We start from the raw sequence: 115,343 nt of genomic DNA, 5'->3' as shown, positions 1-115,343 counted from the left end.
AGAAATAAGTCATTCTGAACTCAGCCCCTATTTACCGCTTAATGAAGGTTACCAAGATAGTGCAGCTCATTTTATGACTCACAGTCAGAAGATAGACCCTATTTCTCAAACCCGTCATGAATTCATTGAGTTTCTTCATGAAATTAGAAAGTCCACCTATTTCAGTGATACTGTCATGGAAAAGTTAATCCATAAATGGGATGTTAATAATCCGATTTTTATCCCTAAGCCTGATATTGAAAGCACCTATTCATCAACCGCAGCAATGACAGATCAGCATTGGCAATCTCGTCTATCAAGACCTTATTCAGTCGACCAAGACACAATAAATACAACATCAAATAACACCAGCAGTAATAACACTAGCCACACAGCATCAACTTCACGTCCGCCCCTTTCTCAAGACTCCCTTGAGATCACTCATGATGATATAAAAATGGATACCAATACTTTATCTGATGAAGAGACTACGACGAAACCCTTATCAGAAAAACTATCGACTTGGTTTGCCTCATTCTTATTCAAGAAATAATCTTTATAGATATATTCGCTTTAACTTAAATATACTGACAATTCCTTTTAACTGATATAAAAAACTATATCATTTTATTTAATGATTCAACCAAAACTGGTTTGACCACTAGGGCGAATATATTTCTATTTTTGGAAGAGGTTCAACATATATTTAAATAATATAAGCAACAATTATTACCATTCTTTATACTGGAAAAGAAATGACTATCCCAACTGTCGCATCAGGCAATATTAATACTGTCATATCAGAAGATTTAAACCTTCAAAGTCAACATGATTCAATAATATCAAAACCCTTTACTGACAATGAAAGCATGCAAAGAGAAGTCGGTGGTTTACTGACATCTTTACGTGAAAATGCCTTCAATAGCGACACTAATAGTATAAATTTGCTAATAAAAATTGCCATTAAACCTGAAATTAATTGTGAACCCGATTTAGCCGCTAAAGCGGCCTGTGACATTTTACAAGATTTGCAAAATAAATCAGAAATAGACAGCCACCGATTTAATACCCTGCAAAATACAGCTAAAGAAGCGTACCAGCTTGCTAAACAAAATCATACCGAAGAAACACTGCCAAAACCCATTTTAGAATTAGCGTTAAATGCTGCGTTAGCCAGCGAAGATGATGAGGTCGTGATTGCTATTCTCGATCTTTTAGCACCAGTAAAACAACAAAGCATCCCCAATTCCATAAAGCCAATTGACGTACGTAACCTATCTGCAGAAGAACTTGATAGAGCCGTAGTATATGTTCCCACTGAACACGCGATTTTGACACACCAAGAAGCCAAATTATCATACCATGATCAAGTGCTAGAAAGTATCCTGACTCTAGAAGGGAAGCATAAACCTGAATCTTGGATTCAAAAAATGGTCAATAATCTAGTGAGTAAATGGGAACAACAAAATCCTGTTAAAAATTTTGAACAAACTGAACCAACAGTTAAAACCGCTCCTAAAGCCATCGAATATAGTCCATTACAAGCTCAATTGGCTAAACAAAATCCAATTCCACATCAAACTGTCCATACTGAAAGTCCTCACTCAGGGATGGAATATGACCTCATGGTGGGAGAGCCTAGTATTCCTGTTAAATCAGAATCAAGCTCAAAACCTCAAGAAAAATATTCATATAACCCAGTCAATTTAATTGCTGGCGGTGTCAGTAATGTGGCTAGCGGTATCAGCAGTGCTTGGTCATATTTGAGAGGTCAATAAACTCAGCCATAGACCAGCGTGATTAAATTCCATTAACACATACTCAAACAGGCCAACGATTTCATGATGGCCTGTTTGTCTTCCTTCAACTAACCACGTTCATCCCCTTACTCAACATTCATCTCATTTGCTCTCAAGCAAACACTATTAACTTCTTACCTCACTTCTGTTATCATCGCGCCTCAGCCACGTACGACTCTACTTTCTTCAACTTTGGGCTTTATGTTTCTCTGTGAGTGTTAAGACACGCAAACTGACAACATGACCCTATAACATTGGAAACAGGCTGATGACTCAGTTTCAAGGATCGCATATCCTCTCAGTAAACCAGCTCGACTTGCATGCCATTGATACAATTTTTGATGTTGCCACCCAAATGACTCCCTATGCCTTAAGACAAAAACGCACGCGTGTCCTTGATGGGGCAGTATTAGGCAATCTATTTTTTGAGCCTAGCACGCGTACTCGCGTCAGTTTTGGTTGTGCCTTTAATCTACTCGGCGGACATGTGCGCGAAACAACAGGCATGGCCTCATCGTCACTTTCAAAAGGGGAGTCCTTATACGATACCGCTCGCGTGTTATCCACCTACTCTGATGTGATAGCCATGCGCCACCCCGATCCTTTTTCAGTTCAAGAGTTTTCCGAGGGCAGTCGTGTCCCAGTGATCAACGGCGGCGATGGCGCCAATGAGCACCCCACTCAAGCATTACTGGATTTATTTACCATTCAAAAAGAACTGGCTGCAGGTGGCCGAAATATCAATGGGCTGCATATTGCCATGGTCGGTGATTTACGCTTTGGCCGCACTGTGCATTCTTTGTCTCGTTTATTGTGTATGTATACTAATGTCACTTTTACCCTCGTCTCTCCAAATGAGCTGTCAATGCCTGAAACGGTGTTGGCGGACATTGAGAAAGCGGGTCACCGAATACAAGTAACCGACAAACTTGAAGGCCATTTAGATCAAGCCGACATTTTATACCTGACGCGTATTCAAGAAGAACGCTTCCCTTCACAAGAAGATGCCAATCAATACCGAGGAAAGTTTCGATTAAATAAAGGCATTTACACTCAACACTGTAAATCTAATACCGTGATTATGCACCCATTACCCAGAGATTCCCGTGCAGCAGCCAATGAATTAGATAGCGACCTTAATAGTCACCCTAATTTAGCGATTTTCAGACAAGCCGATAATGGACTGCTCATTCGTATGGCACTGTTTGCATTGACATTGGGAGTCGATAAACAACTCACACAATATGAATGCCCCGTCAATTGGTATTCACGTAAAGCCGACTTTTAATCGACGGCCATGACGCGGTCGATAATAGGATTAATTTATCATTTTTAGTAAGGATGACACATGACACGTTCTGATACGCTTTTTGCTCAAGCAAAGAACAGCATTCCAGGTGGTGTAAACTCCCCTGTTCGCGCTTTTAATGGTGTGGGAGGCTCTCCCCGTTTCATTGAAAAAGCAGACGGCGCTTATATTTATGATGCTGATGGCAAAGCCTACATTGACTATGTTGGTTCTTGGGGACCCATGATTTTAGGCCATAATCATCCCGCCATTCGTCAAGCAGTACTTGATGCGGTTGACAATGGTTTATCCTTTGGTGCGCCAACAGAGCTTGAAATACAAATGGCTGAAAAAGTCATTGATATGATGCCCTCAATTGAACAAATTCGTATGGTAAGTTCGGGTACCGAAGCCACCATGAGCGCCATTCGTTTAGCCCGCGGATTTACCCATAGAGATAAAATTGTCAAATTTGAAGGTTGCTACCATGGACATGCCGACTGCTTATTAGTCAAAGCCGGCTCTGGTGCCCTCACCTTAGGCCAACCTAGCTCCCCGGGCGTTCCTGAAGACTTTGCCAAACACACCCTCACCGCAGTCTATAACGACCTCGACTCTGTTAAAGCCTTTTTTGAGCAATACCCCGAAGACATAGCCTGCATTATTTTAGAGCCCGTCGCAGGTAATATGAATTGCATTCCACCTGTTGAAGGTTTTTTACAAGGCTTAAGAGCATTATGTGATGAGTACGGTGCCTTGTTAGTAATTGATGAAGTGATGACAGGCTTTCGCGTCTCTAAAACCGGTGCTCAGGGTCATTACGGCGTGACGCCGGATTTAACCACCTTAGGTAAAGTCATTGGCGGCGGCATGCCTGTGGGGGCATTTGGCGGCCGTAAAGACGTCATGCAATATATTGCGCCAACAGGCCCGGTTTACCAAGCGGGCACTTTGTCGGGGAATCCTATTGCCATGGCGGCAGGTCTGGCTCAAATGAATGCACTATGCGAGGACGGCCTGTATGAAAAGCTCAGTGAAAAAACCAGACAAGTTGCACAAGGCTTTAAGACCTTAGCAGATAAACATGGTATTCCTATGACCATCAACTTGGTTGGCGGCATGTTTGGCTTCTTTTTCACAAAAGAGCAAAACATCACGCGTTTTGAGCAGGTCACTCAGTGTAATCTTGAGCATTTCCAGACTTTCTATCATGGCATGCTTGAGGAAGGGATTTATCTGGCACCGAGCGCTTATGAAGCCAGCTTTTTATCTATGGCTCATGATGATGAAGCCATTGCACTCACGTTGGCCGCAGCCGATCGCGTACTCGCCTCAATGGTCCAATAACACTTTCACGATAAAATAATCGCATGCTCTTAAAAGTGTGAAGAGATGCGATTATTCTATTGTGCTTATCAACCCATTTTATTAACTCTTGCCCAACAACATACCAACATACTGAAAATAAAGTTATTTTTATTATTTTCTCTTGCCAAGTGTTAACGGCTGTGGTCAGATCCTCTTCCAAATTGTGTTTATTTTATCAATGCAATTGAAATCCACTTTTCTTTACCAAAAATGCCATTTATCACTGTTGGAATGCCACCATGCTGTCTTTTTTCTTGATCTCATTAGCTGTCCTTGCACTGCTTAGTATTATTTTTGAAGAAGTCACTCATATCAATAAAGCCAAAACCACCTTATTTTTAGGCTGTATTGCTTGGGTCACCTTATTCATTTGTGCGAAAACCCCGACTCAGCAACACATAGTGTCTGAGCAACTCAATGAAAATTTATTGGAAATTGCCACGCTCTGGCTATTTTTAATGTCGACCATGACCTTTGTCGCTTACCTCAATGCCAAAGGCCTTATTCAGGGGTTAGTGCAAAAGATCTTTCCACAGCAATTATCGGTGCGATTACTGATGATTTTAGTGGCCCTATTTTCACTGGTGCTCTCCTCATTTTGTGACAATGTGACATCAACCCTCGTCTCCTTGGGCTTGTTAACCACCTTTAAGCTCGAAGCCAAAGTCCGCTTGCGTATGGCTGTACTGATTATTTTTGCGGTCAACTCTGGAGGCGTGGCATTGATCACAGGGGATGTCACCACCTTAATGATTTTCTTAGAAGGTCATGTCAACATCTCTGAATTGTTAATGCTGTCCATTCCATCCATGATAAGTGTCATGTTACTGGCGATTATTTTTTCGCTTAAATCAACAGGGCAAGTCAGCACGACACCTATTAAGCATCAATATCAGGCCGTCGATATTATTATCGCCGTTATCTTCTTTAGCACCATTTTAGCCACAATGGCCTTAAATGTGCTTTATGCAATCCCACCTGTACTGACCTTTTTAACCGGCCTGTCTGTCATGTTCTTAATTGGCCATATTTTTCGCAGTAACAAGGAAGAAAGCCGAATATTGGAATATGTCCGCCAAATCGAATATGACACCTTGCTGTTCTTTTTAGGGATCTTATTACTTGTGGGCATGCTCAAAGAAATTGGCACACTAGATTTACTGGCACAAGCGTATACAAAGTTTGATCCGAATATCTCCAACTTCATTACTGGTATCGGCTCAGCCCTGCTGGATAATGTTCCTTTAACCGCCGCGTTATTGAAAGCCGATCCGATTTTAAATACCCCCGAGTGGCTCAGTTTAACTTATGCTGTCGGTGTGGGTGGCTCGCTATTAGTCATCGGTTCAGCCGCGGGGATTATTGCCATGACCAAAGTGAAAGAGCTCACCTTTGTCAGTTACTTACGCTATGTCCCTGCCCTATTCATTTGCTACAGCCTAGGTTATAGCCTCACGCTGTACTTGGCCTATCATTTTTATTCTTAAGCTTTTCCCACTTAAACTTTAGTCATTGATGAAATACCAACAAAGGCAACTAACGTTGCCTTTGTTATATGCTCATTACTCTTCGATTAGTCCTTGCTTTTTAAGCTCCGAAGTAATAGCTCCTCTTGTACGTTCATGAAGATCAGCTAGATTATCTTGCGGCTCATCTGCTGTAAACTCAGCTGCGAGCACATTTCTTTCCTCTTCAGTCCAAGGTAGCCCCGCATTTTTAGGTAAGCCATTTTCAATATTATCTGAGCGTTTTTGCTCAATGGTTTCTTTATTTTCTGCTTCTTTTTAGGTGGGTGCTTAATATGATTAATGACAGCGAAAAGTGCCCTAATTGTATCAGGGTGATTATAAGGTGACTCATTGGGTAACACTTCGCCTGTTAAAGGATCAATTCCATTAGCTAAGGCTTCAATAATTTTTAGATGTGTATCCATACTCATTCTCAGCTCCGATATCTGATAAGTATATCACCTTTATATAGCGCATAATTTCACAATTAGCCATTATAAATCAATGTGATAAAAATAAAACAATGACAGTCTGTAATAGGCTGTAATAGATTCTTTTACTTTTTAGAATAAAATTAATACCAACACTTGCCCCGATGCGCTTTTTAAAGATTGCTAAGTCACGGATATCATTCACCCCTTTTAAAAGGAATTTCACTATGTGTACCGACTTCTCTATTAAAGCACTCACCCTAGATCCAGATAAAAGCATTCCAGTCATTGGTCGCTCGATGGAACTGGGTTCCAATTTACAGTCTCAATTATTTTTCAGAGGAAAAGCATTTCACTACACTCAGTGTGCATCGAAATCACTGGAAGAATTATTAAAGGATAAGGGCCGAACTGAGTTTATTCCTCGTCGAGATATCAAACAGATTATCCCAAACCTATTAACTTGGAATGGAAAATATAACTTTATTGCACTCAATGGATTTGCCACAAAAATAAGTCAAACTCTGGGTTTAAAAGATGACTTATATGCCAACATAGCAACCAATGGCATGAATGATAAAGGGCTCACAACTGGCACTATGGTATTGGCTCAATCTGAATATCAAAACCCATTTGATGAAGATGCAAAACCCATCGCCTCAAAAGGTATTGTTTTCTATCCAAGTATTACCACTTGGATCTTATCCAATTGTGCTACCTGCCAAGATGTCATCGACAGTTTGCAGTATGGCTCATTGACGGTAAATTCAAATGGTTCATCCCTCGTTGAAAGCCAAATTGACAACAAAGATAAAATCTTAGTCGCCAATCCATTTGAACCGGTCACCGTTCCCAGTCCGATGAATTTTCATTTTCCAGTCCATGATGCACTAGGTAATAGCATAGTGCTTGAGTATGTAAAAGGACAATTACAGATCACAGATCTAAACCCAATCGGCGCACTCACAAACGATCCCTTAATCGCTTGGCAACAAGAAAATGTTATCAATAATTATGTCAACGTGGTGCCGTTTAACTTTCAAAATGATGAAGGCGTACCTGATACACCGAGTATCATTGCATACAAGCAGGCAGCGTATAAATTCCAGAGCTTTTCTCATGCGCAAGGTACCGGTTTTTCGGGACTCCCTGGTAGCTCTACACCTGTTGACCGATTTGTTCGTGCCTCAATGATGAGTAATTTTTCCTTTCCCGTCTTCCAACTATTGAATAAAAAAGATATAGACGAAGTCAATGCTTTTAAGACAAATGCCAACTATTATGCCAAATTATACAGTGAGCAATCGCCAATCGAAGCTGATATCACAGTAGGAAAAGCGGACGCAACTACGCTGGCTTTTCATATTCTCAATACCGTCGACATTCCCCTTGGTACCAGCCGAGACTCAAAAGGAAAGAGTGTTCATGATTATGCTCAATGGGTTACGGTATCAGACTTAATCAATAAAACGTTTTCTGTGCGTATGTATCAATCACCACAGGTATTTGAGTTTGACCTGCAGAAGTTAGATTTTAAAGGTCTTGAATCTTATCTATATGAACTCGATAAAAATATTAAATCGATTAATGTCACTAACGAGGTCAACCAACACTCAAGCTTACAACAACAAACAGAAAATACATTTTAATCTGGATCAATTATAAGAAGCTGAACTAAAGGTCCTTTGTGTGATCAGTGCTATCAGACGAAGGGCCTATGGATAAGTTAGAAGAGTTATTTCTGTTATGACTATTTTACTCCTGAGTGGGAGCGACAATATCTCACCAACGGGACACATAACACTGACGCAGAATGGTAATAAGCGCTAATGATACTCCTCCCTCTGTAGACACTTTTGACATAAAAACCAAAATAAACAATTTAATATCAAACAGACTTATTCTTAGATCTAGCCTGTAATAAATAAAAAACGTCTTCGTCTACTCACCATAAAGATGAGTAATAAAGTGAAGTCGTCAACTAATTCTGACCACGGCTGTATGTTCACTCTTAGCAATTTCTCTGATTTATCAGTCGTTAATCCTCCATGATCTTGATAATGCCTGACAAGGTTCTAATACCGAGTGATATATTCACTAATCGCGATTTTAGCCTCATAAATGAGAAGTAACCTGTTATTGAATCCATTCAGTTTTAGAACTTTTAAAGAAGCGTTTTATTGGACAATTGACGCTCCCATATCAGCTTTCACCTAACCCCCTTGTCATCTGTCGCAACAGCTGAAGACACTATTGCGGCTGAGGCCTTAACAATCTTAAAATGAATGGTTTTATGCATAAGGCCGTCAATAATGAAATTAATGCCGTTACTAATACACCGATAAATGGAATGATGGCCCCAGTAAACAGTATTGACCCCAATACATAACCAAAAATACACTCCGCTCTATAAATCGGTAAGAACAACCCCACCAATAGCAAACCTAAAGATAAATATATGGCAATATTACCGTAACCAATAGTAAAGCTGACTGACTGTAAAAAGCTTAACATCAGCATTCCCAGAAAACCCATGAGTGCTCTATTTAAAACTTTTCTTGATACTGAACTATCACTAGGTTGAAAATTGACACGCTTTTTTATCCGCGCCATAGCAAGCCAAGCTAAAAATGGAAGAATAAAGAGTCCCCACCAGTTTGATATGGCGGGATAATCTGGGCTGTGCAGCAAATGATGGCTCACTATTCCACCGTTTAAATGTTCCCAGAGTAGATGCCCGGCTTCGAAAATAACGGCCATTGAAATCACGTAATATGTTAGCTTTCTAAAGTTTGCTTCAGTCATATTCATCCTTAAATGTTATTGATCCTAAATGGGTCGATTAACCTCTCTACAGAGCACTTGTTTATATACGTTAGCTGCTGATTTCCCAAACGCAACCAAAATAGCAAGTAGCCACCACTCTTCACTCTATAAAGAAAAAGTATCACCTAGCCATTATATGTGTAAACAAAATGTTTAACCATTTTGAGACTGAATGGAGAAACAAGCTGAATTAATTAATATTACTCACAAGTTTGCATTTCCCAGCGAATAAGAAAGTCCCAAATCAAGCTACAAAGTAGCCCTGCTCAAAACAACACACTGGCTTATCTTGTTGCTTTTAAAACCAGTGTGAATATAAAAATAACCATCGAAGGCAAGGATGCCTTCGTCTGAGCCTATAGGGACATATCCACGGCGAGTTATTTTTGTATTTACACAAAAGCCTGCGGCAGCAATAAGGCTACAAACTGAAAAACACTAGCCAATACCAAAGAAGCCAAACGCTAGTTTACATTTGACCCAATGTGAGTGGGCACTCACGATCGCACTATGTGGGTGGCGATGCCACCCAACTCCTTATGCTGCAGGTACTGAAAATTTATTCCCCGAAATCTCAAGCACCACATCTTGCGGCCGTATTTCAATAATTTTCAGTTTACCTTGAATTTTATCACCTTGTTGTAACTCTATGCCATCGACGTTAAGCCAACGTTTGTCCACATTACTGGAATACACATGGCCATTGATATTAAACTCAGGTACTTGTAATTGAACGGCTGTAGGTAATTGTCCATATTTAGGCACCTTAGCAGCGTCAAAGGATGCCTGAGTTGAAGCTTGAGTTGATGTATTAGCTGATGCTTGAGGATCGGGAGTTTGTGCATGCTCCCTTTCGACTTGCCTGAGTTCTTTTTGAAGCTTAGCAATCAGTAATGTGCTGTCTTCATTGTCGGCAGCAGTATTCACTGTGGTCGATGTCTGCCTTGCTTCAGTCTGTGACGCTCCTGTGGCCTGAACTGGCTTAGGCTTAGATTGGGCGTTCACCTGAGCAGGCTTTTCGTGCAGTCCCACTTCAGATGCCGCTATCGCCACTTCTTTTTTTAACGCCGCTAAGACATCTTGACCTTTTTGATTGCTGTTTGCTCCAAGGATAATAGGTGCTTGCGCTGCCATGTCACTTTTAGCCTCAATTGTAAGGGTTTTTCCTGTCACAGGCCTAGGCAAGTTCTCTGCCACCGTTGAAGAAGGCATGTCGGTTTGACGTAAAGTTGCCACTCTCGAAATCGGTTGAACTTGTGGAAGCGGCTGGGCTTGTGGCACGGGTAACATGGCTTTCCCCACAAAAGTGACGGGCGCAATTGTGGCTTTTTCATTTTGGTTCACTTCAGTAACAGGGCTCTTTTCTTCTTGTGTATTTTCAGAGCCTAATCGCATGTTTTTAGAGATGGTTTCTTCATCATTCACAGCCATTTCAAGCTTTGATGGCGCAGAGTTAACCCCAAATGGGTTCAGTGCCTGTTTCACAACCCAAGCCAGCACAATGGACAAAGCAATCATCATGACGAAAATAATGACTTTTTTAACGATAGGCGAACGGCGCGGTTTGGCATACAAATCCAATCTTGGCGTGAGTACGGGATCAATATGCGCTTCTTGCTGTTTCGAACGGGTCACAGCATCTAATAAAATTGACATTAATAATGCCCCCCTTTATGACCAACAGCTTTATCGCCTAATCTGGGACCTTGAGTACTTAAATATAAATTCAACTGCGATAACGTTTGACTACCAGCAATACCATCCGTTCTCAACCCATGTTGCTGCTGAAAAGTTTTAAGTTCTTCCTTTAACCCCTTATCAAAAGTACTCACTAAACGCGGCGGACGATCAAGGACTAAAGCTAAACTATTTTCTAGCCATTGTAATTGATTCACTGTCGCTCTCTCATCAATCACTATGGGAGCAGAAGCAGCCTCAGCAAACACTTCATATGTGCCAGAAAAATGCTGATTAAACCATTTTTTACTGACCCACAATTGCTGTTCATTCAATTGCAGCAAAACTTGTTCACTGTCAAATGCGAGCAAAGTGGCATAAAACAATTCGTCATTTTCATCCATAAGATAAACAATGGCAGGATAATTAAGCTTTAATAGTTGGGATAAATCGCCCTGTAATTGAAAGCATGCTAACCCTTGCATGCTCGCCGCTTGGCATCCCGTCAACCCGATATAAGGCGTTCTATTCCAAGCGCCTAATAAACTGGCGTAGGCAGGCGAAATGGTTCGGCTTTGCGTAATCGCTGATGTTAACATTGAGGAAGCTTTATTCACCTTGGCCTCTCTCAATGCTTTCTTTTCAACCTGCGGTTGCGCCCCGCCTCCCTCAGAAGCAGGTTTATTGACAGCTGCATTAATAGTCGTTGGCAGCTGTACTTGAGTTGTCTCAACCTGTTGCAATGATGCATCAGTACTTGCATTGATATAGAACCAATAAAACACAACAGAAAACACACTTATCGACGCCAATCCAGTAACCCAAGGAAATATGCTTCTTCTTCCCTTTTCTATTTCACCAGATACTTCAAAATAGGCCGATTTCACCATTTTGGCATCGATCACGCTGCGACTATGAGCAAACCCGGCCATTAACGCTCGCTCTGCAATCAAGTTAATTAATCTTGGAATGCCGCCACTGCATTGATGCAGTGCTTTAACCGCCCTTCGATTGAACAACAATTGTTGCCTTCCTGCGACTTGTAATCGGTGCAAGACATAAAAGCCCACTTCCTCTAACGTTAACGGCAATAAATGATAACGGGCGGTGATCCTTTGTGCCAATTGCCTCAACTCTTGCCGCCGGAGTAATTGTTGTAGCTCTGGTTGTCCAATCAAAATAACTTGCAATAACTTCTTAGTATCGGTTTCTAAATTCGTCAATAAACGCAGCTGCTCTAACACTTCAGGACGTAAATGTTGCGCCTCATCAATAATTAATACCGTGTTACGCTCGGCTTGGTGATTTTTTAATAAAAAGCGACTGATTAAATCCGTTAATTGTTTGATACTGGGATTATCCGTATACACAATACTCAACTCATCGCACAAGGTCGCTAATAATTCCTGCTCCGTTAATGACGGATTGAGGATAAATGCAGTATCTGTATTGGCAGGCAATTGATTAAGTAAACTACGGGAAACCGTCGTCTTCCCAGTCCCCACTTCCCCCGTTAACAGTACAAATCCCCCTGTTTCACCTAATCCATAGGTTAAATGTGCTAGCGCTTCTCTGTGCCTTCCACTGAGAAACAAGTAATGTGGGTTAGGCGCGATCGAAAAGGGGTTATCGCTGAGTCCATAAAAAGCCTTGTACATAACGTGCAAAAATCCTCAATAAAAAGTCCTGACCAAGGTAAAGCCAAGTGGTATTTTTGTCAAAATTAACTTATCCGTAAAATCGCCGTTATCCTCAAAAAGAGGCAAGATCAACAGCTTCACTTTTACCCCATACTGGGTCATGATAAGCTCATTATTATTTTTTGTTATTAAAATCAATTATTGTGAAAATATACCTTGTTGGCGGCGCCGTCAGAGACACATTATTACACCTTCCTGTTAAAGACAAAGATTACATGGTTGTCGGTTCCACCCCTGAAGAAATGCTGAGTTTAGGCTATAAACAAGTCGGCAAAGATTTTCCTGTTTTTTTACACCCTCAGACCCAACAAGAATATGCCTTAGCCCGCACAGAAAAAAAAGTCGCTTCCGGTTATGGCGGATTCCATTGTTATGCAGCACCTGACGTCACACTTGAACAAGATTTGTTAAGGCGCGATTTGACTATCAATGCCATCGCCCAAGACGAGTCCGGCACCTTAATTGATCCTTATGGCGGAGTCGAAGACTTAAATAAAAAGCTGCTCAAGCATGTATCGCCGGCTTTTGTGGAAGATCCTTTGCGCGTGTTACGTGTCGCTCGATTTGCCGCACGCTATCATTTACAAGGCTTTCGCATTGCCGATGAAACCTTAGCCTTAATGACAGAGCTCAGTCTCAATGGTGAATTAGCGGCATTGACTCCTGAGCGTGTTTATCAAGAATTAGAGAGTGCATTATCAACTGATTCACCTCATGTTTTTATTGCTGTTTTAAGGCAATGCCAAGCTCTCAACGTATTGTTTCCTGAAATTGATGCACTATTTGGTATTCCTCAACCCGAAAGATGGCATCCCGAAATTGATACCGGGCGTCATACATTGATGGTATTAGAGCAGGCAAGTCTTTTGAGTAGTGATAATGCGGTTCGATTTGCCGCATTGGTTCATGATCTCGGCAAAGCCTTAAGCCCAAAAGCACACTTACCTAAGCACCATGGACATGGTCAAAAAGGCTTGCCGCTCATTCGAGCACTATGCAGTAGAATGAAATTGCCCAAACGCTATTTAGATTTAGCATTATTAGCCAGCGATCAGCACCAAAACATTCACAACATCACCGAGCTTCGCGCTGAAACACTGCTTAAGATTTTCAATAAAGCTGATTTTTGGCGCAAACCGGAACGCGTCACTCAACTCGCACTCGTTTGTGAAGCAGACGCGAAAGGACGAACGGGTTTTGAGCATACCGATTACCCTCAATCTCAATACTTACAATATTGCTTCCAATCAGCAGGCTCTGTTTCAGTTCAACCCATTATTGAAGCTGGGTTTAAAGGCGCAGCAATTAAACAACAACTCGATATCGAAAGAATCAAAGCTATTAAAGAGGCAAAACATACACTGAACAAAAAAAATAATAATTAGCAGCAAACATTCATGTTTTATTAAGCCTATGTATGGCAAGGTAAAGGTGAGTTGTCATTCTTCTCACTAAGCTTGCAATTATAGTGATATTGTCTAAGGTATATGTTACCTAGCGTGAATGACATAGCAAATTCGATTTGCTATGCCATAATTAAACTTGTTGCAGCTATGTTTCATAACTGTTCAATTAAATTAACTGACTGAAGGGATTTCCCAATGAACAAAAAAATACTGATGATAGCTGGTGTTGCTATGACTGTAATGCTCGGTGGTTGCGCCTCAACTGGCGATCTTGAAAAGCTGAGCAATAAAGTCGATCAACTATCAGCGCAAGTAAATGCGATGTCATCTGATCAGGCTAAAATGGCTGCTGACATGAGAGACACTAAAGCCGCAGCTATGAATGCTGAAGCTGAAGCCAAACGTGCCAATGATCGTATCGACAACATCGCTTCATCTTACAGCAAGTAAGAAATGAGCTATCAGTATTGGCAACATCGACTATCAGTTGATGTTGCCTATTTCCCCCCTTTATCCATTTTAACCTTTATCCAATCAACATAAAAAAACGCCCATTATGGACGCTTTTATTTCCTTAACGACATACATTACTGGGATAGGGACTGAAATAACCCAACATTCACAGGCAAACCACTTTGCTGCATGATAGTCCTATCGACGGTATTGGTGTCAATATCATATTGATCCATAAACTTACGGTCTTTTTTAGATAAATTAACAACCTGAATTTGTTTTTCTTTACTCTTGGATAAAGGAGAATGCACTTCAATGAGTTTACGACCATCAGGCTCTGTGGCTGTCTTCACCGTTTGGTTAATCACTGTGACTTTTTCGCCTTGTGCTATATGGTGAAAAAGCCATTCAATATTATCAGGGCTCAAGCGTATACAACCAGCACTCACTCGCATACCTATTCCAAATTTTTGATTGGTGCCATGAATAAGATAACTGCCTCTACCATAAGCTAATTGAATAGCAAACTTTCCTAATGGGTTATCAGGGCCGGGCTTAACCACTGCAGGCAACACTTCACCACGCTCCTCTAAATGGGCTTTACGGATACTGGCTGGCGGTGTCCATGTAGGATTGGGGATCCTTGATTTCACTTTTGTCACCATAACAGGCGTTTCACTGCCTATTTTTCCAATTCCAACAGGAAATACATAGACCTTTTGTTTTCCCTTGGGGAAATAGTATAACCTTAATTCGGCCAAATTTATCACCACCCCTTCCCGAGGGACATCGGGCAGCAACATTTCTGTTGGAATAAGCAATAAGGTACCTTCTTTAGGCAAAAAAGGATCCACATCAGGATTTGCTGCCATCAACTCTAAAATACCCACATCATAATCTTTCGCTATCGTCTGAAAATACTCACCTTTTTGAACAATATGTTTTTGTACTTCTCCAATGAGTCGACTGTTTTGATCCGGAAGTGGATACACATTGGCCACACTGGTGAAAGGGAATACGACTAAGATGAACCACAACAATAAACGCATCATCTATCATTCTTTCCTATGGTTATTAAGGATCCTACATTAAGCACAGCACACAATGTCCAAAACAACAGACCATCAATATCAGACTATTTTTTTACCATTAGTGCCACAACAAAATCAATTTCAATAGCATCAAAATACGTTGAAGCGATCTGCTTACGTACTTTGTCGCTAGCTCTCCATGCGAAAGGAGTCATATCCAATAATGTTAACGCTTGCTCTCCAGAACACGATACCGTAAAAGCAACACGATGACTTTTTATCAATTCAACCTCTCTTGGTATACTTAAGTCTAGTTCTTTATTGACTAAATCAGTATAAATAAGCGATTTTATTTGCCATAAATGTCTAGATGAAGGGAGCACATGAAGAAAAACACCCTTACTTTTCAAAACCCTAAGCAATTCTTTGCCTTTTAAAGGTTTATCACTCAAAGTAACTAAGTCAAAACTACTATTGGTAAAAGGTAACGCTTTTAACTGACTCGCAATATAAGTATTCTCTGGTGCTGATTTAGCTGCTGCAAATAATGCATTCTCAGCTTCTGCAATACCCGTTTGCTCTAACTTGAAAGGAGCACCATGAGCATCTATCGATTTTGCAAGTGCACGCATATAGAAACCATCGCCACAATCAAAGTCCAATTGTGTTAACTCTGCTTGCTGTAAAATCTCCACATCCTTCTTACTCTCGACTAGCAAAGATGTCATCGCTTCAATTAAAGGTGTAAATAATCCACTCTCTAATAAATGACGCTTTGCCCGCATCACTTGCCTAGAGTCAAGCTTTGGTTTTTTCGCCTGACTCAATACCCAATAGCCTTTCTCATTCTTATCAAAATGATGTTTATTATCACAATATAACCCTTGTGAGGCCCCATGGACATGTAATGATTTTTTACATTGGGGGCATAAATAAATACTGCTTGTCGTCATCTTCTCATGCCTCTTTTATAAAAAGATAAAACCACAAAGTACCAGACCCAAGAGTAAGCGATAAATCACAAAGGGAGTCATACCCATTTTACTGATAATTTTTAGAAAATAATGAATACAGAGATATGCAGACACAAAAGAGACCACAATCCCTAAGCCCAATGCATGATAATCGATGGCTTGCTCACTTGAAATTAAATCTTTAGTCACCAATATTGCCGCTCCTAAACTCACAGGCACAGACATTAGAAATGAAAAACGCGCTGCAGCCTCTCGAGTCAAGCCTAACATTAACCCTGCTGTCATAGTGATCCCAGAGCGTGATGTACCAGGAATAAGCGCAACGGCTTGCGCTAACCCAATAAATAAGGCTTTTTTCCAGCCCACTTGAAATTCACTTAGCCCTTCTCGGCTCATTCTATCCGCCCACCACAATAGCAAGCCAAAAATAATGGTCGTCGCAGCGATCACTTCAATATTACGAAAATGCGTTGCAATAAAATCTTTCGCAGTAAACCCAACAACCACAGCAGGGATCGTGGCTAAAATAATCCACCAAGCTAAGCGACTTTCTTCATTTTGCTCTCGACTTACGATGCTCCCAGTCCAAGCGGTAAACATTGAAAAAAGCTCACGACGAAAATAAATAACCACCGCTAATAAGGAACCCGTATTAACCGCAACATCAAAAGATAAACCCTGATCTTGCCAGCCTAAAAGCTGAGCAGGCAAAATTAAATGCGCAGAACTTGAAATAGGTAAAAACTCGGTCAGCCCTTGGATAAGAGCTAAAATAATGACTTGAAAAGTATCCATAAATATCCAATACATATCAATAAAGCGATAATAAGGTAACAGCTCGCTTTAAGATAATGAAAAGTTAAAAATAAAGGTCTTACTTTACATACTACTAGACTAAACTAACGCGCCATAGTCGTTGTGAATCTTTATCAAAATTTTGCCACAGTGCTTGATAAGTTTGATTAGCAATAGGATGCAAACGCTTGGGAGCTATTTCAGCAAGTGGCCATAAGACAAACGCATTTTTCAAAATTTCTTCACGGGGAAGCACGACAGGCTGCACACAAATGCAATCATCATACAGTAATAAATCTAAATCTAATGTTCTTGCGCTGAACTTCTTCACACCTGGTAATCGCCCATGAGCCTTCTCAATTTGTTTAAAAGTACTAACAACTGACTCAATTGACTCTGCCGTGTCTGCAGCAACAACCATATTTAAAAAATTATGCCCTTGAAAGCCTACCGCTTCACTTTCAAACACTGAGGATAATGTCAAAGGACCAAACACCTTTTCTAAATCAATAAGTGCAGTCTTAACATATTTTTCTGGCTCAATATTACTGCCTATACTGATGTATATTGTTGCCATGCTCAATCATGTCCCCGTACGATTTCAACACCCACAGCCGACGCCGATGGTACCGCCCCAGGTTTCATCACTTTGACTCTCACCCGTAAAACATTAAATTCATCCATCACGCACTTTGCCACTTTCTCAGCCACTGTCTCAATAAGATCGACCGGTTTTTCGGTGATCAACTCTATCAAACGGTTTGACACCGTTTCATAGCACAACGCAAACTGATAATCATCTGTACTCGCGGCTTCACGAATATCATAATCCATATCTAAATCAATCAGTAAGTTTTGATGGATCTGCTTTTCCCATTCATATATACCAATCACAGTTTCAACTTTAAGTTCACGAATTAATACTTTATCCATCATTCATCTCCAAAATAATAAAGTGATGAGATCGCTACCTGTATACATGACAATAGTATCCAAATTATCGATAATGTCACTTGTCTTCTTTTCTCTCGTTAAAAACCCGAGTAGGATAGAGTCAGGGCCTAGGCACATGCAAATTAACATTCCATTTTAAGTTATCTTGTTAAGTGTCGACTAACATAATTACATTAAAAATGGATTTTTCGTCACTTAAATGCACTCATTTACATTCTCAGTATAATGGGTCAACACTAACCCTTTAGTGAGTGGTGTGATAATACCTTAAGACGGATAAGGAAACCAATTTGAGCATAACTGCACTGACATTATTTATGATCCTTGCCGCCTATTTAGCTGGCTCAATTTCCAGTGCTGTCTTAATTTGCCGATTACGCGGTCTACCCGATCCCAGAACTCAAGGTTCAAAAAACCCTGGAGCGACAAATGTCATGCGTTTCGGTGGCGTCAGTACCGCTATCATGGTGTTGATTTTTGATATGCTCAAAGGCGCAGCGCCGGCTTATATCGCCTTTATTTTAGGCATCGACCCCCTGTTTTTAGGCGTCATTGCCATTGCCGCTTGCTTAGGTCATATTTATCCCATTTTCTTCGATTTTAAAGGCGGTAAAGGTGTTGCCACCGCCTTTGGCGCAATGGCACCTATTGGAGGTGATTTAGCACTCTGTCTCATCGGCACTTGGCTACTGATTGCGTTGCTGACACGTTATTCATCTCTCGCCGCTATTGCTGCCGCTCTCACAGCGCCCATTTACACTTGGTGGTTAGATGATAGGTTCACTTTACCGGTAGCCATGTTATCGGCGCTAATCGTTATTCGCCACAAAGACAATATTATTCGACTATACCAAGGCAAAGAAACCAAGTTACGATTAAAAAAGAAACAGAACAAAGCACCTAAATAGGTGCTTTATTGCTTCAAAAATGTAAAGGAATGAATACAAAACGCATTACACATCAAGACACAGGAGGCAAGGTATCCAGTGGCCATCTGGGCTGACCTTTCACAGCTAAATCATCAGTTTGCCCAGCCTTTAACCGTTGTAATCCAGCATAAGCAATCATGGCGCCATTATCAGTGCAAAACTCACCTCTAGGATAATACACTTGACCCCCTTCTTTTTTCATCATATCGGCTAATGATTGTTGTAAGCGTGTATTCGCGCTCACTCCTCCAGCCACCACCAAACGTGTATAACCTGTTTGTTTCAACGCTCTGCGGCACTTTATCGCTAACGTATCCACAATTGCTTCTTCAAAAGCACAGGCAATATTCGCTCTCGTCTGCTCATCCGTAGGCTCTGAAGCAATGGTATTTGCGGTAAAGGTTTTCAACCCCGAAAAACTAAAATCAAGACCCGGTCTATCTGTCATGGGTCTGGGAAAGCGATAGCTGCCAGGCACACCTTTTGCTGCTAATTTAGACAATCTAGGCCCGCCGGGATAATCAAGTCCCATTAATTTCGCTGTTTTATCGAATGCTTCACCTGCAGCATCATCAAGGGACTCTCCTAAAACGGTATAACGCCCAATCCCTTCAACGGCCACAAGCATTGAATGACCACCGGATACCAATAACGCTAAAAACGGAAAAGCGGGCGCATCATCTTCTAACATAGGTGCTAATAAATGCCCTTCCATATGATGAACACCAATAGCAGGCTTATTCCATGAAAAAGCAAGCGAACGACCCACACAAGCCCCCACAAGCAGCGCACCAATCAGCCCTGGGCCTTTGGTATAAGCAATGCCATCGAGTTGCTCAATATCCATTGCTGCATCGCTTAATGCTTGCCTCACCAATGGTATAATCTTACGGACATGATCTCTTGACGCCAATTCGGGCACAACTCCCCCATAGTCAGCATGTAATTTTACTTGACTATATAAGGTGTGAGACAACAAACCTTGTTCATCATCATAAATCGCAATCCCGGTCTCATCACAAGATGTTTCAATACCTAAAACCCGCATTCTTTTCCGTCTTTTTGATTGATAAAATAAAGCCTAATTCTACCTGCTGAGCCATAATTACACCAGTTATGCGCGCATCAAAATCCCCCCTATGGGTAGTATGCGCATTTCTATCGAGCGAAAAGCTTTACAAACACTAGTCAATCGGTATAGAATTTCGCACCATTTTTAAATTAACTTGAGTCTGATTCGTCTTGACTCAACAACCGACACCTAAGGGGTGATGGCGTATGCCAATTATTAAAGTACGTGAAAATGAACCATTTGACGTAGCTTTACGTCGTTTCAAGCGCTCTTGTGAAAAAGCAGGTATTTTAGCTGACGTTCGTGCTCGTGAATTCTACGAGAAGCCAACGACTGCACGTAAACGTGCTAAAGCCGCTGCAATCAAGCGTCTTGCTAAAAAGCTTTCTCGTGAAAATGCGCGTCGCGTACGTTTATACTAATCTCTTATGAGCCTAGTTAATCAGCTAAAAGACCAAATGAAAGACGCCATGCGTGCCAAAGAAAAGGTACGCTTAGGCACTATTCGTATGGCATTGGCTGCTATCAAGCAGATTGAAGTGGATACCCGCGACACACTGAATGATGAGCAAGCCATAGCAGTGTTAACCAAAATGGTAAAACAACGTCGCGATTCTGTTGCACAATATACTGCTGCAGGACGTGATGAATTAGCGCAAGTCGAAGCAGAAGAAATTCAGATCCTTGAAAAGTTTTTGCCGCAGCCTCTCACAGAAGAGGAAATTTCAGCGTTAATTGATGCCAGCATTCTTGAAATGTCAGCATCTTCCATGGCGGATATGGGCAAAGTAATGGGAGCATTAAAACCTAAAGTATTGGGTAGAGCTGACATGGCATCGATTGGTGCTATGATTAAAGCAAAACTTAAATAAATACCGTTTTAATGTATGAATAAGCCGTGCTCCTGCGCGGCTTGTTTGTTTTAATTCTTGATTGTTTTGTGCAATAGTCGACGTTAAACTATACAATTATCTTCCCAATAATCTGTTTATAAAGGCGGCTTTTTTCCCAAAGATGGCGATACCTCGTGATTTCATTAATGAGTTAGTAGCTCGTATCGATATAGTCGATCTGATTGATGCTAAAGTACCTTTAAAAAAAGCAGGTAAAAATCACTCTGCCTGTTGTCCCTTTCATAGTGAAAAATCACCTTCATTTACGGTCAGTAGAGACAAGCAGTTTTATCATTGTTTTGGTTGCGGTGCTCACGGTAATGTCATTGATTTTGTTATGGAGTATGACCGGCTTGAATTCATTGATGCCATCGACGAATTAGCGGGGCAACTAGGCCTAGAAGTGCCTCAAGAGCAAGGTTCTCGTAAGCCACGCAACGACAGTTTAAGCCGTGATTTGTATCAATTGATGGAAGAAGCCAGTTTATTTTATCAACATCAGCTTAGACAAGATGATGAAAAACAAAAAGTGCTTGATTACCTTGACTATCGAGGTTTATCACAAGAAATCGTTGCACATTTTAACATTGGTTTTGCCCCCGATGGCTGGGATGGGTTATTAAGTCGTTACCGTCAAAGTCCAGATGCCCAAAGTAAATTACTGACAGCAGGCATGGTCATTGAAAATGATAACGGTAAACGTTATGACCGATTTCGAGACCGACTCATGTTCCCCATTCGGGACAGGCGCGGCAGAGTCATTGGATTTGGTGGACGTGTATTAGGTGATGGCACACCAAAATACTTGAATTCTCCAGAAACGCCCATATTTCATAAGGGCAATGAATTATATGGCCTGTATGAAGTTAAACAACGTCATAAAGATCCTAAGCAAATATTAATTGTTGAAGGCTACATGGATGTGGTGGCATTGGGCCAATTTGGTGTCGATTATGCCGTGGCTTCATTAGGAACCGCCACTACAGCAGAGCAATTCCAATTATTGCTTCGTAGCACACGAGAAGTCATTTGTTGTTATGACGGCGACAGAGCAGGACAAGAGGCCGCTTGGCGGGCATTAGAAACCGTATTGCCCTTATTAAAACCAGGCGTACACATTCGCTTCATGTTTATTCAAGAAGGGGAAGATCCTGATAGCATGATAAGGCAAATAGGTAAAGAGGCCTTTGAAGCACAATTAACTCAGGCGAAGCCCTTATCAGATTTTTTATTTGATAATCTGACCCAAAAATATGCTAAAGATGATAAGAGTTTACTGGCACAAAATGCCATCAAGCTGATAGAGAAAATACAAGACACTGTATTACAGAGCTTATTGCTAGAAGAACTGGCCCATAAGCTTAGAATGAATAATGCCGATGAGCTAAAACGTAAGTTTAATTTTGTGTCTAAAACACAAGATAAGCCCAATAAACCTCAAACCTTAGCAGGAAGAGGCACGCCTTTGCGATTGGCCATTGCCCTTTTGGTGCAACACCCTCGTTTGGGCTATGGGTTACCTAAGCAACCGGCACTGCAACACATACAAATGCCGGGCATTGATTTGCTCAGCTTAGTATTAACGTTAACCCAGCAGCAAGTCATGAGCAGCGCACAACTACTTGAACATTTCAGGGGAGACAAACAAGTCAACATCCTGAATAAATTAGCCCAATGGGATCATCAAGTGGCGGATGAAAACTTACTGCAAAAGTTAAAAGGGACCTTGGTTTGGCTTAACAATCAATATATTGAGCAGCGATATCAAGAACTCAGTCTCAAGCAACAACATACTAAAGAAGAAAGGATACAGCTTCAAAAGCTTATCTCGGTCATGAAGGCACAAGCTTAGCATAAAAAACGTGCAAAACTTGCCGCTAAGACTAGCACAAGGACGCGTACAAGGCTATAATTGACGATTTGCGTGGCATACTTGCCCCGTCGTTTTAACTGTTACCCCCAACTTGGATGATATCTATGGATCACACTCCGCAGTCGCAACTTAAATTGTTGCTTGCCAAAGGTAAAGAGCAAGGTTATTTAACCTATGCAGAAGTGAACGACCACTTACCTGCTGATATGGTCGACGCCGACCAGATTGAAGATATTGTCCAGATGATTAATGACATGGGGATCCGGGTCTACGAACAGGCGCCCGATGCCGATGACATTATGATGTCTGAAGACAGCACTGATGATGATGCAGCTGAAGAAGCCGCGGCGGCACTGGCCACCGTAGAAGCCGAACTGGGCCGCACCACTGATCCCGTCCGCATGTATATGCGTGAAATGGGTACCGTTGAACTGCTTACTCGTGAAGGCGAAATTGTTATCGCCAAACGTATCGAAGAAGGGATCAACACAGTACAAGCATCCGTTGCTGAATATCCTCAAGCGATTAGTATTATTCTTGACCAATATGATCGTTATAAAGCGGAAGAAATCCGTTTATCCGATATCATTTCAGGTTTTGTTGATCCTAATGCTGAAGATGTTGCGCCAACCGCAACCCATATTGGTTCTGAACTCTCTGATGAAGATCTTGCCGATGAAGATGTTGAAGGCGAAGAAGGTGAAGATGATGAAGAGGGACCAAAAGGACCCGATCCTGAAGAAGCTGAAGAGCGCTTCACCCAATTAAGAGAAGCTCACGAAAGTGCATTAAAAGTTATTGCATTGAAAGGCCGTGGTCATGCTGAGTCAACCTTGGCATTGTTTGAAATTGGCGAAATCTTTAAAGAATTCCGTTTAATGCCTAAGCAGTTTGATAGCTTAGTGAGAAATATGCGCGAAATGATGGACAAAGTGCGTATTCAAGAGCGTCTCATCATGAAGCTCTGCGTTGAACAAGCCAAAATGCCGAAAAAGAACTTCGTTAAAGGCTATACCAGTAATGAAAGCAGCATCGAATGGTTCAATGTAGAGCTTGCATCTGGTAAACCTTATGCTGAAGGCCTGAAAATGGTTGAGTACGATGTACAACGCAGTCGTGCAAAACTCGACGCCATTGAAAATGAAACCGGCTTAGCCATTGGCGCGATTAAAGATATTAATCGCCGCATGTCAATCGGTGAAGCAAAAGCACGCCGTGCTAAGAAAGAAATGGTTGAAGCCAACTTACGTTTGGTTATTTCTATTGCGAAAAAATACACCAACCGTGGCTTGCAATTCTTGGATCTGATCCAAGAAGGTAATATTGGTCTAATGAAAGCGGTAGATAAATTTGAATATCGCCGTGGTTATAAGTTCTCAACTTACGCCACTTGGTGGATCCGTCAAGCCATTACCCGCTCGATTGCCGATCAAGCTCGTACTATTCGTATTCCTGTGCATATGATTGAAACGATTAACAAACTTAACCGTATATCACGTCAAATGCTTCAAGAAATGGGCCGTGAGCCTTCACCGGAAGAATTGGCTGAACGCATGTTAATGCCGGAAGACAAGATCCGTAAAGTACTTAAAATTGCCAAAGAGCCTATTTCAATGGAAACGCCTATTGGTGATGATGAAGACTCACATTTAGGTGATTTTATTGAAGATACAACCCTTGAATTGCCATTAGACTCAGCCACTGGCGAGAGTTTGAAGAATGCAACTCATGAAGTATTAGCCGGTTTAACCGCCCGTGAAGCGAAAGTTTTACGTATGCGTTTTGGTATTGATATGAATACCGATCATACGCTAGAAGAAGTCGGTAAACAGTTTGATGTCACCCGTGAGCGTATTCGTCAAATTGAAGCGAAAGCCTTACGTAAACTGCGTCACCCTTCTCGTTCAGAAATATTAAAGTCGTTCCTAGACGAGTAATCGTAAAAGTACAATCATTGGAAGACTCAAAAAACCCAACGCTAATGACGTTGGGTTTTTTATACCCGTGATACCTCAAGCTGCAGGATTCAGCTGGAATTAAAAGCCTTTTAGACAAGGCATTGAACATCGAGCCTAGTCATTCTAAGCCGGTGTTTAATAACACAGTATAAAAGGCTTTTAAACCAGCCCTTTGGGAGTGTGTAAAAGCACCTACTTCTACGTTGTATCATCTTAAAAGGCAATAAGCATTTCGGCAATAATACGCCTTGAATTAGGCACTTTTACGCACTCTGAAAACAGGCATCTTGAAGTATCACGGGTACTGATGCTTTCATCTTCTTCTGCTACTCTTTCACTTTCACATTAATATAAGCAGGATCCTTATCCACCATAATCGCAATGGATTTATAAGTTGGTGTATCGCTTAAGTCTCCTACACTTTCTAGTGGTACTAGCGCATTCGCCTCAGGATAATACGCCGCCACATTGCCCCTTGGAATGTCATACTCAATCACTGTAAAACCAAAAAGTTGTCTCGTGCTATTGTCTGGCCACAATGACGTCAACATCACCTTATCTAAATGCATCAAGCCTTGCTGCTGTATATCTTTGCTATTCATCATTAAGACTTTACGATGCCCATGCACCCCTCGATACCTGTCCTCCATACCATAAATCGTAGTATTGTATTGATCGTGTGAACGCAAGGTTTGCAATATGAATGTCGCTTGCTCTGTGAGCGCATTCAGATCAAATGCTAAAATCGATTCGGGTAGTGAGTGTGAAATCAGTTGGGCTTTTTTTGACGGTGTTTGCCAATGATACTCAGCGGCATAACTGCCTAAATAAAACCCGCCGGGATGATTTATCTTTTCATTAAAGCCATGAAACCTTGGTAACACTTCGGCAATTTTATCTCGAATCGCACTATAGTCATCAACAAAACCTTGCCAACTAATCGCTTTACTTCCCAAGGTTGCATGAGCCATTCCAGCCACTATCGCCACTTCGGAGCGCATATCACCGATATCGCTTGGAACCACTCCTGCTGATGCATGCACCATACTGAAAGAATCTTCTACGGTGACTTTTTGCCGCCCTCCCGCTTGCATATCGATATCCGTTCGACCCAAGCAAGGTAAAAGTAAAGCTTTTTTACCTACGATCAAATGACTACGATTTAATTTTGTCGCCACATGAACCGTTAATTCACACTGACTCAGTGCTTGCTCCGTGACTTGAGTATCGGGGGTTGCAACAGCAAAGTTCCCTCCTAGCCCAATGAACACTTTACTTTGATTATCCAGCATGGCTCGAATGGCTTGTACAGTATTATGACCATGATGTTGAGGTGGTGAGAAGGCAAAAACTTCACCGAGTTTATTTAAAAAGGAAAGCGAAGGTTTTTCATTGATCCCCATAGTTCTATCACCCTGCACATTACTATGCCCCCTGACAGGACATAAACCCGAACCGTGCTTTCCTAGCTGTCCACGTAGCAATTGCATATTAACGATTTCATGTATCGTCGCCACAGAATGCTTATGTTGCGTGATCCCCATCGCCCAAGTACAGATCACTCGCTGACTACTTAAATGCACTTGTGCGGCTTGCTCTATTTCAGCCTGAGTCAGCCCCGACTGTGCTTCAATCTTTTCCCAGCTGGTATTTTCTACCTGCTGAATATAGGCTTCTAATCCTTCACAATGTTGTGCGAGAAATGCTTCATCGAATACGCCAGCCTCTTTTTTTGCTTTACGCTGCTTATCAATGATAAGCATCACCTTCACCATGCCTCTAATTGCAGCCATATCCCCACCCAATTTAGGTGTAAAATACAAACTGCTTATCTTCGTCGATCCATTTTTCAGCATTTCTACTGCGTTTTGAGGACTCGCAAAACGCTCTAACCCTCGCTCTTTTAATGTATTAAAACTCACGATACTCGCCCCTCGTCGAGCGGCTTTATATAAGCTATCTAACATTCTTGGATGATTGGATCCTGGATTTTGTCCAAACACAAAAATCGCATCGGCATACTCAAAGTCAATCAACTGTACTGTGCCTTCTCCCACCCCCAGCGCCTGTTTTAGTGCCACACCACTGGCTTCATGACACATATTGGAGCAATCAGCAAAATTATTGGTTCCAAATTTTCTAACAAACAACTGATATAAAAAAGCCGCTTCATTACTGGTTCTGCCCGAAGTGTAAAACTCAGCCTGATCCGGTGACGCTAATCCATTTAACTCAGAGGCAATCAATGCAAAAGCCTTATTCCAACTGATAGGAACATAATGATCCGTTTGTGCATCATAAGATAAGGGTTGATGTAATCGTCCCTGAGATTCTAAAAAATGCCCATTTTGCTGTTTAAGTTCGCTAACAGTTTGTGTGGCAAAAAAATCACGCCCTACCCTCTTACTGGTCGCCTCCCAATTCACGGCCTTAGCACCATTTTCACAAAATTTAAAATGGCCCGCTTCGTCGTCTTCTCCCCATGCGCAGCCTGGACAGTCAAAACCTTCATCTTGATTCGTATTCAATAAATTACGAATATTTTTAGCAATATTCTCACTTTTAATTAGGTGTTTAGCTGTACTTGCAAGTGCGCCCCAGCCTCCAGCTGCATTATGATACTGCGTAATTTTTTTACTCATAGCGACTCCTCACAAAACACAAAGGCTATATACTGCGATGGTAGACTCTAGCAGCCTCTTTTTTCGGAATATGGATAAGATTAACATTATATTTTTTGGCCCAAATGACGGCTAAAGAACTGGGCGATGATAAACAAGCTAAGGTACCCACGCCATGCAACACTAATTTTTGCACCAACTCATAACTGCAACGACTGGTCACCACAACAAACCCTGATGTGACATCGTATTGTGCTTTGCATATCAGACCCAATAGCTTATCCAACGCATTATGCCTACCGACATCTTCACGACAGGCTACAACCTCCCCAGAGTGAGTGACAAACAAAGCAGCATGTAACGCACCCGTCACTTTTCCATGTTCCTGCCAAGAAGGGATTTTTTGATTTAATGCTTGCAAAGATGACGCAGGCGGCAAAAGAGAACATGGCAAGGGAGAATGTTGTAGCCAAAGCGATTCTAATGCCTCACGACCACAAATGCCACAACCCGTTCGCCCTGATAACTGCCGCCGTTTATGCTTCATCGCATTAAAAGCACGTTCATTAATCGTGATGCTTGCTTCAATCCCTAAATTTGTATGCTGGTACTCAATGTCTTTGAGCTGCCACGAATGCGTAATTAAGGCTTCAGAGAGTGAAAAGCCTAAAATAAAGTCATCCAAATGGTAGGGAGAAACCATCATTACCGCGTAATTGATACCGTTGTAACTCAATGAAAGGGGATATTCAGCAACCAAAGGCACATGCTGCGCCTCTGACGAAGCATTACCACTATTGACAGCCTCATCAATGGGTTCAAATGAAAAAAAGCTATTCGATTGCAGCTCAAACTCAGTGTTTGACAAACCTGCTTTGGAAAAATCAGCCTTCATGCTCTCAACTCATATCATATCATATCATAAACTCATACTATCAATAAATTGAATCGTATATGTAAAGTGCGTTATAAACATAATAGGTTAAATATTCCGCTTAAGATACTTCCTATGCACTCCTTTTATGTTTCGCTGTAATTAAGTCAAATACTTAACATTAACCCGCAATATTGATTGCACAATACAATCCTCCTTATCAACAAAATAATCAAAAACAGCAGCATTTAAGAAAAAACCATCATGAATTGATTAACAGATAAGCACTTGAATCAAATATGGCATTTTCTATCAAAATCGAAGGTGACAAGCGCAATTAAAGTTCGTATACTCTCTCTCGCTTTCGGTAGTGACGATTACCTTAAGTCGGCCCCTTAGCTCAGTTGGTTAGAGCACACGACTCATAATCGTTAGGTCCACAGTTCGAGTCTGTGAGGGGCCACCAAATTATGATGACGCGCAGTAAGATTATACTTATTGCGCGTTTTTCGTTTTACGTTTTTATTTTTAATAAATAAACGCTTAATATATTCCATTTTCCTTCCCCCAGAGCTTCTCAAATAGCATCATAAAAATCCAGTATTCTGCCTTTAACGCCCCTCTCATCACTTCCATCACCCATGGGCTATAAATATAAACGCATTCCAATCAAGATTATCCATATGGTAAATACTTTCTCTGTCATCAACGGTGTTGTGATGGGACAACTTAAAACGGACACGAAGTCTAATGATATTACGGTTATTCCTGAGCTACTCTTAAATATTCAAGGAGCATCCATAATACCAACTCCATTATATAAGTGATCTTTCAGCGGGAGTGAAGTGCTCAGCTAATTCTGGCTCCTGCTTTAACAGATATTCCCATCATCCATGGCGGTCGTGGTTATTAGCTTTATTGGGTATTGAATGTCACTATGAATGAGGACGCCTGGTAGATATCTAGTGGTGATGGTGCTGAAAACCTTACGAGGTTATAGCAGGCTACTGTCAATATTTTAAAAAGAAAACTGAAAAAATTAAGTCTTCGCCGCAAAAGACGTGAAACATCATGAATGCTACATATTCTGATAAGCTCATAAACACTAAAACATTCACGCTCTTTCCCTAAGGGCTGTTGATCTTTCACATTGGCAGCCAAATCATCGAGCAAGCTAGCGAAAGCATACTTTCAAAGTGAATTTTTGACGTGTTACCATCACGACTAAGTCCAACTGCTTGTTCTTTTTTAGAAGCGGGATCTGCGCTTTGATATAGCTACCATCAATGAACTCCCACTCGGTATCAATATCTTGAATTAACGCTTTAAATAAGCGTTTTAATATGCCTTTTCTAGACCAAAGCAAAAACCGACGATAAACAGTATTCCATCGGCCAAAATATTCAGGTAATGGCAACCAACTCGAAGACGATATAATATTCCTTCTATGGTTCGTCTATGTTCAAGCTTGTTTTACACTCTATCTTCAAGCAATATATCTTTTAGCTTCGACCACATCTCATTTGTGAATATCAATCGGGGCATGGCAATCTCGTATTAACTTGTTTTTGGAGAAAAAAATTATACGATATTGACTTAAACGTACAAAGTTAAACAGCTCTTAGTAATGTAAAGATTTATCTTTTTTGATAATTACTAATAATTTTGATATCCCCCTATCCACACTTAAGACTAAAGTGTAAATCATGAATTTTAATTAAAAAGTTTACCCCCTAAGGTTTATTATATGATTAACTCCCTATTCAATGAACTCGGTTCACAGTATGGAATAAACATGCCAGTCAGAGATGATTCTGAGGCTTTTACTTTTAAATTTGAAAATGATATTGAAATATATGTTTATCTTTCTAAAGATAAACATACCATTCATATTTTTTCTACTGTACAGAATATTAATATGAATGAAGATAAGTTAAAGGTATTTGAGTTCCTTTTAAAATTCCAATTAATGGGTGTTAAATCTAAAAATAATTCATTTGGTTTGAATGATGATGGCGATAAAATTTATATGTATCGAAATTTCGATACAAGTACAATCACATCTGAAATATTTGTTCAAGGTATCAAATCGTTAGCCATCTCATGTGAATATGCACGTGAACAATTTCAGCAACTGCATATGAAAGCTGAAGTTACAGAAAAAAGAATACCTATGAACCACTTTTACAGTCAAGTTTAAATTAATTTTATAGGAAGTAAAAATGCCAGAGTTAGCGAATACCCAAACATCATCAACGCCACCAGTAAGTACAAGTACTATAGAAGGTAGTACTAATCAGTTATTTTCAAAAATATTTGGAAGTTCTTTTGTTTCCAGCTCCTCAATATCAAACCCAAGTACAACATCTGATATCGTTAAACTTTACTCTGGGCCAGAAGATATTGATAATTCGAAAATGGATAATCTTAAACTGAATTCAATGGCACCTTTAGATATAGAAGAATCTGATGAAACTGTACCCATTTTTCAAATCAAACCACAGCCTAAAAAAACAGAAAATTTTTCTATTTACTCCTCTTTACCGACAAGTATTAAAGTCAATACTAGTCCACAAGGGAATGAACCTATTTTCAAATCCAATGGATTAACTTCAATTATAGAAGTCCCTGTTCTATTAAGTTACTCTGGTAAAAAAGAATCAGATCTACAAACGGCGGTCAATGTTCAAAAAGCGATGAATAACTCTTTAGGAGAAGAGTTTGCAGCCTTTACAAAAAATATTTATCAGCTAAATGCTGGTAATGCAGGAGAAAAAGACTTTAAGACGACTAATGATGTGAAGGTAGATCAAAAGCTATGTAATATAATAAGTCAGCAAGCAATCGAAGCGGCTAAAGCTTTTGATCATAAAATTCAATCTAAAGGTTATAAAATCACTCAAGATGACTTAATTACTCATCATCAAATACAACAGGGATTATCTTTAGGCGATCCAAGTAGAGATCAAATATTCGTATGTGGGGGATATAGAGGAGGTGGTTCAGATCTTGGTATTGGTATTTATAATACAATGGAATCTCACTTGTTAAACAATTATAAATCTATTTTTTCAGAAGCTGCTAAGGAAAGCTTTGAACAAGGCATTAATAAAATAACAAAATCATTATCTAAAACATCTACAAGAGAACTTGAAACTGCTCAAAAAGAATTAAGAAGAGGAAGAAGTCAAGCTAAGAAGCTTATTGGACTCCCTGTGAGTACTAAAATAACGACACCAAACCTAGTGAGTAAAATCAATGAGTCTTTGATAGAGAAAAAGATGGAATTACAATTATTGTCTAATAAAAACCCATCTAAATCTAGTACAAGACAAACTACGACTCCAGAGATGAGTAAGCTTAAGATGGACATTTCAAAATTAAGAAAACTCGCTAATAATTTACCAAATTATTTGGCTGATGTTAGAGAAATAAAGTCTCAAGGGTCTATCTCTACAAAAATGACAGGTGATGAGTTCATAGCTTTAACTAAACTGAAAAATTCTGAACGTAGTTATATTGAAAATAGACTCGTTATTTTAGCGGGTCAACAATCTTTGTTAAGCAATACATTGCTTATGGGTGATAGAAATCTTGAATTATTTAATGAGGCTGTAGATACCGGAATGGGTAAAATGGTTCAATTTTCCAATTCTCAACTCAATCAAAGTAATCAGAAAGCAGTAACAGATAAAGATATTTCAAATGCGTGTTATAAGGCAATAGCTTCTGGATCGGCATTCTTAAGTGCTCACCCTTTTGATGATGGTAATGGCAGAACATCTCGTGCACTTATGAATAATGTCTTGCAATCATATGGCTTGGATAAAGTAGATAGCTCAGACTTAAAAGCAAATATTGGTTTTAAACCAGATCAAAACTCAAATGTTTTTAAGGACTATGAAACAAATGAGATGTCACTTCATGCTCTAGCTGGTAAATTATTTAATCTAGTATCAAACAGTGAAGGCTTTATACGAAATGATAACTTACATGCAGACCTTGTAAAAGGTATTCATGAAATATCTGATACATAATATGTAATCATAGACTGAAACTTTAATGCGTTACTCAGTTATTAAAACTGAAAATGTTGCTGCCATTTAGGTAAAAGGCATGTGAGCTTACGCCAGCATAACGTAACAAAGAATTGGCTTTCAGACATAACTAATCAAAACGGTGAACTCTGATTAGTTATGTCACAAACAGCCTAAGCCTTGTCGTCCTACTAATTCATTTTGCATTAGCTAATTCTGCAGTATACTCCAAGCGTAAATTCGTCATTTTATGCATAATACGCCATGTTTGAATACAGCATAAAAACAATTTAACGTCCAGTCTTCGCACAATAACTCTGTGACTCCTTAGGGATTAACGGTTTTTATCTTGCGCAAGTAACAGGTTACCATGGCGCTCACAAAACAATTCAAACTGCTCTACACCAAACTCAAGAAGAGACCTCTAAAACATCACATACGCCAATCCAAGCCCACTCGTCAAAGGCCAAATAGATCTTTACCCCTAATATCACCAAGGAAGCAAAGTTACATAACCATATAATTCAGTTGAAATATCCTATCTATAGTTGATTTAACATCGCAATAGTCAAATATCTAATTCACCGAAAGCTAACAACGAACATTCGGTAAACAATGCCATTGAGTCGTATATTGTGGAGTTAAATAGGCGCGGCGCATAGTCCAATGGGCACGAGACTCTGGGGTGCCTTGAGCGGCCACAAACACAGTACCACGACCAAAGCGTTGATTTATCTTATCGTACACAGGCATTAAATTTGGATGTTCAAGCATGGGCGAAAACATATCTAACTGCTGATGATAGCAACTCACCAACTCCATGAGGCCCACGCCCACTTTATAATAACGCACGCCTTTATGATATAAACGCGGTACCAGCTGTGTCACTGCACTGCAAAGCTCCAAACTTGAGCTGACTGGCCGCTCAAAAGTATGCAAGAGCTTAAAACTACGTGCATATACGTCATGGGGGGAGCTCATGGCAAACACCAATAACTGTAAACAACTCGATTGCTGCTGGCGCATTTTAATAGCTGCAATATCAGCATGTAAACACAAAGCCTGACAAAGCGCATTCTCATCATCCACGACTCGCTCACCTAAACTACGTGTAGAAAAAATTTGCTGTTTATCCGCATGGGCCTGTTCCCATGTGTTAACTTTGTCACTATTGAGCTCAGCAATGATACGGCTGACTTCAACATTAAAACCTGAAGCCAATAATTTCTTTCGACTGTCATAGGCTTGTTTATACGAAAGACGAGATAACTCGTAAGCACTATTCACATTAATACAGGTCAATTTTTTTGCGAGTTTTCGTCCAATTCCCCACACATCCCCCACAGACACTCGCTTTAACATAGCAAGCCGCTTCTCTGTTGAGTCTATCACACAAACCCCTTCGTACTCAGGCATTGTCTTAGCGACGTGATTCGCCAGTTTTGCTAACGTGAGTGTTTCTCCCATACCCACAGACACAGGCAAACGGGCCTCTTTCCATACCGCTCGGCGAATACGCTGACCTATGTCGACAAATACTTCACCTTCTCTTTTCGTATCAGGATCCGCAAATGATAGAAAGCTCTCATCGATAGAATAAATGTATTGCTCAGGGGCAAAACGAGCAATAATTTGCATCATTTTCATGGATAAATCACCATAAAGCGCATAATTAGACGATAGCGCAATCACTCCGTGCTTTTCGCATAAGGCTTTGACCTGAAAATAAGGGACAAATTTTTTAACCCCTAATGCCTTAGCTTGACGATTTACCGCCACAATACAGCCATCATTGTTAGACAGTACCACCAAAGGTTTCCCCCGCCAGTCAGGACGGAACACTTGCTCGGCGCTGCAATAAAAACTATTGGCATCCACTAACGCAAACATCTCTTTGTCCTTATCGCCCTGCTGAACACGCTAAAGCAGAGCTTGGGCGATGACAGCGTATTGAACGTGTTACCACGCCTTCAATACTAAATTGATCGTAGTCATTCACACTGACGGCTTGATACTCACAATGCGATGATAAAAGTAGCCTTCGGTGCATATCCAATTGTTTACACACAAACTCCCCATTTAAATTAGCCACTATTACATCATTTTGGCTGACGTTAACATGCCTATCTACAATAAGAATATCGTTATCAAATATACCTAAACCTTGCATTGAATCCCCTTTGGCAAAGCCTAAAAAAGTCGCACTAGGGTGCTCAACAAGCAGTTCATCTAAACTCAGTGATAATTGTAAATACTCCGCTGCAGGACTTTCAAAACCGTTTATTCCCGCTGCGATATAAATTGGGATCACTTTTATCATTGTCGCCTCGCCTTTATCACATATTTGCTCACGCTGTTGTTCCTCAGCCATCACCTCGTAAAATGGCCCGCCGAACGCCTAGAGTCTACCAACGACAACACAGCTAACCACAACAAAATACTGTTTATTTATACAGTATTTTTATTGTAGCGAAAAACATAGCGAACCACCAAGAAAACCCAGCGCTGGGATACAAAGTGTTTCAGGCTCACACTGTGGCATGTCGAGGTTGCATCAAAGACTAAAAATCAACAAGATACTGTAAAATAGGGGGGGGGATGTACCTTTCATTTTACCAATATTGTTATAGACAAAAAATCAATCATCAAAGTTTAAACCCAGTATCTTCACAGTCTCTCTTTAAAATTATTGCTGCTCATCATAGACACAGCGCTGCGCTATTTGATGGGCAATACGATTAATATCACTTTGTGACCATGTTTGATGATGAAGTTTGGGCAAAACAGAGGGCAACTGTTTATGATTTAAAATAGGAAAAGGAGGTTTGGCTTTAAGCTCAATAAACCAACCGGGGAAAACTAATATCGGAAAAGCCGTAACCGATAATCCCGAACTGTTCGTTAACCAATGGCTGACCCATTTAGCTTGTCTTTGTGCTTGCTCTAATAACTTGGTTTCACACCAAGAGGGAAAAACCAGTTTTGCCTTCTCTTCTAATTTAGCGTTATGACTCACTTCATATACAAGTTTATAATTTTTCTTTTTTTTATCACCAATTAGACGCTTATACCGGCCTTTCGTTTCTATCGCAAAGACACCATTGGGCCCAACAATGAGATGATCGATATTAAAATTATCTGCCTGAATATCATGGAACACTTGATAGCCTACAGCTTGTAACCTTACTAACTCACTCGCAGTTGCAAGCTCTGCTGTATAGCCCAAACGCAAATTCGTCATTTTATGCATAATCCGCCATGTTTGAACGCAGCATAAAAACAGACCCAGTAAAACAAAAATAATTAACAGCCAATTAAAACTCCCCTTCTCAATAAGATATTGAAAACCCACTAAGCTAAAAGGGAGTGACACAATCAATGTCGCTATGAAGATAGGGCCTATCAACTGAATTTGTAAGTCTCGCAGTTGCTCTGATATCCCAAAACCCGGTAAGCGCTGCAATAACGCTTTATCAATAGGCAAGACTAAGGTCTTATCCCGTTTAAGCAAAATGAGGTACATCAAGGCTGATATTAGATAAGATCCTGAGAATAATATTATGCTAGGCAATAAATTCACGGTAAAAGCGGACATAGCTAACATCCTTGTTGCTATTCATTAATGAATAGCAACAAGTATAGATGACTATCAATTACCCATTGAACATGCAAGTTACTCTTTTTATCGCTTCCTCAACACTCGGTCGATATCAGCGGCGCTGTGACGGTTATCTAAGCGCTCATCCTCTTCGCCCCAAGTGCGGTTTACAATACGGCCACGTTGCACCGCTTTTCGCTCTGATATTATTTTCGCCCAACGCTGCACATGTCGATAATTGTTCACATCTAAAAACTCTGCCGCATCATAGGTTTTGCCTAACACTAAATTACCGTACCAAGGCCATAATGCAATATCGGCAATACTGTACTCATCGCCTGCAATATAAGTATTCTTGGCTAATTGTTTATCTAATACATCCAATTGACGTTTTACTTCCATAGTGAAACGATTAATGGGGTATTCAAATTTTTCAGGGGCATAAGCATAGAAATGCCCAAAGCCGCCTCCCAGATAAGGGGCAGAGCCTTGTAGCCAAAAAAGCCAATTCATCACTTGTGTGCGCTGTTGTAAATCATTTGGTAAAAAATGACCAAACTTTTCGGCCAAATAAAGTAAAATAGCACCCGATTCAAATACATTAATGGGATCATTATGAGTGTTGTCCACCAGCGCAGGAATTTTTGAATTCGGGTTCACTTCCACAAAGCCTGATGAAAATTGCTCGCCATCACCAATATTAATTAAATGTGCGTCATATTCTGCTTCCGCTACCCCCAAAGCCAATAACTCTTCAAGCATAATAGTGATTTTCTGTCCATTAGGGGTGCCCATTGAATACAGCTGCAAAGGGTGCTCACCCACAGGCAAAGCTTGCTGGTAACGCGCACCGGAATCTGGTCTATTAATACTTGCCCACTGCCCGCCATTTTCATTATTCATTTGCCACACTTTAGGTGGTGTGTATATCGTTGCCATGATGCTTCCTCATTTAATACTTAACAGTGATACTGAACACATTCAAAATCATAGCTAGCCATTAAGCTTAGTCTTCATTGCAAATTTTATTTGAATGGAAAGTTACAATATTGTAATAATTCATTAAAAGCAAATTAAATCACAAGTTTAAAATAAAAACCCAACATTATTAAAAATAACCTTGACACTTATGTACCGATAAGTACATTATATTGTATACCAAGTGGTACAGAAAAAGCAATTTCCCGACCCTTTTTCAAGTAACGATTTAAGATGTCAGTATTCAAAACAGAATCAATACCAAGGAATAACCTATGAACGTATCCATTAAAGATAAAGTCGCCTTAGTCACTGGCGCAAACAGAGGCATAGGAAAAGCGATTGTCGAAGCTTTTATCGAACAAGGTGCAAAAAAAGTGTATTTAGCAGTACGCAATCCAGAAAGTACGACTGAGCTTGAATTTAAATTCGGTGACAAAGTCAAAACGCTGTCAGTGGATATGACGGATGCAAAAGCCATTGCCGCACTCGCAGAACAAGTGAGCGACCTAGAGATTATTGTGAACAATGCAGGCGTATTAGCATTAACCGATCTGTTAAATGACACCAGTGAAAGTGCTCTTGATGAACAGCTTACCGTTAATCTTTATGGCTTATTGCGGATCAGTAATGCATTAATTCCGATTGTTGAGAAAAATGGGGGAGGCGCATTCGTACAACTCAACTCTGTTGCCTCTATTAAGAATTTCTCAGGTGTGGACTTTTACTCCGCTTCAAAAGCCGCCGCTTACTCCATTACTCAAGGTTTAAAAGATAAACTCATGGATAAAAATATTCATGTATTAAGTGTCCATCCAGGTCCTATCGATACCGATATGGCCGCACAAGCAGGTTTCACAGAGGGCGCAACACCTGAAAGTGTCGCACAAGCCATTATTCATTCTCTCAAAGCAGGAGACTTTCATTTATTTCCCGATCCCATCGCGAAAGATTTTGAACAAGCTTATCAAAGCTATTCAGATGCTTTGATCACAGCCAGTCCCGCTTAATGTTATTTTAACATCTAAAGCCCCGTAGCCTGACATTAGGCTACTTATCCACTCAACTAGGGGCTGTTTATCTTTGGTGATGATTTCTGCAGCAGTTTGTGGGGGACTTTAGACAAGGCAGAGCTTATGCAATGTAGTTATTCTACATGAGTAAGTGATAACGCTGTAAAAAGGCACCACAAACACTGTCCGTAGGATCCGTTTAAACATGTTTTACTCTTTGTTGTAGCCCTCCTTATTAAAAAAGGGCTTAGAAGACTAGGCAGCACTCACTACGCCGTGATTAAAACACGTTTAATTCGGACATAATTTAGCCACGAAAGATAAACAGCCCCTAATATCAAAACTAAAACTTATCCAACACTTCACTATCATTGAAAAACTTAAGTCGCAAAATATCCCGCCATCAACTAGTTTTTAATCAGCGACTTTTTTTAGGTGTTGATATGGATATCCTTCACTCTCTGTTTAAGGCATCACCACTCATTGCAGTCTTTATCACACTCACCTTGGGATATTTAGTGGGTAAAATCACTATCGGTCGTTTTGTTTTAGGTGGCGTCGCTGGCACACTCATTATGGGGGTTTTGGTGGGTCAAATCGGCGTAGAGATAGACGATAGTATTCGCAATATTTTCTTTGCCCTCTTTATCTATGCCGTCGGCTTTCAAGGTGGCCCCCGTTTTTTCAGTGCACTGAATTTACGCACTCTCAATATTTTAGTCTCCGCCATCGTGATGACGGTAACAGGGCTTATTTGCGTTCTAATAGCCGCTTGGTTATTTGACTTAGATCGCGGAACAGCTGCTGGTCTCGCCGCTGGAGGACTCACACAATCCTCCATAATTGGTACCGCCGGTGATGCCATTTCACAATTAGCAGGTGTATCAGAGCACACTCAAAAAATCATGCAAACCAATGTCGCTGTCGGTTATGCCGTCACGTACATTTTTGGGTCACTGGGCCCTATTCTAATGGTGACATGGTTTTTCCCTATGGTGATGAATTGGGATCTGCGTGCTGAAGCCATAAAGCTGGCTAACCAAACCGCGCCGAACCAAGTTGAATTAGAACCGGGTCAATTTCATGCCATTGAGCGAGTCGTGACGCGAGCTTATTGTATTTCAGAGCAAAGTCTTGCGATTAATCGAAATGTATCAGAGATTAACAAAGAACTGAATGATGCTGCTATTGAAGTGATTGAACGAGAAGGTGCGGTGGTGAGCTTTAAAAAAGAAGAGACGCTGAAACAAGGCGATATTGTTATTGTGACGGGAGTACGAGCGAGAGTAACACAGCTCATGCGCTATTTTGGTGAAGAAGTGGATCCACCCAGTGAACTTGAGCTAATTGAAGAGCACCGACATTTAATTGTTAATAATGCACATTTAATCAATCATACACTGCAAACAGTCAAGCAAGAAACAGACATCCCAACACGTCGCGGGGTCTACCTCACAGAAATTAAGCGTGCAGGAGAAGTCCTCGCCATCGATCCTCAGCTTATCCTTAAAAAAGGCGATGAAATTGAAGTCACTGGCGCTCCCAAAGATTTGAACCGAGTGGAAAAAACCATTGGCCATCGACTTATTTCACCTTTTAGTACTGATTTTGTTTTTTTTGGTATTGGCATGACCTTTGGCATATTAATGGGTCAAATCCATTTTTCACTCTTTGGCATTCCAGTCACCATAGGCTCAGGTGTTGGCTGCCTCATTTCTGGCTTAATTCTAGGCTGGGCCAGAAGCCGTCATCCAAGATTTGCCTCTCTGCCAATGGGCGCTTCAAATTTTCTACGTGATTTTGGGCTAGCTGTTTTTGTTGGTCTAGTGGGCTTAACCGCAGGCCCTCAAGCCGTGATCACTATAAAAGAATATGGCATGACATTATTGTTTCTCGGCATCGGCGTCACGCTCATTCCTCAAATCATTACTTTCTATTTTTCTTACTATGTTTTACGCATTAAAAATCCCATCGAAGCCATGGGGTGTTTAGTCGGTGGACGCAGTGCCAACCCAGGTTTTGCAGCCTTACTCGATAAAGCAGGTAATGCTACACCCGTTTTTTCTTTTACTGTCACTTACGCTGTAGCCAATGTACTGCTTACTCTTTGGGGGCCGATCATTGTTGGGATCATCACGCAAAATGCCAACTAATCACAAGGACTCAACAAGGACGCTAACTATGTCAAATAAAGACTACGCACAATGGGCTAAATTAAGCCCTTTTGAATTAAAAGACAAACTCATCGATATTGCTTGTAATAATGAACATCGATTATTGCTGGATGCTGGACGGGGTAACCCTAATTTTTTAGCCACCTTACCTAGGCGTGCTTTTATTCGTTTAGGTGATTTTGCATTAGAAGAGGCTGAGCGCTCCTATACCTATATTAACAGTGGTTTTGGCGGTATTCCTGATATTAAAGGCATTGTCAGTCGTTTTGACACCTTTGCACAAAAATATAAAGACGCTGAAGGAGTGCAATTTATCCAATCAGCCATTAGCTATGTTAAAGATCAATTAGGACTCAGTCGACATGAATTCTTACATGAAATGGTCAACGCTTTTTTAGGCTGTAACTATCCTGTTCCCCCTCGCATGTTAACCCATTCAGAATCTGTGGTTAAATCTTATATCCAACAAGAAATGTATGGCGACTTACCCTCCAATAATCATTTCAATTTATTTGCAACAGAAGGCGGCACCGCCGCTATGACTTATTCCTTTCAAACTTTATTTAAAAATGGGCTGCTCAAAAAAGGCGACAAAATCGCATTAACCACCCCCATTTTTACACCTTATTTAGAAATCCCCTTATTGGCAGAATACGCACTAGAGATCGTTGAAATAAGACTCGATGAAGAAACATGGCAACTTAACGACCATGAAATAGAAAAACTCAATGATCCTGATATAAAGTTATTTTGTGTCGTCAACCCCAGTAACCCTGCATCCTACAAGTTTTCCGATGAGGTCCTAGATAAACTTGCTCTTCTCATTGAAACCAAAAGACCCGATCTATTCATTATTACAGATGATGTTTATGGCACTTTTGCCGATAACTTTGTCTCTTTATTCGCTCGATGTCCTTATAATACATTGTGCGTCTATTCATTTTCAAAATACTTTGGTGCCACTGGGTGGCGACTCGGAGTGATAGCAATACACGAGAAAAATATTTTTGATGATACGCTTCAATCACATCAAAAAAAGATGAAAATCTTATTAAACAGCCGCTATAAAACCTTATCACCTCAACCTCAAGCCATTAAATTTATTGATAGAATGGTAGCAGATAGCCGCGCAGTTGCCCTCAATCACACAGCAGGATTATCATTACCTCAACAAGTTCAAATGGTTTTCTTCTCTTTGGCTTGTTTAATGGATACCGAACATTATTATAAAAAATCAGCGAAGCGTATTATTAGAGACAGATATCATACCCTATACAAAAGTATGGGCATTAGTATAGAAAATGATGTTAACCGTGTAGATTATTATACTCTGCTAGATTTAGATGTCTTAGGTAAACATGTCTATGGCGAACAGTTTGTTCAATGGTTTAAAACATCAGGTTATGGTCCAGAATTTCTTTTCAAATTGGCCGATGAAACGGGAGTGGTACTGCTCCCCGGAAAAGGATTTGATGTCGTACACGGCTCTGTTCGCGTGTCCTTGGCCAATCTCACGCACAATGAATATAATGCCATAGGTAAATTGACCAAAACCGTTGTCGATGAATACTACGCTGAATTTATAAAAACTAAAAAACGAACGTAAGGTCTCCATATGTTAATCACTGCATTTGAATTAAACCAGCTTATTGAAAGTAACAATCCACAACTGCATATTTTTGATTGTCGCTATGCCCTGCCTCAACCACAAGGCACCTCCAAAGAAACTTATGGCCAGCAAGCTTACCTCAAAGGACACATTCCCCATGCACAATTTGTCGATATTGATGCGCAATTAACTGGAGAAATCACCACCACATCAGGTCGGCACCCATTACCCACACATGATGCTTTTAATCAACAACTGCAATTATGGGGGCTCGATAATAATAGTAAAGTCGTTATTTATGCTGATACAGGTAATTTATTTGCAGCGCGTTTATGGTGGATGCTATATCGCTGGACACATATTGCCGATGTGGCTTTGCTTGATGGTGGTTTTAGTGCATGGCAAGATGCAGGACTGCCTACCACTTCAGTCTTACCCAAAGTCAGAAGATCAACTCAATCTTTTATTTTCGATGATAGCCAATATGTTGATATGTCATATATTCAGAATAAAGTGAAACAAAAAAAACAACACTTTATAACCGATGCTAGGAGCAGCTCACGGTTTAAGGGAGAACCTAACCCTATTGATACCGTATTGGGACATATTCCTGGCGCAGTCAATTATCCATGTCAGCATAATATCGATGAAGCAGGCTATTTTCTTTCAAAAAATCAACTTAATATTCAATTCTCAAAGCTAGCACAGCATAATACACAGGAACCTGTTATACACAGCTGCGGCTCAGGATTAACCGCATGCCATAATGCCTTTGTGATGGAGTTACTTGGTTTGACCCAGTATAAGTTATACATTGGCTCTTGGAGCGAATGGAGTAAAAATAAACATAATCTTATTGAAAAATAAATTGTCATCAATCGAAAAAACGTCTTAAAAGCAGAGCCCATTTAGGCTCTGTTATTAACCTCTAGGGGCAAACATAATAATAGCCATTCCAGTGATTGCAACGAAAGCACCTAAAAAATCCCAACCACTGGGTTTTATCCCTTCCACTCCCCATAGCCAAAATATAGCGACAACAATATAAACTCCACCATAGGCGGCATACACTCTTCCTGCCGCGGCGGGATGAAGAGATAATAACCAAGCAAATAATGCTAAAGCCAGTGCTGCGGGCACCAATAGCCAAGCACTTTTACCTTCTTTTAACCACAAGTAAGGTAGATAACAACCAATAATTTCAGCAATGGCAGTCAGCACAAAAAGGATTAAAGTTTTCATTACAAACATAGATCAGAACTCATTTTTTGGAAAACATATGACTCAGTCGACTAATTAGATATCTTTAATCATTAATCGACGGACAGCGATATAGCAATTTTTATAGTTACCAGTGTACTTTTGGAACCTAAATAACTGTAAAAGCCAAAGGCAAGGAGAAAGATTATAAGCGAAAACGTTCCGCTACCGCGCTGACTATTTGCAGCTCAAAACACCACTTTTAGCCATAAGACTAAATGATTAATCCTTTAGAATATAAATATTAAACCGTGTTTTCATCGTTTTATACCGATTAGATAAAAATTTAAACCATAATAAAAAAGCTACCCTCAAATTAACACGACTATCTTTACCCAATATTACAATATGTTAACCATAAAGATGACAATAAAGAAACCCTTAACAAGCATAAAAAACCTAGCAGAAAAACATTTAAACAATAAAACAACATTGACAACGTTATATTCGAATTTTAGTCTAAGATAAGAAAACAGTTAAGCAGAACAATCGCCGCTTATTATTACAATAAATAGAAAATAAAAAGGACTTTACTCATAGTCTAAAGCGTAGGTAATCCCTATGTGAATAAGATTATATTTGAGATGGATTAAAAACATAATAATAAAAATACTTTAATCAGCACGTGTAACGAACAATGGAAAGGATGTTTCAATGAAACTATTTACATCATTTACAAAGTGGATTTTACTTGCACTTCTCACCCTCATTATTTTTTTTACCGCTTACCATTCTTATTTGAGATTAAGACCTGATGCAGTTAATTTTCCTGAGCATCACGGCAAAGTACATTCACAACTCCACTTAAGCCAAGGCAGTCAACAGCCATTACTTGTGTACTTAGGAGGCGAAGAAGATCATCATCATTGGAATAGCGATGCATCACTGAATGCAAAACAAGTACAAACCATCAATGACCGAGGTTATGCGCTCCTGAGTTTGGAGTATTTTGGTAAAGATGGTATTCCAAAACATTTAGATAGAATTGATTTAGCCGGTGTCCATAAAGCCATTTTAAACGCAGCAAGTCATCCACAAATTAACTCACAGTGTATTGCCGTAATAGGGGTATCAAAAGGCGCTGAGCTGGCATTAACCTTAGGCAGTTACTATCCAGAAATCAGAGCCGTTGCAGGTATCGTTCCCAGTAATGTCGTTTTTGCTGGTTTCACTAACACGATGGCAACGTCTTCACTATCAATCAATGGAGAGCAGCTCCCCTTTGTGCCTGTCTCCCTACATTCTGTTTTAACTTATTTCACTCAAGACTTGAAATCCAGTATTGAGATCATGTTGCAAGATGAAAAAGCAGTAGAGAATGCCGCTATTAAGGTTGAGCATATTCAAGGCCCATTACTGTTTATGTCAGCGATTAATGATAGGCATTGGCCCTCAACAGAAATGTCAGAAAAAATGATGCAAAGATTAAGAAATCATGATTTTCCTTACCACTTTGAACATATTACCTCAGCTGGTGAACATGGTGCTTGGATGAGTCAAGATGATAAAATTTATGATTTTTTTGAAGAGCATTTAATGGCTAAGAATCCGTCAGACTGCCCAAGGTATAATACGGTGTCCACGCAAGAGTATTAATCTCCCTATCATTTAAAGCGACTTTAAGGCTCAAGTCGCTTACACCTGTAATCTTTTCAAGCATGATACATTTTATCTTTTCGAATCCAATGTTAATTTGAGTAATCAAAATGTATTGTTCAAGTAATAGCCAAGAAAAATACCATTAAATATTGATAAAAGCACTGTCATAGAACACGACTCAATACTATGCTCATTATGTACACTCAACTAGAGAACTTAATGAAGCATTACCTATTAACATCGATCAGCTTAGTGCTACTGTTTAATTTTAACGCTTTTGCTTTACAAAGCGATCTCCAGCAAGAAGTGATTATATCGGCAAAAAATCAACAAGCTGATATTAAAAATAATCAAATGATCTTTAATGGTCCCGTTAAAGTGACGCAAGGCTCTATTACCATTACAGCACAAACATTGCGTGCGTACTCAAAAGCGAGTGAACATAAAATATTAATTGCTATTGGTGATCCTGCGACTTATTCGCAAAAAATGGATAATGGATTGATGGCCTCAGCAAGCGCGAATAAAATCCAATATGATCTCAGTACACGAGTTTTGCACTTAACAGGCAATGCAGTACTAGAGCAAAGTGGCAATAAAGTAAACAGCAATACAATTACTTATGACATATTACAACAAAAGCTCACCGCACAAAGTGGAGGGCAAAACAATGAAAGAGTCACAACCATTATCAAAACGGATCAAATCCAAAATAAATCATCGGTACACTCCATAAACAAAGAAACCAGTACTCCTTCTTCAGTCGATAAAACCAAAAAAACAAACGCAGAAATAGACAGCGAACAACAAACATATTCCTCCATAAAAGAATCCCCTCTTCCTGTCACTCCTTCCCCAGTAAACAAAAACACATCCGCAAACCGGATCCATAATGCATCAATGAACAAACAAAATTGGTATATTCAAGTCGGAGCTTTCTCAAAGCAATCTTCAATGAATAAACTAATTAAAAACATTCAAAACAGCGGGTTTGAGTATACAGTCCATCCTGATAATATTAACGAAAAGCCTATATCAAGACTGTTAATTGGCCCCTATCAGACACTATCTTCAGCAAAGAAAGACATCAACAGAGTTAAATTTGAAATAGAGAAAGATGCTTATTTTTATAAAATAAGATAAACGCCTTTCTCTGACAATGAAATCAACTAAGTTTTTGCCGCTTGTTTGCGTAAGAAAGGAATAAGCAATAAACCCACAATACCTGCAGAGCAAGTCAATACAGTAAAAAATCCAGTCCAACTATAAAGCTCTAACACACGTGCTAACGGATAACCCGCGAGCGCAGCCCCCATATAAGCAAACAATCCAACAAAACCTGTTGCTGCACCCGCCGCATTTTTATGTGAACACTCAGCTGCTGCCACACCAATCAGCATTTGAGGGCCAAATACGAAAAAGCCGATAGCAAAAAAACATGCGGCCTGCATAAAATAACCTTGAGAGGGGAAAAACCAAAGTGCAGCAACGGCAATTAAAATGCCCACCGAAAATAACCAGTTCATCGGCCCACGATTCCCTTTAAATAAAAGATCCGATCCCCAGCCTGCCACTAATGAGCCTATAAATCCGCCAACCTCAAACAATGACAGCGCTCCATTGGCTGTCATTAAATCGTAACCTTGCTCTTCGGTTAAATACAGATTACCCCAATCATTAATCCCTGTGCGGACGATATAAACCAACACATAACTTAACGCTAATAACCAAATGTATTTATTCGAAAGCACATACTTGAACAATATTGCTTTGGTACTCAATCCTTCATCTGAATGCTCAAAAGCCTGCTCTAACTTATCTTGTCTCCAATCACCGATACTGGGTAACCCTAAAGTTTGGGGTTTATCTCGTAAACGCCAGCATAGGAATAATCCGGCCACAATGGCACAAATACCGGGCACAATCATTCCCATACGCCAACTAAAATGCAATGTTAGAAAACCCACTAACAAGGGAATAATGGCGCCCCCCACATTATGAGATGTATTCCAAATTGACCACCAAAAGCCACGCTCAGAACGTGAATACCAAGTGGTTAATAATTTTGAACAAGGTGGCCAGCCCCAGCCTTGAAAGAATGCGTTCAGCACCCAAAGTGATGCAAAAACAATAATAGAAGAAGACAAGCCAAATAAAATATTAATCACACCCGTGGCAATAAGCCCTATTCCCATGAAATAACGGGGGTTGGCCCTATCACTCATGATGCCAGACACAAATTTCGAACAGCCATATGTCAAATAAAATAAGGTACCGATGACACCAATATCTGACTTATCAAGCCCCAAATCGGTAACCATGGCTGGCATGACAAAGTTAAAACTTTTGCGAGTAAAATAAAAAACAGCATATCCTATGTACATAGTGAACATTAGGTGTAAACGCCAAAATTTATAATCCTTGTCGACCTGTTCAGAAGACGTCATTATTGGCTTTATAGGAGCCGCTTTAAAAAAATTAAACATAGTAATCTAAACCTGTTTCTTACGATCTTTTATTATTAATGACCCAATTTAAGATCTGTGATTGTGCTTGCACAATTAAAATATTATGATCAACAAATTCAATGGATAACCCAATCCAAATTGCCATATGTGATGAACAAAATTTGTTAACGTTTTTTATGCAAACAAAACAAGCCGACATGCTATAACATGTCTGGTTTATTCTCAAAGTCCCTATTTTTTAAAATGTTATATTCATCATTTTATTAACGAAAAAAAGATGAACAATAGTAAAACCCTTCACTAACACAGACTATCAATATAAAAAATCATTAATTTATCAGCCACATATAACGTAAAAATTAATTACAGTGATTTTTCTACGACTTACCGCTAATAACAACGTATCATTAATAATTTTACTTTGTAAACATCAATAAAATTACGGTGAAGATACAAAAAAACAATATATATACAACTTAAAAACAACTGACTTCCCTATTTAATGGCAACTATACCCGTGATCATTGAAGATGCCTGTTTTCAGAGCCTGTAAAAGTGCCTAATTCCAGGCGTATTCTTTTAAAATAAAAGGGTGCAGGAATATTGATTGCCTTTTAAGGTGATCTAACTTCGATGCAGGTGATTTTACAGACTCCCAAAGGACTAACTCTTACCAATAAAAAGTGTCCACGCTTAACGGTCACTTGCTCATGAAGCAGCCCATAAAACTCAATTACATAGTGTCAGAGCAATATGAAAGGACGAGTGATTTAATCAATAATTAGAGCAGAAATAAGAAGTTATATCTTATAAATCAAATAGTAATGTGTATTTTTTTCGTAACACTATATTATCCATATTTTCTTTGTTGATTTTATTTTATGTAAGTTAGAACTAATTGTTTGAAACTTGTTTTAAATTAAGATACTTTAATCGGTTTTTGTGTATAGCAAAAAACTAATTTAGCACTTGATACAGTACCAATATTTTAAAATTAAGGTACTGATCTTCAATCTTTTTTATCTGTATTAGGCGGTTAGATGAAAGAATTTAAACAGACTCGTCGGGAATTTATAAAAACCGTCGTGATTGCTGGAGTCAGTGTTTATTTTGCACCCCTTGCAAGTGCCATGACTCGAGAACAAGAATATTTGTATAAGCCCAATAAAGGTTGGGCCAGCAATGGTGAAGCTAAATATCGTGTCGATGCGATGCAAAAAGTCACAGGCCAAAAAGTGTTTGCCCGTGATTTCAGAGCACAAGATTTTAATGAGTGGCCTAATCATCAATGGCATGGTTATATTGTTTGTGCGACAAAAGCCGATCATATTTTCGAAAATATCGATTTATCTTTTTTAGAAAAACAACCCACAAAAGTGATTCTTGCTGAAGATTTAGCTAAGCAAGATATTAAGCTACCTCAATTTCATGGTGAGGAAATGCTGCTTGAAAAAGGCAACGTCGCCCAGTTCTTAGGCCACCCAGTTGCTATTTTACTCTTTGACCGTTTTGATAATTTCAATGCCGCAAAGTCACGTCTCGATTTTAATCAAAATATTATCAAATATGGGGCAAAAGTGCCCGCTTATGAGCGCAACCCTTATGCAGCATGGCGAGTCGTACGTGTTGCAGAAAACCGGACAGAAGGTAAAGATATTTTCTCGCCTTTTCAAGATGGATTATTCTTTCCCGCTTACCAACTTAGACAGCCCAAATGGCCGTCAATAAGTAATGTTAGTGGCGATTTAGGTGAAAGAGGCATGTTTTATGCCAATCGCATCAATCAAAGCATGACTGATGATCAATTTCATGTGGTTGAAAAGCAATTTCAAACCCAAATCATTGAACCTATGATGCTAGAGCCCGAAGCGGCAAATATTTGGTTTGATGCAGAAAATGCCACTATGCATGGTACGGTGACATGTCAAGATCCGACTGATTTCACTGAAATGGCTGTCCATATGCTCAAAGCCTCCAAACCGGGAAAAACAGTAGAAAATGTTAAACTCTACTCAGGCTTTGTAGGCGGCGCCTTTGGCGCAAAAGATCACTCTATTTTCCCCTTTTACGCACTTGCTGCCAGCTTATTTACTAATGGTAAGCCCATACGCATTGCAAACGATCGTTATCAGCAATTTCAATCAGGATTAAAGCGTCATCCTTTTAAAATTGAAAATCGCTTAGCGATCAATAAAGACACATTGAAAATTGAAGCATTAACCTCTAAATCTGATGTAGACGGTGGCGGTCGTGAAAACTTCTCAGCCAGTGTCGCATCTGCCGGTATGTCAGCCATGCAAGGGGTCTTTTATATTCCACAAAGCGATCTTCAAGCCACAGCACACCACTCTCGTAATGTTACATCCGGTTCAATGCGCGGTTACGGCTCAACACAATGTATGCCGGTTATCGATTTAATGATAGGTCAAGCAGCGGCTGAGCTTAATGTCGATCCCTTTGAATTGCGCCGTAGAAACTTACTGAAAACAGCTGACTTAAATACTCAAGGCGCAGAAATTGATGGTGAAATACGTTACCAAGAAATTTTAGATAAAGCCGAACAGCATCCCATTTGGCAACAAAGAGTGGCCAATAAGAAAGCCTTTGAAGCCAAGCATCCCAACAAAGTGTTTGGTGTTGGATATTCGCTGCTGGCTAAAAACTACGGTACGGGAAATGTTGGCCCCAATGCCGCAGTCAATATTTCACCTGAAGGTGACATTTTATTAGAAATTGAATATATGGAAATGGGCTCTGGCGCGCAAACGAGCCAAGGGCTATTAACCCATGAATTTTTTGGCGCTGCTGCCGATGAAGTGCATATTGCCGTCACTGAAACTTGGAAAGCATTGCAACTGTATGAAACAGATAACCCGTATATCATCAGTCAAGAAAAACAAGACAAAATGTCTAAAGATCCCCTTTGGACACCAGTAAAATTAATGGCCAGCAGCGCTTCTGATTCAGCCACTTTCCAAACAGAAGCCACCAAAGGCGCATGTAACGTTGTTTATCGATACGGTATTTTACCTGCGGCACGTATTTTATGGTCATTGGCTAAGGACAGTGATTTATCTGCAGCAAAATGGCAAAAAGGCAAATTTATACTTGAAGAAAAACCCGCCTTAGACTTTACATTACTGGCCAAAACAGCCCACGAGCTCGGTTTTATTACCGGTTGTGTCGCCCATACGGTCAATCGTTGGTCTTGGACTGAAGCTGAGTTCACGGTTGAAGGCGATACACAAGTGCATTCTTTAGATGCCATGGCGGTTCGATATGGACAAGGTGCCAGCAACGCCAAAAAGCAAAAAATGGATAGCGCAGGTTATCACTTAATTAAACGTAATTGGGTGAATTACCCAAGCACAAAGTTTAATAATGCCATGGTGACTTACTATGCACCTTGTGATTGCCTCATTGAACTTGCCGTTGATAAACACACAGGAAAAGTCGACATTCTGCGCTCTCATAGTGTGTTAGATGCAGGACCGGTTATTTCACAACCCATTGTAGATGGCCAAATTCAAGGCGGACTCGCCATGGGCGTGGGTCATGTATTACATGAGTATTTACCCCCATTTGAAGAAGGTGCAGGAAATGGAACATGGAACCTCAACCGTTATCATGTTCCCATGGCATCAGATCTTCCCGTGTGGAATATGACATCTGAAACCTTACCTTCCACCGATCGAGCTGCAAGACCAAAAGGGATTGCGGAAGTGGTTATGCTTCCGGTGATTTCAGCCGTTCAAGACGCCCTTTTTAATGCTATAGGTCAGCGCTTTGAGCAAACACCTATTACGCAGCAGCAGATCAAAGCAAGGATCAATCCATGAGCACCATCAATGCAATAGGTGAATGCTTTGAGCACACGACTATTACTACCTCAAAGCTGATCAAAGCGAGAATTAACGCATGAACACTATCACAATAGAATTTACCCTTAACGGCAAACAAGTCGGCCCCATTGATGTGCCACAAAATACCATGATGATCCAATTTTTACATGAATATTTAAACCTGACTGGCACTAAATTTGGTTGTGGTGCAGGAGTCTGTCACGCTTGTGTGATTTTAGAACAAACTAAAACTGAACAAATCACCCATAGAACCTGTATCAATGGTGTAGGTGCATTTAATGGCATGAATTTAGTCACTGTTGAAGGCCATGCCAGTATTGATGTCAAAACAGAAGAAGTGGTATTGCACCCAGTACAACAAGCCTTTATTGAAAATTTCTCATTTCAATGTGGATGGTGTACTTCAGGTTTTGTCAATGAAGCCGTTGGCTTTTATGAATCCCTTAAACAAAAGCCCATTGAAAAAACGGCATTACGCGCATCACTTGAAAATAACTTAGGTGAGCATGTTTGTCGCTGCACGGGTTATGTCAAGTATTACGAAGCCATGGAAAATTTAATTCTGTCAACACCTGAGCTGATTCAATAGGAACACCATGAAAAATATCATCATGATTGGCTTCATCGCCGGTATTTTTGCGCTCACTTTTGTGTATTTAGGCAGTGGGAAAAACGCCGTCATTAACCCATTATCAAGTGAACTCGTCAGCAATGATGCTCTCATAGAACGTGGCCGTCAGGTTGCGATTGAAGGCGACTGTGTTGCTTGCCATACCGCCCCCAATGGCCCATCTTTTGCCGGTGGAGTGCATTTTGCGTCTCCTTTTGGCGACATTTATTCAACCAATATTACGCCCGATCCCACCTATGGTATTGGGGGGTATAGTCGTGAAGATTTTTATCGTGCCGTCAAATACGGTTACTCTAAAAATGTAGGTAATTTATACCCTGCCATGCCTTATACGTCTTATCGTAAATTAAACGATACTGATATGGATGCACTGTGGGCTTACTTTCAATCGGTTAAACCCGTTGCCACTCCCAATATCAATAACGATCTTATTTTCCCCGCCAACATTCGCTTTGGCTTAGGAGGATGGAATCAACTCTTCTTTGATGACAATGATTTTATCCCTGATCCCAATAAAAGCGAACAATGGAATCGAGGTAAATACTTTGTTGAAGCAGCGGGTCACTGTGGTGAGTGCCATACACCGAGAAACTTCGCCTTTGCCATGCAGCCTGAAAAAGCCTTAGAAGGCGCCATATTAGAGGGCTGGAATGCCATGAATATTACTCCAGGCGAGTTAAAAAGGCAGGGCTGGACGGTTGAAGAATTAAATCAATTTCTCAAGCAGGGGGAGTCTAAACTTGGGATCACCTTTGATAGCATGTTTATGGTCGTCAATCACAGTCTGAGTCACATGACACAAGATGACTTCAATGCCATATCTGCATATCTATTGGATCTTGATAAGGTCAATTCCCCCACCAGCATCAAATCAAGTTCAATTCAAGAAGCACCTCGTTATCTCACAGACAGTGAAAAAGCGCTTCCTGGATACGACACTTACGTTAATTACTGTGCGGGTTGTCACGGCATTGATGGTCTAGGCAAACCCAATGCAGTGGTTTCATTGAATAACAATAGCACCTTCAGCGCCCATTCACCTTTTAACGCGATTGCAGTCATATTAAGAGGCTTGCCAAGTAAACAACAAAGCCTAACTAAAGGCTCTGTGGCCATGTCAAACTTCAATAACCAAGTCTCAGATAAACAAGTGGCCGAGCTGGTAAACTTTGCAAGAGCGGCTTGGGGTAACCAAGCAGAGGCCGTTGTTGACACAAAAATGGTGAAAGACATTCGTCAGCAACTTGAGAAAGAAGGCTATTTATCTCCAGATAGTCAGGGACACATGCAACAAGATAAACATTAACCACCTTTAATAAAAACCTCTGAGATAAGCAAAATAATCTCAGAGGATTCAAATCGATTCAACAATCCGCCCCGACTACCATTAACGAAACACTTTTTCCCAAAATATAAATACAACTAAAAAGCTAATTAAATGAAACCACAAATCTTTTTTGGTTAACAACAATCTATAGGATCGTAGATAGATAACTCAGTCTTTAGCATTTATCTCAAGCTGTGTATTCGAGGTCACAATAAATTTTAATAATACTTTTATTGCAGTCAGTTTCTTTATTTTTCATTTCATTTTCTATCAAAAAATAAACCATGATATTTAAATTAATCCTGTCTGATTTAATGCAAGTAAGCCAATCTATTTTAAAAGTAATTATTAATTTTGTATTCTTGTTTAAAACAAGATCCCTAAATTCATCAGCGCTAAATTAGCTTAACTAGTACTAAGGTACCGCAGATCGCTCTTGCGTGTTTAAAATGTTATGGATAGGTTATGGCTGCAAGCTATCTTATATTAGCGAAAGCAATAACCAGATCCCCGTGAACCTTGCAGTCACACAGGGACAACGCAGTGAAATACAAGAAAATGGATTTTCACTGTACTTCAGAAAGCTTCTTACTTTAGCTTTCCCTAAATTACATCCCTAACATATTCAATATTAAGGATGAGCAATCATACTCACAAACTGAAAATAAAAAAGTGGCCGCTTTTTTACCCTATTCAGTGCTTGCTCACTCCTCTATATCATTGAATGTATATGTTGGCATCTAATTAATGGATCGAATACCCCATTGCAATCAAAATAACATGAGACACGCCAATGAAGATATTCAACACCTTATTACTGCTCAGTCTGATCACTATTTGTTCCACAAGTTATGCCGAAAAAGGCCTTGCTTTTGTTCATGGAACAGGTAAACAAACCAATGCCCTTGACGATTATTGGACCGCCGAATTTATTGACTCTGTTCGACAAGGACTCAATAACCCGAGTCAATACACTGTCATCAACTGTGACTTTGATCAATACATGTGGGATGACACTGCTGCTGGTTGTTTAGCTAATCAACTTAATGACTTTATCACAAATAATAATATTGATGACTTGATCATGATCACACATTCCAACGGTGGAAATATTGCCCGCTGGATTTTATCAAATCCTACTTGGGATCCCAGCTATGGCCCCATCATTGATGCAACGAGTAATGTGATTGCATTAGCCCCATCCAGTGGCGGAACTCCCCTCGCCGATGCGGCCATCGCAGGTAATGTTTTTGAACAAGCCGTAGGTTGGTTATTAGGCTATAAAAGTGATGCCGTTAAGCAGCAACAAGTCAGCTGGATGGACTTTTATAACGAAACTTGGCTCTATGGCACGCAAAATCGCCCTGCAACATTAAAGCCTTTTGAAGCCGTCATTGGCTCAGATGTCAGCTCAGCAGTATGGGATAATGACAGCTACTGTGGTGGTTATGCCAACCAAGTCGCACTGGAAACCACTCAAAATTGGCTCGATGATTGTTCCGACGGCTTTTTAGATTGCCAATCTCAAAATGCGGCTGGCACAGTGTGGTTTTTAGACATCAATAAAACCCATGATAGTGAGCCTTTAAGCCATCAACAAAGCCGTCGTACCTGCTTCAATTTAGACACTTTACTTCGTCAACACATTTAGGAAAGCGACCATGCCATCACTCATTAGATTTGCTCGGGTTTTTCTTGTACTAAGCTATCCATTGGCGATTTCACCGATCGCTTCTGCCATAGATAGCCAAAATAATAACACAGTAGACGCAGCAATCATCAGTCAAACATTGACCTTATCCACGCCAACTGCGGACGATCTTTATTCAAGTTCGCTGCAAACAAGTAGCCTTCCGCCAATCAACACACATCGACAATATGCCAGTTATGTCTCAAAGGCCTCTAATCAAAAACACTTTACCCCCGTAACAACCCAAACCAGCCAAAGCGATCAATATTGGAAAATTGTCACGGGAGAGCAGTTAAATCAAGGAATAATCTTTAGCATCAGTCAAACCAACAGCATAATTCGAATCGCACCAAGGCATGACACACTCACAAGCCTAAATCTCTCCGATACCATTTCACCTGATGACATTATTGTCACGCCACAAAACAAAAACATAATAAAAGGTTCATTAAACAAACCATTATCCCTTATTCAATCAACGGTGGATGCCGATGCATTAGCCACTGCAGGTCTTAATGATAATTCCAGCGCATTAACCTTATCCAATGATGCAAAACCGGGACAATATCGACTTCAAGTGACAAAAAATTTACCCGCTGAAGGTCGTTATTTAATGAATGTAAAAGAAAAGCACTCACCTTTTAAGCTAAGCTTAAGCGCGCCAATCGCTATCAATCAGCACTCTGATATTATTCGCTTTAATTTAGATTTAAGCCAAAGTAATGAAACACTCTCTCCGCAGGTCTTTTTACAAAATAATCAAGGTAAGCAAACCCCGCTAAAAGTCAGTTTACATCAAGAGCATTGGCAAGCACATCTACCTGATAATATTGCACTATCCACTCACAATGCAGGGTTAAGTGAAATTTTAGTCAATATTAACACGCAAGTTAATGGCATACCTGTTGAGAGAACAGTCAAAACAGCATTTAAAGCTTTTGTTAATTCAGCAAAAATTACTGAGCAAGTCCAAGTCATCTATCAAAATCAACAAGCTCAATACCTGTTACTCAATCTTGATATCGCCAATGAAGGACGTTATGAAGTCAGTGCGGTTTTCAATGGCACAAATAAATCAGGTCAACATCAACCTATTTTAACGACACAAGCTGCAAGTTGGCTCACACCAGATAACTCACAACTCAAACTCATGTTAGATCCAAAACTCATCCAAGCATCAGGACTTAATGCACCTTTCACTTTATCTGCTCTGGAGTTAAAAGATCAGAGTCAAATGGCAAGGTTAAGCTATCAAGCCCAAGCGTTAATTTTTAATTAGATTGAACACACTCAATCTAAAATCAATGGCTCTCTATCGAGAGCCATTTTTTATTCACCATCAACGAGAATTAGTCATTGCTACGAATTCTGGATATGCAGAGACACCACAATCAGACACATCTAAACCATCATATTCTTGTTCTGCACTCACTCGAATGCCCACCGTTTTCTTCAGCACCATCCAAGTCACTGAACCCGTTACAAACACCCAAGCAAAGATCACACTCGCCCCATATAACTGCCCCAAAAAACTGGCTTCATTATTCGATAAAGGCACTAAGAGTAATCCCAATAAACCACCCACGCCATGCACCGAAATCGCACCAACGGGATCATCAATTTGACAACGATCAAAGCCAATAATCGCAAAAATCACCACAAAACCCGCAAGTAGACCAATGAGTCCGGCCACTATTAATGAAGGAGAAGCGGGATCAGCGGTTATTGCCACAAGTCCAGCAAGTGCGCCATTTAGAATCATGGTTAAATCCACTTTTCGCCAAACCATTTTACACACTATCATGGCAGAAATAGCCCCAAATGCCGCTGCTGAATTGGTATTCACAAATATTTTCGCCACCACTTCTGCATTAGTATGATCTGAAATCATCAATTGCGATCCACCATTAAAGCCAAACCATCCCATCCATAAAATAAACATACCCAATGTCGCCATGGGCAAATTTGAGCCAGGAATAGGATTCACTTTCCCTTTGGCATCGTATTTTCCTTTTCTTGCTCCTAATAATAATACGCCTGAAAGTGCCGCAGCGGCGCCAGCAAGATGAACAATGCCACTTCCTGCAAAGTCAACAAATCCTGACTGGGCTAAAAAACCACCTCCCCAAGACCAATAACCTTCTACTGGGTAAATAAAGCCTGTCATCACTACAGTAAACAATAAAAATGCCCAAAGTTTCATGCGCTCTGCTACCGCCCCTGACACAATTGACATTGCCGTGGCAACAAAGACCACCTGAAAGAAGAAATCACTGCTTAAAGCATGTGTAGCCTCATCTGCTTGCTCACCGATGAACATCGCCACTGATGGTAGCCAACCACCCTCGACATTATTGACGTACATAATGTTATAGCCAACCAGTAAAAACATGATGCAAGCAAGAGAATATAAACAGACATTCTTAGTCAAAATTTCAGTGGTATTTTTTGAACGAACTAGTCCAGCTTCAAGCATCGCAAAGCCTGCAGCCATCCACATAACCAATACTCCTGACATTAAAAAGTAAAATGTGTCTAATGCAAATCTCAATTCAGATACCGTTTGGCTTATAGTTGTTATTTCTTCCATTATGGACTCCAAATTTAAAGTGCTTCACTGTCAGTTTCGCCTGTTCGTATTCGAATGACCTGTTCGAGATCAGACACGAAAATTTTGCCATCACCAATTTTTCCCGTTCTTGCTGCAGAAATAATCGCTTCGATAACGATGTCAACATTGTCTGCTCGAGTGGCAATATCGAGTCTTATTTTGGGTAAAAAATCCACTCTGTATTCTGCACCTCGATACAGTTCTGTATGACCTTTTTGACGGCCAAAACCTTTGACTTCTGTCACCGTCACCCCTTCAACGCCTAACTCCCCCACCGCCTCTCGTACATCATCTAATTTAAAAGGTTTGATAATGGCACTCACTAATTTCATCGCTAGCCTCCTGAACACACTTTATTTTTATTGATAAGAACGATACCGAACAATCCTTAAAGGGAGAGATAATCGATGATCTTGAACTGTGAGCTTTCAAACATTAGGCCAAGTATAAAAAAATATATTATTCAATTAGATAAATAGAAAAGAAAATAGAATATGAAATAAAAATGCACGCTTTTAGTGCACACAAAATATTTGTGCACAAAATTCGAGCATAATATAAAGGAGGAATTGAAAAACAAAAAAGCAGCGAAAGCTGCTCTATTTAAAGGTATATAAAAAGGCTATTTTGTTAATGCTTTTCATCAATAAAACGACGCCAGCTAAGCAAGACTTCATTAAAATCTTCTAATCCACAAAAGGCTTCTGATTCACTATCATACAAAGAAAGACCACTATCGTGCTCGATATCTTGCTCCATATCAACTTCATTGGCAAAAACACGCACCTGTTCATTATCCAGTTCAACCGATAAACCTTTTCCCACAAAAACTTTACTGCCAATTTGATTAGCTTGTAATTGAGCAATCGTTTGCCCAATTTCAACATAAAACTCTTTATTATCGGCTAACTCTTCAGAAAACCATAATCCCATAATGGCATGTTCCATACTGAAACGCGCTAAAAAAGTGCCTGTCATACTATTGCGTAAAAATTCATATTCCATAAAGCAAACTCAAATCAAAAATCAGTTTCAACTTTGATTTTAACCCATATAAGCTGATTTTGCCTTATATCCCCAAGTAAAACAAAAAAGCCACTTACAATGTAAGTGGCTTTTGACTGTCTCTATCGAGTGCTTTACTTCTTAGCAGCATCCGCTTTAGGTGCTTCTTTTGGTGCTTCTTTAGCATCAGCAGCTGGAGTATCAATTGATAATAATTCAACTTCAAAGACTAAAGTTGAATTCGCTGGGATAGTTCCCATATCACGATCGCCATAAGCTAAGTCAGCAGGGATCACAAACTTATACTTAGAACCAACAGGCATCAACTGTAAACCTTCAGTCCAACCAGGGATCACACGATTCAATGCGAAAGTCGCTGGCTTGCCACGAGCAATAGAACTGTCAAATTCAGTACCATCTGTTAACGTACCAACATAATTAACGGTAACAGTATCTTCAGCCGTCGGTTTTTTACCCGTTCCTTCTTTAAGGACTTCATATTGCAGACCAGATGCTGTTGTCACAACGCCTTTCTTAGCCTTATTTTCCGCTAAGAATGCTTCGCTCGCTTTTTCATTCTTCTCTGCGATTTCAGCCGCTTGCTCTTGACGTTTTTGATCTAACTTCTCATATAGACCTTGAAGTATTTTTTGCATATCTTCTTCTGATAATTGAAGATTGCTATTTAACCCATCTTTAAAACCTGTGATGATCAGCGCTTTATCTGCAGGAATACCAAGCTCTTCTTGCTCCTTGATATGACCAACCATGTAAGTACCGATAGATGCGCCAACGCTATAGGCTTCCTTTTGTGCTTCAGTAGTCAGTTGAACTGGCGCCGCAGTCGTTGCTGTCGACTCAGCTGCTTTTTCTTGATTACATGCACTTAAACCAACAACAGCTAACGCAACTAGCGAAAATTTGTAAATAGATTTCATTGAAAAGCTTCCTCAGCATCTATAATTGATGATAATAAACTCGATTCTTACAGTTAGGTATAACAGCTTATACTAGTTAAATACGTTATACCAATTAGATTAAATAAATGCATTGTTACGGTCAAAAAATCATCCTATTACAGTTGAAAACGATAAGGTAATTTCATTCTGTATACATTCTTTATCCAATCGCACATGCACACTATATTAACGGTATTCCATGATTATGCCATGAGATATATTAAGGTAACCTTAATCACACAGGATCTTTGCTTTGAGACATAGGGTCAGTTAAGAAGTTCAACTTATTTCCTTCCCTTTTAATTCCTGGTTCATTTTTAATCAATTACACTCAAATAATCAATATAAAACTTCAATAACATCAAAACCAGCTAACATAAAGACAAAATATCTTAAAGCTTAGTAGGTTGATAATTTACCAAACTATTTCACCTAAAAGCGGTCAAAAAGAGTATACTCTTTTCTTGATAATATTGGCTAGCTCAAAGAGCTGAATGTTTAAGCAAAACCCTTTCAAAGCATAGAGTAAGAAACAGGTTAGCTTTTAGAACCACTTGTTCAGACCTATTTGAACAACAAGTGTTAACAATCTTGATATTATCGTTAGACTCAGTATTTCCCTTTTAGAGGTCAAGTATGGAACAAATGCTACAACGCATTGAAGAACTTGAAATGAAGCAATCTTTTCAAGATATTACAATAGAAGAGTTAAACCAGCAAGTCATTAAACTCAATGAGATTATTGCTACCCAGCAAGAGCAGCTCAGACTATTGGTGACAAAAATTCAAACCATTGAACCCAGTAATATGGCCAGTCAAGCAGATGAAACGCCACCCCCCCATTATTGACTTTCCTACGTTGGTTGAATTCTGCAATACCACCGAGTTTGGGTATACTTACTGTATAAATTTGTCCATATGGACAGCAATCAGCGCTTAATATGGAGTCACATATTCTTATGTTGTCTATCGCACAAGTCGGAGAAGAAGTTCTCTCCCAAAAAGCCGCTAATGTTACCCAAATTGATGCTCATATTCATGCATTAGCTCAAACTATGCTCGACACTCTTCAAGAAGCAAAAGGCGTGGGACTGGCCGCGCCACAAGTTCATGAAAGCATCGCCATGTTTATAATGGCTTCCCACCCTAATGAACGCTATCCTGATGCACCACTTGTCCGCCCCACCGTTGTCATTAATCCATCCATATTAACCGGATCTGACGTAATGGAAACAGGGGAAGAAGGTTGTTTATCGATAAAAACTCAACGCTTTTCCATTTTAAGACACCAATGGGTTGATGTTCGATATCAATCACTTGAAGGAGAATGGATTGAAGAAAGGTTAACGGGCTTTATTGCGCGCATTTTTCAACATGAATATGATCACCTCCAAGGGATCACTATCGATAAACGAGCTGAAACGCAAAATGCTTCAGCAAAAACGTTGCATTCCTCCAAGGTGAGTCCATGAAAGCAAAGCACCTTCTCTTTCTGCTATTACTGACGTTATCAGGCTGCGCCATTAACAGTGTTTTTATTAACTACCCTTCACAACTTGCGCCAGTCAAAGCAGAACTAAATAGCAATGCGCCGCTTGAAGGTTTAAGCCTACTAACACCAAAAATATCAGGTAATGACGGATTATTATACGCACAAGAAGCCGGACGTGTTGCTCAAATAGGGGGTGATTTCGAAGCCAGTAAAGCCTTTTATCGGCAAGCCGTCAGTGATTATATTACTTTTGATAACAAGGCCATTGTCAGTGTCACGGATACAGGTGCCACTGCCAGTAGTTTATTGGTCAATGATAATGTGATCCCCTATCGCGGCCCGGGCTACGAGCGGATCATGCTACATCAATATCAAGCGTTAAATTATATTTTTAGCAATGATTTTGAAGGCGCATTGGTGGAAGTCAGACGCAGTAATGAATTACAAAGCACAGAGCAGGCCAAATACGAAGAATCAAATCAATCGGTACAAGCCATGGCAAATGGGACTGTCAATGCTGAAATGAGCAAGCTCAGCCAAGCAGCTGGCAGCACCACCAGCGCTTTTTTAAATGCTTATAGTTACTATACCACTGGCGTATTGCATGAAATACTTGGCGAGACCAATGACGCCTTTATCGATTATCGAAAAGCCGCGCAAATTTCACCGAATAACCCTTATGTGCATCAAGATCTCGTTCGACTAGCAAAACAGTTAGGGATGCCGCAATTTGATGAGTTTAAGCGTCGCTGGGGATCCGCTATTGTTCCAAAAGCGGGCCAAGGACAAGTCATTTTCCTTATTGAGCGAGGTTTTGTACCTGCTAAACAAAGTTTTACCGTCCCCTTTCCGATTAATGATAAATGGCAAAGCATTTCCTTAGCCACCTATTCCTCAAGAGAGCCTCAAGTCCGCACTGCACGTATTAACGGAATAGGCCCCACATTACAAGCTGCACCAATTGCCGATATTAGCGCTCTTGCGATTACCGCATTAAAAGAAGATTTACCCGCTGCGCTTGCTCGGCAAGTCGCAAGAGTCTATGCTAAATATTCACTGGCAAGAAACGCCAATGATTGGGGTTCTGTCGTCCTTCAAATTTTTAATCTGGTGTCAGAACAAGCAGATAGGCGAAGTTGGTTAACCTTACCTCAGCAGGCACAAATTGCACGAAAATACCTCGATGCAGGCCAATATGATATTCAATTGGATAATAGTTCAACCACGCAAATTAATATAGAATCCAATAGAACAACCTTAATTTGGGTAATAGATACAGGTAATTATACTCGTTTTTATTCAACCATTATTTAGTCACCACTTGTATGGAATTTACTATGAAAAACGTTAAGTTAATTTTTATTATTACATTTTTAATCGCCTTAGCAGGTTGTCAATCTAAAGTACAATATGGCGATGCCACTGAAGTTGAAACGGTTAATGCTAATTTTGGTTCAACGGATCTCCAAGCCATTACAACCAAAATGGTCAACAGCATGTTGACTTTCCCCCCAGTTGTTGCACTGACAGCTAATGACCGCCCCATTATTTTTGTCGATCGCATCAAGAATAAAACCTCAGAGCACATTGATACTGAATCTGTCACCGACTCTATCAGCAATCAATTATTACGCTCAGGTAAATTCCGTTTCATTGACATGACTAAAGTCGATGCGGTACGTAAACAACTCGATTACCAAAATAATTCAGGCATGGTAGATCCTTCAACCGCCATTAACTTCGGTCGTCAAATTGGTGCGCAATATATGCTTTATGGCAATCTATCCAGCATTGTTAAACAAGCTGGCAGCACAAAAGATGTCTATTACAAAATGACGATGCGTTTAATGGATTTGCAAACGGGTCTTATTGAATGGTCTGATGAAAAAGAAATTCGTAAAGTGAAATCAAGCTCTTTCTTAGGCATGTAAACCTCGCTTTCAGGTACTGGCATTAATTAATGCCAGTCACCTTTCCGCCTCTTTCAATGTAATTTTTTTGTTGCAAAATTGTCATTTATAAGCATTATGCTAACCTTCATTTCTCTTTATGGACGTTAATGACCATGATGTTTTTGACAAAAAAAATGCGACACTGTGCCTCTCTTATCGCTTGCCTGACTCTAATAACCGCTTGTAATGATGACAAAGATACCCTCCCAACCGAGCTTGTTGAAAATCCAGTACCTGAAACTCAACCAATAGAAAAAATAACGGCTCAACTTGGACCAAGGCCTTTATTTCTCGTCAGAGATATGAAAGAAAGTGAATTAAAAACAGCGCTCTCCCAATGCTCAACTCAGCCTTTTTATCGCAGTGACTTCTCAATCGGTCACCGCGGTGCCGCCATGCAATTTCCTGAGCACACTAAAGAGTCTTATCAAGCTGCCATAGATTCAGGAGCAGGCATTGTCGAATGTGACGTCACTTTTACCTCAGATAAACAACTAGTATGTCGTCATTCTCAATGCGATCTCGCCAGTACAACCAATATTTTAGCCTTTCCAGAGCTGGCCAACCAATGCAGTGAGCCTTTTACGCCTGCCGATCTCAATAACGGTATTGCCGCGAGCGCGACTTGCTGCACTAGTGATATTACGGTGGCACAATTTAAGTCTTTATGTGGAAAAATGGATGCCTTCAATCCCAATGCATTAACAGCAGAAGAGTATATGGATGGTACAGCCAACTGGCGCACCGATCTCTACTCAAGCTGCGGCACTGTCATGACCCATGCAGAAAGCATATCCTTGTTTAAAGACGCTGGCGTTAAAATGACACCAGAGTTAAAAAGCCCCAGTATCACTATGCCCTATGATGGCTATAGCCAAGCCGACTTTGCCAAGCAAATGCTTGATGAGTATATTGCAGCCGATGTTTCCCCATCGAATGTCTTTCCCCAATCCTTTAACTTAGACGATCTTCAATACTGGTTAACAAGCCATCCAGAATACGCCGAACAAGGTGTTTATCTTGATGGCCGATATGATCTTGATGATTTTGATCCTAACATCGCTGCGAGCTGGTCACCCACAATGGATGAACTAAAAAATCAAGGGATCAATATTATCGCACCTCCATTATGGGCATTAGTCACCTTAGATGAAAACAAGAATATCGTGCCTTCAAACTATGCTAAAGCCGCAACAGCAGCCAATTTAAAGATCATCACATGGACGTTAGAGCGCTCAGGATTATTAAAAGATCAAGGGGGTTGGTACTATCAAAGTATTAGCGATAGTATTGGGCAAGATGGTGATACTTATGAATTACTGCATGTACTCGCGCAAGATGTCGGTGTTATCGGTGTTTTTTCTGATTGGCCAGCAACCGTCACTTATTATGCAAACTGTAATAACTTATAAAAGCTAAAGTAAACATTAATCTCAAGAATAAAGGCGCCTAAGTGGCGCCTATTTTTTAATAGGCTCGTATTACACAAACAAATCTTTTATATTGGCTAAATCGCCTTTACCTTCTATGATTTCTTGTGGTGATAAACCTGACACTTCATGAGGAAACACCAGCCATTCATCAGAACCATGAATATAATAGTCAGGTTTTAAAGGAACAGCCGTGTTATTCGGTTTATAATAAGGGCAAGCTATTCGTACATCTTTTGGCATGTTCAAACGCATCAATTCGCCGAGTTTTTCTTTTAAGGCATGAATACTACGGCCCGAATCAAACACATCATCCACGATCAAGAGTGCATCATCGGCATTAGCATTTTCAACGATATAATGCAGTCCGTGAACTTTAATTTGTTTACTTTGCTGATTAATCCCATAATAAGAAGAAGTACGCACGGCAATGTGATCCGTTTCAACTTGCTTAAAATCAAAAAATTCTTGCACTGCAATACCAATGGGCGCACCACCACGCCAGATCCCAACAATAAACTGCGGGCGAAAACCACTCTCATAAACTTGCGCTGCCAAACGAAATGAATCTTCTAATAATTGCTGCGCCGTAATAAAGCACTTCTGTGACATTTTGCCGTCCCCATACATGATATTTTATTTGGTACGGCGGGCTAATACTGCATTTCCAAAATTCGAATGTAGTAAAACGAAGCGTAATCTTTCGCTTTTAAAGCACCACCTGATTTTGGAGGCGCATTTTATACTAAAAAACCAGCGAGTGCCTTAAAAATAAATGTGATAATCCATTAAAAAATCAACATGCAAAGTAAACCGTCAACTGTCATCTCCATGCAGTCGCAGGAGTACAACACTAAAAAGTCAACACCCTCTTGGTAAAACGCTTATCATCACTGGCGCATGATCGCTACTTTGACTGTCTTGCTCATATTGGGGGTTCACTAAATGTTCATCAAATATCTGATAATGTGTGACGACAGCCATGTTATGTTTATCGGTAGGTGTAAACTCTGAAGATAATAAAATATAATCTAAAACAGCACCTTTTGAGCCATGATAATGCGTCGCTGGACGAGGCAATTCAAACATAAGATCAAGACTCGCTTGATATAAATCAAACGCATCTTTGATAACAAAGTCACTGATTTCTCCCCTAGACTCTCGCGAGAAGCGCAATTCATTTGTCATTAAATGGGACAAAATATCTCCCGAAATAGCATCATTGAAATCCCCCATGAGAACAAAAGGCTGCTGATGACGTTGACGACTATTGATTATGTGGCTAAATAACATGGCCGCTTCTGTCCCCCTTTGAATACTTGCTGCCCATGTACCCAATGCATTTTCAGCTAAGACTTGCCCTACATTGTCAGCCTCTTCATTCGCCTTTTTGGAACTTGATCGAATCGCTCCCTGTGAAAATTCAGTGTGATAAGGTGCGCTTTGTGAAGACCCATTTTTTAAAGCAGGATCTGGTGCTCCCCTTTTTTGTGAATGCTGAGCTTCATAAGCACACTCAATAGCGTCGACCATGGGACGTTTCGATTTTAAATGCACAACATAGAAGTCACACAACCCCAAACTTGGCAATTTAATGCTCACCCAAAGCGGTGCGCGGCTATAACTGAAATCACCTAATAGGCCCATACTGCCAGGCAACAAAGGATTGGCTTTAACAATAGCAGCATTTTCAATTGGATAGCGAGAAGCAATGGCAACTACTGGCGATTCATATACATGGTCAGCTTTTTGTACGGGCTCCCCCGCAATGGCAAAATAAGGATAGCCATTGTCTTTCAATAACACTTTTAATGCATCACCACTAAACACTTCTTGAAAGGCTATAACATCCGGTTGAGCTTTTAATAAAAACCGCACTATCCATGCTTGTTTTTTACGCCATTCTTGATGAGTATAAATATTGTCAAAATCATAATAGGCATTGGGGGGCTCGATATAATTGAATAAATTTAACGTTGCTATTTTTATCTCATCGATATGACTCAATGGCACTTCCTTTATGATCTAATGACTTTTTTGAGTGTTTGAATGAGCGTCAATACACCCAACGCGACAGCACCAACCAAGACGCCAAACAGTGCATTCAATACACTAGGGAGTATTAACAATAAGACAGGTCCCACTAAAAACCAAGATTGTGTCATCGCGGCAATCGAGTTAAAAACAACTAAGATTGAATGCAACCCATGAGTCAAAATACCCCCGCCCACCATAAACATAGCAAGGGTACCAATAACAGATAAGCTCTTCATCAATAATGGCGCTGCCCTTAAAAGCATTCCTCCCAATTTTCGCTGTAAGTCTCCTCGATGGCCAAAAGCTTGTTGCTGACTCAAGTATAGTCCTGCATCATCCATTCTCACAATTAATGCCACTATGCCATAAACGCCTATTGTCATCACAATCGCAATAATCACTAAGGTAAAAAACTGCGTCATTAAGCTCATATGAGCCACAACCCCTAAGGTAATGGCGATGATCTCAGCCGATAAGACAAAATCCGTCCGTATTGCACCTTTCACTTTTTTTGCTTCATAAGCGTTAAGATCTAACCCTGCTTCAATATGCAGTGCCGCCAAATTAACATCAAGTGATGACGATTGTTTAACCTCTTTTTTATGACGATAAGCATGATACAGGCTTTCAAAACCTTCAAAACATAAATACAGCCCACCCAACATGAGTAATGGCATCACAGCCCAAGGAATAAACGCACTAATCAAAAGAGCCAAAGGCACAAGAATACATTTATTTCTAAATGATCCTTTTGCCACCGCCCATACTACAGGTAACTCTCTGTCTGCATTGACTCCAGAGACTTGCTGAGCGTTTAAAGCGAGATCGTCCCCTAAAACCCCTGCTGTTTTTCGCGCCGCCATTTTACTCATGGTGGCGACATCATCTAACACCGTCGCAATATCATCCAACAAAGTGAGTAAACTCGCTCCAGCCATGACAACTCCCCAATATCACTAATTAAAAAAGACATTACCGTCAAAAATACGTTTTCCATTCTCCCAGCACAATAGCTTTCTTATTTTCTAGACAATTTTTACAAAATCATTTTTCAGTGAAAAAACCAAAGAATGCCCTCGCGAAGCAGAGTATAATAAAGTCACTTTACTGCCTTGATGAGATAACACAATGACGCAAGATGAAATGAAAAAAGCCGCCGCATGGGCCGCACTAAAATATGTTGAACATGACAGTATTGTTGGTGTTGGTACGGGCTCAACCGTCAATCACTTTATTGATGCCCTTGCCACCATGAAAGCCGATATTGACGGCGCCGTCTCTAGTTCTGAGGCATCAACAGAAAAAATGAAAGCATTAGGGATCCCAGTTTACGATCTTAACAGTGTGAACGATCTGTCTATTTACGTTGATGGCGCTGATGAAATTAATCCCAGAATGCACATGATCAAAGGCGGCGGAGCTGCGTTGACACGAGAGAAAATTGTTGCTGCTGTGGCTGATAAGTTTATCTGTATCGCCGACAGCACTAAGCAAGTCGATATATTAGGCGAGTTTCCTCTCCCCGTAGAAGTCATTCCTATGGCCCGCTCTTATGTGGCGAGAGAACTGGTTAAATTAGGTGGCGATCCTGTCTATCGAGAAGGCGTCATCACTGACAACGGTAATATTATTTTAGATGTCTACAATATGAAAATTATGCAGCCTAAAGTATTAGAAGAGCAAATTAACGGGATTGTCGGCGTAGTAACCAACGGATTATTCGCTCATCGCAGTGCTGATGTCTTATTAGTGGGTAAAGAAGACGGTGTCGAGACCATTACAGACTAATGAAAAAAGCGATGTGAACTCACTCAGTTAGCCAAGTCAGTTCGCTTGAGCCTTCGCATCGCTTTTTATACCCGTGGGACTTCAAGACCGCTCATTGACTGTCAAACAGCTTCAATCTGTTCAATGAGTAGCTGCAGCGTTTGATTACCACGGTACTCATTCACATCCAATTTATAAACCAATCTCACCTGATCAATACTGGCATCGGGCCAAGTATTCAAGTCAACATTAAATGCAATGCCATCCACCATGACACGACTACAAGGTGTTTCCAGCACTAATTTTAAATGTTTCTCACCAACAATACGTTGTTGAATAACGCTAAAATAGCCATCAAATAAAGGCTCTGGAAAAGCTTGTCCCCAAGGTCCAGCCTGTCTGAGCTCTGTTGCAACGGCCATCGTTAATTCATCGGCAGATAATTCACCATCTGAAAGATATTCCCCCGTTAACAACTCAGGTTTTATCGTTTCTCGAATCGCTTTATCAAAAGCATCATTGAATGCAGCAAAATCCGCTGCTTTTATCGATAAACCCGCTGCCATCGCATGGCCACCAAATTTCAGGATCATTTTGGGATGTCTGCTATTAATCAGCTCCAGCAAGTCTCGCATATGCAGGCCTTTAATTGAACGTGCAGAGCCCTTTATTTCGCCGTTACCTGCATCAGCAAACGCAATAACCGGTCGATGATATTTATCTTTTATACGTGAAGCCAAAATACCAATGACCCCTTGGTGCCAGTCGGCTTGAAACAAAGCAATTCCCCAAGGCAAAGATGTCATATCAAGCGTGAGACTCTGTAGGCTCTTTAATGCTTCTTGTTGCATTTCTTGCTCTAACTCTCTCCTTTCCATATTCAAGCTATCAAGTTGCGACGCCATTCTTCGAGCAACCATGACATCTTCACAGAGCAAGGTTTCGACGCCTAAGGCCATTTCATCTAATCGACCCGCAGCGTTCAATCTTGGGCCAACAGTAAAACCAAAATCAGATGCCACCACACGAGACACATTCTTTTTCGCTACTTCTAATAACGCCGTGATCCCCACTCGACATCGGCCCGCTCGCACCCGCTTTAACCCCATTTCAACGAGAATACGGTTATTACAATCTAATGGCACCACATCAGCCACCGTACCTAATGCCACGATATCCAATAAATGCGCTAAATTAGGCTCAGCAATATGACGAGTTTGATACCAGTTTCGCGCTCTTAATTCTGCCCGTAAGGCTGACATTAAATAAAAAGCAACGCCAACCCCTGCAATAGCTTTACTGGCAAAACCACACCCGACTTGATTAGGGTTCACTATGGCATCGGCATTTGGAAGCACTTGACCGGGCAAATGATGATCGGTTATCACCACTTGCATACCTAAGGCTTTCGCTGCATCGACCCCCTCAATAGAAGAGATACCATTGTCCACAGTGATCAACAGCTCCGCCCCCTTAGTGTGTGCAACTTGCACTATTTCAGGACTCAATCCATAGCCGAAATCAAAACGATTAGGAATAAGATAATCAACATTAACAGCCCCCATCATGCGCAGTGCTAATATGCACACACTGGTTGAGGTTGCTCCATCGGCATCAAAATCGCCCATAATCAAAATAGGTTTGTTACTGGCGATGCCATCGGCAATGATTTGTGCCGCTTTATCCAGTCCCAGCATGTTATTAGGTCTAAGTAAATGACTTAGATTTAAATCACATTCGTGAGCAAGTACGCCTCGACTGGCATAAATTTGTCTTAACAATGGCGAGAAGGAATCAGGAAGGTGGCTGTCATCCACATGGGGGCGACGATTGATTTGATGGTTCACAAATGAAAGTTACCTGAAAGAAAAGAAGCACTATAGCGTAAGCGATAGTTTGAAAAAAGACACGACATAAAAAATGAGCCAAAAAAGGCTCATTTTTTAAACACCTAAATCAACACTATTTAGATGGCGTCGATTCCGCTTTTTTTTGCTCATCCACTTGCTGAAGTATTTTTAACAATTGCTTCGGCGGTTGGTAACCAGGGATCAAGCTGCCATCTTCTAAAATAATAGCAGGGGTACCATTAATACCAAATGCCACACCAAGCTCATATTGCTCTTTAATCTTCGCATCGCAGTTAGCATCTTTAACGGGCTTACCAGCCTTAGCATCATCCATCGCCTTTAATGGATCCGCTGAACACCACACCGCTTCCATCTCATCCGCCGTAGCTGATGGTACACCTGCACGTGGGAAAGCGAGATAGCGAACGGTAATGCCTAAATCATTATACTCTTTCATCTCACTATGCAATTTACGGCAATAACCACAGCTAATATCAGTAAAAACAGTTACGACATATTTTTGATTTTTTGATTTATAAACAAGCATTTGATCTTCAAGTTTCTTCAGCATTTTTAGCCTTGGTCCAGCCATTGCTGCTTCCGTTAAGTTTTTCATGCCGTTATCTAAATCATAAATCGTGCCATGCACTAACTTAGTGCCATCTTGACTAATATACAGCACACCTCGATTTGTTAACGCTTCATATAAACCGGGAATCGATGACATTTTTATTGACATGACATCAACATCAAGAGTTGAGCTCAATTTTTGCTTCAGCATTTGCGCTTCAGCCTTATTAGCATCCGTTGCTGCCATAGCTGCTGGCGATAATGCCATCACCGCCATCAAAGAAAGTACACGAGTAAACTTCATTGGATATCCTAAATAAATTAAGTGTGGATCACGATTCTTATGCTTCATAAGAATAGACCCTGCTTTAACTTCAAAACTTACAGCCTCAACTCATCGAAAGCAACTTTTTTACCATTTTTGGCTGTTTTTCATTCTCATCAATGCCTGTTTTTGACTCAGCACAACTAAAGTCTAACCAACTTATTGCATCAACCTCTTGGGTGATGCATTTTATGTAGTTCAGATAATCTTGCTTTCGCCACATGAGTATAAATTTGTGTCGTCGATAAATCACTGTGCCCTAACAATAGTTGTACCACCCGTAAATCGCCACCATGATTTAATAAATGTGTCGCAAACGCATGACGTAAAGTGTGTGGAGATAAAGGAGAGAGGATCCCCGCTCTAATGGCATAATGCTTAATACGATGCCAAAAAGTTTGTCTCGTCATTTGCTTCGCCCTTTTAGAAGGAAACAGTACATCGCTAGGCTGATTTTTTAATAAACGATGTCGCCCATGACATAAATATGACTCTATTTCAGCCATCGCATATTCCCCAATAGGGACAATACGCTCCTTGCCGCCTTTACCCACAATACGCACAAGACCTTGATTGAGGCTGATTTCTTCAAGCGTTAAACTCACCAACTCTGTGACCCGTAATCCTGTAGCATAAAGTAACTCTAGCATGGCTTTATCACGGCACTCTATTGCGTCATCCACATTGGGTTCTGCTAGCAAGGAACTGACATCATCCTCACTTAATGAATTAGGCAGTTTTCTCGTTAATTTAGGTGCTTGTAACATCTCCATGGGATCGATGTTTATACGATTATTTATCCTTAAAAAACCATAGAATCGCTTAAGGCTACTGACTAAACGAGCACTACTGCTATTAGCAAACCCTTGCTCGAAACGATGTTCAAGATAGGCACGCACATTCGCTTGCGTTACGGCAAGTAACACCAGTCCTTTTTTTTGAATATAAGTATCAAAATGCAGCAAATCACTTCGATAGGCTGATAAGGTATTATCACTTAGCCCTTCTGTTGACCATAATTCATCCAAAAAAGACTCAACAATAGGATCGGAAATAAAATTTGCTTGCATCTCTAAAGCCTCATTCTAAGTCCTATGAGCCTGTCATACCCCACGGAACATTAGCAATATACATTAAACATTTTGAATGCTATTACAATAGCGTCATTTTTAGAATAACAATCAAATTTAAAGCCACATTTTAAATCGAGTTAAACTTCTATCTAATTGGAAGTCTAGCTTTTTTGATAGCATTTGTGCATTAGATTTAAGTTCATTGACACTTTTATTTTGTGGCTGCTTACTGGCGATAATGACCCAATTACCGCCACCGGTTAAACATGCTCGAACATCCGAAAAATGGATTTGTAAATGAGATAATAAGGATAAGTTCTGACTATGCTCTTTCCAGCAATTCAGTACAAGAAAGCCATTTTCTTTCATATTCTTGCTACATAAAGCAATAAAATGCAGTGACAATTGCGCTTCATCCACACCTTCAGCACCATAGATATCGGCAAAAATAACATCCACTTTTTTATGATCATTTTCAGCTAAAAACACACTGGCATCTTGATTGATTAATGTGAGTTTCTTACTTTGAGGTAATTGAAAAAAACGCTTAGATAAGTGGATAACTTGCTCTCGTAACTCAACAGCGGTTATTTTGATACCCGCATCAAAATGCTTAAGTGCATGTATTAGCCCTCCTCCGCCTAATCCCAAAATCATGACTCGTTTAGGCTGACAAAAAAGTAATACCAATAACATCGCCTGTAAATAAGTATGTTGTGGAACATGCGGGGTTAGCTTTAATAATTTACTTTGCTCATCGTTTTCAGCGAAAGCCAATATTCTCACTTCTTTATTGTCCAACACTATTAACGGCCCATATTCATCTAGCGACTCATAAATCACATTAAATTCTGTCACACATTCTCTCTTAACCTAACCCACTTAAGCCCTGTATTCTACTGACAAACCTTTCCCTTAGATAGCTTCACTCTCCTTCTCAACTAAATGACAAAAAATAAATAATCACATTTGCTTAATGCTACCTCTTGCAAGCCTTCTCTTGTAAGAGTATCTTTGCCACGCATTTATTGACTGTATTACGATAGCAAGGGCTTTTCATGAACGATTTTGTTTACTCTCCTCCCACAACCCCTTGGTTAACAGTACTGCACCAAGACAAGGATATTATTGTCCTTGATAAACCTTCCGGGCTGCTCTCAGTGCCTGGACGCGATCCTAAACACAATGACAGTATTTTCAGCCGTGTATTGGCCGAGCATCCCAATGCACAAATCGTACACCGCCTCGATATGGCCACATCAGGTATTATCATTGTCGCCCTCAGGCGCAGCGCAGAAAAAGAACTTAAAAGGCAATTTAGAGACAGAGAAACACAAAAAACCTACTTAGCCCGTGTCGCTGGCCATGTAAAAAACCCTACAGGCAGCATCAATTTGCCCTTGATCTGCGACTGGCCAAATCGGCCAAAACAAAAAGTGTGTCATAATGTTGGTAAGGCCTCTCAAACCCATTTTGAGGTATTAACGCAGGCCAAACGATCAACCTTAGTTAAACTCACCCCAATTACAGGACGCTCTCACCAGTTAAGGGTGCACATGATGGCGCTGGGACATCCCATCTTAGGCGATAATTTTTATGCTGATCCATTAGCCAAAAGACTGGCACCTCGGTTATTATTACACGCTCAGAGCTTAACCATAACGCATCCTTATTCCGGTGAAAAAATGACTTTCACTTGTGATACCCCCTTTATTGAAGCGCAAGGAGAGCAATAAATCTGAGCCTAATAAACTCAGTTCACTGCTATAGCTTAATGACTAACAACCTATTGATACATTGAGGTAATAAATGGAAACGGCATTTAATCGCGATCCTCTCGACAATCAGATCCTTGCCGCCTTAATGCAAGAAGCCCGCACTCCTTTTGCTGAACTGGCTAAACGCTTCTCCGTCAGTGCGGGGACGATTCATGTGCGAGTAGAAAAAATGAAACAAGCGGGGATAATCACAGGTGCACAGATCACCGTCGACCCTAAAGCGCTAGGTTACGATGTCTGCTGTTTTATTGGCATTAATTTGAAAAGTGCTGGCGATTATCCTGCTGCACTGGATAAACTCAATGCCTTAGAAGAAGTCGTGGAAGCTTATTACACCACAGGAAATTTCAATGTTTTTGTCAAAGTTATGTGTCAATCCATTGATGGCCTTCAACATGTATTAATTAACCGCATTCAATCAATTGATGAAATCCAGTCCACAGAAACCTTAATTATTCTGCAAAACCCCATCACGCGTAATGTCAAACCTTAAACGCTTTACTTCTTAAACAAGAGTAGTAGATTTAACACTAATTAAAAATAAAGGCTGAACCCGTATTAACCGGCTCAGCCTTTTCTTTATCGTATTAAAATGAGTGGATAGCGCTTACATAACAACGCCTAATTCATACATTTCACTTATTATGCTGCTAGCTTACGACGCAACCAAGCTAGAGGCAATAATATCATTGCTAACCAACCTAATGAACCACCGCTAGAAGACTTACTTGCCGCTTGTTCATTATCTGCTTCTGGCTCTGGTGTTGGCTCAGGCTCAGCTTCAACTTCTTCTTTCTGAATGGTGATATTTGCTGTCGCTAGCCCCGTATTCCCTTCACTATCTGTCACTGTTAATTCAAATTCAAATAATTCTGAACTTTCAGAAATAACAGGTGCAGTGAAACTAATACTCGCTTGTGCGGCATCAAAAGTGACACTCGTACCCGCAGTTTGTGTCCATTGATAAGTTAACTCATCACCATTAGCATCAGAAGATCCTGTTCCATCAAGTAATACATTCCCTTCTTCTAATGCTGTTTCAGGGAAACTAACCATAGCCACAGGTGCTGCTTGTAAAACACCAAATCCATAGTCTCTCTCTACCGCGTTATCTGCAAAGCTATGTGACAGTGTTAAATTATAATCACTACCAGAAGTTCGAGGAATGATATCAAAACTAACCATCACCTCTTCAGAGTGCTCACTAACCTCTTGTGTGACTTCCCAAGAAATACCATTCTCACTCAATACACCATCATGAGACACATTCATAATTTCATGTTCTGATGGAATAGCTGCTGATAATTGGTAAGTAACATCCTCATTGGTGCTATTAGCTGGAATATTAAAACTCACCGTGGTGAGTTCACCTGCTATCATCTCGGATGATAATGTATGAGTCACAGCAACAGCATCTTGACGTGTCAATAAAAATGGCACTTGCTTAGACGCCGTTTTATCACCAGACTCAACAATTAAAAAGCCTTTTACACTTTGATCCGTATCCCACTTAAAGGTCAAGTCAAAGTTATTATCATTCTCAACAACACTTGCGACAACATTATCACTAAGATACTCATCACCAACAATGATGGAACTAGCCGTAATTAATACCTTGTCTGTTGCACCTGGAGCCGAAGCAGTAAAGGCATCAACCACAACATAGTAAGTCCCTGCAGGTAAGTCGATAAAAGTCACACTTTCATCAGAGGTTGCACCGGCACTACTGCCTATTTTTTCATTGTTATTATTTGCATCAAGAATTCTTAAGTCAACATCAGGTGCAGTTTCTGAAGAAGTCGTGAATGTCACATTATCAACATCATTATCAAAGGTCACGGCAATATAGCCAAACTCACCGTCCGGCACATCAATTTCTTCCGGTTCGACTAATAGAGTCGCTTTATCATAAACCCCAACAGTCATGCCAGAGAGGTTATTTGATGTTAAATCACTGTAAGTCACAACACCTTCTATGCTCGCTGCAGTAATGGATATCTCAGCAGGAATATTATCGGTGCCTTTTTTTACTGCTACAGGCAACTTCACATTCGGTAGATTATTTGCGGTTAAGCTAATATTGGCGAAATTCCAACCATCATCAATCGCTGATGCATCCGCTGTAATCGTCAGCTCTTGAACATTACCTTCAGACAACCTAAAGGTCGTAGGAATAACGGATAAACCTAATCCGTCAGTCACACCTTCAGTGCCTACTGTCCACGTTGCATCCGCTGTCGCTTTAACAAGCCTTGTCCAAGTACAAGTATCGACACATTGCGAGTTAGCCATGGTTGGCAAGTTTATTTCAAGTGGCTTACCCCCAATGCCTGGGTTAGCAGCCATATAGCCTTCATAAGTCTCATCCATGATAAGACCGGTTTGTGCTGCCGCTGAGATATTGGCGTAACCTGCACCCATATCAAAGAAATCTGATGGCGTCACACCATCTTCTTTAAAGGTATTCTGATCGGCTGTTAGCATTAGTGCCGATTGCACTTCAGCTGGCGACCAATCAGGGTGTAACTTGGCAATTAACGTCAAGGCACCCGCAATATGCGGGCTGGCCATAGACGTACCGCTTAGAAAGCTATAATCACTGGGGTTAGGGTTTTCTTTAAATTTATCTGACTGCTCATCCGCATAAGCAGCATAAATACTGACACCTGGCGCTGCAATAGAAGGCACTATGATATCTGGAACCGATTTATTAGCACCCCTTGACGTAAAAGCTGCAGCAATGCGTGCCAAGCTTTCATCTTTGACAATCGAGGTTCCTGAAATACTCGCTGTATGATCAGAGCCGGTTGCTAACCAAGTTCTTAATGCATCACCTTGAGTGGCATCGATATGAATGGCAGGAAGCGTATGTGCATCAGCAACCACACTGCTCGCGCCACCTTGAACATTAGCCAGTACAAGGCCTGCTGCACCGCCTGCAAGGACATTCTGCCCCTTAGCTGTTCGTGCAATGGCGCCGCGATCACACACCACAATAGTATTATCGGCAAAGGTCTCTTCAGGGAAAGGTTGTAAGCATTGCGCAGGGTCTCCATCAGGATCATTGGCATTAGCAAAATCCCCCGCATAAACAATAGAGCCACTAAATGCACCAGAGGCCGCTTTACCCGTTAATGTACTTGGCGCTGTTGTGTCACCACCAGTAAATTCTGATAGTGTTTTATCGCTATAATCTCTGTCATGGGTATAAGCTGCCACTGTGGTTAACCAAGGTGCATCCCCAGGCGATCCAACAGTTTGTGGATCTGGGCCATCATTACCAGCCGATGTTGCTACATGAATGCCCGCTTTACGAGCCGCTAAAAACGCCAGCGCGTCTGCATCTTGCCATGGATCGCTCGTGCCGCCACCAATAGAATAGTTAAGCGCATCCACGCCATTTTCTATGGCATGCTCAACGGCTAATACGGTTAATGATGGGTAACAACCATTAAAGCCAATGGCGTCATCATCACCAGGCTTACAGACTTGATAAGAAACAATATTGGCATGAGGTGCCACACCTGACATCGCATCAAACGAAATACCTAGTGGCTTACCGTCGACATCAGAAATGGGTAAATCATATAAGAAATTACCCGCCGTGGTGCTGGCAGTGTGAGAACCATGACCATCATGATCTTCACCATTTTGTGCCACATCAGGGTCATAATAAGGATATTGATCGGTAATAAGCGGCCAGCTATGTACGCCAATTAATTTGTCATTACACAGCGCTGGGTAATCGGCGGCACAATCCCCTGAATACACGCCTTCACCCCAAGGGTTGGTATGATCATAATTATCACCACCAACATCGGCAAATGAAGGATGGTCACTATTAATACCCGTATCGATGATCCCCACAACCATGCCTTCACCATGAGTTGCTGTGCCACTGGCACTACCATCCCAGACGGCTGGCGCTTGAATAATAGCAGGGCCTGCATCCGTTTGCGTGTGACGTAAAACTTCACGCTTAATATGGGCAACACCACTGACTAATGCCAGCTTTTTGGCTTCAGCTTGCGTCATTTCAACCACCATACCGTTGTATGATAGGTTAGTTCTTTGTTTTATTTTTAAAGTGCCTAACTTAGATTTTGCTTGATTAATCACACTGTCTTGGCGATTAGTCAAATACTGACGATACGCTTTTACATCAGAGTCATTAACATCTAATTTTCGACTCTTTCCTTCAGTTACAGCAGGACTCGTCGCTTTAAATCCTTGAATATTACCCTCATATAATGCCACAGGACTGTCATCGAAACGAACAAAGTAACGATGCACACCCGCATCTAAATCATCTTCAGGAATAAACACTTTCTGACGACTTTGACCATTAACAAAATTAAGATCTTGTTGTAATTTTAAATTTACCGACTGAATCGTGTCAGCGGGTAAATCAGGTTTCGTGATGGATACACTGTATTGCTCTGAGGCCTGCACGCTCATCGCCATGGACATTAACGCTGCTGAAACAGCAACTGCAACTGGACTTCTCATTTATTCTTCCCTTTACATCTTTGAGATGCTTTTTATTTATAATTAAGGCTTAGATTATTACCGCTGCAATGCTCAGAAAAAACGCCTCGGTTCTGAATCAATTAACAACGACCAATCCCTTCCATAAAATCGAGAATCATTTTTTTAACACAAAATTTTCATTTCATCAAACTAAATAATGATAGAAACATCAATACGATCAATTACTAGAACAAGGTTAAGAAGAGAAAAAACCTGATGGACAAGGAACGACAAAGTGATTAACACTGAAATTTGCATCACATTAAACATTAACTAACATACTGAATAAAATAGTAATAAATGACTATATAAATTGAATAACAAATGAAGAAGTGATGTTAACAAAACAATCACTCTTCACATAAAATACTTCAATCAACTGTAAATAATAAAATTTTTGACTATGTGAAAAAATTAAAATTTCGACAAAATCAGTTGAAAACGGGTTCCATGTTAAATTTTTGATACTGGTGAGATAGAGGTATCACCATAATGAGAGCCAAACTTCATGACTCTTTTATTTGTTTTTTTATCCCCGACCAACGCCACAAATAAAACACCACGGGTAATACCAGTAAGGTTAAGATCACGGCGCTGATCATGCCGCCCACCATAGGGGCCGCAATGCGGCTCATAACTTCAGAGCCTGTTCCTGTGCCGTACAAAATAGGCAGTAATCCGATAATAATCGCAGCGGCTGTCATCATCACAGGACGCACCCGTTGACCTGCGCCATGTAATACAGCATTAAAGAGATCCGCTTTAGTGATCGGCTGCTGTTTTTGACTGTGAGCCTCTTTCATCGCTTGAAATGCCTGATTTAAATACACCAACATGATGACGCCAATCTCAACAGCCACCCCCGCAAGCGCAATAAAGCCCACTCCCACAGCCACCGAAAAATTAAAACCTTCAAGGTACAGTAGCCAAACACTGCCCACCATGGCCAATGGCAAAGTCCCCATAATAATGGCCACTTCAATGAAGTTTCTAAAATTGAGAAACAACAGCACCACAATAATGGCAAGGGTGAGCGGCACCACATAGCTCAGCTTGGCTTTTGCCCGTTGCATGTATTCATACTGTCCAGCCCAAGTGATTGAATAACCTACCGGTAAATCAAGTTTCTCTTGTAAAATTTGGCGAGCATTTTCAACATACGTGCCCACATCCACGCCATCGATATCAATAAATGCCCAACCATTTAAACGGGCATTTTCAGATTTAATTCCCGGTGGGCCATCTTCAATAAACACATTCGCCACATCCCCTAATGAAATGCGTTGGCCGTTAGGTGTCACTATCGGCAATAAGGATAACTGCTCAGGAGAGTCTCGATAATCTTGAGGATAACGCAAGCTCACCGGATAGCGCTCCAAACCTTCAACGGTTTGAGTGACATTCATGCCCCCAATCGCTGTCGCCACCACTTGTTGAATATCAGCAATATTTAATCCATAACGCGCCGCCTTGCCCCGCTGAATATCCACTTTGACATAACGCCCTCCCGCCACACGCTCCGCATAAACCGATGTGGTGCCCGGCACATCTTTTAAAATCGTTTCTATTTGTTTACCAATATTCTGAATAACATCCAACTTTGGCCCCGCTATCTTAATGCCCACTGGCGTTTTAATCCCCGTGGCCAACATATCAATACGGGTCTTAATGGGCATAACCCAAGCATTGGTGACGCCAGGAAACTTCACTAAGGCATCCAGTTCCTTTTTGAGTTTCTCTGTTGTCATGCCTTTACGCCACTGATCATGAGGTTTTAGCTGAATAAAGGTTTCAATCATAGTGAGCGGCGCCGGATCAGTGGCCGTTTCTGCACGGCCCACCTTACCAAATACGGTTTTCACTTCGGGCACCGTTTTTATTAACTTATCCGTTTGCTGTAATAGTTCTCGCGCCTCCCCTATTGAAATCCCAGGATACGTCGTCGGCATATACATCAAATCCCCTTCATCCAATGGTGGAATAAATTCACTGCCAATTTTATGCAGTGGGTAAATGCCAATACCAATGAGGATTAATGCAGCAAGCAAAGTGGATTTAGGAAAACGCAATACCGTTTTCAAAGCAGGCATATACAATGAGGTGAGCAGTCGATTAACGGGGTTTTTATGCTCAGGTAGCACTTTCCCACGAATAAAATACCCCATGAGTACTGGCACTAAGGTAATCGCTAAAGCAGCAGAAGCGGCCATCACATAGGTTTTAGTGAAGGCTAATGGTGAAAACATTCGCCCTTCTTGTGCCTCTAAGGTAAACACAGGAATAAAGCTCACTGTAATAATCAGTAAACTGAAAAATAACGCCGGCCCCACTTCCGTAGCAGAATCAATGACCACTTGCCAACGATTCTCTTTAGTCAATGGCGTATGTTCCATGTGTTTATGCATGTTCTCAATCATGACAATGGCCCCATCTATCATGGCACCAATGGCAATGGCTATTCCCCCCAGCGACATAATATTGGCATTAAGTCCCTGAAAATACATGACCACAAACGCCATTAAAATGCCCACAGGCAGACTCACTATGGCCACGAGTGATGAGCGAACATGAAACAAAAATACCATGCACACTAATGCGACAACCACAAACTCTTCGAGTAGCTTATGACTTAAATTACCCACCGCGCGCTCAATCAAGGCTGAGCGGTCATAAACAGGAACAATTTCAACGCCTTCAGGCAAGCTTTTCTTAAGCTTTTTCAGTTTTGCTTTGACACCATTAATGACTTGCTGAGCATTTTCGCCAAAACGCATCACCACAATGCCGCCTACGGCTTCCCCTTCACCGTTAAATTCTGCGATGCCACGACGCATTTGCGGACCAGTACCAATATCCGCCACATCTTTTAATAGCAAAGGCGTGCCATTTTCATTGGTTCCCAGAGGAATGTTTTCTAAATCTTGAATACTTTTGATGTACCCCGTAGCCTGTACGATATATTCCGCTTCAGCCATCTCCACGACAGAGGCACCAATTTCTTGATTACCTTCTTGTATCGCGGTTTGAATGAGTGACAAAGGAATACCAAAAGCCCGCAGTTTATCGGGATCCACTTTCACTTGATATTGCTTTACCATTCCTCCCAACGCCGCCACTTCTGACACGCCCGGCACAGTCTGTAACTCAAATTTTAAAAACCAGTCTTGTAGACTGCGCAGCTGGCTTAAGTCTAATTTCCCTGATTTATCAATTAAAGCATACAAATACACCCAGCCCACTCCAGTGGCATCAGGGCCTAACTCTGACTTTGCATTAGCGGGTAAGCTGGATGTCACTTGGCTTAAATATTCAAGCACACGAGAACGAGCCCAATATAAATCGGTTTTTTCATTAAAAATGACATAAACATAGGATGCGCCAAAAAACGAATATCCCCGTACTGTTACCGCTCCAGGCACAGATAACATTGCCGTTGTCAGTGGGTAAGTCACTTGATCTTCAACAACTTGCGGCGCTTGTCCAGGGTAATCTGTTTTAATAATCACTTGCACATCAGATAAATCAGGGATCGCATCAACGGGCGTATTTTTGACCGCATATAGCCCTATTCCCACAAGAATAAAAGTCGCTAATAAGATAAAAAATCGGTTATGAACCGACCAACGAATAATAGAAGTCAGCATACTTTTCTTTCTCCTATCCTGTTACATGGGCTTGTGAATGTGCACTCATGGCACGAGTTTCATCATTTGACTCAGCCTGGTTTGACTTGACCTCACTCGATTTGGTCTCATTGTCGATATCGATTTTATTAATAATGAACTCGCCTTTTCTCACTTTAAAAGTGAACTTCACGCGCATCCCCTTTTTAAACTGATGAATGTCGATAGTTTGACTGAGGATGAAATCCAGTGTTGCGGCGGGACGTCCCCACTTTTTGATGGGCCCTCGACTGATATTGAGTTTATTGTCCGACAAGTTAACGGCATTAATGACCCCTGTGGTCGTGGCAATATTGAGCTGACTGCTGTCACTCTTGTGATGAGTCATTTGACTGGCCCTATGACTCATTCCTTTTATACTGCCCATGCCATTATCCATGCTGTCCATATCATGATCCATGCTGCCCATGTCATGATCCATACTGCCCATATCATGACCCATGCTGCCCATGTCATGTTCCTTGCTGCTCATGTCATGATCCATGCTGTCCATATCATGGCCCATACTGCCCATGTCATGATCCATACTGCCCATATCATGACCCATGCTGCCCATGTCATGATCCATACGTTTAAAATCGGATGTTTTACTGGACTCAGAATCAAGCAAAAATTGCGCTGAACTCACTACTTTCTCGCCAGCTGTTAATCCTTTTAAAATTTCAACATTGTTCTCATCAAAACGCCCCGCAGTCACTGCAACAGATTTAAAACGTCCTTCACCTAACGCAAGTACAACCCTGTCTTGGCTACCGGTTCGAATAAGGGCTTCTTTTGGGATCAGTAACGCTTTATTACCCTCACTCACATCAATTTGGATATGGGCGAACATATTAGGTTTAAACTCGCCTTTATCATTATGAAACTGCAGCCTCACCTTCATGGTGCGGCTCTTAGCATCAAGGCTGGGATACACATAATTGATCTTGCCTTTAAACGTTTTGCCAGGCAGATAATCTAAGGTCATCATCACAGGCATACCCACTCTCACCTGCGCAGCTTGGCTTTCAAACACTTCAGCTTCAACCCACACATCCGCCAAATTCCCAATCGACATGAGTGTCGATCCCGGTTTAACATAAAACCCTTCACGAATATTGAGCTTTTCAACCACACCATCTTGCGGAGAGTAAAAACTAATGGTTTGCTGCACTTTTTTGGTTTTTCTCAATGCCGTGATCACAGACTGAGGCAATTGCAATGCTAATAATCGCTCTTGCGCTGCTTTGATCAATCGTTTATTTTTCCGATCAATGGCCAACAAAAACTCTTCTTGTGCATTCACAAGTTCAGGAGAGTAGATATCATAAAGTGCTTCACCTTCTTTAACGGGATCGCCCACAGCCTTCACATGTAATTGCTCTATCCAGCCCTCAACCCTAGGGTGTATATGAATAATCGTATCTTCATCATAAGTCACATACCCTACCGTCGCGATTTGTGAATGCAGCGCACTGTATCTTGCAATGGCCGTTCTCACGCCCAAATTGTTCACAACATTAGGCGATATTTTAATGGTGCCAGGCCCCTCATCAGGCCCTTTTCCCCCATCGTCATAGACAGGTACCAAATCCATCCCCATGGGAGATTTTCCCGGTTTATCCCGTTTATAATTGGCATCCATCGGCGCCACCCAGTAAAGGATTTTTTTCTGAGTCTGGACTTGTGTTTGTGCTTGTTTAAGTGACGTTTCCTGAGTCAATTGTTCATAAGCCAATACCAAAGCGGCGCCGATTCCAAGCCCTACCAGCAAAGATTTTATATTCATCATATTAGTGTTCCCTCTTTGCGCCAATGGATTGGCTTGCTACCTTACGTTTTACTTGCTCAAATTTGGCTTGCTGCTGCTCACCAACAAATAAATAATTAAGCCCTAAACGGATTTTTTGTTGTTCAACATCGAGTGTTAATTTGTCTATTTCGGCATTGAGCACGGTAATGCGCGCGCGAACCACATCAGAGAAGTCACCCTCATCATTGGTATAGGCGGTAAGTGATGCTTCAGCTTCATCATTGACTTGCGGAAGCAATTTTTGGGTATACAAATTGATCCTGTGCTCGACACTGTACAAGCGCCCGGTATCACTCATATAAATGCCCAATAGATCTCTTAATAACAACATCTTGTCTGTTTTAACCGCTTCAGTATCTGATACCGCCGCCTTCACTTCTTGATCTTGCCTGTTATCGGTAAAAATCGGTAAATCAAAACTGAGCCCCACAGACATAAAATCGGAACGACTCTGCCCTGTCGGATCGTCTGCTCTGTAACCATAACTGGCATTGACTCCCCACTCTGGCTTATATTTTTGATTAGCAATGGCAATGCCAGTTTTTATTGCGCTGATTTTTTTATCCACGGCCATAACGGCGGGATGTAAGGCTAAAAATGGCATTAAAGTTTCGGGACTCACGGTTTTTCCTGAAGTAAATAACTCAGTATGGCGCAGTTGAATATTGGGTAATAGATTGCCTATCTCAATATTCGGCCCTTTGCCCTGCAGGGCGTGATTGGATAATAACCGAGCTTGTCCAGGGGTTGAAAAATCACTCAACCATTGAGCAAGCTGTCCTTTCAATCGATACTCTTGCTGCTTTAGGGTATCCACTCGCTCATCTAAGCGTGTTAACTCCAACTGCGCACGAATAATGTCTTTTTGAGCCGTTCTGCCTACCGCAGACGAGTAACTGGCTTGAGTAATATCCACCAATTGCTCAAATAAGGCATGATTGTCATGAATAAGCCTGATACTTTGCTCAATTTGATAAATATCAAGCCATAAACTCCCCACCGCGACAGCCACTTTTGCGGTTCTATCTTCCCGTAAAAAAGGATAAGCTTCACTTTGAATCGCTAACTGCTGCTCTTTTAAACTTAACGTATCCCCTCGCGAGAAAGACTGAGAAACCCCCACTTTTAATTGCGTCATGGCCTCTTGTCCTAAATCAAAGCTGTTTACCGGTAGGTTTGCCATACCCAGTGATATTGTAGGATCAGGCAAGGTGCCTGCAAATTTGCTTCTGGACACTATTGCCTGTTGCTGATGGAAATTGCCCGTTATCCAAGGATCATTTTTCTGCGCCAAATGAATCGCCGCGTCGAAACTTATCCCATCCACAAGATAAGTCGCATCATTTGCTTGGCTTTGAATAGTCATCCCGAAAAAAAGTATGACACTTAATATCATCCACTGACTTCTTTCTCTACACGCCTGCTTATCGATTGTCTTACGCATTCGACAGCTCTCCTTCACTTTCAATTATGATGATATTAGGATCATGACAAGTAATAATGCCCTCAATCGAAGACACAATGCGTGTTAACAAACAGAAAGCTTTGCATGTCATGAACCATTTTATTTAGTCTTGACTGAAATCATTCATTATTAAGGTAGGACTATTCCAACAAGCTCCATGATGGAATCAATACTCAGCCAACAAACAGCAAAAATCACACAGCATGAGTGGCAAGCATTACCTAAAATATAAGAACAATTAGCCTGATTTAACAAGCAACTAAATCGAATTTATCGTTATTTTATATAAAGTGAGAGATAGGAGGGCGATATAAGGTAGGGTTTATGGGTGACGATATCGCCAGTGTAGCCGAACTGAGTCGATTCACTAATAACAATATGGGCATATGGGAATGTAACTGCTGAACCACCACCGGACTCGTGCAAGACAATAAAGTACAGGTGCATTGCTGACATGGCTGATGCGCAGCTTGAACACTCTCTTGACTAATTTTATTCGTGGCACTCTCAGCACAAGATGAGCTAATAGCGGACTGACTATGACGTTGAGCCGGTCCTTTTGTGAATAAAACTGAAGCCAAGCTCCCCATTTTCATATCCGTTTGCATGTTCATTTCAGTCATATTCATCTTATCACAAGACATCATAGTGCCCGCCAGTGATTGAGTGATAAAACTCAAGCACAGTAGCAACACAAAAAATGCGTTATAAATAGAATGACTGATTAATCGCACGTAAAAATCTCAATACAAAATGGCCGTTTAGCATAACATTAAGCAATAACTATTCAAGTTAAATTCCTCACTTCCTATAAAGAAATGCGTTGGCCATCTCATGCTTTTTGAGGAGAAGATCACTCTTTTATCCTATTGCCGATTAAAAGCTAACCTCATAGGATAATCAATTGTTTCCTAATAAATAATAGCGGTTAGGCTCATTTTTTTGAAATGGATGTCATCGAACTGATGCGCTATCACCATGATACATCAGTCTTCTCAATTGCACGTTAATGGATATATTAAATAATGAAAAAAAATAAGATTAACGCCCTCTTCGTCGCACTTTCAGCAGGTCTCTGCTCACCAACCTTTGCCGCTAATAGCATCACACTCTCAAACAATATCTCATCGATATCGACCAATGACCTCACCCATGCTCTTGCATTAGAAAAAGGCACAGATTTCAACTTAGTAAAAGAAGTCATACTCAATCAATCTCAAGTAAAACAACGTCTACAACAAACCTTTAATGGTATCCCTGTCTTTGGCCATACCCTAAGTGCCAATGTCTCTTCCATGGGCATTTATTCCAATCTCAATGGCAAAGTGCTCAGGCAAATCAGTAAACCAAGCAGCTTCATTAAACCCGTATTAACAAGTCAGCAAGCATTAACCGCCTCTCGACGTACACTTATGAACAGCGATAATCACTCGCTATCCACCCATAACGAACAAGCGAATTTATGGATTTACTTAGATGAAACTAGCCAAGTTAGACTGGTTTATATCACTTCTTTCGTCCAATACGGTGAGCACCCTACACGCCCTTTTAGTATTATTGATGCCCATAATGGCGAAGTACTCAAACGTTGGGAAGGCCTTAACTATGCAGCCGTTGGAACTGGACCTGGCGGTAACATTAAAACAGGTCAATATGAATACGGCACTGATTTTGACTTTCTCGATGTCACAACCGATAACAACACTTGCATCATGGACTCCCCCAATGTCAAAACCATCAACTTAAATCATCGTTTTGATGGCAGCCAAGCGTTTGAATACACTTGTCCACGTAATAGCATAAAATCGGTCAATGGCGCGTTTTCACCGCTCAATGATGCCCATTTTTTTGGTAATGTTATCTATAACATGTACAGCGAATGGTATCATACTGCGCCACTCAGTTTTCAGTTAGCCATGCGTGTCCATTATTCAAAAGGATTTGAAAATGCCTTTTGGGATGGCAGCGCGATGACATTTGGTGATGGGCTTGAACGTTTTCATCCACTCGTCAGTTTAGATGTTTCCTCTCATGAAGTCAGTCATGGCGTCACAGAGCAAAACTCTGGTCTGATTTATGTTAATCAGTCGGGCGGCATGAATGAAGCTTTTTCCGATATGGCAGGTGAAGCCGCCGAGTTTTATATGCATGGCAGTAATGACTGGAAAGTCGGTGCGGATATCTTTAAAGGCGATGGTGCATTACGTTATATGAATGACCCCACCCTTGATGGCCGTTCAATCGATCATCCTGATGATTATTTCGATGGCATGAATGTGCATTACAGCTCAGGGATTTTTAATAAAGCCTTTTATACCTTAGCGACCAGCCCTAATTGGAATACCCGTAAAGCCTTTGAGGTCATGCTACTGGCAAATCAAATTTATTGGACTGCAGACAGTCATTTTTGGGATGGCGCCTGCGGTGTTAAAAATGCGGCTGTTGACTTAGGCTACAATGCTAACGATATCGAACATGCCTTTAACGTGGTCGGGGTCCAGCCTTGTATTGAACCTGAGCCCACTCCCTTGCCCGACCCTATTCCACTCATGGTTAATACACCCATAGAGGTCTTCGCCTCAACAGGCAATAAAACCTATTACACTTTTCAGGTTGAGAATATATCCAATGACATCAGAGTGATCCTGTCAGGAGGAACAGGTGACGCCGATCTGTATGTTAGAGCCGGCGAAGCGCCCACTTTTAGTCAATTTGATTGCCGTCCTTACCAAGCGGGTAATGATGAAACTTGCGATTTACCCGGATCGGAAGCGGGCACTTATTGGGTGATGCTGCACGCTTGGTCAGCTTATGACAACGCCACATTAATGGCGCAGTCAACAGCCACGCCCCCCAACCAACTGCCCATTGCCGATTTTTCTGCTCAGATCATTTCTGGTGTAGCCCGTTTCAACAGTTTAAGTGTGGATAACGATGGTCACATCACCCAATGGCTGTGGGATTTTGGCGACGGCCATCAAACCCAAGGTGAGCATGTCATTCACAAATATACTCAGTCGGGTGAATATCAAGTCACGCTTCAAGTCAAAGACAATCTGGCTGGCAGTGGCACCAGCGTCCAATCCTTTGTGATTGATATTGCGGATGTGCATTTACCCCTTACAACCCAAGTGAAGTGAGTCATTAATCCTCCCGCCTCAAGCATGCCAACATCATTTATGTTGGCATGCTTATCTTTTGACTTTACTATGACTTAGGCGGCTTTAAGCTTTTATTATCATAAATTTCTTGTCATAAACTCTGACTTATTCGGTAATAAGGCCATTCCGTCCCCGATAATTTGGCTGTAATACACATTTCACAATCATACTCTCTTCATCAGAGATAGCCTTATTTAACAATGTTTAATCTTAATGATTGAGTAATGCATTGACATCAAGGCGCATTCCTTCTCTCAGTGCTGCCTATGTCAGATCTAAGCAAAGGTTCACTTATTCAGCCTCAAACATTCTCGCACGACTCATAGGTTTAAGGTGTGGTTTCAATAACACTATCCAGTTATCTAATAAGTTTTGATATTCATCAATACAAAGCGTTAACCTCTTTTCAGAAAAGTTCATATCATTCACTAAGTCTATGTATTTTTCAGGAGAGCTCCCATAAACAAGGCAAATAGTGCTATAAAACCTCTGTATATCCAAACTATGCTCGTCCCAATAATCTTCTTCAGAACCCACAATATCTTCGCTTTCCAAGTAAAATAGATCCGCTGCACTTATTGCAATTTCAGTCCCTTCATTAAAGAACTCAATAAGCAAAATAGTGGCCAAACTATCCGCAGCATCTTCCTCTTTACCCACCACAGGTAAGTTATAGATGGCAATAAGAGCGTGAGCTAATTCATGCAGCAAGGTGTGCATCAGGGCATCCCATGTTGCATCATCAACACTGACTCTCGTTTCAGAATAATGTGCATCACTAAAGCGGTTCTTTGCCTCCTTAATAAAAAAATAAGGTATAAAAATTTCATTTGAAATAGGATCATATAGTGGTCCATCCCTAGCCCCTATTTTAAAAGTAAGTGTTTGCGGCAGCAAATACTCTTCATTTATATACACAACTATTTCATCAATCAAACCTAAATTGATCAGGTGATTTTTTATCATAGCTTCACTGGTATTAGCTGGCTTAGCATATAACACCACAGCTTTTTTATCAGTCGATGCTAAAATCTGTGGGGCACAAAATGTAATACAAGCAGTCATGAGCAAAAATATTTTATGCATATTCATTAATGTCCTTTTGAGCATAATGCGATATCACACAAAAGACTGAATTGAACTGTCTATGCGCACATTATTCGACTACAAAAATAACAAAATTAATACATAAACAATACGAAAATAAAAACAAATTAATGTAAATAGCACTGCCATTAGGGAAAATAGCAGCAGCTTTGTTTAAAAAACCCAAAAAATGCGCTCAAAAAACAAACAATAAACACTCGCTATTGCCCGTCAATTGAGGATAGAAAGAGGATAAAGCGTTATTATGCCCGTCCATTCTTTTTCATCGATAATACGGCGAACGTTATTCTCAATAAGGTAGACTAGCCAGTACCTAACTTGACATGTGATATTTCCCACCCCATAATCGTACTGAAATACCGTACATCACAAGAGTAATTATGAATAGCGTAAGCGTTAATAAGTTTAGAGATAACTTAAAAGCATATGTTGAGCAAACAGTTAATGAACATGAACCCTTAAAAGTGACCCGTCGTACTGGTGAGGACTTTATTGTGGTCAGTGCTGATGACTGGGCAAGAGATCAAGAAACATTGCATGTACTTCAAAATATTAGCTTAATGCAGCAAATTTCAGAATCAATGAAAACGCATACAAATGAAAAAGGTTATACGCCAACAGAAGAGCAAATGAATGAGATCACTGATTTTTGAAGGTAAAACCTGGCTTATTTATGAACAAATGAGAGAGACAGATAAAAAGCTCCACAAAGCGTTATGTAAGATTTTAAAAGAAATGTTACGTTCAGATCCTGCAAAAGGCTTAGGAAAACCAGAAGCGCTTAAGCATAACCTTTCAGGATTATGGTCAAAACGCCTATCCCAAAAAGATAGGCTTATTTATAAGTTTGATGAAACATACATTTATATCTTTGCTATAGGCGGCCACTACGATCAGCATTAATCACAGCTTGCAACCAAGAGATAAAAACAAAGAGATAAAAATAAAGAAAAAATAGGGCCTGCGCTGATCGTAACCCGTCTATTGCCCATCGATTGAGATGAAATAGAAATTAATAATTTCTCTGTATCATTGCTTATTGAGCGCCGCCTCCCCCCAATCGTGTGTGTGGCTAGAGCTTTCAAACCCAGCCCATACAAACACCAAAGTCGTGGTACAGTAAACTAACCACTAGAAAGTGCATGCAGAAACCTACGGAGGTAGACGGCATAAACTAATTGTAAGAAAAAATATACTCCTTTTTTTCCAAACTATTTTTCAAATAACTTGGATCACGCCAACTAACAATAAAGTCTTTATTGAGTAATATATTTATGTGTGCGTCTCCTGAAGAAGTAACCTCTTTTCGTTTACTATAAAAAGTGATTTTTTTTACTTCTTCTATCATGTTTTTTCTCACTGAACTATCGATAAAGGGGCAAGCCAAATAATCAAAGTAAAACATAAAGTACTCAGAACTGATAAACATATCATCATGCTTTAATAAGTAATTTTTAGCTTCCAAAATCAATTTTTCTCGCAATTCATGATAACTTTCACCTTTTTGTATATATAGCATGAATGTTACCCAACGAAAATAAAAATCATTCGTTTCTGAATGCTTCTCTAATAGACCAAAATATTCTATCAGCTTATGCTCCGTCACCTGATATTTTGATGGTAACATTGTTAATATAATCAATAGATTCAATGTCTCAAGCCCAATAATATCATTCGCATAGTTAATAAAAATATTGATTGCTTGCTTAACATGGTCGAAAATTTTCTTGTGGATTATTTCTTTATGGCTTTCTGGCCAACCCGAAGTTTTTTCAAGCAGATCATAAATCATTCTCGCTAATCTATCAGTTGGTCTTATTCTAATATCCATATCATGAACAAAAAAAAGTACATCCACGTCAACTAACAACCAATTCAAATGATATTCTTCTTTTTGGTTGATTTCAGCTACTTTTGATAAATATATAAGAGTACGCTTTGTAATTGCACTAAACAGATAGTTGGAAATGGAATTATATTCTACCTTGTGATTGGCTAAGGCCATTTTTATTTCAGTTATTATCTTATTTGCTTTAAAACTTGGATTTCTTAATTTAACAATGGATTCAGGATCTGTATTTGTTCCCTTATAACGTGAACCAAAGTACTCTACTACAGCATGACTTAATGTGTGTTTAGCCAAAGAAATGTCAGTAGCAAAGGGTCTAGAGGCAATTGTTGTTTTAGCCTCATTTAAGTACATTTTATACTCTAACAAGCTTAACTCTAATGTTTTTATAAAGGCTATTTTAACTTCATCACAACGAAAGAAAATAAAATAATCATCAACATAACGCCTAAAATTATAGTCTTTAGAAATTTCGTAGTCCTTTTGAGTCATTTTATCAACTAAATTTAAATCGATTTTCTGTAAAATAATCTCTGCAAAGATACGACTGACTTCAGGCCCTATTATAATGCCATTGGTCTCACGATAATTTGTGTTCTGCATTAAGTTATCAAATTCCCCATCAAAACTTCCCTTTGCTTTCGCTTTAGCCAAGCGTTTATTTTTAACAGCCCAACCAATTGAATGTGTATAGATACTGGGAAAGCACTTAGAAACATCAACCTGAAGCATACTATGAAACTGCTTTTCAAGCTTATGATAATCATAGGATTCGAAAAAACGATATAAAAAGGGATACTTTTTGTATTTAAAATAGGAACTTGAAACAATTCTTTCTTCATCTGCACTCTCAACACCTTCAGCTACTTTTACTCCATTTTGAACTTTTCCGTAAAACTTGGTTGATTTTCTATAAGGGTGCCTTAAAGAATATTTTGATTTTGTACAATAATATTCAATTAAATCATCATATTTTTCATAGAAATCACATACTTTAAGCTGAGCCACGGGATGCATGATTGATAATGTACGAGGAGTCTTATTACCACCTCGGCATACATGATAATCCAAAGGAATATAAACCCCAGCATTCTTGCTAAAATTAAGCCCAGAGACTGTCTGATATGTTTTCAAATGTGCTGGTGTACTAAATCTCTGATACATAGAAAAATTGGAAAACCATAATGGCAATTCATAGGGAAGAACATCGGTTAATAACGTCCTTAACTTATCTTTAGTGTCTACTTTGATGATATTAGGCATTCTGCCAAACCCGCATTATTTTAACAGTTTGCTTCTTGCTAAACTTCCCTACATTTCCTTTTTTAACATTACCATATATTGATACTTTCTTAATTTTATCTTGCTCTTGTAGATTGAGAGCAAACCTAGGATTAACCAATTGCTGACAAAGAAAACCATCAATAGGTTTTAAACATTCAAAATCATCAGTCACATATTGGTAATTGTGAGAAAGACCCGCTAATAAATCACCATTCTTACTTTTTCGTACACTTTTCAGCATACATAGATATTCAAGCCTTCTTTTTAAAAGAGGAATATTATTTTGTTTTTTATTTCCCAAAAAACATAACATTATTCTACGCTTAAGTTTATTCAGTTTTGAGCGAGATATTTTTACATTAACTTGATTTGGCTTCTTGTTTTTTTCTTCCACCTTGATCTCATAGCCTAAGTAATCGAAATTTGCTGAACTCGAAGGGCCACTAAAGTACTTATTAGTATGATCATTGAGAGTTAGGCCCATTTCTTTATTCATGTAATCTTCGATATCAGTTTGTACTACACTTTCCTTCCCTGCTGATGTGAAAACAATAATATCATCAACATATCTTGCGCTATATATCACATTGGGATGTGCTGCAATTTTTTGATCTAGCCTTTCCAAATACAATTCTGCAAGTGTCGGGCTTATTGACAAGCCTCTAGGTAAACCTTCTATACCATGTTCTAAATAAAGTTCAGTATGAATCTCATCTAATAAATTAATACATACTGGAGCAAGAATTGAGTCATCTTTAAACTTATTGATAAGAAATTCAAATGGTATACTTTCATAACAATTTTTAATATCTAACCTAAGAACATGATAACTACCTGTGTCCTCTAATAACGTTATTATCTGTCTAACTATGCGATTACGATCTGATTGCCTCACTTTGTAAATTCTTCGAATAAATCGATCAAGTAACTTGATTGCAAACGCATCTTCCATAATTAAAGGAAATAAAACTGATTTACTTTTTATTGTCTTTGTCTCTAATGATGATAAGGTAAGCTTATGTGTCTTCCAATACCTAACAGTATGCTCTACCGCATCCTCAACATCGTCATAATCAGACAATAAATTCCATTGCCAAACATCTGACGATGTAAGTGCTTTAGAAAGTTGCTCTCTATCAAAAACTTGTTTTAGCATTAATTAATGCCTATCTCTTAAAACCATAACAAAGACACCTAAGGTTGTTTTTCAAACAATGCATCAAATAGTAATGAACACTTAACCAACTAATTTATTAAATTAATCTACCACCTATTTTCTTATAGCCACATCGCTCTTTTGTACTAAAACCCACTCCATTATCCGATCTCACTCACAAGTTTCACTGATAATTCTAATATCCGCTTGCCCCACTTCACTTCTCATTTAAAGACAGGCCAATTCAAAGCAGCGCACAGCTTTTGCTTCTAAATCCCCATCGGAGTGGCTGATGGGCATTGAAATAAATGGCGTAAAATAGACAAAGATGTCTGTTTAATTTTCGGGCTATAGGGATGTAGCATCGGAAATGTTAGTCATTTATTCCATAAGCACAAGGCAGCTAACCAATGCCTTTCACTCCGCAGGGTGTTATGGAGGTTATTAGGAGGATAAGGACGAGCAGTCCTCCTAATCCCAGTGTGAGTGGGAACTCACGATCTTCCATTAAGCGACGCTTAATACCCACATACCGCAGGATGGGAATCCACGACCTCAGCCTGCGGCAGCAAATTAACATCAATAAAGTAACAAGTTGAAAAGCACTAACGAATACATATCAAAGCCAAACGCTAGTTTTTAATAGCCCAGTGTAAGTGGGCACTCACGATCTCCCATTAAGCGAAGCTTAATACCCACACTCCGCAGGATGGGGATCCACGACATCCCCCCCGCTGGAAGCGATTAAACCAACAAGGTTATGGTTAACAACACTCTTCCATAGATAAACACCTCAAAAAAATGCTATTAGCCTTCAATCAAAAGCCTGCTCCCATTTGTTTGCCAATAAACCAACACTTTATTCGCGTAAAGTATGTCATTTTAAACTGTGATATCAAATTACCAACAACAATCAGCAACAAGCCTAAAGTCGAATAACCTGTCCATTGATATCCTTCAAAGAAACTGGATACCATAAGTGCAATCATTGGCGTCAATAGCAATACATAAGCGGCGTTATGAGCCCCTATTCGATTTACCAAGACTAAGTAAAGCGTGAACCCCAATACCGATGCGGGCACTGTCAAATAAAATAGACTGCCCAAATATAAAAAGGAAACGTCAAGGGTAAAAGGAATACCTTGAAGCACTATCATTATTAACAGTGCCATACTGCCGTAAAACATAGCATAAGTCGTTGCTGTGTAAGGCTGCAATTGCGAGCGAGTATGGCGTATGCTAATCATATTTCCCATCGAAAAACACCAAGTGCCTAACAGGGATAACCCAATGCCGATGAAGAGATCATGTGATAATGAAGCGGTTTTAAATTCATCAATGAATAACAAACTGATCCCCGTTAAGCCCACCAGCATGCCTAACCAGAAGTAACCATTTGTCCGTGTTTGATAAAATAGCCTTCCATGCAGCGCATTGAAAATCGGTGTACAGGCCATCATCACCGCAGTGAGCCCACTGGCAATATAGTGCGTCGAATAGTAAAACGCGATAAAGTTAAAACTAAATAAGCATAACCCCTGCAATAGAAGAAACTTATGCTGTCTAAAGTTAACCGCCTGCAATTTATTCAAACATTTTCCCGCAATAAAAAGGATAATCCCCGCTAACGCAAAACGATAAAAAATAGACACTAAAATGGCCACATCCCCTTGCTGCCATTTAATGGCGATCCAAGACAGTCCCCAAAGTAACACAATCAATATATATAAAATGACCGACACAATAACCTCCCTATTATTTTAATAATATGAACAATTTAAGAACAACAAGTTCAATATTGATAGTGAATATTGTGCTTATTATTTACATCTATTGTTTACATCTATTGTTTACATCTATTGTTTACATCTATTGTTTACATCTATTGTTTACATCTATGGTTTAGTGGGCATTGGCGCCCCCTATGCAATACGACTAAAATTTAAATCCATCTATTCTGCTCAGCGGTGAGTCCCCCACCCGCATCGCCTGTATTCACCACGCCTCTAGGCTCGACCAATAACATATGGCACTCCTTCGCAGCATAAGGTTTGTGCTCAACGCCTTTAGGCACCACATACATTTCTCCAGCGGCTAGTTTGACTTGCTGCTCTCTCAGCTCAATTATCATTTCTCCCTTAATGACAATAAAGACTTCATCAGTCTCATCATGGCTGTGCCAAGTAAACTCACCTTGTATCTTAACCAGCTTAAACTGGTCGTTATTCATTTCTGCGATGACTTTGGGTGACCAATGATCAGAAAATAGCGCTAACTTTTCTGCAAAATTAATGGGCCGATCTGACTTATCATTGTTTAACATTGACATTGCACTCCGATTTAAATATTTCAACCTTTAGATTTAGCCATCAATTATCACTCTCTCCTTATGAACGGGCTATTAATATATCGGGAAAACTAACACAATATTGCGCTTTACTGTTCCCAATGCCCTTGTCATTAAGCCATCCATATTGATGCTCACAAAAAATAAGCATAAGATGATAAACATGAAAATAAGCAGTCAAAAAGTGCTCAGTTTTGAGCAATCTAAAAAAGTATGTGTTAGGCAATTGTCCCTCGGCTCAAATTTATCTTGGGCGCAATATCAACATGAAAAAGAACGGCTATTTTATAAGAATCATCACCAACACACGTTAAGTATGTATCTAGCGGGCGGTTATGAAACCCATCGAACCGACACACAGTCTCCAGCGGGTGGACCTGGACGCTTTTGTTTAATGCCTCAAGATTGTGAAAGTCATTGGCAATTAGGCAGTACGCAACAGTTCATGCACTTGTATTTTGATGATGATTATTTAAAGCAGTTGGCCATACACGTTTTTGATAAAGATCCTAGGCTGATTGCCATTCCAGAATTAACCTTCTTTGAAGATCCAACATTAGAAGCCTTATTTCGGCACCAAATGGCCACGTTTCATTGGGATCCTTCATCTCAGCTCATGATGAAGCAATTCAGTGACAGTATTCTCATTAGTTTATTGCAAAACCATCAATCCATGCCCGCTATACCCCAGTTAACTGGCGGACTCTCACCCAAAGTGAAACGGCTTGTATTAGATTTTATGCAGACTCATTTTCATCGACAAATCTACCTGCACGAAATGGCCGCATTAGCACAATTAAGTGAATACCATTTCTGCCGCATGTTCAAACACAGTTTTGCCATGACCCCCCAAGCTTATTTATGCCAATTACGTCTGCAACACGCACAAGCATTGATTAAAGCTAATACACAAAATTTAAGTGATATTGCCTTGACTTGCGGTTTTGCTAATCAAAGTCATATGGGCCGTTATTTCAAAAAAGCACTAGGGCTGAGCCCTAGTGCCTTTAAACGCCAGCATGTTTAGTCATTAAAGCAATAACCCAATAAACCGAAACCACATTCCTTTTTTAAATATGTTATCGTGACTCACCTACATACAGTTCACTCGATATGGGTTCAATCTTCATGAAAAAGCTGGCGATATTTGTTGATGTGCAAAATATTTATTACACCTGTCGTCAGGCCTATGGCCGTCAATTTAACTATCGTAAACTCTGGCAACACTTGAGCCATGAAGGCGACATTAGCAGTGCCACCGCTTACGCTATTCATAAAGGAGATGATGGCCAACTGAAATTTCAAGATGCATTGAAACACATCGGCTTTGACGTGAAACTTAAACCTTTTATTCAACGCAGTGATGGCTCGGCCAAAGGTGACTGGGATGTGGGGATCACCATAGATATTATGGAAGCCGCCAGTGAGGTGGATAAAATTATTTTGTTATCCGGTGATGGTGATTTTGATTTATTATTGCTCAAAGTCTATCAAAAATACGGTGTTGAAACCCAAGTCTATGGCGTGCCGAGTTTAACGGCTAAGTCATTAATTGATGCTGCCGCTCAATACCATAGTATTGATGAAAGCCTGCTTTTGTAAGAGAGCATTCTGTGAGATCATCGATTATTTCACTCGCCGAATAACCGCTTTTTCTGATTTATCTTTGTTATCATTAAAGCCATATAAATCGGTTTTATATTGCATTGCGATGTCAGACCACAAAAAGCGCTGTTTTTTGGCATTTTGCTGCATGGTTTGCCATTTACGGCTGCCAATACACGACATTGCTTTATCAAAAGTGTGTAGCAGCTGCTCAATTTGTTCTTTTAGTCCTGCACCTTTAAAAACAAACCCTGTTTTACTGCTTACCGTATCTTTAAGGCCGCCCACACCATGAACCAAACAAATTTGCCCTTGTCTCATGGCCAGCATTTGACTGATCCCACAAGGCTCGAACGAGCTTGGCATTAAAAACAAGTCTCCTAACCTAAACAGGCAATCTGCAAGCGCTTCATTATAACCATCAAGAAAAATAAATTGATGATATTTCGCGGCGACCATTTGAAATTCTTTTGAAATAACTTCATCACCACTGCCAATAAGCACAAATAATCCATTGGGCCTTATCAACGCAAACTGCGCTAATAAAGCTTCAAGTACCGATACGACATTGGGCTCTGAGGAACAAGGTTGACGGAGTAGTAGCACTTTTTGATCCGTTAAGCGGCCCACTGACGTCATGAGAAAATCCGGTTGCCAGCCCATCTGCAACTGTCGCCATAATTGAGATACGCGATGCATTGCAATACTATCGATAACACTCATTGAACGACTCTTTGTCCCCCAAGACAATAACGCTTGCTCGATTAACACGATGAGCTTTATCACATCTTGCCATTGAGCACAGTGAGATTGCCAAGAGGTTGATGCCGTTGTTTTTTCTTGTTTTTTATTATCAAAGTTATCACCGCCGATCTCACTGCTCTTTTCGTGCTTTAAACTGTGTCTCGCAAAATGGGCAGCCAATAAGGCCTGTTCTCGCAATAATGTCGACTGTAACGGCTCACTTAAGGGATATTCAGGCTCATCATACAAACAGGCATTTAAAATACCGACTAATTGACCTTGGCGCATTTTTAATCGTAAATCAGCCTCAAGCCCTTCACCCCCAAAAAAGCCCATATGATGATTGGAAGGCTTAACGACTTCTTTGGCGTAAGTTTTTGAAACTAGATGAACCTTATTCGACAACCTAATGGCAGCCCGCATAGGATTAATACAGTCAAGATAATTCACATCGATGACTTGGCTTTTTTGCTCAGCGCTAAGTCCTGCATAGAGCTCAGGATACCAAGTGGCTAATGCATCGGGATCATCATCAAGGGGTCTTATGCCCTGAAGGGCTAAATTATGGATGGAGAAAACACAAGGTATGGCTTGTAATAATAAAAAGTGAGGGTCAAAGGCTCTAAGCAACGCAAACATGCCCATGTGCCAATCATGTAGATGCACACAATCGGGTAAATCTATCATTCCCGCTTTTAATGCCGTGGCAACACACTGACAAAAAAAAGCAAACTTAGTCGCATCTTCAGCAAAAGGGCGATAAGCCTGCCCGTGATAATAAATACTGCCTTCGTCATTGGTTAATTTATCATGCTCAATAAAATACACCTTACAGCTTGCCACCTTGGGATGAGGTAAGCTAAACAATGTTACCGTCAGCGTTTCACTCGCAAAAGATACGATGACTGAGTCTAGGATCTGTGCATTCATCGATTGTGCCAAAAAACCATAACTTGGCATGATCACATCGGTATTGATATTTTGTGAGGCTAATGCTGCAGGCAAATCACGAATAACATCCGCCATTCCTCCCACCTTTGCCCCCGCTATCGCCCCGTTCTCAGCCGCCAACATCAAGACTCTTTTCACTTAACCTCCTTACTCAATTTTTACGCTTCATCAGTCAAAGCCTGTGGACAATCCCAGCATTTCTCTGGTAACGAGCACGACCCCTTTTGGAGTCACTCTAAAACCACGAGCTTTATCATGTTGCTCGTCGTAACCAATAATTGTTCCTTCTGGGATCACACTGCCGCGATCAATAATGGCATTTTTAATTTTACAGTGTCGTAGGATCACAACATCCGGTAAGATCACAGAGCCTTCCACTTCAGAATAAGAACAGACCCTCACTTCATTGAACAACACACTGCGTCTCACCACCGCCCCTGAAATAATACAGCCCTCAGACACGACAGAATCCAACGCCATGCCTCGTCGCCCATCATCATCAAACACGAATTTGGCAGGGGGTAATTGCTCTTGATATGTCCAAATGGGCCATTTGGAGTCATATAAATTTAAGGCGGGCGTCGGCGATAATAACTCAAGATTAGCTTGCCAAAATGCATCTAGCGTTCCGACATCTCGCCAATAAGCTTTTTCATCGCCAAAATGACTGCGAAACTTATGGGCATATACATTATGCCCAGCTATCACGCTGGGAATAATATCTTTACCAAAATCGCGACCAGAACGTTCGTTTTGCGCATCTTTTTTCAGTTGTTCAAATAAAAAAGAGGTATTAAAAACATAATTTCCCATTGAAGCTAAACACATTTGGGGGTCATCAGGTAAGGCTTGTGGTGTGGCAGGCTTCTCTTCAAAACCGAGGATTTTATTTTGAGCGTCGACTTCAACCACGCCAAACGCATTCGCTGCCTCCTCAACAGGCACTTCTAGGCAAGAAATGGTCATATCGGCGCCAGAGCGTTCATGGGTTGCTAACAATCCAGCATAATCCATACGATAAACATGATCGCCAGAGAGGATAATCACATATTTAGGCAACTCATACCGAATAATGTCAATATTTTGAAAAACCGCATCCGCAGTGCCTTGATACCAATTATCAGAATAACGCTGAGAGGCCGGTAAAATTTCAACCGACTCGCCCAACTCCTTCTTAAAATGCCCCCAGCCTCGCATGACGTGGCGGATCAAAGAATGTGATTTATATTGCGTCACCACGCCCACTCGTCTGATCCCAGAGTTGATACAATTAGATAAGGTAAAATCGATGACTCGAAATTTACCGCCAAAATACAAAGCAGGCTTAGCCCGCCAGTCGGTTAATTCATGTAAGCGGCTTCCCTTGCCGCCCGCTAAAATCAGCGCATAGGTTTCTCGAGTTAAATTACTGATATAACGCGGAGTAGGATTGGGCATCTTCACTCTCTCATGGCGAAATAAAAAATGATAGTCAACGGCATGACGATATTTAAAACACTCAACAGATGATAGCTATTGGCAAAGTGACTAATTAAACATGCCAAATATCATCCCGATAAGCTGCGATGGTGGCATCACTGGAAAAACCACCGCTACTGGCTGTATTGCGAATACTCAGTTGTGCCCACCGTTTTTTATCTAAATAGGTTTGAGCAACCGCTTGTTGAGCACATCTAAAGCTCTCAAAATCGGCGGCTGTCATCCAAGGCTCATCACTAGATTCAATGGCATAAATAATAGGATCAAAGATACCCGGTTCTAACAAATTAAAATGCCCACTTTTCAGTAAAGTTAATACATCAAATAATTCAGAGGAGCTTTCGATAAACTGCTGAGGTTGATAATGGGGTCGCAAGTGATCGACCTCTTCAGCGTTCATTCCAAAAAGGAAAAACGCATCGTCACCCACAGCCTCTAATATTTCAATGTTGGCACCATCGAGTGTGCCTATTGTTAAGGCTCCATTCATCATGAACTTCATATTTCCCGTTCCTGACGCTTCTTTTCCAGCGGTGGAGATTTGCTCAGAAAGATCCGTTGCAGGACAAATTTTTTCCATGGCCGTCACATTATAATTGGGTAAAAAAGCGAAGCGTAAATAGGGTTGCATTAACGGCTCACTGTTGACCATCTCGGCCACATTATTTGCCAATTTGACAATCAACTTCGCCATGGCATAGCCCGGTGCGGCTTTACCTGCAATCAAGACACAGCGTGGCACCATATTGTCAACATTCCCCTTTAACACCTTTTGATATAAATGGATCACATGTAAAATATTCAGCAGCTGACGTTTATATTCATGAATGCGTTTCACTTGTACATCAAATAGCATTTCTGGATCAAAATCGACACTGCACTCTTTTTTAATCAAGGTGACTAAATCCACTTTATTTTGCTTCTTTATCTCACGCCATTCTTGTAAAAAAGCATCCTCATTTAAAAAATCCTTTAATCCTTGCAGTAAAGTCAGATCTTCTATCCATTGCTCCCCCAGTTTTTGATCCAATAGCCTTGCGAGTCTTGGATTACTAAAAGCCAACCAACGTCTGGGTGTCACTCCATTGGTTTTATTATTAAATTTATCAGGCCATAAAGCATAAAACTGTTGAAATAGTCCCGATTTTAATAATTGAGTATGCAGCCCCGCGACACCATTAACAGAGAAACTTGCCACAATGGCCAAATAGGCCATACGAATAGTCGGCTCCCCTGTGTTATCAATAATAGACATTTGCGTCAGCTTGTCAGAATCACCGGGCCAATGGTGTGCAACAAGGTTAAGATAACGAGCATTGATCTCATAAACGATCTCTAGAATGCGAGGTAAAATGAGTTCAAACATACGCACAGGCCAACATTCTAAGGCTTCAGGCAGCAGTGTATGATTGGTGTAGGCCATACAGCCAGAAGTGATCTTCCAAGCTTCATTCCAGCCCAAAGCATAATGATCCATCAAGAGGCGCATTAATTCAGGCACAGCAATAGCAGGATGCGTATCATTAAGTTGCATGACATTCAAACGAGAAAAATCAGTAAAATCACGACCATGATTTTTCACCCAAGTATTTAAAATATCTTGCAAGCTGGCTGAAGAAAGAAAGTATTGCTGTCGTAATCTTAACTCCTTTCCATTTTCACTACTGTCATTGGGATATAACACCATAGTGATCTGCTCGGCTAAATTTTTATAAGCAACCGCTTCAGTATAATCACCTTGATTAAACTCTTCTAAATCAAACCCCTCTGTTGCTTGCGCTTTCCATAATCGCAAAGTATTCACTCGATTGTTACGATAACCGGGTACGGGCACATCATAAGCCACCGCAATCACATCTTGTGTATCCACCCAAGTGTGATGTTGACGACCTTCATGATCAACATGTACCTCACAGCGACCATAAAAAGGCACTAATACATTATGATTGGGCGCAATCACATCCCAAGGATGCCCCCCTTTCAACCAACGATCGGCTTGCTCCACTTGATAACCATTGACTATTTTTTGGGTAAACATGCCATATTCATAACGGATCCCATAGCCTGTAACAGGCAAATCCATACAGGCACAACTATCAAGAAAGCAGGCAGCTAATCGACCTAATCCCCCATTGCCAAGACCCGCATCATGCTCTAGCGTCTCCAATTGCGCTAAATCAACCCGATATTGTTGCACGACTTGCTCAGCTTCCTCGGTTAAGCCTAAATTCAATAAGGTATTCCCAAGGGCACGGCCCATTAAAAACTCCAAAGAAAGATAAGCCACTTGCTTACGCTGTGCTTGGATATCTTCAAAACGCGTCCTACGCCAATCATGCATCATTTGCTCTTTAACACTGAGCGCTAATGCATGAAACAAATCATAAGGATTATTTTCATCTCGGCTCAGGCCATTTATAACCACGCGCTGAAAGGTCGCCGTTAGAGGATCGCAACTATTACAATGAGGATAATCGACAAATTCACCGCCAAGGGATTGTTCATTGACACTTTTATCCTCTTGCTTCGACCTTGCAGGCGATGTCATCGAATTCATTGATTCATTATTTAAATCATTATGATGGACAGTCATTTGTTTTCTCCTATCTGATACGCATGAAATAGCATCAGACTACGATCTTGAAGTTGATACACTTGCTCATTGTTCCCTCCCCTATGCTCTTTTGTCTCATAACCAGTATCATGGGTATATAAAACACATCGCCAAGGCTGAAAACCTGCAAGCTCAGGTAAAACAAAAGGTAATACGCTTAACTCATTATTAAGCATTAATAATAGAGCTTGTTGCTGACTTCCACTGCCTTCCAATTTACCGCTTATGACCACACTCAATGTCCGCGTCTGCGTTTCACTCCATAATTGTTTTGTCATCGGCATTCCCTCTCGGCAATACCAATCTAAACCTGGTGTTTTGTCATTCATACTGTTATGCACATATTCAACATGACATAAAAGGGGAAAGCGTTTACGAATGCGAATTAATTTTTGAGTAAAACAAAACATCGCATCTGAGTATGGCGTATTTGTCCAATCTCGCCAGCTCAAATCATTATCTTGGCAATATGCGTTATTATTTCCAGCTTGGGTACGGCCCACCTCGTCTCCGGCAGACAATAACGGTACGCCTTGAGATAAAAAAAGTGAGGTTAATAAATTGCGGCATTGCCTCATTCTCACTCGGTTAATATCTTGATTAGCAGTTCGCCCTTCTTCTCCATAATTATGGCTAAAGTTTTCTTGACGACCATCTCGGTTGTCTTCAAGATTGGCTTCATTATGTTTCTGGTCATAACTCACTAAATCCCATAAAGTAAATCCATCATGACAGGTAATAAAATTGAGACTACTGGCAGGGGTTTTATTCCCATGCTCAAATAAGTCACTGGAACCATGAAAGCGCCTTGCAAATTCAGGTAACATGCCAGCATCCCCTCGCCAAAATCGACGCATCGTATCCCTAAACCTGTCATTCCATTCACTCCAAGCAATGGGAAAATGACCCAACTGATAGCCACCCGGTCCTAAATCCCAAGGCTCAGCGATTAATTTGACTTGAGAAAGCACAGGATCTTGCGCAATAGCCACAAAAAAACCAGCACTAGGGTCAAATCCATGTAACTCTCTACCCAATGTCGCCGCTAAATCGAAACGAAAACCATCGACCCCCATCACTTCCACCCAATAACGTAAAGAGTCCATAACCAACTGCAGCACTCGAGGATGTGCTAAGTTCAAAGTATTACCGCAACCAGTATCATTAATATAATAACGAGGAACACTGGTTACCAAACGATAATAGCTAACATTATCAATACCTTTAAAACAATATGTTGGCCCTAATCGGTTTCCTTCAGCAGTGTGATTATAAACAACATCTAATATCACCTCGATGCCTGCCTCATGAAGCCTTGTCACCATATGCCTAAATTCACAGACATCATTATTCACTAGATAATGATGATGAGGAGTAAAAAAACCAATACTGTTATAGCCCCAGTAATTTGTCAGGCCTTTAACATGTAAAAACGCTTCATCAAAAAAAGATTGGACAGGCATAAGTTCAACCGTTGTCACCCCTAAGTCCACTAAATATTGGATCACTTGTTCATCACATAAACCCAAAAATGTGCCTTTTAAGTCTTGCTTTAAATGAGGATGCTGCTGAGTAAACCCTTTAACATGTAACTCATAAATAACACGACTTGATAAACGTTCGGCTTTACTAGAAGGAATTTTTGTCTTGTTTACACTAGGTATAGGTAATAAATGACGATGATCGACAACTTTACATTTTGGCATATAAGGCGCGCTATCACGCGTATCAAAAGTTAAATCAGCATCCCCTTGTTCTTCACTATATATATGAGCATATAAACTGGCATCTTCTATACGGTGACCCTGAAATTGTTTTGCATAAGGATCTAATAACAGCTTATGTCGATTAAAACGATGACCGAGCAACGGCTGATAAGGACCATCCACTCGATAAGCATAAAGTGTTTTACTATTCGCGCCTTTCACATAACCATGCCAAATATCTTGTGTCTTTGTTGGCAAAGATAATTGCTCTAGCTCCTGCTGGCCACTTTCATCAAACAAGCACAATATCACCTCAGTCGCATGAGCCGAAAAAAGTGCAAAATTGACACCTTCATCATCTATTGTTGCCCCTAATGGATAGGCTTTACCTTCACTGATCTCCATTATTGCTCCTCCAAAAACCATAACGTTATTTGGCTAATTCGCGTAATGTTTACCTATGAGACGTTCACCAGTGCATTGAGCTTCATTTATATAACGGGGGCTAATATTAAACACCCCAACGGCGGTACAGTAATTAATGCACTTTGCTCCATGTTCTGATATGGCCCATCAACGGGCACTATGTGTCCTTTATTACCTTGATTTGAGCCACCGTAATATTGACTGTCACTATTAAGTAACTCACGATAAGTCTCATTTTTAGGTAAACCAATCCGATATTGCTCTTTCAGATCAGCTAACATATTAACGACAAAAATAAGGTGATTATCTAACGCCTTGCTAAAACGGACAAACACAAAAATACTGTCTATGTGGTTATCGCAATCTAACCATTGAAAACTCTTGTCTTGATGATCATTGTTAAACAAAGCACTGTGCGATGTATAAAGATGATTGAGATCTTTCACCCAAGTTTGTAATCCTTGATGAGAAAAATGACTCAGTAATGACCAATCTAATCCCCTGTCATGACTCCACTCTTGACGTTGACCAAATTCACCGCCCATAAACAGGAGCTTTTTGCCTGGATGACCCCACATAAAACCATAATAACTGCGCAATGTAGCGAACTTTTGCCAGTCATCACCGGGAATTTTTTCCAATAAGGTCCCTTTACCATGGACAACTTCATCATGACTTAAAGACAAAATAAAATGCTCATTAAAGCAATAAATCAAACTGAACGTCATCTCATTATGATGGTAATGGCGATAAATAGGATCCCGTTTAAGGTAGCTTAACGTGTCATTCATCCAACCCATATTCCATTTAAACCCGAAACCTAATGCCTTATCATTTTGAAAAGTAGGATGTGTCACTCCAGGCCAAGCCGTAGATTCTTCGGCTATCATGGCAACACCGGGAAAATCTTGATAAACAACCTGATTTAATTGCCGTAAAAAAGCAATAGCCTCTAGATTTTCGTTTCCTCCCCATTGATTAGGTCGCCATTGTTCGGGTTTTCTGCTGTAATCGAGATATAACATAGAAGACACAGCATCAAGTCTGAGTCCATCAAAGTGAAATTCCCGTAGCCAAAAACATGCATTGCTCAATAAGTAACTTTTCACTTCTGAGCGATCATAATTATAAATTAAGGTATCCCAATCTGGATGCTCTCCTTTTTGAGGATCGGCATGTTCAAATAAACAGGTGCCATCAAACTGAGCCAATCCATGAGGATCTTTAGGAAAGTGCGCCGCAACCCAATCTAAAATAACGGCAATCCCAGCTAAATGACATGCATCAATAAAACGCTTTAATCCAGTTGGATCGCCAAATCGATAGGTCGGTGCATACATACCAATAGGCTGATATCCCCAAGAGGCATCAAAAGGGTATTCACTGATCGGCATGAGCTGCAAATGGGTAAACCCCATCATTTTAACGTAAGGAATAAGCGATTTAATCAGGGCAGAATAATCTAGATAAGACGCACTATCATCGCCACTTCGACGCCAAGAAGCCAAATGCACCTCATAAATAGACATGGCTGAGACATGCCATCGACATTTGGCTCGATGCGTTAGCCATGCTTTATCATGCCACTGATAGTCTGTTACTGTAGGGATCACGGCAGCATTACCTGGCGCAGACTCCATCTGTTTCGCAAAGGGATCTGACTTACGTAGCACTTGACCATCTTGAGTGTGTATTTCAAATTTGTAATGTTGATACTCAACAACATTTGGAATAAAAACCTCCCAAATACCACTGTTTTCATGTTTACGCATTAAGTGTCTACGAGGATCCCAATGATTAAAGTCCCCCACCAGCGCCACTGACTGAGCATTAGGCGCCCACACACAAAATAATACCCCAGAGATGTTTGACCATGATAACCAATTAGCCCCCAAAAACCTTTGTGCTTGGTGTTGATTGCCCTCAGAGAACAAATAAGCATCTATGTCAGAGAGTAAACTATTAAATTGATAGGGATCGATGATCTCCTCAACACTCAAAGGATATTTAACTATCAATTTATATAAAAATGGCTGAGAGTATTGCCCTAAGACAACGGAAAAAAGTCCGGCTTTATTCAGTCTCTCTAGTACCGCTATGGGTTCCTGGCCATCAATGTGCATTACATGTACATCCAAGGCTTCAGGTAAAAAAACAGTAATACTGATCCCGCCGCTATTCTTCTTTTGATCCCTGACAAGCTGCATACCTAATAGCCATTTCTGATCAGCCTCTTGATAATAAGCGGGCTGAAAATCATGATTGGCATAAACAACATCTTGCATGATCTGTGTTGTTCCCATGTCATCTTATCCAAATTGTTCAATGTAAAGTCAATGGCTATTCTTCTATCTGGTTTCGACAAGTATGAATGACATCCAATAATGCTAAAAAACGTTCATCTTGCTCTAAACTCGCTAATGTGGATGTTAACTTTCTTTGCCAATTAGGGTATTCCTGCCAGGTGCCTGGAATATTGACACCATGAATATCGGCTAATAAATCACATAATTGCACGCTAAAAAGCTGTGAGGCCCCTGATGCAGATAAGCTCACCCAAGCCATTAATAATTCAGAAAAAGCTAAACTGTCCATATCAACATTTGAGGGTAATAATTGCTTCCAAATGAGAATATCCAATAGTTGCTGCTTCTCTTCATTACGTCTATGTAATAACGTCGCTAATGCATCTTCAGAATCAAGTAACGATAATTTAAAACGTAAATGTAAATCACTGCTTGACCACCACGCCGCTAATGTCGGAACATCATGATTAGCCAACATCATTAAACTTTGTTTTTTATAGTCTTTTGGCGCATAAAAGCCCTGCCAATCTTTACAAAAATAAAAGACTTCATTAGCATAAAATCCCGCATTAGAAACGGCTTGGGTTAACTCATCAGGGATCAAACCTAAATCTTCTCCAATCACACAGCATTGCGCTAATTGGCTTTCTAAATTAATAATCGCAATAAGCGTATCCATAGGATAATAGACATAGGCGCCTTCTCCTCTCGATTGATTAATCGGCCGACACCATAGACGTAATAAACCAACCACATGATCGATCCTTAACCCGCCACAATCACGCATATTTTGGTGCACTAATTGAATAAAAGGCTCAAAAGCAGATTGCTGTAATTTAATCGGATCAAAAGGCGTTAAACACCAATTCTGCCCTTGCGGTGCAAGATTGTCAGGAGGAGCTCCAACACTAAGCTTAGTCGCATATTGAGGTAAATGTGCCCCCACCTCTGCTCCTTTACTTTTAGCCCCAACGGCTAAATCACGAATAAGACCTATTGACATACCGAGGGCTGAAGCATGCACTTGGCAACTTCGTAATTGCTCTTGTGCAATAAACTGTAAATAACAAAAAAAAGTCGCATCCACTGGCATGCCATTATTCCTGTCGGAAAATAACACTTCTTCACGCAAAACAAACTCTTGCAACGCCTGACCTTCTTCAGAGATAAAAGATTGAAATGCTTGATATCTTGACGTACTTCTCGCCTGTTCATGCTCACAAAAAGCTTTATACAAAAGTACAAAAGCTTGATATTTAATTGAAAAAACATGGCTATAGTCGACCCAGTCGGTCTCATTTAGGTTATCGACTTTTATTCCCCATTGTGATTTCTCAATCTGATTTTTGACATAAGCAAACTCTTTAACGGAATCAATGCCAATATAAAGCGGATTAATTCGTCGCCTGTCAGTTGGACTGTAAGGGCTGGCTTGCTCCGGATCTTTAATATCCAGAGCATGCAAAGGATTCAATAAAATAAAATCCGCACCTTTTTTAGCCAAAATAGTAATGAGTTCATATAAATCAATAAAATCACCTATCCCCCATTGGCGGCCACTCCGTAGGCTATAAAGCTGAATATTCACTCCCCATGGTTTCGCTCTTTTCTGTAAATGAGCATCATTAAAATATCCGCTGAAAGCTTGTCTAGGCGCAACCATTAAGCAGCCAATAAATCGCTTCGAGGAGTGTGTTAATAACACAATACTGACTTGATGGTAGCCAAGGACTAACCGAGGAGTGATATCTGTATTTGAAAAATGAATGCGATATTTAATATACAACTGTTCATCAAAAACATGTTCCTCAACATACATCAATTCCGCTTTTGTTACAGCCATGCTAGACAGTTGGCCTTGAGGACTGACAATACTGAGCTTTATGCCATCTTGATACTCCACAGGCAAAATAATATCCATTTTCAATTCATCAAGATAACAATATTGAAAACGAGGTAAAGGCAAAGTCCAGGGATGATGTGCTAATTCATCAATACGAGTTTGAATTTGCTCATCGGTAAGCGGTAAGTCAATTTCTTCTTCATCAACAACTTGGCTCGATTGAGACATAAGACTGCGTAGCACACCTTGTCTATTGACATCAGAAATAACAACATGCTCACCTTTATAATCCACGTATTCATCACCAATACCCTGTAAATAAAGCAAATTATCTAATGCCATGAAACTCACCTATTCATCTTAGCCCAATAAAATTTACCTTATCAAGCTTAGTGAAAAATTCCATTCTCACCACTTTTCTCGCTCTCCATATGACTCATGTTTTCGATAATATCGACCTTTTGCATCATGCCAATATCTTCATGAGTAATAATGTGGCAATGCATTAAAATCTCTCCAGCATATTCGGGATTAAAATAGGTTTTAAAGGTAATAGAACCCGGAGTGGCGTCATTAATATTGCCACCTTGAGCAACCCCCGTTGCAGCTGGTACTAAAATAGTGTCATGCCATTGAGGTGCTTCAAGTTCGATATCATTCACTTTAGTCACCAAAAAAGCATTAGTATGAATGTGAAATGGGTGATCAGAAAACGTATAATTATACACAGTCCATTCTTCGATGCTGCCTGCAATCATTTCAAACATGGGTTCATTCATCGTAAATAAACCTTCTGTTGTATAATTGATGCGAGGCATGGCTGGATCGCCATCAGGATTCACCTCTCCTTGATCGTCCTCATTTCTCATCATTAATAAAGTATTAAAATCAATTCCTCCCCAGTAGTCTGTATCATACAGCTCGTAATACCAACCACACGAAGGCAAACGCTCTTCATCTGATTGTTCTCCACCGCAAATTTCAAAACCGACATTACGTATTGCCGCAGGCGCCGTATTCATCATGGTTGCTATCGTGGGTAACCCATCTGGAGCGGGTAAACTCCCGCTTGGTAAAGACATGGCCATCTCTTCCCCTACCACAATCACTGTCGCTAGCGTTACTGGATAACTCGGATTAGGAAAATTAGCCCCAACTCTGGCTCGTCGAATATCAGGATCAATTCCTGTTGCAGATACAGACACTTCTACACTATTAGGATCAATAGCTTTTAATAAATACACACCTGGCTCTCCCGCTTGAATAAGCACATCAACACGGTTTCCCGCCCCCAAAACAAATGGCTCTTCAATCGCTAGACTTTTCATTTCTGTTAAAGTCAGCCCATCATTAGACAAAAGATGTAAACGATGACCTTCTAAAGCAATCAGCTTATTTAATCCCGCAGCCGCATTTAATATTCGCCAGCGCTGCACTTCTCCTGGACGCATAAAGAGAGTTTGATCCGTTAAGCCATTATTCGTCATGAAAAGCAGACCATCTCGATAATCAGACCATAAGCCTGAATCGCCAGCTGAAAATTGTGTCGCCTCTTCATTATACAAAGGGACATTACCACTTTGATCCGTTCGAATTGATCCCAGCACCATAACATGTTCTTTTGCAGCGGCGACTTCTGGCACGCTCTCTAAGCCCTCTTCACAACCAGTGACAATCAATAACCCATACATTCCACCGAAGAAAGGCATACTAATGCTGCCATGTTTATGGGGATGATACCAAAAGGTGCCACAAGCATGATCATCAGGCAGTTTTATAACCACATCATGAATACTTCCAGGATCCATGTGCCGAAACGGATTATCAGATAGGCCTTCTGGAGAAACATTTAAACCATGACTATGATAATTAATCGTATACGGTTCATCAGGAAAAGCACCTCCACGCTCACTTTCAGGGTTTTCGGGTAAGTTATTGATCATCTTAATCGACAAAATGTCACCAGGATTCACGATGAGCGTCGGCCCAACTAAACTGGCTTCAAAATTGGGTGTATTCACTGTCACTGACTCACCCGTTTCAACATATTCAATGGTATTTTCTGTCACTTCAGCCGTTAACTGAGTATGCAATATACCATTTGATGACATGCGCACTTCAGGCTCAATAAACACTTGGTCATAACCATTAGTTTGATTATTATCACTGCATGACCCAAGTAAGAATAAACTGAATAAAACAAAAAATTTAACAATCCATGACAATTTTATTTTGTCCATCTTGCCCCCCACAATATCATCTATCTAAATGGTTTTTATTAATTTTCAATAATGAAGTGTAGGTGAGTTTTTATGGATAAGTGGAAAATTTTCATAAAAGAAAGTCATAAAAAAACCCAATCACCGAAAGCGATTGGGTTTTATTCTCGATTGTTTTTATTGCAGCGCTTCTGCTTTGCTCAATAGATTACCAGCATGATTAATCACATGGAAAATATGATTTTGCTCAACGGTGCCTTGAATAAAGTGGGCACCTGGGCCTTGAGCAAAAATAGCCACATCCTCACCGCCATGGGTTTCACTATTAAGTGGGATCAGTGCTTCTTGGTGATAACTGAGACTTTGCGTATCAATGTAGTTTAAATCCACTCGCCCAGTCGAAGCAGGGTAATCGTAGCGCTCATCGCCGCCTACCTCCAGCGGAGTATGCCCTAACCCATTAGCGTAACCCAATGTCGTATAAGGTAAACCATTGCTATCGGTTTCGTAAGTGAGCTCTGCCAATCCATTTTTATCCGTACTTTTCACTAAGCCTAAAATAGGATTTCCTCGAATAGGATAGCCGCCCATCGTCATCACATGACTATGATCGGCTGTCACCATTAATAGTGTCTCTTTTGAGGATGTTTTCTCCATGGCAACCCTGACGGCTTCCGATAAGGCAATCGTATCATAAAGCGCCCTTGCCGCATTACCAGCATGGTGGCCATGATCAATACGACCCGCTTCCACAATTAATACAAAACCTTTATCATTTTTTTGTAAAATATCAATGGACTTTGCCGTCATTTCCGCAAGAGATGGCTCGCCAGTCACCCCTTCTTTTGTTCTGTCGGCATCATAGTCCATATGCGATGAGTTAAAGAGCCCCAATAAATGATCAATTTCTAGGGGATCGATGTCAATAAAATGCGCTCTGTCTTGAACATAAGCGGCATTGTCATATTGGTTAAGCCATTGCTGTGTTAAATCCACGCCATCAAGACGTTTACCACTTTGACCTTCTCCATCAACGACCGTATTGGGAATAAAAGCACGGCGTCCCCCCCCTAGCATGACATTCATTCCTTCGCCATCATTGAAATCGAGTAATTGTTTCGCAATATCAGTGCAATTATTCGCGACAGCTTCATCAGGTAAATCGGCATCACTTTCCCAATTTCTCTCTGGCACATGAGCATAAGTCGCCGCAGGTGTTGCGTGAGTCACTCTCGCGGTTGATACCACGCCCGTTGACATGCCCGCCATGGCCGCAAGTTCTAACGCCGTCACTAAATCTTGATCTTTTGTGGATGCACAATTGCCTCTTGTGACGCCCTCGGCAAGAGAAATGACACCCGCATCAGTTTTGACTCCCGTCATCATCGCCGCCATTGTACCCGCTGAATCTGGGGTTTGAGCATCAGTATTAAAGGTTTTAGACAATCCAACATAAGGAAAACTTTCAAAAGATAATATATTCTCTTCCCCAGTTTGGCCTTTCAGTTGCCCCTCTAAAATACGTGCCGCTGTAATGGTTGAGACTCCCATTCCATCTCCGACAAATAAAATAATATTTTTAGCGGAACCCGCCTCATTGGTGACCGTTAATTTTTCTGCTTCAACAACATGTTGCTGACCATCAATATACCATTGATTCACTGCGCTCCAATTGGTATGAGTGTACAGATCCGTTGCGGTGCTTTCTTCAACGCCACTTTCTTCTGTTAGTGGTACCAAATTATTATCATCGTCATTACAAGCGCTTAGTCCCAATACCGCCAAAAGCGTCATTGCCAATACAGTCTTATTCATTTTATGCTCCAAAAGTTAATACAAAATTGATGTGTCAATTTCAGTACTTGGTACCACCAAGCTGTTGCGCTTGGTTGATAACATGAAAAACAACATTTTGTTCCATCGCTCCTTGAACTAAATGTGCCCCTGCACCAATAGCATGAATACTCACATCTTCACCGGCATGGGTTTCACCGCCTTTTTTAATTAACGCTTGCTGCATAAAATCAATATCATTTGTGTCTAGTAACGATAAATTCTCCCGCTCTCCTGAAACGGCCCCGGGACCATTAGCATAACCTAACGTGGTATAAGGTTTGCCATCTAACGCGACTGACATGTCACCATCAACATCATGAACTAATCCTAATATAGGATTGCCTCGTTTCGGATAACCCGCAATGGTTAACGTATGACTATGGTCAGCAGTGACAATAATAAGCGTGTCTTTGGGATCTGTGTTTTCAACCGCCGCCCTAACGGCATTAGATAATTCTATGGTGTCATAAAGCGCTCGCTGAGCATTGCCCGCGTGATGCGCATGATCGATTCGCCCGCCTTCCACCATCAAAAAGTAACCTTCTTGATTTTTACTCAACATTTCAATGGATTTTGTCGTCATATCAGTCAATGACGGCTCTCCAGCACTGTCTGTGAGACGATCCGCTTCAAACTCCATATGGGATGAATTAAACAAGCCTAATAAATGCGAAGTGCTTTCTACATCAATGGCATCAAAGTCGGCTTTATTCCAAACATAGGCCGCATTATCGAAGTTTTCAGTCCAAGCTTGGGTTAAATCAAGTCCATCAGTACGATCACCAGCCTCTTCTTCACCATCTATCACCTCTTCTGGAATAAAGTTGCGTCGACCACCACCTAAAGCGACAGTGAGAGCGTCGGCTTTTTCTCGCATAACAAGTTGATAAGCAATATCAAGGCAGCCATTATCAATGGCCTCATCCGATAGATCTGAATCTGCTTCCCATTGGCGCTGTGGCGTTTTTGCATATAGTGCGGCGGGGGTTGCATGGGTTAAACGCGCGGTACTCACCACGCCAGTTGACAATCCTTTCGCATTAGCCAAATCAATGAGAGTGGTAAGTTCGTTTCCTCTAGAAGATAAACAGTTTGAACGTAAACTCGCATCCGATACTGATAATACTCCCGCTTTGGTTTTAACCCCTGTGGCCATGGCCGTCATGGTGCCAGCAGAATCAGGAACTTGTTGATTCGTATTATAGGTTTTGACTAAACCACTATAGGGAAATCGCTCAAAACTCAAAAAATTTTCTTCACCGCCTTGGTGGCCAATTTGCTGCTGCCCTTCTAAAATTCTCGCGGCCGTCAGGGTTGAAATCCCCATACCATCACCGATGAATAAGATCACATTTTTAGCACGATCTTGTTTTTGCAATTGTGTTTGTTCCACAAGGTGCGCTGCACTGTCCTTAAACCATTGACTATCACTTTGCACACTGGGTAATAAGGTCGCATATCCATTTGATGCCAATAATCCACAGGAAATCAATAAAGCTATTTTTTTGATCTTAATCACTATTTCCACCATTTCATCATAAAAAGAATCAATAATTATATTCACTGAGTATCAGTGTAAAACCATTACGGCTTACCTATTATTAACATATTGTTTCATTTTTATTACATAAGTCGTTTGGGGGATTTTGGTAGAAGTGATACCAATCTGCATTAGAAATTGGTCACTTTTGCCCAGCTTCTTGAACACATGCTCTTAATCCTGCTAGTAGACTTA

88 protein-coding genes, 1 tRNA gene and 1 pseudogene (1 of these 90 running past the window's edge) are annotated in these 115,343 nt (G+C 40.5%); 41 read left to right on the top strand and 49 right to left on the bottom strand.

The genetic code is table 11. The annotated features are described in order from the left end of the window. The 5 genes from Q0779_RS00450 to nhaD all read left to right on the top strand — a co-directional run. Window positions 1-532, top strand: the final stretch of a protein-coding gene (locus Q0779_RS00450) for a hypothetical protein (protein ID WP_298768366.1). 662 nt of this gene lie to the left of the window's left edge; only the last 532 of its 1,194 coding nucleotides appear in the window; the start codon falls outside the window, past its left edge; the stop codon is at window positions 530-532. 202 nt (window positions 533-734) lie between these two features. Next, window positions 735-1,757 (top strand): hypothetical protein, encoded by a 1,023-nt coding sequence (locus tag Q0779_RS00445; RefSeq protein WP_298768365.1) that lies wholly within the window; start codon window positions 735-737, stop codon window positions 1,755-1,757. Window positions 1,758-2,046: 289 nt separating this feature from the next. Next, window positions 2,047-3,066, top strand: a complete 1,020-nt coding sequence (locus Q0779_RS00440; protein ID WP_298768364.1) for an aspartate carbamoyltransferase — start codon at window positions 2,047-2,049, stop codon at window positions 3,064-3,066. A gap of 60 nt (window positions 3,067-3,126) precedes the next feature. Next, window positions 3,127-4,413 carry a glutamate-1-semialdehyde 2,1-aminomutase gene (gene hemL / locus Q0779_RS00435; protein ID WP_298768362.1) on the top strand — a complete coding sequence of 429 codons (1,287 nt, stop codon included), beginning with the start codon at window positions 3,127-3,129 and terminating at the stop codon, window positions 4,411-4,413. A gap of 260 nt (window positions 4,414-4,673) precedes the next feature. Then, window positions 4,674-5,921 (top strand): sodium:proton antiporter NhaD, encoded by a 1,248-nt coding sequence (gene nhaD / locus Q0779_RS00430; protein ID WP_298768360.1) that lies wholly within the window; start codon window positions 4,674-4,676, stop codon window positions 5,919-5,921. A gap of 146 nt (window positions 5,922-6,067) precedes the next feature. Here the strand turns inward: nhaD and Q0779_RS00425 are convergent, their stop codons facing one another. Then, window positions 6,068-6,373: a hypothetical protein gene (locus Q0779_RS00425; RefSeq protein WP_298768357.1), complete on the bottom strand. Its 306-nt coding sequence runs from the start codon at window positions 6,371-6,373 to the stop codon at window positions 6,068-6,070. Between the two features lie 227 nt (window positions 6,374-6,600). On the opposite strand from Q0779_RS00425, the gene Q0779_RS00420 reads away from it, so the two are divergent. Next, a complete protein-coding gene (locus tag Q0779_RS00420; RefSeq protein ID WP_298768355.1) occupies window positions 6,601-8,022 on the top strand; it encodes a linear amide C-N hydrolase in 1,422 nt (473 codons plus the stop codon). 601 nt (window positions 8,023-8,623) lie between these two features. Here Q0779_RS00420 and Q0779_RS00415 read toward each other — a convergent pair. The 3 genes from Q0779_RS00415 to Q0779_RS00405 form a co-directional block, all read right to left on the bottom strand. Then, complete coding sequence (locus Q0779_RS00415) at window positions 8,624-9,178, bottom strand: hypothetical protein (protein ID WP_298768353.1); 555 nt, start codon at window positions 9,176-9,178, stop codon at window positions 8,624-8,626. A 558-nt stretch (window positions 9,179-9,736) separates the two neighbouring features. Continuing rightward, window positions 9,737-10,855 carry a general secretion pathway protein GspB gene (locus Q0779_RS00410; protein ID WP_298768352.1) on the bottom strand — a complete coding sequence of 373 codons (1,119 nt, stop codon included), beginning with the start codon at window positions 10,853-10,855 and terminating at the stop codon, window positions 9,737-9,739. Beyond that, on the bottom strand, window positions 10,855-12,534 hold the full coding sequence (locus Q0779_RS00405) for an AAA family ATPase (RefSeq protein ID WP_298768350.1): 1,680 nt from the start codon (window positions 12,532-12,534) through the stop codon (window positions 10,855-10,857). Before Q0779_RS00405 ends, Q0779_RS00410 begins: the two co-directional genes overlap by 1 nt. 185 nt (window positions 12,535-12,719) lie before the next feature. Here Q0779_RS00405 and Q0779_RS00400 point away from each other — a divergent pair, with 185 nt between their 5' ends. Next, on the top strand, window positions 12,720-13,961 hold the full coding sequence (locus Q0779_RS00400) for a multifunctional CCA addition/repair protein (RefSeq protein WP_298768348.1): 1,242 nt from the start codon (window positions 12,720-12,722) through the stop codon (window positions 13,959-13,961). 216 nt (window positions 13,962-14,177) lie between these two features. Further along, window positions 14,178-14,432: an Lpp/OprI family alanine-zipper lipoprotein gene (locus Q0779_RS00395; RefSeq protein ID WP_298768346.1), complete on the top strand. Its 255-nt coding sequence runs from the start codon at window positions 14,178-14,180 to the stop codon at window positions 14,430-14,432. Window positions 14,433-14,569: 137 nt separating this feature from the next. Here the strand turns inward: Q0779_RS00395 and Q0779_RS00390 are convergent, their stop codons facing one another. From Q0779_RS00390 to folB, 5 genes are all read right to left on the bottom strand, one after another. Continuing rightward, window positions 14,570-15,487: a L,D-transpeptidase family protein gene (locus tag Q0779_RS00390; RefSeq protein WP_298768343.1), complete on the bottom strand. Its 918-nt coding sequence runs from the start codon at window positions 15,485-15,487 to the stop codon at window positions 14,570-14,572. Between the two features lie 83 nt (window positions 15,488-15,570). Beyond that, window positions 15,571-16,419, bottom strand: coding sequence for a methyltransferase domain-containing protein (locus Q0779_RS00385; protein ID WP_298768341.1), 849 nt, complete (start codon window positions 16,417-16,419; stop codon window positions 15,571-15,573). Between the two features lie 15 nt (window positions 16,420-16,434). Beyond that, window positions 16,435-17,235 (bottom strand): undecaprenyl-diphosphate phosphatase, encoded by an 801-nt coding sequence (locus Q0779_RS00380; RefSeq protein WP_298768339.1) that lies wholly within the window; start codon window positions 17,233-17,235, stop codon window positions 16,435-16,437. A 94-nt stretch (window positions 17,236-17,329) separates the two neighbouring features. Beyond that, window positions 17,330-17,812: a 2-amino-4-hydroxy-6-hydroxymethyldihydropteridine diphosphokinase gene (gene folK / locus Q0779_RS00375; protein WP_298768337.1), complete on the bottom strand. Its 483-nt coding sequence runs from the start codon at window positions 17,810-17,812 to the stop codon at window positions 17,330-17,332. A gap of 2 nt (window positions 17,813-17,814) precedes the next feature. Beyond that, complete coding sequence (gene folB / locus Q0779_RS00370) at window positions 17,815-18,168, bottom strand: dihydroneopterin aldolase (RefSeq protein WP_298768335.1); 354 nt, start codon at window positions 18,166-18,168, stop codon at window positions 17,815-17,817. A 311-nt stretch (window positions 18,169-18,479) separates the two neighbouring features. Here folB and plsY point away from each other — a divergent pair, with 311 nt between their 5' ends. Next, window positions 18,480-19,097, top strand: coding sequence for a glycerol-3-phosphate 1-O-acyltransferase PlsY (gene plsY / locus Q0779_RS00365; protein ID WP_298768333.1), 618 nt, complete (start codon window positions 18,480-18,482; stop codon window positions 19,095-19,097). A gap of 52 nt (window positions 19,098-19,149) precedes the next feature. On the opposite strand, the gene tsaD is transcribed toward plsY, so the two are convergent. Continuing rightward, window positions 19,150-20,166, bottom strand: a complete 1,017-nt coding sequence (tsaD, locus tag Q0779_RS00360; protein WP_298768330.1) for a tRNA (adenosine(37)-N6)-threonylcarbamoyltransferase complex transferase subunit TsaD — start codon at window positions 20,164-20,166, stop codon at window positions 19,150-19,152. Between the two features lie 230 nt (window positions 20,167-20,396). Between tsaD and rpsU the strand changes: the two genes are divergently transcribed. The 4 genes from rpsU (at window position 20,397) to rpoD (ending at window position 24,893) form a co-directional block, all read left to right on the top strand. Continuing rightward, a complete protein-coding gene (gene rpsU / locus Q0779_RS00355; protein ID WP_020911290.1) occupies window positions 20,397-20,612 on the top strand; it encodes a 30S ribosomal protein S21 in 216 nt (71 codons plus the stop codon). Between the two features lie 6 nt (window positions 20,613-20,618). After that, on the top strand, window positions 20,619-21,062 hold the full coding sequence (locus tag Q0779_RS00350; RefSeq protein WP_298768316.1) for a GatB/YqeY domain-containing protein: 444 nt from the start codon (window positions 20,619-20,621) through the stop codon (window positions 21,060-21,062). A gap of 142 nt (window positions 21,063-21,204) precedes the next feature. Further along, window positions 21,205-22,935 carry a DNA primase gene (gene dnaG, locus Q0779_RS00345; protein WP_298768314.1) on the top strand — a complete coding sequence of 577 codons (1,731 nt, stop codon included), beginning with the start codon at window positions 21,205-21,207 and terminating at the stop codon, window positions 22,933-22,935. 125 nt (window positions 22,936-23,060) lie between these two features. Next, complete coding sequence (rpoD, locus tag Q0779_RS00340) at window positions 23,061-24,893, top strand: RNA polymerase sigma factor RpoD (RefSeq protein ID WP_298768312.1); 1,833 nt, start codon at window positions 23,061-23,063, stop codon at window positions 24,891-24,893. 347 nt (window positions 24,894-25,240) lie between these two features. Here the strand turns inward: rpoD and Q0779_RS00335 are convergent, their stop codons facing one another. Beyond that, the gene (locus Q0779_RS00335; RefSeq protein WP_298768311.1) at window positions 25,241-27,556 is read right to left on the bottom strand and encodes an FdhF/YdeP family oxidoreductase; all 2,316 of its coding nucleotides are present in this window, start codon (window positions 27,554-27,556) and stop codon (window positions 25,241-25,243) included. 25 nt (window positions 27,557-27,581) lie between these two features. After that, complete coding sequence (gene fdhD, locus Q0779_RS00330; RefSeq protein WP_298768309.1) at window positions 27,582-28,430, bottom strand: formate dehydrogenase accessory sulfurtransferase FdhD; 849 nt, start codon at window positions 28,428-28,430, stop codon at window positions 27,582-27,584. A gap of 368 nt (window positions 28,431-28,798) precedes the next feature. On the opposite strand from fdhD, the gene Q0779_RS00325 reads away from it, so the two are divergent. Both Q0779_RS00325 and Q0779_RS00320 read left to right on the top strand, forming a co-directional pair. Then, window positions 28,799-28,875, top strand: a tRNA-Ile gene (locus Q0779_RS00325). Window positions 28,876-29,086: 211 nt separating this feature from the next. Beyond that, window positions 29,087-29,203: pseudogene (locus Q0779_RS00320) on the top strand (ISAs1 family transposase); the annotation flags it as partial. Between the two features lie 380 nt (window positions 29,204-29,583). On the opposite strand, the gene Q0779_RS00315 reads toward Q0779_RS00320, so the two are convergent. After that, a complete protein-coding gene (locus Q0779_RS00315; protein ID WP_298768307.1) occupies window positions 29,584-29,826 on the bottom strand; it encodes a hypothetical protein in 243 nt (80 codons plus the stop codon). A gap of 330 nt (window positions 29,827-30,156) precedes the next feature. On the opposite strand from Q0779_RS00315, the gene Q0779_RS00310 reads away from it, so the two are divergent. Next, window positions 30,157-30,609, top strand: a complete 453-nt coding sequence (locus tag Q0779_RS00310; RefSeq protein WP_298768305.1) for a type III secretion system chaperone — start codon at window positions 30,157-30,159, stop codon at window positions 30,607-30,609. A gap of 22 nt (window positions 30,610-30,631) precedes the next feature. Beyond that, on the top strand, window positions 30,632-32,446 hold the full coding sequence (locus Q0779_RS00305; RefSeq protein WP_298768303.1) for a Fic family protein: 1,815 nt from the start codon (window positions 30,632-30,634) through the stop codon (window positions 32,444-32,446). 591 nt (window positions 32,447-33,037) lie between these two features. Here Q0779_RS00305 and Q0779_RS00300 read toward each other — a convergent pair. The 4 genes from Q0779_RS00300 to yghU form a co-directional block, all read right to left on the bottom strand. After that, window positions 33,038-34,336, bottom strand: a complete 1,299-nt coding sequence (locus Q0779_RS00300; protein WP_298768300.1) for a Y-family DNA polymerase — start codon at window positions 34,334-34,336, stop codon at window positions 33,038-33,040. 10 nt (window positions 34,337-34,346) lie between these two features. Continuing rightward, window positions 34,347-34,763 carry a LexA family transcriptional regulator gene (locus Q0779_RS00295; RefSeq protein ID WP_298769218.1) on the bottom strand — a complete coding sequence of 139 codons (417 nt, stop codon included), beginning with the start codon at window positions 34,761-34,763 and terminating at the stop codon, window positions 34,347-34,349. 369 nt (window positions 34,764-35,132) lie between these two features. Beyond that, entirely contained in the window at window positions 35,133-36,041 is a 909-nt protein-coding gene (locus Q0779_RS00290) for a nuclease-related domain-containing protein (protein ID WP_298768299.1), read from the bottom strand. Window positions 36,042-36,128: 87 nt separating this feature from the next. Then, window positions 36,129-36,983, bottom strand: coding sequence for a glutathione-dependent disulfide-bond oxidoreductase (yghU, locus tag Q0779_RS00285; RefSeq protein WP_298768297.1), 855 nt, complete (start codon window positions 36,981-36,983; stop codon window positions 36,129-36,131). A 314-nt stretch (window positions 36,984-37,297) separates the two neighbouring features. Between yghU and Q0779_RS00280 the strand changes: the two genes are divergently transcribed. The 4 genes from Q0779_RS00280 (at window position 37,298) to Q0779_RS00265 (ending at window position 42,685) form a co-directional block, all read left to right on the top strand. After that, window positions 37,298-38,032 carry an SDR family oxidoreductase gene (locus tag Q0779_RS00280; RefSeq protein ID WP_298768295.1) on the top strand — a complete coding sequence of 245 codons (735 nt, stop codon included), beginning with the start codon at window positions 37,298-37,300 and terminating at the stop codon, window positions 38,030-38,032. A 446-nt stretch (window positions 38,033-38,478) separates the two neighbouring features. Then, complete coding sequence (gene aspT, locus Q0779_RS00275; RefSeq protein WP_298768293.1) at window positions 38,479-40,188, top strand: aspartate-alanine antiporter; 1,710 nt, start codon at window positions 38,479-38,481, stop codon at window positions 40,186-40,188. Window positions 40,189-40,216: 28 nt separating this feature from the next. Further along, entirely contained in the window at window positions 40,217-41,815 is a 1,599-nt protein-coding gene (locus Q0779_RS00270) for a bifunctional aspartate transaminase/aspartate 4-decarboxylase (protein ID WP_298768291.1), read from the top strand. 9 nt (window positions 41,816-41,824) lie between these two features. Continuing rightward, window positions 41,825-42,685 carry a sulfurtransferase gene (locus Q0779_RS00265; protein ID WP_298768289.1) on the top strand — a complete coding sequence of 287 codons (861 nt, stop codon included), beginning with the start codon at window positions 41,825-41,827 and terminating at the stop codon, window positions 42,683-42,685. Window positions 42,686-42,739: 54 nt separating this feature from the next. Here Q0779_RS00265 and Q0779_RS00260 read toward each other — a convergent pair whose 3' ends face one another. Further along, entirely contained in the window at window positions 42,740-43,069 is a 330-nt protein-coding gene (locus Q0779_RS00260) for a YnfA family protein (protein WP_298768287.1), read from the bottom strand. 663 nt (window positions 43,070-43,732) lie between these two features. Here Q0779_RS00260 and Q0779_RS00255 point away from each other — a divergent pair. Together Q0779_RS00255 and lptA are read left to right on the top strand one after the other, a co-directional pair. Further along, the gene (locus Q0779_RS00255; RefSeq protein WP_298768285.1) at window positions 43,733-44,674 is read left to right on the top strand and encodes an acyl-CoA thioester hydrolase/BAAT C-terminal domain-containing protein; all 942 of its coding nucleotides are present in this window, start codon (window positions 43,733-43,735) and stop codon (window positions 44,672-44,674) included. Between the two features lie 222 nt (window positions 44,675-44,896). Continuing rightward, complete coding sequence (gene lptA, locus Q0779_RS00250; RefSeq protein WP_298768283.1) at window positions 44,897-45,820, top strand: lipopolysaccharide transport periplasmic protein LptA; 924 nt, start codon at window positions 44,897-44,899, stop codon at window positions 45,818-45,820. A gap of 26 nt (window positions 45,821-45,846) precedes the next feature. On the opposite strand, the gene Q0779_RS00245 is transcribed toward lptA, so the two are convergent. Continuing rightward, window positions 45,847-47,163, bottom strand: a complete 1,317-nt coding sequence (locus Q0779_RS00245) for an MFS transporter (RefSeq protein ID WP_298768281.1) — start codon at window positions 47,161-47,163, stop codon at window positions 45,847-45,849. Between the two features lie 1,022 nt (window positions 47,164-48,185). On the opposite strand from Q0779_RS00245, the gene Q0779_RS00240 reads away from it, so the two are divergent. The 5 genes from Q0779_RS00240 (at window position 48,186) to Q0779_RS00220 (ending at window position 55,935) form a co-directional block, all read left to right on the top strand. Then, window positions 48,186-50,984 (top strand): molybdopterin cofactor-binding domain-containing protein, encoded by a 2,799-nt coding sequence (locus Q0779_RS00240; protein ID WP_298768279.1) that lies wholly within the window; start codon window positions 48,186-48,188, stop codon window positions 50,982-50,984. A gap of 79 nt (window positions 50,985-51,063) precedes the next feature. Continuing rightward, window positions 51,064-51,597: a 2Fe-2S iron-sulfur cluster-binding protein gene (locus Q0779_RS00235; RefSeq protein WP_298768277.1), complete on the top strand. Its 534-nt coding sequence runs from the start codon at window positions 51,064-51,066 to the stop codon at window positions 51,595-51,597. Window positions 51,598-51,604: 7 nt separating this feature from the next. Further along, window positions 51,605-52,945: a cytochrome c gene (locus tag Q0779_RS00230; protein ID WP_298768275.1), complete on the top strand. Its 1,341-nt coding sequence runs from the start codon at window positions 51,605-51,607 to the stop codon at window positions 52,943-52,945. Between the two features lie 814 nt (window positions 52,946-53,759). Continuing rightward, the gene (locus Q0779_RS00225) at window positions 53,760-54,617 is read left to right on the top strand and encodes a hypothetical protein (RefSeq protein ID WP_298768273.1); all 858 of its coding nucleotides are present in this window, start codon (window positions 53,760-53,762) and stop codon (window positions 54,615-54,617) included. A 10-nt stretch (window positions 54,618-54,627) separates the two neighbouring features. Beyond that, the gene (locus Q0779_RS00220; protein ID WP_298768271.1) at window positions 54,628-55,935 is read left to right on the top strand and encodes a DUF4785 domain-containing protein; all 1,308 of its coding nucleotides are present in this window, start codon (window positions 54,628-54,630) and stop codon (window positions 55,933-55,935) included. 60 nt (window positions 55,936-55,995) lie between these two features. Here the strand turns inward: Q0779_RS00220 and Q0779_RS00215 are convergent, their stop codons facing one another. The 4 genes from Q0779_RS00215 to fkpA form a co-directional block, all read right to left on the bottom strand. Then, the gene (locus tag Q0779_RS00215; RefSeq protein ID WP_298768269.1) at window positions 55,996-57,246 is read right to left on the bottom strand and encodes an ammonium transporter; all 1,251 of its coding nucleotides are present in this window, start codon (window positions 57,244-57,246) and stop codon (window positions 55,996-55,998) included. 14 nt (window positions 57,247-57,260) lie between these two features. Beyond that, complete coding sequence (locus tag Q0779_RS00210) at window positions 57,261-57,599, bottom strand: P-II family nitrogen regulator (protein ID WP_298768267.1); 339 nt, start codon at window positions 57,597-57,599, stop codon at window positions 57,261-57,263. A 298-nt stretch (window positions 57,600-57,897) separates the two neighbouring features. Then, complete coding sequence (locus Q0779_RS00205; protein WP_298768265.1) at window positions 57,898-58,272, bottom strand: YacL family protein; 375 nt, start codon at window positions 58,270-58,272, stop codon at window positions 57,898-57,900. A 134-nt stretch (window positions 58,273-58,406) separates the two neighbouring features. Beyond that, window positions 58,407-59,210 (bottom strand): FKBP-type peptidyl-prolyl cis-trans isomerase, encoded by an 804-nt coding sequence (fkpA, locus tag Q0779_RS00200; RefSeq protein WP_298768263.1) that lies wholly within the window; start codon window positions 59,208-59,210, stop codon window positions 58,407-58,409. Between the two features lie 657 nt (window positions 59,211-59,867). On the opposite strand from fkpA, the gene Q0779_RS00195 reads away from it, so the two are divergent. The 5 genes from Q0779_RS00195 to Q0779_RS00175 all read left to right on the top strand — a co-directional run bounded on the left by Q0779_RS00195 (window position 59,868) and on the right by Q0779_RS00175 (window position 64,087). Continuing rightward, entirely contained in the window at window positions 59,868-60,080 is a 213-nt protein-coding gene (locus Q0779_RS00195) for a SlyX family protein (RefSeq protein WP_298768261.1), read from the top strand. Between the two features lie 110 nt (window positions 60,081-60,190). After that, window positions 60,191-60,703 carry a peptide deformylase gene (gene def, locus Q0779_RS00190; RefSeq protein WP_298768259.1) on the top strand — a complete coding sequence of 171 codons (513 nt, stop codon included), beginning with the start codon at window positions 60,191-60,193 and terminating at the stop codon, window positions 60,701-60,703. Beyond that, window positions 60,700-62,037, top strand: a complete 1,338-nt coding sequence (locus Q0779_RS00185) for a hypothetical protein (protein WP_298768257.1) — start codon at window positions 60,700-60,702, stop codon at window positions 62,035-62,037. Before def ends, Q0779_RS00185 begins: the two co-directional genes overlap by 4 nt. Before the next feature lie 23 nt (window positions 62,038-62,060). Next, on the top strand, window positions 62,061-62,654 hold the full coding sequence (lpoB, locus tag Q0779_RS00180; protein WP_298768255.1) for a penicillin-binding protein activator LpoB: 594 nt from the start codon (window positions 62,061-62,063) through the stop codon (window positions 62,652-62,654). A gap of 134 nt (window positions 62,655-62,788) precedes the next feature. Next, entirely contained in the window at window positions 62,789-64,087 is a 1,299-nt protein-coding gene (locus Q0779_RS00175) for a glycerophosphodiester phosphodiesterase family protein (protein WP_298768254.1), read from the top strand. A 69-nt stretch (window positions 64,088-64,156) separates the two neighbouring features. Here the strand turns inward: Q0779_RS00175 and Q0779_RS00170 are convergent, their stop codons facing one another. From Q0779_RS00170 to Q0779_RS00160, 3 genes are all read right to left on the bottom strand, one after another. Beyond that, on the bottom strand, window positions 64,157-64,717 hold the full coding sequence (locus Q0779_RS00170) for a phosphoribosyltransferase (protein WP_298768251.1): 561 nt from the start codon (window positions 64,715-64,717) through the stop codon (window positions 64,157-64,159). A gap of 249 nt (window positions 64,718-64,966) precedes the next feature. After that, a complete protein-coding gene (locus Q0779_RS00165; RefSeq protein ID WP_298768249.1) occupies window positions 64,967-66,112 on the bottom strand; it encodes an endonuclease/exonuclease/phosphatase family protein in 1,146 nt (381 codons plus the stop codon). 11 nt (window positions 66,113-66,123) lie between these two features. Continuing rightward, window positions 66,124-67,080 (bottom strand): DUF808 domain-containing protein, encoded by a 957-nt coding sequence (locus tag Q0779_RS00160; RefSeq protein ID WP_298768247.1) that lies wholly within the window; start codon window positions 67,078-67,080, stop codon window positions 66,124-66,126. A gap of 190 nt (window positions 67,081-67,270) precedes the next feature. On the opposite strand from Q0779_RS00160, the gene rpiA reads away from it, so the two are divergent. Then, window positions 67,271-67,930: a ribose-5-phosphate isomerase RpiA gene (gene rpiA, locus Q0779_RS00155; protein ID WP_298768245.1), complete on the top strand. Its 660-nt coding sequence runs from the start codon at window positions 67,271-67,273 to the stop codon at window positions 67,928-67,930. A 101-nt stretch (window positions 67,931-68,031) separates the two neighbouring features. Here rpiA and recJ read toward each other — a convergent pair whose 3' ends face one another. The 4 genes from recJ to Q0779_RS00135 all read right to left on the bottom strand — a co-directional run bounded on the left by recJ (window position 68,032) and on the right by Q0779_RS00135 (window position 72,585). Further along, window positions 68,032-69,756: a single-stranded-DNA-specific exonuclease RecJ gene (gene recJ, locus Q0779_RS00150; RefSeq protein ID WP_298768243.1), complete on the bottom strand. Its 1,725-nt coding sequence runs from the start codon at window positions 69,754-69,756 to the stop codon at window positions 68,032-68,034. 115 nt (window positions 69,757-69,871) lie between these two features. After that, entirely contained in the window at window positions 69,872-70,633 is a 762-nt protein-coding gene (gene dsbC, locus Q0779_RS00145) for a bifunctional protein-disulfide isomerase/oxidoreductase DsbC (RefSeq protein WP_298768241.1), read from the bottom strand. A 188-nt stretch (window positions 70,634-70,821) separates the two neighbouring features. After that, window positions 70,822-71,724, bottom strand: a complete 903-nt coding sequence (xerD, locus tag Q0779_RS00140) for a site-specific tyrosine recombinase XerD (protein ID WP_298768239.1) — start codon at window positions 71,722-71,724, stop codon at window positions 70,822-70,824. Window positions 71,725-71,841: 117 nt separating this feature from the next. Further along, window positions 71,842-72,585 carry a spermidine synthase gene (locus Q0779_RS00135; RefSeq protein WP_298768237.1) on the bottom strand — a complete coding sequence of 248 codons (744 nt, stop codon included), beginning with the start codon at window positions 72,583-72,585 and terminating at the stop codon, window positions 71,842-71,844. Window positions 72,586-72,785: 200 nt separating this feature from the next. Between Q0779_RS00135 and rluA the strand changes: the two genes are divergently transcribed. Then, window positions 72,786-73,463: a bifunctional tRNA pseudouridine(32) synthase/23S rRNA pseudouridine(746) synthase RluA gene (gene rluA / locus Q0779_RS00130; protein ID WP_298768235.1), complete on the top strand. Its 678-nt coding sequence runs from the start codon at window positions 72,786-72,788 to the stop codon at window positions 73,461-73,463. 73 nt (window positions 73,464-73,536) lie between these two features. Then, window positions 73,537-73,998 (top strand): transcriptional regulator AsnC, encoded by a 462-nt coding sequence (asnC, locus tag Q0779_RS00125; protein ID WP_298768233.1) that lies wholly within the window; start codon window positions 73,537-73,539, stop codon window positions 73,996-73,998. A gap of 149 nt (window positions 73,999-74,147) precedes the next feature. On the opposite strand, the gene Q0779_RS00120 is transcribed toward asnC, so the two are convergent. From Q0779_RS00120 to Q0779_RS00100, 5 genes are all read right to left on the bottom strand, one after another. Then, window positions 74,148-78,014, bottom strand: a complete 3,867-nt coding sequence (locus Q0779_RS00120) for a S8 family serine peptidase (RefSeq protein ID WP_298768231.1) — start codon at window positions 78,012-78,014, stop codon at window positions 74,148-74,150. 527 nt (window positions 78,015-78,541) lie between these two features. After that, window positions 78,542-81,679: an efflux RND transporter permease subunit gene (locus tag Q0779_RS00115; protein WP_298768229.1), complete on the bottom strand. Its 3,138-nt coding sequence runs from the start codon at window positions 81,677-81,679 to the stop codon at window positions 78,542-78,544. Between the two features lie 13 nt (window positions 81,680-81,692). Further along, entirely contained in the window at window positions 81,693-83,489 is a 1,797-nt protein-coding gene (locus Q0779_RS00110) for an efflux RND transporter periplasmic adaptor subunit (protein WP_298768227.1), read from the bottom strand. A gap of 1 nt (window position 83,490) precedes the next feature. Further along, complete coding sequence (locus Q0779_RS00105) at window positions 83,491-84,954, bottom strand: TolC family protein (RefSeq protein WP_298768224.1); 1,464 nt, start codon at window positions 84,952-84,954, stop codon at window positions 83,491-83,493. 302 nt (window positions 84,955-85,256) lie between these two features. Next, window positions 85,257-85,709, bottom strand: coding sequence for a hypothetical protein (locus Q0779_RS00100; protein ID WP_298768222.1), 453 nt, complete (start codon window positions 85,707-85,709; stop codon window positions 85,257-85,259). Between the two features lie 291 nt (window positions 85,710-86,000). On the opposite strand from Q0779_RS00100, the gene Q0779_RS00095 reads away from it, so the two are divergent. Next, window positions 86,001-88,115, top strand: coding sequence for a M4 family metallopeptidase (locus tag Q0779_RS00095; protein WP_298768220.1), 2,115 nt, complete (start codon window positions 86,001-86,003; stop codon window positions 88,113-88,115). 312 nt (window positions 88,116-88,427) lie between these two features. Here the strand turns inward: Q0779_RS00095 and Q0779_RS00090 are convergent, their stop codons facing one another. Beyond that, on the bottom strand, window positions 88,428-89,222 hold the full coding sequence (locus Q0779_RS00090; RefSeq protein WP_298768218.1) for a DUF4344 domain-containing metallopeptidase: 795 nt from the start codon (window positions 89,220-89,222) through the stop codon (window positions 88,428-88,430). A gap of 401 nt (window positions 89,223-89,623) precedes the next feature. Between Q0779_RS00090 and Q0779_RS00085 the strand changes: the two genes are divergently transcribed. After that, complete coding sequence (locus tag Q0779_RS00085; RefSeq protein WP_298768216.1) at window positions 89,624-89,896, top strand: type II toxin-antitoxin system Phd/YefM family antitoxin; 273 nt, start codon at window positions 89,624-89,626, stop codon at window positions 89,894-89,896. After that, window positions 89,877-90,146 carry a Txe/YoeB family addiction module toxin gene (locus Q0779_RS00080; RefSeq protein ID WP_298768214.1) on the top strand — a complete coding sequence of 90 codons (270 nt, stop codon included), beginning with the start codon at window positions 89,877-89,879 and terminating at the stop codon, window positions 90,144-90,146. Before Q0779_RS00085 ends, Q0779_RS00080 begins: the two co-directional genes overlap by 20 nt. A 271-nt stretch (window positions 90,147-90,417) precedes the next feature. Here the strand turns inward: Q0779_RS00080 and drt3b are convergent, their stop codons facing one another. The 4 genes from drt3b to Q0779_RS00060 form a co-directional block, all read right to left on the bottom strand. Beyond that, complete coding sequence (drt3b, locus tag Q0779_RS00075; RefSeq protein ID WP_298768212.1) at window positions 90,418-92,355, bottom strand: antiviral reverse transcriptase Drt3b; 1,938 nt, start codon at window positions 92,353-92,355, stop codon at window positions 90,418-90,420. Continuing rightward, window positions 92,348-93,532 (bottom strand): antiviral reverse transcriptase Drt3a, encoded by a 1,185-nt coding sequence (drt3a, locus tag Q0779_RS00070; RefSeq protein ID WP_298768210.1) that lies wholly within the window; start codon window positions 93,530-93,532, stop codon window positions 92,348-92,350. The genes drt3b and drt3a overlap by 8 nt, the downstream gene beginning before the upstream one ends. 818 nt (window positions 93,533-94,350) lie before the next feature. Beyond that, window positions 94,351-95,274 (bottom strand): DMT family transporter, encoded by a 924-nt coding sequence (locus tag Q0779_RS00065; RefSeq protein WP_298768208.1) that lies wholly within the window; start codon window positions 95,272-95,274, stop codon window positions 94,351-94,353. A gap of 200 nt (window positions 95,275-95,474) precedes the next feature. After that, complete coding sequence (locus tag Q0779_RS00060) at window positions 95,475-95,861, bottom strand: cupin domain-containing protein (RefSeq protein WP_298768204.1); 387 nt, start codon at window positions 95,859-95,861, stop codon at window positions 95,475-95,477. Between the two features lie 181 nt (window positions 95,862-96,042). Here Q0779_RS00060 and Q0779_RS00055 point away from each other — a divergent pair, with 181 nt between their 5' ends. Continuing rightward, a complete protein-coding gene (locus tag Q0779_RS00055; RefSeq protein ID WP_298768203.1) occupies window positions 96,043-96,906 on the top strand; it encodes an AraC family transcriptional regulator in 864 nt (287 codons plus the stop codon). 101 nt (window positions 96,907-97,007) lie between these two features. Next, window positions 97,008-97,481: an NYN domain-containing protein gene (locus Q0779_RS00050; RefSeq protein WP_298768201.1), complete on the top strand. Its 474-nt coding sequence runs from the start codon at window positions 97,008-97,010 to the stop codon at window positions 97,479-97,481. A gap of 24 nt (window positions 97,482-97,505) precedes the next feature. On the opposite strand, the gene Q0779_RS00045 is transcribed toward Q0779_RS00050, so the two are convergent. The 9 genes from Q0779_RS00045 to Q0779_RS00005 form a co-directional block, all read right to left on the bottom strand. After that, a complete protein-coding gene (locus Q0779_RS00045) occupies window positions 97,506-99,317 on the bottom strand; it encodes a glycogen synthase (RefSeq protein WP_298768199.1) in 1,812 nt (603 codons plus the stop codon). 30 nt (window positions 99,318-99,347) lie between these two features. Beyond that, complete coding sequence (glgC, locus tag Q0779_RS00040; protein ID WP_298768197.1) at window positions 99,348-100,616, bottom strand: glucose-1-phosphate adenylyltransferase; 1,269 nt, start codon at window positions 100,614-100,616, stop codon at window positions 99,348-99,350. A 94-nt stretch (window positions 100,617-100,710) separates the two neighbouring features. Next, window positions 100,711-103,251 (bottom strand): glycogen/starch/alpha-glucan phosphorylase, encoded by a 2,541-nt coding sequence (locus tag Q0779_RS00035; RefSeq protein ID WP_298768195.1) that lies wholly within the window; start codon window positions 103,249-103,251, stop codon window positions 100,711-100,713. After that, on the bottom strand, window positions 103,248-105,383 hold the full coding sequence (gene glgX, locus Q0779_RS00030; RefSeq protein WP_298768193.1) for a glycogen debranching protein GlgX: 2,136 nt from the start codon (window positions 105,381-105,383) through the stop codon (window positions 103,248-103,250). Before glgX ends, Q0779_RS00035 begins: the two co-directional genes overlap by 4 nt. An 86-nt stretch (window positions 105,384-105,469) precedes the next feature. After that, window positions 105,470-107,707 carry a 1,4-alpha-glucan branching protein GlgB gene (gene glgB, locus Q0779_RS00025; protein ID WP_298768191.1) on the bottom strand — a complete coding sequence of 746 codons (2,238 nt, stop codon included), beginning with the start codon at window positions 107,705-107,707 and terminating at the stop codon, window positions 105,470-105,472. A 37-nt stretch (window positions 107,708-107,744) separates the two neighbouring features. Further along, window positions 107,745-109,895, bottom strand: a complete 2,151-nt coding sequence (gene malQ, locus Q0779_RS00020) for a 4-alpha-glucanotransferase (RefSeq protein ID WP_298768189.1) — start codon at window positions 109,893-109,895, stop codon at window positions 107,745-107,747. Window positions 109,896-109,942: 47 nt separating this feature from the next. Continuing rightward, on the bottom strand, window positions 109,943-111,793 hold the full coding sequence (locus tag Q0779_RS00015; protein ID WP_298768187.1) for a multicopper oxidase family protein: 1,851 nt from the start codon (window positions 111,791-111,793) through the stop codon (window positions 109,943-109,945). 156 nt (window positions 111,794-111,949) lie between these two features. Next, on the bottom strand, window positions 111,950-113,587 hold the full coding sequence (locus Q0779_RS00010; RefSeq protein ID WP_298768185.1) for an alkaline phosphatase: 1,638 nt from the start codon (window positions 113,585-113,587) through the stop codon (window positions 111,950-111,952). 40 nt (window positions 113,588-113,627) lie between these two features. Beyond that, a complete protein-coding gene (locus tag Q0779_RS00005; RefSeq protein WP_298769217.1) occupies window positions 113,628-115,139 on the bottom strand; it encodes an alkaline phosphatase in 1,512 nt (503 codons plus the stop codon). Between the last annotated feature and the right edge of the window lie 204 nt (window positions 115,140-115,343).

Origin of the sequence: uncultured Shewanella sp., assembly GCF_947491715.1 — a bacterium.
Classification (GTDB): Bacteria; Pseudomonadota; Gammaproteobacteria; order Enterobacterales; family Shewanellaceae; genus Shewanella.
The sequence above is the reverse complement of the archived record's forward strand: the minus strand, read 5'-3'. Positions and strand labels throughout refer to the sequence as shown.

Coding starts and splice junctions, on each gene's coding strand:
- Q0779_RS00445 (WP_298768365.1), top strand. CDS start 735: ATGACTATCCCAACTGTCGCATCAGGCAATATTAATACTGTCATATCA.
- Q0779_RS00440 (WP_298768364.1), top strand. CDS start 2,047: ATGACTCAGTTTCAAGGATCGCATATCCTCTCAGTAAACCAGCTCGAC.
- hemL (WP_298768362.1), top strand. CDS start 3,127: ATGACACGTTCTGATACGCTTTTTGCTCAAGCAAAGAACAGCATTCCA.
- nhaD (WP_298768360.1), top strand. CDS start 4,674: ATGCTGTCTTTTTTCTTGATCTCATTAGCTGTCCTTGCACTGCTTAGT.
- Q0779_RS00425 (WP_298768357.1), bottom strand. CDS start 6,373: ATGAGTATGGATACACATCTAAAAATTATTGAAGCCTTAGCTAATGGA.
- Q0779_RS00420 (WP_298768355.1), top strand. CDS start 6,601: ATGTGTACCGACTTCTCTATTAAAGCACTCACCCTAGATCCAGATAAA.
- Q0779_RS00415 (WP_298768353.1), bottom strand. CDS start 9,178: ATGACTGAAGCAAACTTTAGAAAGCTAACATATTACGTGATTTCAATG.
- Q0779_RS00410 (WP_298768352.1), bottom strand. CDS start 10,855: ATGTCAATTTTATTAGATGCTGTGACCCGTTCGAAACAGCAAGAAGCG.
- Q0779_RS00405 (WP_298768350.1), bottom strand. CDS start 12,534: ATGTACAAGGCTTTTTATGGACTCAGCGATAACCCCTTTTCGATCGCG.
- Q0779_RS00395 (WP_298768346.1), top strand. CDS start 14,178: ATGAACAAAAAAATACTGATGATAGCTGGTGTTGCTATGACTGTAATG.
- Q0779_RS00390 (WP_298768343.1), bottom strand. CDS start 15,487: ATGATGCGTTTATTGTTGTGGTTCATCTTAGTCGTATTCCCTTTCACC.
- Q0779_RS00385 (WP_298768341.1), bottom strand. CDS start 16,419: ATGACGACAAGCAGTATTTATTTATGCCCCCAATGTAAAAAATCATTA.
- Q0779_RS00380 (WP_298768339.1), bottom strand. CDS start 17,235: ATGGATACTTTTCAAGTCATTATTTTAGCTCTTATCCAAGGGCTGACC.
- folK (WP_298768337.1), bottom strand. CDS start 17,812: ATGGCAACAATATACATCAGTATAGGCAGTAATATTGAGCCAGAAAAA.
- folB (WP_298768335.1), bottom strand. CDS start 18,168: ATGGATAAAGTATTAATTCGTGAACTTAAAGTTGAAACTGTGATTGGT.
- tsaD (WP_298768330.1), bottom strand. CDS start 20,166: ATGCGGGTTTTAGGTATTGAAACATCTTGTGATGAGACCGGGATTGCG.
- rpsU (WP_020911290.1), top strand. CDS start 20,397: ATGCCAATTATTAAAGTACGTGAAAATGAACCATTTGACGTAGCTTTA.
- Q0779_RS00350 (WP_298768316.1), top strand. CDS start 20,619: ATGAGCCTAGTTAATCAGCTAAAAGACCAAATGAAAGACGCCATGCGT.
- dnaG (WP_298768314.1), top strand. CDS start 21,205: ATGGCGATACCTCGTGATTTCATTAATGAGTTAGTAGCTCGTATCGAT.
- rpoD (WP_298768312.1), top strand. CDS start 23,061: ATGGATCACACTCCGCAGTCGCAACTTAAATTGTTGCTTGCCAAAGGT.
- Q0779_RS00335 (WP_298768311.1), bottom strand. CDS start 27,556: ATGAGTAAAAAAATTACGCAGTATCATAATGCAGCTGGAGGCTGGGGC.
- fdhD (WP_298768309.1), bottom strand. CDS start 28,430: ATGAAGGCTGATTTTTCCAAAGCAGGTTTGTCAAACACTGAGTTTGAG.
- Q0779_RS00310 (WP_298768305.1), top strand. CDS start 30,157: ATGATTAACTCCCTATTCAATGAACTCGGTTCACAGTATGGAATAAAC.
- Q0779_RS00305 (WP_298768303.1), top strand. CDS start 30,632: ATGCCAGAGTTAGCGAATACCCAAACATCATCAACGCCACCAGTAAGT.
- Q0779_RS00300 (WP_298768300.1), bottom strand. CDS start 34,336: ATGTTTGCGTTAGTGGATGCCAATAGTTTTTATTGCAGCGCCGAGCAA.
- Q0779_RS00290 (WP_298768299.1), bottom strand. CDS start 36,041: ATGTCCGCTTTTACCGTGAATTTATTGCCTAGCATAATATTATTCTCA.
- yghU (WP_298768297.1), bottom strand. CDS start 36,983: ATGGCAACGATATACACACCACCTAAAGTGTGGCAAATGAATAATGAA.
- Q0779_RS00280 (WP_298768295.1), top strand. CDS start 37,298: ATGAACGTATCCATTAAAGATAAAGTCGCCTTAGTCACTGGCGCAAAC.
- aspT (WP_298768293.1), top strand. CDS start 38,479: ATGGATATCCTTCACTCTCTGTTTAAGGCATCACCACTCATTGCAGTC.
- Q0779_RS00270 (WP_298768291.1), top strand. CDS start 40,217: ATGTCAAATAAAGACTACGCACAATGGGCTAAATTAAGCCCTTTTGAA.
- Q0779_RS00265 (WP_298768289.1), top strand. CDS start 41,825: ATGTTAATCACTGCATTTGAATTAAACCAGCTTATTGAAAGTAACAAT.
- Q0779_RS00260 (WP_298768287.1), bottom strand. CDS start 43,069: ATGTTTGTAATGAAAACTTTAATCCTTTTTGTGCTGACTGCCATTGCT.
- Q0779_RS00255 (WP_298768285.1), top strand. CDS start 43,733: ATGAAACTATTTACATCATTTACAAAGTGGATTTTACTTGCACTTCTC.
- lptA (WP_298768283.1), top strand. CDS start 44,897: ATGAAGCATTACCTATTAACATCGATCAGCTTAGTGCTACTGTTTAAT.
- Q0779_RS00245 (WP_298768281.1), bottom strand. CDS start 47,163: ATGTTTAATTTTTTTAAAGCGGCTCCTATAAAGCCAATAATGACGTCT.
- Q0779_RS00240 (WP_298768279.1), top strand. CDS start 48,186: ATGAAAGAATTTAAACAGACTCGTCGGGAATTTATAAAAACCGTCGTG.
- Q0779_RS00235 (WP_298768277.1), top strand. CDS start 51,064: ATGAACACTATCACAATAGAATTTACCCTTAACGGCAAACAAGTCGGC.
- Q0779_RS00230 (WP_298768275.1), top strand. CDS start 51,605: ATGAAAAATATCATCATGATTGGCTTCATCGCCGGTATTTTTGCGCTC.
- Q0779_RS00225 (WP_298768273.1), top strand. CDS start 53,760: ATGAAGATATTCAACACCTTATTACTGCTCAGTCTGATCACTATTTGT.
- Q0779_RS00220 (WP_298768271.1), top strand. CDS start 54,628: ATGCCATCACTCATTAGATTTGCTCGGGTTTTTCTTGTACTAAGCTAT.
- Q0779_RS00215 (WP_298768269.1), bottom strand. CDS start 57,246: ATGGAAGAAATAACAACTATAAGCCAAACGGTATCTGAATTGAGATTT.
- Q0779_RS00210 (WP_298768267.1), bottom strand. CDS start 57,599: ATGAAATTAGTGAGTGCCATTATCAAACCTTTTAAATTAGATGATGTA.
- Q0779_RS00205 (WP_298768265.1), bottom strand. CDS start 58,272: ATGGAATATGAATTTTTACGCAATAGTATGACAGGCACTTTTTTAGCG.
- fkpA (WP_298768263.1), bottom strand. CDS start 59,210: ATGAAATCTATTTACAAATTTTCGCTAGTTGCGTTAGCTGTTGTTGGT.
- Q0779_RS00195 (WP_298768261.1), top strand. CDS start 59,868: ATGGAACAAATGCTACAACGCATTGAAGAACTTGAAATGAAGCAATCT.
- def (WP_298768259.1), top strand. CDS start 60,191: ATGTTGTCTATCGCACAAGTCGGAGAAGAAGTTCTCTCCCAAAAAGCC.
- Q0779_RS00185 (WP_298768257.1), top strand. CDS start 60,700: ATGAAAGCAAAGCACCTTCTCTTTCTGCTATTACTGACGTTATCAGGC.
- lpoB (WP_298768255.1), top strand. CDS start 62,061: ATGAAAAACGTTAAGTTAATTTTTATTATTACATTTTTAATCGCCTTA.
- Q0779_RS00175 (WP_298768254.1), top strand. CDS start 62,789: ATGATGTTTTTGACAAAAAAAATGCGACACTGTGCCTCTCTTATCGCT.
- Q0779_RS00170 (WP_298768251.1), bottom strand. CDS start 64,717: ATGTCACAGAAGTGCTTTATTACGGCGCAGCAATTATTAGAAGATTCA.
- Q0779_RS00160 (WP_298768247.1), bottom strand. CDS start 67,080: ATGGCTGGAGCGAGTTTACTCACTTTGTTGGATGATATTGCGACGGTG.
- rpiA (WP_298768245.1), top strand. CDS start 67,271: ATGACGCAAGATGAAATGAAAAAAGCCGCCGCATGGGCCGCACTAAAA.
- dsbC (WP_298768241.1), bottom strand. CDS start 70,633: ATGAAGTTTACTCGTGTACTTTCTTTGATGGCGGTGATGGCATTATCG.
- xerD (WP_298768239.1), bottom strand. CDS start 71,724: ATGCAAGCAAATTTTATTTCCGATCCTATTGTTGAGTCTTTTTTGGAT.
- rluA (WP_298768235.1), top strand. CDS start 72,786: ATGAACGATTTTGTTTACTCTCCTCCCACAACCCCTTGGTTAACAGTA.
- asnC (WP_298768233.1), top strand. CDS start 73,537: ATGGAAACGGCATTTAATCGCGATCCTCTCGACAATCAGATCCTTGCC.
- Q0779_RS00120 (WP_298768231.1), bottom strand. CDS start 78,014: ATGAGAAGTCCAGTTGCAGTTGCTGTTTCAGCAGCGTTAATGTCCATG.
- Q0779_RS00115 (WP_298768229.1), bottom strand. CDS start 81,679: ATGCTGACTTCTATTATTCGTTGGTCGGTTCATAACCGATTTTTTATC.
- Q0779_RS00110 (WP_298768227.1), bottom strand. CDS start 83,489: ATGATGAATATAAAATCTTTGCTGGTAGGGCTTGGAATCGGCGCCGCT.
- Q0779_RS00105 (WP_298768224.1), bottom strand. CDS start 84,954: ATGCGTAAGACAATCGATAAGCAGGCGTGTAGAGAAAGAAGTCAGTGG.
- Q0779_RS00095 (WP_298768220.1), top strand. CDS start 86,001: ATGAAAAAAAATAAGATTAACGCCCTCTTCGTCGCACTTTCAGCAGGT.
- Q0779_RS00090 (WP_298768218.1), bottom strand. CDS start 89,222: ATGCATAAAATATTTTTGCTCATGACTGCTTGTATTACATTTTGTGCC.
- Q0779_RS00085 (WP_298768216.1), top strand. CDS start 89,624: ATGAATAGCGTAAGCGTTAATAAGTTTAGAGATAACTTAAAAGCATAT.
- Q0779_RS00080 (WP_298768214.1), top strand. CDS start 89,877: ATGAGATCACTGATTTTTGAAGGTAAAACCTGGCTTATTTATGAACAA.
- drt3b (WP_298768212.1), bottom strand. CDS start 92,355: ATGCCTAATATCATCAAAGTAGACACTAAAGATAAGTTAAGGACGTTA.
- drt3a (WP_298768210.1), bottom strand. CDS start 93,532: ATGCTAAAACAAGTTTTTGATAGAGAGCAACTTTCTAAAGCACTTACA.
- Q0779_RS00060 (WP_298768204.1), bottom strand. CDS start 95,861: ATGTCAATGTTAAACAATGATAAGTCAGATCGGCCCATTAATTTTGCA.
- Q0779_RS00055 (WP_298768203.1), top strand. CDS start 96,043: ATGAAAATAAGCAGTCAAAAAGTGCTCAGTTTTGAGCAATCTAAAAAA.
- Q0779_RS00050 (WP_298768201.1), top strand. CDS start 97,008: ATGAAAAAGCTGGCGATATTTGTTGATGTGCAAAATATTTATTACACC.
- glgC (WP_298768197.1), bottom strand. CDS start 100,616: ATGCCCAATCCTACTCCGCGTTATATCAGTAATTTAACTCGAGAAACC.
- Q0779_RS00035 (WP_298768195.1), bottom strand. CDS start 103,251: ATGACTGTCCATCATAATGATTTAAATAATGAATCAATGAATTCGATG.
- glgX (WP_298768193.1), bottom strand. CDS start 105,383: ATGGAGATCAGTGAAGGTAAAGCCTATCCATTAGGGGCAACAATAGAT.
- glgB (WP_298768191.1), bottom strand. CDS start 107,707: ATGGGAACAACACAGATCATGCAAGATGTTGTTTATGCCAATCATGAT.
- malQ (WP_298768189.1), bottom strand. CDS start 109,895: ATGGCATTAGATAATTTGCTTTATTTACAGGGTATTGGTGATGAATAC.
- Q0779_RS00015 (WP_298768187.1), bottom strand. CDS start 111,793: ATGGACAAAATAAAATTGTCATGGATTGTTAAATTTTTTGTTTTATTC.
- Q0779_RS00010 (WP_298768185.1), bottom strand. CDS start 113,587: ATGAATAAGACTGTATTGGCAATGACGCTTTTGGCGGTATTGGGACTA.
- Q0779_RS00005 (WP_298769217.1), bottom strand. CDS start 115,139: ATGGTGGAAATAGTGATTAAGATCAAAAAAATAGCTTTATTGATTTCC.